Source organism: Pseudonocardia yunnanensis, from assembly GCF_039534065.1.
Classification (GTDB): Bacteria; Actinomycetota; Actinomycetes; order Mycobacteriales; family Pseudonocardiaceae; genus Pseudonocardia; species Pseudonocardia yunnanensis.
On sequence record NZ_BAAAUS010000001.1, the window covers coordinates 551,422 to 665,728 of the forward strand.

At 70.2% G+C, this 114,307-nt stretch carries 105 protein-coding genes and 2 pseudogenes (1 of these 107 cut by a window edge); 55 read left to right on the plus strand and 52 right to left on the minus strand.

Going from position 1 to position 114,307, the window contains the following annotated elements; all coding sequences use genetic code 11:
• Window positions 1–31 precede the first annotated feature (31 nt).
• A complete protein-coding gene (locus ABD743_RS02440; RefSeq protein ID WP_344718316.1) occupies window positions 32–706 on the minus strand; it encodes an FMN-dependent NADH-azoreductase in 675 nt (224 codons plus the stop codon).
• 110 nt (window positions 707–816) lie between these two features.
• Here ABD743_RS02440 and ABD743_RS02445 point away from each other — a divergent pair, with 110 nt between their 5' ends.
• Genes ABD743_RS02445 through ABD743_RS02455 form a run of 3 tightly spaced genes read left to right on the plus strand, consistent with a single transcriptional unit; the run spans window position 817 to window position 2,655 of the window.
• Window positions 817–1,338 (plus strand): MarR family winged helix-turn-helix transcriptional regulator, encoded by a 522-nt coding sequence (locus ABD743_RS02445; protein ID WP_344718318.1) that lies wholly within the window; start codon window positions 817–819, stop codon window positions 1,336–1,338.
• Window positions 1,339–1,381: 43 nt separating this feature from the next.
• Window positions 1,382–1,714 (plus strand): DUF3140 domain-containing protein, encoded by a 333-nt coding sequence (locus tag ABD743_RS02450; protein ID WP_344718320.1) that lies wholly within the window; start codon window positions 1,382–1,384, stop codon window positions 1,712–1,714.
• 38 nt (window positions 1,715–1,752) lie between these two features.
• Complete coding sequence (locus tag ABD743_RS02455) at window positions 1,753–2,655, plus strand: ketopantoate reductase family protein (RefSeq protein ID WP_344718322.1); 903 nt, start codon at window positions 1,753–1,755, stop codon at window positions 2,653–2,655.
• Here the strand turns inward: ABD743_RS02455 and ABD743_RS02460 are convergent.
• Both ABD743_RS02460 and ABD743_RS02465 read right to left on the minus strand, forming a co-directional pair.
• A complete protein-coding gene (locus ABD743_RS02460) occupies window positions 2,642–3,517 on the minus strand; it encodes an NAD(P)-dependent oxidoreductase (protein WP_344718324.1) in 876 nt (291 codons plus the stop codon). The two genes, ABD743_RS02455 and ABD743_RS02460, sit on opposite strands and share 14 nt — an antisense overlap.
• Entirely contained in the window at window positions 3,514–4,422 is a 909-nt protein-coding gene (locus ABD743_RS02465) for an NAD(P)-dependent oxidoreductase (RefSeq protein ID WP_344718326.1), read from the minus strand. Before ABD743_RS02465 ends, ABD743_RS02460 begins: the two co-directional genes overlap by 4 nt.
• Window positions 4,423–4,552: 130 nt before the next feature.
• On the opposite strand from ABD743_RS02465, the gene ABD743_RS02470 reads away from it, so the two are divergent.
• Window positions 4,553–7,825: an AfsR/SARP family transcriptional regulator gene (locus ABD743_RS02470; protein WP_344718328.1), complete on the plus strand. Its 3,273-nt coding sequence runs from the start codon at window positions 4,553–4,555 to the stop codon at window positions 7,823–7,825.
• A gap of 190 nt (window positions 7,826–8,015) precedes the next feature.
• Complete coding sequence (locus ABD743_RS02475; protein WP_344718330.1) at window positions 8,016–9,446, plus strand: hypothetical protein; 1,431 nt, start codon at window positions 8,016–8,018, stop codon at window positions 9,444–9,446.
• On the opposite strand, the gene ABD743_RS02480 is transcribed toward ABD743_RS02475, so the two are convergent.
• Genes ABD743_RS02480 through ABD743_RS02495 form a run of 4 tightly spaced genes read right to left on the minus strand, consistent with a single transcriptional unit; the run spans window position 9,433 to window position 14,503 of the window.
• On the minus strand, window positions 9,433–9,888 hold the full coding sequence (locus tag ABD743_RS02480; protein ID WP_344718332.1) for a nitroreductase family deazaflavin-dependent oxidoreductase: 456 nt from the start codon (window positions 9,886–9,888) through the stop codon (window positions 9,433–9,435). The genes ABD743_RS02475 and ABD743_RS02480 overlap by 14 nt on opposite strands.
• Before the next feature lie 36 nt (window positions 9,889–9,924).
• Window positions 9,925–11,472, minus strand: coding sequence for a GMC family oxidoreductase (locus ABD743_RS02485; protein WP_344718334.1), 1,548 nt, complete (start codon window positions 11,470–11,472; stop codon window positions 9,925–9,927).
• Window positions 11,469–13,040, minus strand: a complete 1,572-nt coding sequence (locus ABD743_RS02490; RefSeq protein ID WP_379659062.1) for an APC family permease — start codon at window positions 13,038–13,040, stop codon at window positions 11,469–11,471. Before ABD743_RS02490 ends, ABD743_RS02485 begins: the two co-directional genes overlap by 4 nt.
• Window positions 13,037–14,503: an aldehyde dehydrogenase family protein gene (locus tag ABD743_RS02495; RefSeq protein ID WP_344718337.1), complete on the minus strand. Its 1,467-nt coding sequence runs from the start codon at window positions 14,501–14,503 to the stop codon at window positions 13,037–13,039. The genes ABD743_RS02490 and ABD743_RS02495 overlap by 4 nt, the downstream gene beginning before the upstream one ends.
• A 68-nt stretch (window positions 14,504–14,571) precedes the next feature.
• Here ABD743_RS02495 and ABD743_RS02500 point away from each other — a divergent pair, with 68 nt between their 5' ends.
• Window positions 14,572–15,351, plus strand: coding sequence for an IclR family transcriptional regulator (locus ABD743_RS02500; RefSeq protein ID WP_344718339.1), 780 nt, complete (start codon window positions 14,572–14,574; stop codon window positions 15,349–15,351).
• Window positions 15,352–15,425: 74 nt separating this feature from the next.
• Here ABD743_RS02500 and ABD743_RS44380 read toward each other — a convergent pair.
• Together ABD743_RS44380 and ABD743_RS02505 are read right to left on the minus strand one after the other, a co-directional pair.
• Window positions 15,426–15,707: pseudogene (locus ABD743_RS44380) on the minus strand (DUF559 domain-containing protein); the annotation flags it as partial.
• A gap of 247 nt (window positions 15,708–15,954) precedes the next feature.
• Window positions 15,955–16,293 carry a hypothetical protein gene (locus ABD743_RS02505; protein WP_344718341.1) on the minus strand — a complete coding sequence of 113 codons (339 nt, stop codon included), beginning with the start codon at window positions 16,291–16,293 and terminating at the stop codon, window positions 15,955–15,957.
• A 178-nt stretch (window positions 16,294–16,471) separates the two neighbouring features.
• On the opposite strand from ABD743_RS02505, the gene ABD743_RS02510 reads away from it, so the two are divergent.
• Complete coding sequence (locus tag ABD743_RS02510) at window positions 16,472–17,530, plus strand: esterase-like activity of phytase family protein (RefSeq protein ID WP_344718343.1); 1,059 nt, start codon at window positions 16,472–16,474, stop codon at window positions 17,528–17,530.
• A gap of 61 nt (window positions 17,531–17,591) precedes the next feature.
• Here the strand turns inward: ABD743_RS02510 and ABD743_RS02515 are convergent, their stop codons facing one another.
• The 6 genes from ABD743_RS02515 to ABD743_RS02540 form a co-directional block, all read right to left on the minus strand.
• Entirely contained in the window at window positions 17,592–18,371 is a 780-nt protein-coding gene (locus ABD743_RS02515; RefSeq protein WP_344718345.1) for a class I SAM-dependent methyltransferase, read from the minus strand.
• Window positions 18,372–18,414: 43 nt separating this feature from the next.
• On the minus strand, window positions 18,415–19,554 hold the full coding sequence (locus ABD743_RS02520) for an aromatic ring-hydroxylating oxygenase subunit alpha (RefSeq protein ID WP_344718347.1): 1,140 nt from the start codon (window positions 19,552–19,554) through the stop codon (window positions 18,415–18,417).
• Window positions 19,551–20,681 (minus strand): N-methyl-L-tryptophan oxidase, encoded by a 1,131-nt coding sequence (gene solA / locus ABD743_RS02525; protein ID WP_344718349.1) that lies wholly within the window; start codon window positions 20,679–20,681, stop codon window positions 19,551–19,553. Before solA ends, ABD743_RS02520 begins: the two co-directional genes overlap by 4 nt.
• Entirely contained in the window at window positions 20,678–23,101 is a 2,424-nt protein-coding gene (locus tag ABD743_RS02530) for a GcvT family protein (protein WP_344718351.1), read from the minus strand. The genes solA and ABD743_RS02530 overlap by 4 nt, the downstream gene beginning before the upstream one ends.
• Window positions 23,098–23,427: a bifunctional 3-phenylpropionate/cinnamic acid dioxygenase ferredoxin subunit gene (locus ABD743_RS02535; RefSeq protein ID WP_344718353.1), complete on the minus strand. Its 330-nt coding sequence runs from the start codon at window positions 23,425–23,427 to the stop codon at window positions 23,098–23,100. The genes ABD743_RS02530 and ABD743_RS02535 overlap by 4 nt, the downstream gene beginning before the upstream one ends.
• A gap of 132 nt (window positions 23,428–23,559) precedes the next feature.
• Entirely contained in the window at window positions 23,560–24,768 is a 1,209-nt protein-coding gene (locus ABD743_RS02540; RefSeq protein WP_344718355.1) for an MFS transporter, read from the minus strand.
• 97 nt (window positions 24,769–24,865) lie between these two features.
• On the opposite strand from ABD743_RS02540, the gene ABD743_RS02545 reads away from it, so the two are divergent.
• Both ABD743_RS02545 and ABD743_RS02550 read left to right on the plus strand, forming a co-directional pair.
• Window positions 24,866–25,918: a LacI family DNA-binding transcriptional regulator gene (locus tag ABD743_RS02545; protein ID WP_344718358.1), complete on the plus strand. Its 1,053-nt coding sequence runs from the start codon at window positions 24,866–24,868 to the stop codon at window positions 25,916–25,918.
• 116 nt (window positions 25,919–26,034) lie between these two features.
• Entirely contained in the window at window positions 26,035–26,667 is a 633-nt protein-coding gene (locus ABD743_RS02550) for a TetR/AcrR family transcriptional regulator (protein ID WP_344718360.1), read from the plus strand.
• Window positions 26,668–26,672: 5 nt separating this feature from the next.
• On the opposite strand, the gene fahA is transcribed toward ABD743_RS02550, so the two are convergent.
• Genes fahA through ABD743_RS02570 form a run of 4 tightly spaced genes read right to left on the minus strand, consistent with a single transcriptional unit; the run spans window position 26,673 to window position 31,600 of the window.
• Complete coding sequence (gene fahA, locus ABD743_RS02555; protein WP_417715956.1) at window positions 26,673–27,923, minus strand: fumarylacetoacetase; 1,251 nt, start codon at window positions 27,921–27,923, stop codon at window positions 26,673–26,675.
• Window positions 27,863–29,062, minus strand: coding sequence for a homogentisate 1,2-dioxygenase (locus ABD743_RS02560; protein WP_344718364.1), 1,200 nt, complete (start codon window positions 29,060–29,062; stop codon window positions 27,863–27,865). The genes fahA and ABD743_RS02560 overlap by 61 nt, the downstream gene beginning before the upstream one ends.
• Window positions 29,037–30,641, minus strand: a complete 1,605-nt coding sequence (locus tag ABD743_RS02565; protein ID WP_344718366.1) for an FAD-dependent monooxygenase — start codon at window positions 30,639–30,641, stop codon at window positions 29,037–29,039. Before ABD743_RS02565 ends, ABD743_RS02560 begins: the two co-directional genes overlap by 26 nt.
• Window positions 30,638–31,600 carry an MBL fold metallo-hydrolase gene (locus tag ABD743_RS02570; RefSeq protein WP_344718368.1) on the minus strand — a complete coding sequence of 321 codons (963 nt, stop codon included), beginning with the start codon at window positions 31,598–31,600 and terminating at the stop codon, window positions 30,638–30,640. The genes ABD743_RS02565 and ABD743_RS02570 overlap by 4 nt, the downstream gene beginning before the upstream one ends.
• A 116-nt stretch (window positions 31,601–31,716) precedes the next feature.
• On the opposite strand from ABD743_RS02570, the gene ABD743_RS02575 reads away from it, so the two are divergent.
• Window positions 31,717–32,064 (plus strand): UBP-type zinc finger domain-containing protein, encoded by a 348-nt coding sequence (locus ABD743_RS02575; protein WP_344718370.1) that lies wholly within the window; start codon window positions 31,717–31,719, stop codon window positions 32,062–32,064.
• 77 nt (window positions 32,065–32,141) lie between these two features.
• Here ABD743_RS02575 and ABD743_RS02580 read toward each other — a convergent pair whose 3' ends face one another.
• Window positions 32,142–33,314, minus strand: a complete 1,173-nt coding sequence (locus ABD743_RS02580; protein WP_344718372.1) for a glycosyltransferase — start codon at window positions 33,312–33,314, stop codon at window positions 32,142–32,144.
• 176 nt (window positions 33,315–33,490) lie between these two features.
• Between ABD743_RS02580 and ABD743_RS02585 the strand changes: the two genes are divergently transcribed.
• The 3 genes from ABD743_RS02585 to ABD743_RS02595 all read left to right on the plus strand — a co-directional run bounded on the left by ABD743_RS02585 (window position 33,491) and on the right by ABD743_RS02595 (window position 36,269).
• Complete coding sequence (locus ABD743_RS02585; protein ID WP_344718375.1) at window positions 33,491–34,492, plus strand: Gfo/Idh/MocA family protein; 1,002 nt, start codon at window positions 33,491–33,493, stop codon at window positions 34,490–34,492.
• 49 nt (window positions 34,493–34,541) lie between these two features.
• Window positions 34,542–35,789, plus strand: a complete 1,248-nt coding sequence (gene ilvA, locus ABD743_RS02590; RefSeq protein ID WP_344718781.1) for a threonine ammonia-lyase IlvA — start codon at window positions 34,542–34,544, stop codon at window positions 35,787–35,789.
• A 198-nt stretch (window positions 35,790–35,987) separates the two neighbouring features.
• The gene (locus ABD743_RS02595; protein ID WP_241039903.1) at window positions 35,988–36,269 is read left to right on the plus strand and encodes a metal-sensitive transcriptional regulator; all 282 of its coding nucleotides are present in this window, start codon (window positions 35,988–35,990) and stop codon (window positions 36,267–36,269) included.
• Between the two features lie 54 nt (window positions 36,270–36,323).
• Here the strand turns inward: ABD743_RS02595 and ABD743_RS02600 are convergent, their stop codons facing one another.
• Entirely contained in the window at window positions 36,324–36,905 is a 582-nt protein-coding gene (locus ABD743_RS02600) for a TetR/AcrR family transcriptional regulator (RefSeq protein WP_344718377.1), read from the minus strand.
• Between the two features lie 55 nt (window positions 36,906–36,960).
• On the opposite strand from ABD743_RS02600, the gene ABD743_RS02605 reads away from it, so the two are divergent.
• A complete protein-coding gene (locus ABD743_RS02605; RefSeq protein ID WP_344718379.1) occupies window positions 36,961–38,103 on the plus strand; it encodes an acyl-CoA dehydrogenase family protein in 1,143 nt (380 codons plus the stop codon).
• 44 nt (window positions 38,104–38,147) lie between these two features.
• Here ABD743_RS02605 and ABD743_RS02610 read toward each other — a convergent pair.
• Window positions 38,148–38,375, minus strand: a pseudogene (locus ABD743_RS02610) (tyrosine-type recombinase/integrase); the annotation flags it as partial.
• Between the two features lie 505 nt (window positions 38,376–38,880).
• Here ABD743_RS02610 and ABD743_RS02615 point away from each other — a divergent pair.
• A complete protein-coding gene (locus ABD743_RS02615) occupies window positions 38,881–40,023 on the plus strand; it encodes a hypothetical protein (protein WP_344718381.1) in 1,143 nt (380 codons plus the stop codon).
• A 30-nt stretch (window positions 40,024–40,053) separates the two neighbouring features.
• On the opposite strand, the gene ABD743_RS02620 is transcribed toward ABD743_RS02615, so the two are convergent.
• Window positions 40,054–40,905 carry a pentapeptide repeat-containing protein gene (locus ABD743_RS02620; protein WP_344718383.1) on the minus strand — a complete coding sequence of 284 codons (852 nt, stop codon included), beginning with the start codon at window positions 40,903–40,905 and terminating at the stop codon, window positions 40,054–40,056.
• An 838-nt stretch (window positions 40,906–41,743) separates the two neighbouring features.
• Here ABD743_RS02620 and ABD743_RS02625 point away from each other — a divergent pair.
• On the plus strand, window positions 41,744–42,136 hold the full coding sequence (locus ABD743_RS02625; protein ID WP_344718385.1) for an alcohol dehydrogenase catalytic domain-containing protein: 393 nt from the start codon (window positions 41,744–41,746) through the stop codon (window positions 42,134–42,136).
• 5 nt (window positions 42,137–42,141) lie between these two features.
• Window positions 42,142–42,576, plus strand: a complete 435-nt coding sequence (locus ABD743_RS02630) for an MDR/zinc-dependent alcohol dehydrogenase-like family protein (protein WP_344718387.1) — start codon at window positions 42,142–42,144, stop codon at window positions 42,574–42,576.
• 12 nt (window positions 42,577–42,588) lie between these two features.
• On the opposite strand, the gene ABD743_RS02635 is transcribed toward ABD743_RS02630, so the two are convergent.
• From ABD743_RS02635 to ABD743_RS02670, 8 genes are all read right to left on the minus strand, one after another.
• On the minus strand, window positions 42,589–43,140 hold the full coding sequence (locus ABD743_RS02635) for a nitroreductase family protein (protein WP_344718389.1): 552 nt from the start codon (window positions 43,138–43,140) through the stop codon (window positions 42,589–42,591).
• Complete coding sequence (locus tag ABD743_RS02640) at window positions 43,137–43,487, minus strand: DUF6092 family protein (protein ID WP_344718391.1); 351 nt, start codon at window positions 43,485–43,487, stop codon at window positions 43,137–43,139. Before ABD743_RS02640 ends, ABD743_RS02635 begins: the two co-directional genes overlap by 4 nt.
• A gap of 189 nt (window positions 43,488–43,676) precedes the next feature.
• Window positions 43,677–44,444, minus strand: a complete 768-nt coding sequence (gene budC / locus ABD743_RS02645) for a meso-2,3-butanediol dehydrogenase (protein ID WP_344718393.1) — start codon at window positions 44,442–44,444, stop codon at window positions 43,677–43,679.
• A 70-nt stretch (window positions 44,445–44,514) separates the two neighbouring features.
• Window positions 44,515–45,228 (minus strand): hypothetical protein, encoded by a 714-nt coding sequence (locus ABD743_RS02650; protein WP_344718395.1) that lies wholly within the window; start codon window positions 45,226–45,228, stop codon window positions 44,515–44,517.
• Between the two features lie 39 nt (window positions 45,229–45,267).
• Window positions 45,268–45,657, minus strand: a complete 390-nt coding sequence (locus ABD743_RS02655) for a nuclear transport factor 2 family protein (protein ID WP_344718397.1) — start codon at window positions 45,655–45,657, stop codon at window positions 45,268–45,270.
• Window positions 45,654–46,115, minus strand: coding sequence for an AtaL-like protein (locus tag ABD743_RS02660; protein WP_344718399.1), 462 nt, complete (start codon window positions 46,113–46,115; stop codon window positions 45,654–45,656). The genes ABD743_RS02655 and ABD743_RS02660 overlap by 4 nt, the downstream gene beginning before the upstream one ends.
• A gap of 37 nt (window positions 46,116–46,152) precedes the next feature.
• Complete coding sequence (locus tag ABD743_RS02665) at window positions 46,153–47,100, minus strand: VOC family protein (RefSeq protein WP_344718401.1); 948 nt, start codon at window positions 47,098–47,100, stop codon at window positions 46,153–46,155.
• Window positions 47,101–47,221: 121 nt separating this feature from the next.
• A complete protein-coding gene (locus ABD743_RS02670) occupies window positions 47,222–48,361 on the minus strand; it encodes an alcohol dehydrogenase catalytic domain-containing protein (protein WP_344718403.1) in 1,140 nt (379 codons plus the stop codon).
• A gap of 255 nt (window positions 48,362–48,616) precedes the next feature.
• Between ABD743_RS02670 and ABD743_RS02675 the strand changes: the two genes are divergently transcribed.
• Window positions 48,617–49,351, plus strand: coding sequence for a GntR family transcriptional regulator (locus ABD743_RS02675; protein WP_344718405.1), 735 nt, complete (start codon window positions 48,617–48,619; stop codon window positions 49,349–49,351).
• Between the two features lie 58 nt (window positions 49,352–49,409).
• Window positions 49,410–49,820 (plus strand): dihydrofolate reductase family protein, encoded by a 411-nt coding sequence (locus ABD743_RS02680; RefSeq protein ID WP_344718407.1) that lies wholly within the window; start codon window positions 49,410–49,412, stop codon window positions 49,818–49,820.
• Between the two features lie 100 nt (window positions 49,821–49,920).
• Here the strand turns inward: ABD743_RS02680 and ABD743_RS02685 are convergent, their stop codons facing one another.
• A complete protein-coding gene (locus ABD743_RS02685; protein ID WP_344718408.1) occupies window positions 49,921–50,796 on the minus strand; it encodes a helix-turn-helix transcriptional regulator in 876 nt (291 codons plus the stop codon).
• A 196-nt stretch (window positions 50,797–50,992) separates the two neighbouring features.
• Between ABD743_RS02685 and ABD743_RS02690 the strand changes: the two genes are divergently transcribed.
• Both ABD743_RS02690 and ABD743_RS02695 read left to right on the plus strand, forming a co-directional pair.
• On the plus strand, window positions 50,993–51,937 hold the full coding sequence (locus ABD743_RS02690; RefSeq protein WP_344718410.1) for an SDR family oxidoreductase: 945 nt from the start codon (window positions 50,993–50,995) through the stop codon (window positions 51,935–51,937).
• Window positions 51,938–52,047: 110 nt separating this feature from the next.
• Complete coding sequence (locus ABD743_RS02695) at window positions 52,048–53,451, plus strand: MFS transporter (protein WP_344718413.1); 1,404 nt, start codon at window positions 52,048–52,050, stop codon at window positions 53,449–53,451.
• 75 nt (window positions 53,452–53,526) lie between these two features.
• Here ABD743_RS02695 and ABD743_RS02700 read toward each other — a convergent pair whose 3' ends face one another.
• Entirely contained in the window at window positions 53,527–54,135 is a 609-nt protein-coding gene (locus ABD743_RS02700) for a DJ-1/PfpI family protein (RefSeq protein ID WP_344718415.1), read from the minus strand.
• A gap of 293 nt (window positions 54,136–54,428) precedes the next feature.
• On the opposite strand from ABD743_RS02700, the gene ABD743_RS02705 reads away from it, so the two are divergent.
• The 8 genes from ABD743_RS02705 to ABD743_RS02740 all read left to right on the plus strand — a co-directional run bounded on the left by ABD743_RS02705 (window position 54,429) and on the right by ABD743_RS02740 (window position 59,280).
• On the plus strand, window positions 54,429–55,217 hold the full coding sequence (locus ABD743_RS02705) for an AzlC family ABC transporter permease (protein ID WP_344718417.1): 789 nt from the start codon (window positions 54,429–54,431) through the stop codon (window positions 55,215–55,217).
• A complete protein-coding gene (locus ABD743_RS02710; protein ID WP_344718419.1) occupies window positions 55,210–55,524 on the plus strand; it encodes an AzlD domain-containing protein in 315 nt (104 codons plus the stop codon). Before ABD743_RS02705 ends, ABD743_RS02710 begins: the two co-directional genes overlap by 8 nt.
• Before the next feature lie 14 nt (window positions 55,525–55,538).
• Complete coding sequence (locus ABD743_RS02715; RefSeq protein WP_344718421.1) at window positions 55,539–56,018, plus strand: GNAT family N-acetyltransferase; 480 nt, start codon at window positions 55,539–55,541, stop codon at window positions 56,016–56,018.
• A 193-nt stretch (window positions 56,019–56,211) separates the two neighbouring features.
• Window positions 56,212–56,895 (plus strand): gamma carbonic anhydrase family protein, encoded by a 684-nt coding sequence (locus ABD743_RS02720; RefSeq protein ID WP_344718423.1) that lies wholly within the window; start codon window positions 56,212–56,214, stop codon window positions 56,893–56,895.
• A gap of 41 nt (window positions 56,896–56,936) precedes the next feature.
• On the plus strand, window positions 56,937–57,695 hold the full coding sequence (locus ABD743_RS02725; RefSeq protein ID WP_344718425.1) for a nucleotidyltransferase domain-containing protein: 759 nt from the start codon (window positions 56,937–56,939) through the stop codon (window positions 57,693–57,695).
• A 68-nt stretch (window positions 57,696–57,763) separates the two neighbouring features.
• Entirely contained in the window at window positions 57,764–58,126 is a 363-nt protein-coding gene (locus tag ABD743_RS02730; RefSeq protein WP_344718427.1) for an ArsR/SmtB family transcription factor, read from the plus strand.
• Window positions 58,123–58,605 (plus strand): SRPBCC family protein, encoded by a 483-nt coding sequence (locus ABD743_RS02735; protein WP_344718429.1) that lies wholly within the window; start codon window positions 58,123–58,125, stop codon window positions 58,603–58,605. Before ABD743_RS02730 ends, ABD743_RS02735 begins: the two co-directional genes overlap by 4 nt.
• Before the next feature lie 183 nt (window positions 58,606–58,788).
• A complete protein-coding gene (locus ABD743_RS02740) occupies window positions 58,789–59,280 on the plus strand; it encodes a DUF2127 domain-containing protein (RefSeq protein WP_344718431.1) in 492 nt (163 codons plus the stop codon).
• Here ABD743_RS02740 and ABD743_RS02745 read toward each other — a convergent pair.
• Window positions 59,264–59,965: a hypothetical protein gene (locus ABD743_RS02745; protein WP_344718433.1), complete on the minus strand. Its 702-nt coding sequence runs from the start codon at window positions 59,963–59,965 to the stop codon at window positions 59,264–59,266. The two genes, ABD743_RS02740 and ABD743_RS02745, sit on opposite strands and share 17 nt — an antisense overlap.
• Window positions 59,966–60,006: 41 nt before the next feature.
• Window positions 60,007–61,614, minus strand: coding sequence for a histidine ammonia-lyase (hutH, locus tag ABD743_RS02750; RefSeq protein ID WP_344718435.1), 1,608 nt, complete (start codon window positions 61,612–61,614; stop codon window positions 60,007–60,009).
• 157 nt (window positions 61,615–61,771) lie between these two features.
• Here hutH and ABD743_RS02755 point away from each other — a divergent pair, with 157 nt between their 5' ends.
• The 4 genes from ABD743_RS02755 to ABD743_RS02770 all read left to right on the plus strand — a co-directional run bounded on the left by ABD743_RS02755 (window position 61,772) and on the right by ABD743_RS02770 (window position 68,619).
• Window positions 61,772–64,399 carry a PEP/pyruvate-binding domain-containing protein gene (locus ABD743_RS02755; RefSeq protein WP_344718437.1) on the plus strand — a complete coding sequence of 876 codons (2,628 nt, stop codon included), beginning with the start codon at window positions 61,772–61,774 and terminating at the stop codon, window positions 64,397–64,399.
• 44 nt (window positions 64,400–64,443) lie between these two features.
• Window positions 64,444–65,274 (plus strand): hypothetical protein, encoded by an 831-nt coding sequence (locus ABD743_RS02760; RefSeq protein ID WP_344718439.1) that lies wholly within the window; start codon window positions 64,444–64,446, stop codon window positions 65,272–65,274.
• Window positions 65,275–65,320: 46 nt separating this feature from the next.
• Window positions 65,321–66,334, plus strand: a complete 1,014-nt coding sequence (gene ku / locus ABD743_RS02765; protein WP_344718783.1) for a non-homologous end joining protein Ku — start codon at window positions 65,321–65,323, stop codon at window positions 66,332–66,334.
• 104 nt (window positions 66,335–66,438) lie between these two features.
• A complete protein-coding gene (locus ABD743_RS02770) occupies window positions 66,439–68,619 on the plus strand; it encodes a glycoside hydrolase family 15 protein (protein WP_344718441.1) in 2,181 nt (726 codons plus the stop codon).
• A 21-nt stretch (window positions 68,620–68,640) separates the two neighbouring features.
• Here ABD743_RS02770 and paaE read toward each other — a convergent pair whose 3' ends face one another.
• From paaE to paaA, 5 genes are read right to left on the minus strand one after another with little or no spacing between them, the layout of a single operon-like run.
• Window positions 68,641–69,720, minus strand: coding sequence for a 1,2-phenylacetyl-CoA epoxidase subunit PaaE (gene paaE / locus ABD743_RS02775; protein WP_344718785.1), 1,080 nt, complete (start codon window positions 69,718–69,720; stop codon window positions 68,641–68,643).
• A gap of 48 nt (window positions 69,721–69,768) precedes the next feature.
• Entirely contained in the window at window positions 69,769–70,296 is a 528-nt protein-coding gene (paaD, locus tag ABD743_RS02780; protein ID WP_344718444.1) for a 1,2-phenylacetyl-CoA epoxidase subunit PaaD, read from the minus strand.
• Window positions 70,290–71,210, minus strand: coding sequence for a 1,2-phenylacetyl-CoA epoxidase subunit PaaC (paaC, locus tag ABD743_RS02785; RefSeq protein ID WP_344718446.1), 921 nt, complete (start codon window positions 71,208–71,210; stop codon window positions 70,290–70,292). The genes paaD and paaC overlap by 7 nt, the downstream gene beginning before the upstream one ends.
• Complete coding sequence (gene paaB / locus ABD743_RS02790) at window positions 71,207–71,626, minus strand: 1,2-phenylacetyl-CoA epoxidase subunit PaaB (RefSeq protein ID WP_344718448.1); 420 nt, start codon at window positions 71,624–71,626, stop codon at window positions 71,207–71,209. Before paaB ends, paaC begins: the two co-directional genes overlap by 4 nt.
• Window positions 71,623–72,570 carry a 1,2-phenylacetyl-CoA epoxidase subunit PaaA gene (gene paaA, locus ABD743_RS02795; protein ID WP_344718450.1) on the minus strand — a complete coding sequence of 316 codons (948 nt, stop codon included), beginning with the start codon at window positions 72,568–72,570 and terminating at the stop codon, window positions 71,623–71,625. Before paaA ends, paaB begins: the two co-directional genes overlap by 4 nt.
• Before the next feature lie 424 nt (window positions 72,571–72,994).
• On the opposite strand from paaA, the gene ABD743_RS02800 reads away from it, so the two are divergent.
• The 3 genes from ABD743_RS02800 to ABD743_RS02810 all read left to right on the plus strand — a co-directional run bounded on the left by ABD743_RS02800 (window position 72,995) and on the right by ABD743_RS02810 (window position 77,422).
• Complete coding sequence (locus ABD743_RS02800; RefSeq protein WP_344718452.1) at window positions 72,995–75,199, plus strand: bifunctional YncE family protein/alkaline phosphatase family protein; 2,205 nt, start codon at window positions 72,995–72,997, stop codon at window positions 75,197–75,199.
• A gap of 232 nt (window positions 75,200–75,431) precedes the next feature.
• The gene (locus ABD743_RS02805) at window positions 75,432–76,109 is read left to right on the plus strand and encodes an ABC transporter ATP-binding protein (protein WP_379659071.1); all 678 of its coding nucleotides are present in this window, start codon (window positions 75,432–75,434) and stop codon (window positions 76,107–76,109) included.
• Window positions 76,109–77,422: an FtsX-like permease family protein gene (locus ABD743_RS02810; protein ID WP_344718456.1), complete on the plus strand. Its 1,314-nt coding sequence runs from the start codon at window positions 76,109–76,111 to the stop codon at window positions 77,420–77,422. Before ABD743_RS02805 ends, ABD743_RS02810 begins: the two co-directional genes overlap by 1 nt.
• A gap of 70 nt (window positions 77,423–77,492) precedes the next feature.
• On the opposite strand, the gene ABD743_RS02815 is transcribed toward ABD743_RS02810, so the two are convergent.
• The 3 genes from ABD743_RS02815 to ABD743_RS02825 all read right to left on the minus strand — a co-directional run bounded on the left by ABD743_RS02815 (window position 77,493) and on the right by ABD743_RS02825 (window position 79,410).
• Window positions 77,493–78,251 (minus strand): SRPBCC family protein, encoded by a 759-nt coding sequence (locus ABD743_RS02815; protein WP_344718458.1) that lies wholly within the window; start codon window positions 78,249–78,251, stop codon window positions 77,493–77,495.
• Between the two features lie 84 nt (window positions 78,252–78,335).
• A complete protein-coding gene (locus ABD743_RS02820; RefSeq protein WP_344718460.1) occupies window positions 78,336–78,794 on the minus strand; it encodes a DUF6069 family protein in 459 nt (152 codons plus the stop codon).
• Window position 78,795: 1 nt separating this feature from the next.
• Window positions 78,796–79,410, minus strand: a complete 615-nt coding sequence (locus tag ABD743_RS02825; RefSeq protein WP_344718462.1) for an ArsR/SmtB family transcription factor — start codon at window positions 79,408–79,410, stop codon at window positions 78,796–78,798.
• Window positions 79,411–79,692: 282 nt separating this feature from the next.
• Between ABD743_RS02825 and ABD743_RS02830 the strand changes: the two genes are divergently transcribed.
• Window positions 79,693–82,227, plus strand: coding sequence for a bifunctional YncE family protein/alkaline phosphatase family protein (locus ABD743_RS02830; RefSeq protein ID WP_344718465.1), 2,535 nt, complete (start codon window positions 79,693–79,695; stop codon window positions 82,225–82,227).
• Between the two features lie 55 nt (window positions 82,228–82,282).
• Here the strand turns inward: ABD743_RS02830 and ABD743_RS02835 are convergent, their stop codons facing one another.
• Window positions 82,283–82,888: a TetR/AcrR family transcriptional regulator gene (locus ABD743_RS02835; protein WP_241039879.1), complete on the minus strand. Its 606-nt coding sequence runs from the start codon at window positions 82,886–82,888 to the stop codon at window positions 82,283–82,285.
• Window positions 82,888–83,700, minus strand: coding sequence for an enoyl-CoA hydratase/isomerase family protein (locus tag ABD743_RS02840; protein WP_344718467.1), 813 nt, complete (start codon window positions 83,698–83,700; stop codon window positions 82,888–82,890). The genes ABD743_RS02835 and ABD743_RS02840 overlap by 1 nt, the downstream gene beginning before the upstream one ends.
• A gap of 123 nt (window positions 83,701–83,823) precedes the next feature.
• Between ABD743_RS02840 and paaZ the strand changes: the two genes are divergently transcribed.
• Together paaZ and paaK are read left to right on the plus strand one after the other, a co-directional pair.
• Window positions 83,824–85,857, plus strand: coding sequence for a phenylacetic acid degradation bifunctional protein PaaZ (gene paaZ, locus ABD743_RS02845; protein ID WP_344718469.1), 2,034 nt, complete (start codon window positions 83,824–83,826; stop codon window positions 85,855–85,857).
• A gap of 68 nt (window positions 85,858–85,925) precedes the next feature.
• Window positions 85,926–87,194: a phenylacetate--CoA ligase PaaK gene (gene paaK, locus ABD743_RS02850; RefSeq protein ID WP_425566875.1), complete on the plus strand. Its 1,269-nt coding sequence runs from the start codon at window positions 85,926–85,928 to the stop codon at window positions 87,192–87,194.
• Window positions 87,195–87,198: 4 nt separating this feature from the next.
• Here the strand turns inward: paaK and ABD743_RS02855 are convergent, their stop codons facing one another.
• Both ABD743_RS02855 and ABD743_RS02860 read right to left on the minus strand, forming a co-directional pair.
• The gene (locus ABD743_RS02855; RefSeq protein ID WP_344718473.1) at window positions 87,199–87,558 is read right to left on the minus strand and encodes a tetratricopeptide repeat protein; all 360 of its coding nucleotides are present in this window, start codon (window positions 87,556–87,558) and stop codon (window positions 87,199–87,201) included.
• A 52-nt stretch (window positions 87,559–87,610) separates the two neighbouring features.
• Complete coding sequence (locus ABD743_RS02860; protein WP_344718475.1) at window positions 87,611–88,075, minus strand: MarR family winged helix-turn-helix transcriptional regulator; 465 nt, start codon at window positions 88,073–88,075, stop codon at window positions 87,611–87,613.
• Between the two features lie 1,077 nt (window positions 88,076–89,152).
• Between ABD743_RS02860 and ABD743_RS02865 the strand changes: the two genes are divergently transcribed.
• Complete coding sequence (locus ABD743_RS02865; protein WP_344718477.1) at window positions 89,153–90,124, plus strand: pirin family protein; 972 nt, start codon at window positions 89,153–89,155, stop codon at window positions 90,122–90,124.
• Between the two features lie 87 nt (window positions 90,125–90,211).
• On the opposite strand, the gene ABD743_RS02870 is transcribed toward ABD743_RS02865, so the two are convergent.
• Window positions 90,212–90,772, minus strand: a complete 561-nt coding sequence (locus ABD743_RS02870; RefSeq protein WP_344718479.1) for an NADPH-dependent FMN reductase — start codon at window positions 90,770–90,772, stop codon at window positions 90,212–90,214.
• 162 nt (window positions 90,773–90,934) lie between these two features.
• Between ABD743_RS02870 and ABD743_RS02875 the strand changes: the two genes are divergently transcribed.
• Complete coding sequence (locus tag ABD743_RS02875) at window positions 90,935–91,240, plus strand: hypothetical protein (RefSeq protein ID WP_344718480.1); 306 nt, start codon at window positions 90,935–90,937, stop codon at window positions 91,238–91,240.
• Between the two features lie 21 nt (window positions 91,241–91,261).
• Here ABD743_RS02875 and ABD743_RS02880 read toward each other — a convergent pair whose 3' ends face one another.
• Complete coding sequence (locus ABD743_RS02880; protein WP_344718481.1) at window positions 91,262–91,771, minus strand: mycothiol transferase; 510 nt, start codon at window positions 91,769–91,771, stop codon at window positions 91,262–91,264.
• A gap of 171 nt (window positions 91,772–91,942) precedes the next feature.
• Entirely contained in the window at window positions 91,943–93,178 is a 1,236-nt protein-coding gene (locus ABD743_RS02885; RefSeq protein ID WP_344718482.1) for a phosphodiester glycosidase family protein, read from the minus strand.
• A gap of 254 nt (window positions 93,179–93,432) precedes the next feature.
• On the opposite strand from ABD743_RS02885, the gene ABD743_RS02890 reads away from it, so the two are divergent.
• The 9 genes from ABD743_RS02890 (at window position 93,433) to ABD743_RS02930 (ending at window position 105,866) form a co-directional block, all read left to right on the plus strand.
• Entirely contained in the window at window positions 93,433–93,771 is a 339-nt protein-coding gene (locus ABD743_RS02890; RefSeq protein WP_344718483.1) for a hypothetical protein, read from the plus strand.
• Between the two features lie 64 nt (window positions 93,772–93,835).
• A complete protein-coding gene (gene glgX, locus ABD743_RS02895) occupies window positions 93,836–95,953 on the plus strand; it encodes a glycogen debranching protein GlgX (protein ID WP_344718485.1) in 2,118 nt (705 codons plus the stop codon).
• A gap of 82 nt (window positions 95,954–96,035) precedes the next feature.
• Window positions 96,036–98,084 (plus strand): ATP-dependent Clp protease ATP-binding subunit, encoded by a 2,049-nt coding sequence (locus tag ABD743_RS02900; protein WP_344718487.1) that lies wholly within the window; start codon window positions 96,036–96,038, stop codon window positions 98,082–98,084.
• 157 nt (window positions 98,085–98,241) lie between these two features.
• A complete protein-coding gene (locus ABD743_RS02905; protein WP_344718489.1) occupies window positions 98,242–99,675 on the plus strand; it encodes an FAD-dependent oxidoreductase in 1,434 nt (477 codons plus the stop codon).
• A gap of 73 nt (window positions 99,676–99,748) precedes the next feature.
• Window positions 99,749–99,907, plus strand: coding sequence for a hypothetical protein (locus ABD743_RS02910; protein WP_344718491.1), 159 nt, complete (start codon window positions 99,749–99,751; stop codon window positions 99,905–99,907).
• 222 nt (window positions 99,908–100,129) lie between these two features.
• On the plus strand, window positions 100,130–100,873 hold the full coding sequence (locus ABD743_RS02915) for an acetate uptake transporter (RefSeq protein WP_344718493.1): 744 nt from the start codon (window positions 100,130–100,132) through the stop codon (window positions 100,871–100,873).
• Window positions 100,874–101,017: 144 nt separating this feature from the next.
• Window positions 101,018–101,191, plus strand: coding sequence for a hypothetical protein (locus ABD743_RS02920; RefSeq protein ID WP_344718495.1), 174 nt, complete (start codon window positions 101,018–101,020; stop codon window positions 101,189–101,191).
• An 85-nt stretch (window positions 101,192–101,276) separates the two neighbouring features.
• Window positions 101,277–104,420, plus strand: a complete 3,144-nt coding sequence (locus ABD743_RS02925; protein WP_344718496.1) for an ATP-binding protein — start codon at window positions 101,277–101,279, stop codon at window positions 104,418–104,420.
• 51 nt (window positions 104,421–104,471) lie between these two features.
• A complete protein-coding gene (locus ABD743_RS02930; RefSeq protein ID WP_344718498.1) occupies window positions 104,472–105,866 on the plus strand; it encodes an FAD-binding oxidoreductase in 1,395 nt (464 codons plus the stop codon).
• A 210-nt stretch (window positions 105,867–106,076) separates the two neighbouring features.
• On the opposite strand, the gene ABD743_RS02935 is transcribed toward ABD743_RS02930, so the two are convergent.
• Both ABD743_RS02935 and ABD743_RS02940 read right to left on the minus strand, forming a co-directional pair.
• On the minus strand, window positions 106,077–107,021 hold the full coding sequence (locus tag ABD743_RS02935; protein ID WP_344718501.1) for a helix-turn-helix domain-containing protein: 945 nt from the start codon (window positions 107,019–107,021) through the stop codon (window positions 106,077–106,079).
• 356 nt (window positions 107,022–107,377) lie between these two features.
• Entirely contained in the window at window positions 107,378–108,043 is a 666-nt protein-coding gene (locus ABD743_RS02940) for a GntR family transcriptional regulator (RefSeq protein ID WP_344718503.1), read from the minus strand.
• Window positions 108,044–108,198: 155 nt separating this feature from the next.
• Here ABD743_RS02940 and ABD743_RS02945 point away from each other — a divergent pair, with 155 nt between their 5' ends.
• From ABD743_RS02945 to ABD743_RS02965, 5 genes are all read left to right on the plus strand, one after another.
• Window positions 108,199–109,734, plus strand: a complete 1,536-nt coding sequence (locus ABD743_RS02945) for an aldehyde dehydrogenase (RefSeq protein ID WP_344718505.1) — start codon at window positions 108,199–108,201, stop codon at window positions 109,732–109,734.
• On the plus strand, window positions 109,734–110,462 hold the full coding sequence (locus tag ABD743_RS02950) for an enoyl-CoA hydratase/isomerase family protein (RefSeq protein ID WP_344718507.1): 729 nt from the start codon (window positions 109,734–109,736) through the stop codon (window positions 110,460–110,462). The genes ABD743_RS02945 and ABD743_RS02950 overlap by 1 nt, the downstream gene beginning before the upstream one ends.
• Before the next feature lie 31 nt (window positions 110,463–110,493).
• A complete protein-coding gene (locus tag ABD743_RS02955) occupies window positions 110,494–111,870 on the plus strand; it encodes an MFS transporter (protein WP_344718509.1) in 1,377 nt (458 codons plus the stop codon).
• Window positions 111,867–113,363 carry a CoA-acylating methylmalonate-semialdehyde dehydrogenase gene (locus tag ABD743_RS02960; RefSeq protein WP_344718511.1) on the plus strand — a complete coding sequence of 499 codons (1,497 nt, stop codon included), beginning with the start codon at window positions 111,867–111,869 and terminating at the stop codon, window positions 113,361–113,363. Before ABD743_RS02955 ends, ABD743_RS02960 begins: the two co-directional genes overlap by 4 nt.
• Window positions 113,364–113,643: 280 nt before the next feature.
• Window positions 113,644–114,307, plus strand: the 5' portion of a protein-coding gene (locus ABD743_RS02965) for an alpha/beta fold hydrolase (RefSeq protein WP_344718514.1). Its footprint extends 170 nt past the window's final position; 664 of the gene's 834 nt are visible here — the first part of the coding sequence; the start codon lies at window positions 113,644–113,646; the stop codon falls past the right edge of the window.

The following is a 114,307-nucleotide window of genomic DNA, read 5'->3' on the forward strand; positions in this document are numbered from 1 at the left end:
CAGCGCCGACCGGACCGCACCGCCCGTGGCCTCAGGCCACGCCCTCCAGCTGCTTCTCCGCCCGCTTGGCGGCCACCTGGTCGGCGTGCGCCCGTCCCGTGAGCAGGGCGAGCTCCAACGCCTCCGACCGGGACGCGGCGGCGGCGTCACGCAGCTCGGCCATCGCCGGGTTCACGTCGGCGAGGGTCAGCTCGGCCGAGACGACCGTGAGGTCGGCGCCGAAGAACTCACCGAAGATCCGCACCAGGTACGGGGTGGCGTGGTCCCAGCCCTCACGCGGGGTGCCCGGGCCGTAGCCGCCGCCGCGCGCCACCACCAGGGTCACCGGCTTCCCGTCCAACGGAGCCGCCATGAAGCGCTGGTCGGTGAGCAGCAGGTCGATGTAGTTCTTGAGGTGCTGCGGCACGCCGTAGTTGTAGAGCGGTGCCGAGATCACCGCGGCGTCGGCCGAGAGCAGTTCGTCGGCGAGAAGCGAGGCCAGGGTTCGGGCGGCGCGCTGCTCGGGGGTGCGGTCCTCCTCGGGCAGGAACCCGGCGGTGGCCGCCTGCAGCCACACCTCAGGAGACAGCAGCGGTGCCGTGAGATCGCGGCGGACCACCGTGTCCTGCGGGTGGCGGTCAACCCACGCGCGCTGCACGGTGTCGGCCACCTCACGGCTCACCGATCCCTCGTGACGAATGCTCGCGTCGAGGCGGAAAAACGTCATCGGAACTCCTTCTGTCGTGCAGCATCTCTGCGACTCAGATCGTCTGCTATCAAGACGATCGTGTCAACCGAACTTCTCTGATGTCGTATTCCCCCAGGTAGGATGAGACCGTGAGCACACCGCCGACCGTCGACTCGGATCTCGGCTGGGCGCTGGGCGCCGTGATGAGGTCGTACCTGAAGGCGGCGCACGAAGCGGTCGACGACGTACCGGGTGGGCCGCGCGGCTACCAGGTGCTCTCCGCGGCGGGGCGTGGTGAGCCGGGCAGCCAGCTCGCGCTGGCCCAGCACCTCGGTTTGGACCGCACCGTGATGACCTACCTGCTCGACGACCTGGAGAGCGCGGGTCTGGTCGAGCGCAAACCCGACCCTGCCGACCGTCGCGCCCGCCGCATCGTGCTCACCGAGGCGGGAACAGAACGCCTGTGCGAGCTCGAACGCCGGCTCGCGGCCGTGGAGGACGAGGTTCTCGAACCGCTCGATCCCACGGAGCGCGGCGTGCTTCGCCACCTGCTGGAGCGGGTGGCCACCCGCACCGGCTTGGAGGCCGCCGACGCATGCTCGGTTGCGCAGGAAGTGAAGGACAAGCTGGAGGATGGCGCCACGGCCAGGCCCCGCCGCCGGCGGAGTTGATCAGGCACGCGTTGCTCGCGGCCGATCCGGGTAGGCCGAATGCATGGCAGATGTCGACGACGAACTGTGGAACGAGTTCCACCGCGTTGTGAACATGACCTCACGTGAGCTGGGCGACTGGCTGCGCACCCGCGACGCGGGCGAGGACGCCGAGCAGTTTCCCGACCGGACCGGCCCGCCAACCGGGCACGAGGTCCTGGCGATCCTCGGCAAACGTCGCCACGACATCACCGATCAGGACGCGCACGTCATGCGCCGGGTCGTCGAGCGGGTGCACGAGCAGCGCCGCGACGACCTCGAGCCCACGGCCGGGCAGGCCGCCTGGCGACATAAGCTCATGTCCATCGGGCACGACCCGCTCAAGCCCGCAGACTGACGCAACACGGCCGCGACGGCGGTGAAGAGGAGGACTCCGTGGCAGATCACCCGCAGCGCATCGCGATCCTCGGAGCAGGCGCCGTGGGCGGGATGCTCGGGGTGCTCCTGGCCGACGCGGGGCACGCGGTCACGGTGCTCGCCACCGACCGCACCAGCACCGCGATCAACTCCGCCGGGCTCACGCTGCGCAGTGGCCGCTACGGCGACCGTCACGCGTCGGTGCCGGCGCGGCCCTGGCTGACCGAGCCGGTCGACCTCCTCTTCGTCACGGTCAAAGCCCCCGACCTGCTCGCTGCGCTGGCCCGGGTCCCCCCGTCGCTGGTGTCCGGGGCCACCGTGGTGCCGCTGCTCAACGGGATCGACCACGTGCCGCTGCTGCGAGCCGTGTTCGGCGACGCCGGCGTCACCCCCATGACCGTGGCGGTGGAGGCCACGCGGGTGGCCCCCGGTGTGATCGAGCATCTGTCGTCGTTCAACGACTACGCGGTGGCCGCCGACCGCCCCGACACCGGGCCGGATGCAGCCGCGGTACTGCAGAAGGCGGGCCTCGACGTCGACGCGTCGGCGCCCGACGAGGCCACCCTGCTGTGGCGCAAGCTCTCCTTCCTGTGCCCGCTCGCGCTGATCACCACGAGCACGCGGGAGGCGATCGGGCCGGCCCGGGAGGCTCGCGCCGACGTACTCGATGCGCTGGTCACCGAGACAGCGGCCGCGGCGGCGCGAGACGGGGCCCACATCGACCCGGACACGGTCCGGAAGCGGCTCTCCTCGCTGCCCGCGACCATGCTGTCCTCGATGCTCAAGGACGCGATGGCCGGAGCGGTGCTGGAGCTCGACGCCATCGCCGGGCCGGTGCTGCGGGCCGCGCCCGACGGCGCGCCCGTCACCCGGAGTGTCGTCGCCGAGATCACCGCTGCCGGCGCAGCTACCCCTTCCTGACCACCTCGATCAGGCTCGTCCAGGAGTCGCGGCCGTGGCCCGCGGCGAGGGCCCGGTCGTAGAGCGACTTGACCGCTGCCGGAATGCCGGCGTCGATACCGGCGTCCACGCTCGCCCCCAGGACGTGGTCCGCCGACGCACGCATCATCGTCACGTCGGCACCGTCGCCCGGGTACCGGCCGGCCTCGACGTCACGAGCCGCCTCGCCGAGGAAGTACGCGAGACCATTCACGTTGTCCACCGCGTAGGGAAGGAACTCCGCGGCGGACACGCCTGCCGAGCCGACCAGTGCCGTGGCGTGCAGGTACGCCGCCAGTGACGTCAGGAAGAGCGACAGCTGGGCCTGGTAGTAGAGCTGCGCCAGCGCTGGGTCCGCGCCACGGTAGTCGGCCCGGCCGATCACACGCAGCGTGGGCTCGTGGGCGTCGAATGTGGACTGCCGGCCGCTGTAGAAGACGTAGGCCGCATCGGTGCCGACCATCTCCGCCGGCACCATGATCCCGCCGACGAGCAGTTCGGCTCCGCGCTCGGCCAGCCACGCGGCGGCCTCCCGCGTCCGCTCCGGGGTGTCGGAGCTCAGGTTCACGATCACGCGGCCCGCGAGCTCGCCCTCCGCCGGCGTCAGCACGTCGTACATGGCGGCGTAGTCGGTCAGGCTCAGCAGCACCAGCCGGTTGGCGGCCACTGCATCCGCCACCGTGGCCGCCCGCATCGCACCCTCGGCCACGAGGTCGTCGGCCCTCGCCGCCGTGCGGTTCCACACCGTCGTCGGGTGCCCGGCGGCCAGGAACCGCCGCACCATCGCCTGGCCCATCGGGCCCAGGCCGATCATCGTCAGGGGCGTGGCGCTGTTCTCACTCATCGGTTCCCTCCCGTGACGCCGGTGGCCGCTCGCGGCTCGACCAGCGCTTCGATCACACTTGCGATGTCGTCCTGGCCGTGGCCGTCGGCGACTCTCCGCTCCATGAGCGCGGCCAGTGGGGCGAGCAGCTCAGCGCTGACGCCCTGCGCCTTCGCGACGTCGACGAGGTGGACGTAGCCGGACGCCTGCATGGCGAGCGTGGCAACCACGCCCGTGGCGTAGTCGCCCGTGTCGATCTGCTCTGCCGAGCCGGTCACGAACTCGCTCATGCTGCCCAGCCACTCGCGGAGCGTCGGTGCGAACTCCTTTGCCGAGCCGCCCGCCGAGCAGACGAGCGCGAAGGCCTGCAGCGCGCCCCCGAACATCCCGTACATGCCGCTGAGCAGGGCGAGGTCGTGCAGCGAGGCGAGCCCGGGGTCCTCGCCGACGAAACGGCTGCCGCCGAGGACGTCCAACGCCGCGCGGTGGGCGTCGAACGTGCGCAACGGTCCGCTGTAGAGCACGAACGCCGAGGGTGTTCCGATCATCGGCGGGACCGCCATGATCCCGCCGTCCAGGTGCTCGGCACCCCGCTCGCGGGCCCAGGCGTCCAGCTCGCGGGCCTGTTCGGGGGTGCCGGTCGTGAGGTTGACCAGGACCCGTCCGGCAAGCGCGTCGCCCACCGGGTCGAGCACCTCGTGCACGGAGCGGTGGTCGCCCAGGCAGACCACCACCAGCGGGCTCGCCGCTACGGCCGCGGCGGCCGTATCGGCGCGCACCGCGCCCGCAGCGACGAGCGCCGCGGCCTTCTCCGGGGCGCGGTTCCACACCGTGGTCGGGTGGCCGGCGGCAATGAACGCCCTGGCCAGCGCGCTGCCCATGGCGCCGAGGCCGAGCACCGTCACCGCCTTGTCGGTGTTCTTCATCGAGTCCTTCCGGAAATCCGTGGAGCTGCATCTGTCATGGGCCAGCCTGTGGGTGTCCGCGCACGGTTCGCTGGGGGTCCGCGCACGGCTGGTGCCCGATTCCGTCGGTCGGAGCGGTTACGGTCGTCTCGTGCGTTTCGGGGTGCTCGGTCCACTGGCCGTGTGGACGTCGCAGGGCGCTCCCGTGCGAGTCCCCGAGCTGAAGGTCCGTGCCCTGCTGGCCGATCTGCTCATCCACGACGGGCGGCCCGTGTCCGTCGATCGGCTCCTCGACGATCTGTGGGGCGGGCAGCTACCCGGCAATCCGCGCAACACGCTGCAGACGAAGGTGTCGCAGCTGCGCAGCGCGTTGGAGAGCGCCGAGCCGGGGGGCCGCGAGCTCGTCGTCCACGAGCCGGCGGGATACCGGCTGCGCACCGAGGTGTGTGCCATCGACGTCCGGGAGTTCCGTGCGTTGACCGCCCGGGCCCGCGCCATCGACCACCCCGGCGCACGGGCGGCGATGCTGTCCGACGCGCTGGTGCTGTGGCGGGGTCCCGCCCTGGCCGACGTCGCAGGCGAGCCGTTCGCCGCCGCGGCCATCCGTGGCCTGGAGGAGGAACGGCTGGTCGCGTCCGAGGAGCGGGCCGAGGCGCTGCTCGCGGCCCCCGGTCCCCCCGACGGCGCGCTGGTCGGCGAACTGGAGGAGCTCGTCGCCCGGCATCCGCTGCGGGAGCGGCTGCGCTCGGCGCAGATCCGCGCACTCCACCAGGCCGGGCTCCCGAGTGAGGCGCTGGCGAGCTACTCCGACCTCCGCACACGGCTGGTCGAGGAACTCGGGCTCGAACCCGGCCCCGAGCTCGCAGCCCTGCAGCAGGCGATCCTCACGCAAGATCTCGGATCGCACCGCGCTCCCACAGCGACGCGCCCCCACACCAACCTCCCTGCCCCGATCACCGAGCTGGTCGGCCGGGCGGCGGCGGTGGAGGAGGTGCGCACGCTGCTCCGCAGCGCCCGGCTGGTCACGCTCACCGGGCCGGGCGGAGTCGGGAAGACGAGCCTCGCGGTGGAGACGGCCCGGCAGCTCGTGTCCGATCTACCTGACGGCACGTGGCTGGTCGAGCTCGCCGGCATCGACCGGCAGGTGCACCCCGAGCAGCCGGGGCCGGCCGAGGAACGGCTGGTGGAGGTGGTGGCGGCCGCGCTCGGCGTCCGCGACGACCAGGGCCCCGTTTCGGCCGGTGCGCCCAGCCGCCTCGCCGACCGGCTCGGCGAGGCGTTGCGCGAGCGGGAGGTCCTGCTCGTGCTGGACAACTGCGAGCAGGTGGTCGAGCAGGTCGCGGCGCTGGCCCAGCGGCTGCTCCGCCTCGCGCCCGGCCTGCGGATCCTCACCACCAGCCGGGAGCCGCTCGGACTCACCGGCGAGGTGCTGCGGCCCGTCCCGCCGCTTGCCCTGCCCGAGCGCGGCGCCGAGCAGCGCCTCCATACGGTGCGGGAGGCGTCCGCTGTGCAGCTGTTCGTCGCCCGCGCGACCGCGGCAGCGCCGGGGTTCACCCTCGACGCGGCCACCGCGCCCGCCGTTGCCGCGATCTGCCGTCGCCTCGACGGCATCCCGCTGGCTCTGGAGCTGGCAGCCACCCGGGTGCGGGCGCTCGGGGTGCACGAGTTGCTCGCCCGCCTCGACGACCGGTTCGGGCTGTTGTCCACCGGAGCCCGCGGTGCGCCGGCCCGGCAGCAGACGTTGCGCGCGATGATCGACTGGAGCTGGGAGCTGCTCACCGCACCGGAGCAGATCGTGCTGCGCCGCCTGGCCGTCCACGCCGAGGGGTGCGACTTGCGCGCCGCCGAGGCGGTGTGCGCGGGCCCCGGGGTGGCGCCCGGAGACGTCGTCCACCTGCTCAGCCGGCTGGTCGACCGGTCGCTGGTCGTCGCCCACATCGACGCTGCGGGCGAACCGCGGTTCCGGCTGCTCGAGTCGGTCGCGGCCTACTGCCTCGAGCGGGTGGCCGAGGCGGGCGAGGCCGAGGAGCTGCGTGGGCAGCACGCCCGCCACTACCTCGGCTTCGCCGAGCACGCCGAGCCGCTCCTGCGCGGTCCCGAGCAGGGGCTGTGGCTCGAACGGCTCGACGCGGAGGCCGCCAACATGCGAGCCGCGTTCGAGCACACGTGCCGGCAGCCCGAGGGCGCCGAGTCCGCGTTGCGCTTGGCCGGCGCGCTCTGCTGGTACTGGTTCCTCCGCGGCCGGGTCGGTGAGGCCCGCCGGTCGCTGGGACGCGCGCTGTCCGTGCCAGGGGCGGCACCCGCCACCGTGCGGGCCGTCGCGGCAGCCTGGGACGCGAGCCTCGGCGTACTCGACGGTGATCGGATCGAGGCCCCACCAGAGCTCGACACGCAGCTGGCGCTCGAACTCGCCGCCATCGAGCCCCCGGCGCTGCGTGCGCGGATGCAGTGGTTCCTCGGATACGCCCTCACCACCGTGGGCCACTCCCGTGGCGAGCATTTCACCGCGGTCGCTCTGCGCACCTTCCGCGCTCTCGACGATCGCTGGGGCGTCGCCGCCGCGCTCGTCGACCACATGAGCCAGCTGATGGCCAAAGGCGACCTCGCGGGCGCGGGCCGCGCCGCCGCGCGTGCCGCCGCGCTGTTCCGCGACGTCGGCGACCGCTGGGGTCAGGTGCAGGCGTCCTACGCCGTCGGCACGCTCGCCTCGATCGCCGGCGACTACGAGCGGGCCACCCACCAGCACCGCGAGGGGTTGCGGATGGCCGAGGAACTCGGCCTGTGGGCCGAGGTGTCCTACCAGCTGTCGTGGCTCGGCCGGGTCGCCCTCCTCGATGGGCGGTTCGCGGAGGCGACGCAGCTCCACGAGCAGGCGCTGCGCACGGCCGTGGAGCACGCCTTCGTCCCGGGTCGCATGTACGCCGCCACCGGGCTCGCGCTCGGCGCGCGCCGCGTGGGCGATCTCGACGCCGCCGAGGAGCACCTCCATGACCTGCTCGCCTGGCACGCCGGAGCGGTCGTCGATCCGGGCAACGCCCTGATCCTCGCCGAGCTCGGCTTCGTCGCGGAGCTGCGCGGCGATGCGGCGGCAGCCACCAAGCTGCATCTCGACGGCTTCGCCATGGCGCGCCGGGTCGGTGATCCGCGGGCCGTCGCGCTGGCCATGGAAGGCCTGGCCGGAGCCCTCGCATTGGTGGGCGAGCACGTGCGGGCCGCCCAGCTGCTCGGTGCCGCCGCAGCGGCACGGGGGTCGGTCGGGGCGCCACTGCCCGACGCCGAGCGCGGCGACGTCGACCGGATCACGGCCACGGCCCGCGGGGCCCTCGGTGAGCAGCGTTTCGGCAACGAGTTCGACCGCGGTGCCGGGATGGAGCCCGACGAGCTCGTACAGCCACTCGCCGCACCCGCGCGAGTCGCCCGTTAACCACCCCCGAGCTGCCTGATGGTCGGCGAAGACCTGCCCGATGTCCCCCATACGAGAGTCCTCACGGACCTGGCGTTGGGAGTGCACTGAACTACTGTGCGTGAGCGTGGGGGTACGGGTAGAACGTTGCTGGTCGGGAGCTTCGTCCCGCCGCCGTGTCCAGCGGGCGTCACGTGCCACTGGAGTCCTCGTGGCCTGCCTGCTGGCCCTCGCCTGCACCCCTGTCGTTCCGTTGGCTCCGCTGACCGCTCGCGTCTCGGTTCCCGCGGGGGCGACCACGGTGCTCGACGGCGACGGTCCGGCCGCGCTGGCCGTCGCCACCAGCGCCGCACTCTTCGCCAGCGCGCCCGTCGCGGTGCTCACCGCGGCCGCGGATCCTGCCGGGCCGGCTGCGGCCGGCCCCATGGCGGAGCGGATCGGTGCGCCCCTGTTGCTGACCCCCACCGACGAGGACTCCCCCGACGTACGCGCCGAGCTGACCAGGCTCGGCACCACCACCGTGCTCGCCGTGGGCGAGGAGGCCGTGCGCTGGGCGACCGCGGCGGAGGTTGCGGCCAGGATCGTCACCGACGAGGCCGCGCTGTCCCCTGTTGTCGCACCGGCTCACCGGCAGTCCGTGCTGGTGCTGGCGACCGACCCCACTGCCCAGCTCGCGGCGGTCACCACGGCCCGTGCCTCCGGGGCCGATCTGGCCGTGCTGCCGGGAGGCGACCCACGGCTCGCGTCCGAACATCTCCGGCGTCCTGAGCATGTCGTCGCACTCGGCTCCGGGTTCGGCTCACCCGAGGTGCTCGAGCAACGGCTGGCCGTGGCCGCGACCGGCGTGATGCTTCCCGGGGGCGGCCAGGTGGCGTTCCCGGGACGGCGCATGGTGGCCCTCTACGGTCATCCGGGCGCACCGGCTCTCGGTGTGCTCGGCGAGCAGGACATCGCGGGATCGATACGGCGCGCCCGGGAACTCGCGGCCGAGTACCAGCCGCTCGTCGGAGAACCGGTCGTCCCCGCCTTCGAGATCATCGCCACGGTCGCCGACTCCGTGCCGGGCTCGGACGGCAACTATTCGGCCGAGTCCTCCGTCGACGAACTACGTCCGTGGGTGGACGCGGCGCGCGAGGCGGGCGTCTACGTGATGCTGGACCTGCAACCGGGCCGCACCGACTTCCTCACGCAGGCCAAGCGCTACGAGGAACTGCTCGCCCAGCCCCACGTCGGATTGGCTCTGGACCCCGAGTGGCGACTCGGCCCCCAACAGCTCCACCGTGTGCAGATCGGCTCGGTCGGCATCGACGAGGTGAACTCTGTGGTGACGTGGCTCGCCGACCTCACCCGGGACCGGGTGCTCCCGCAGAAGCTGCTGATGGTGCACCAGTTCCGGCTCATGATGATCAACGGACGGGACCGGCTCGACACATCGCGCGACGAGCTGTCGCTCGTGCTGCACGCCGACGGCTTCGGCACGCCGGATCTCAAGTTCGCGACCTGGCGCACGCTGCACCAGGCCGCGCCGTCCGGTGTCCGCTGGGGCTGGAAGAACTTCTACGACGAGGACAGCCCGATGTTCACCGCTGCCCAGACCATGGCGATCGGGCCGCAGTCCCCGGTGTTCATCAGCTTCCAGTAGGTCGGTCGCCCGCGCCCGGCCCGGACGGGGTGAGGATCACGACGGGGATCGTGCGGCTCGTCTTCTCCTGGTACTCCCCGAACCGGGGTAGCGCGGCAACCTGGCGCGCGAAGAGCTCGCTGCGTTCCGGTTCCTCCGCCACGGTGGCGATGGCGGCCAGGATCTCGTCGCCGACCTCCACCTGTACGGCCGGCTGGGCGACGACGTTGTGGAACCAGTCCGGGTGCCGGGGGGCGCCCTGGTCGCTCCCGAACACGACGAACCGGTCGCCGTCGGGGAGGTAGGTCAGCGGGTTGATCCGAGGTTGGCCGGTGCGCGCCCCGACGGTGTGCAACAGCAGGATGGGCGAAGCCACGAAAGGGCCGCCGACCTGCCCATGGTTGGCCCGGAATGTGGCGATGACCGGCGGATTCACTTCGGCCCAGTTCGGCTTTTCTGCCATGCCGTCCACACGATCACCGCCACACTCCGACGTCAATCACCGCAGCAGCAGGTCACTCGCCTTCTCCCCGATCATCATGCAGGTGATGTTGGGGTTGATCGCCGGCAGGAACGGAAGGATCGACGCGTCCGCGATCCGCAGCCCGTCCACCCCGCGCACCCGCAGTTGAGGGTCGACCACGGCCATCGGGTCGGACGCCGGCCCCATCTTGGCGGTGCACGCCGGGTGGTAGACGGTGTTGTGGGTCTTCGTGACGTAGTCCACCAACTCGTCGTCGGTCACCACGTCCGGGCCGGGCGCGAGCTCCCGGGCCACCCACTCCTTGAGCGGCTGCTGCTCCCCGATCCGCCGCGCGAGCTTCAGACCGGCGAGCATCACGGCCATGTCATGGCCCTCGGGGTCGCTGAAATAGCGCGGATCGACCTTGGGCCGATCGCGGAAGTCACGGGTGCGCAACCGCACCGTGCCCCGCGACCGGCCACGGGTCACGTTCGGAGTGAGACAGAAACCGTTGTCCGTGGTCGGGTAACCCCAGCGCACGGTGTTGAGGTCGAACGGCACGGAGCCGTAGTGCATCATCAGGTCCGGCCGGTCCAGTCCGGGCTCCGTGCGCGTGAACAGCCCGATCTCCCACCACTGCGTCGAGCGGGTGACCATCGGCCGGGACGCCTCCCACATCACGAGGCCCTCGACGTGATCGTCCAGGTTGGACCCCACGCCCGGCGCGTCCACGAGCACGTCGATGCCGAACTCGCGCAGATGCTCGGCCGGACCGATCCCGGAGAGCATCAGCAGCTTCGGGGTGTCGATCGACCCGGCCGACAGCACCACCTCGCGGCGCGCGGTGACCGTGCGCCGGCCCGGGCCGATGTCCTGCTGGTACTCCACACCGGTCGCGCGCCCTGCCTCAAACAGCACGCGCGACGCCCAGGCGCCCGTGCGGATCTCGAGGTTGCGCCGCGACTCCATGATCGGGTGCAGGTAGGCCCGTGACGACGAGGCGCGCGTGCCGTCGGGCTCCTGGTTGATCTGGAAGAAGCCCGCACCCTCACAGACCGTGGTGCCCTCGTTGAACCGGACGGTCGGGAGCCCGACGGCGGCGGCGGCCTCCAGCACCGCCACGCCGCACGGGTCGTCCGGCTCGACCTGCATGATCGTCACCGGGCCCGACCGGCCGTGCCCGGACCACGGCCCGTCGTTGGTCTCCAGCCGCTCGATCAGCGGCCAGCACTCGTCGGCGCTCCAGCCGTCGCAGCCCATGGACGCCCACTCGTCGAGGTCCTCGCGTGGCGTCCAGAACGCGATGCACGAGTTGTGCGACGAGCAGCCGCCGAGCACCTTCGCGCGCGCGTGCCGCAGGAAGTTGTTGCCGTGCTCCTGCGGCTCGACCAGGTAGTCCCAGTCGTAGCCGGAGTCCAGCAGCGCCATCCAGTCGGTGAGCTTCAGGATCGCCGGGTCGTCCACGTCGGACGGTCCGGCTTCGAGGAGGCACACCGTGACGTCCGGGTCCTCCGACAGCCGGGCGGCAAGGGCACAGCCGGACGACCCGCCCCCGACGACCACATAGTCGAATACACCACTCACGCCTGGCTCCCCTCCGGGAACGACTGGGAGTCCTTCGGCACCGTCGGGTCGACGTCGAGTTGCTTCGCGAGGTGCTCGGGCAGGGTGCCCACCTGGTGCCGTCCGCGCAGCAGGAACCAGCCCAGCCCCACCACGACGACCGCGCCGATGAAGATGAACGCGCTCCAGGCCAGTACGCCCTCGCCGTAGACCTCCGTGCGGGGCCAGGCGAGGTTCACGGCCATCACCGCTCCCCACACCACGGCGATGATATTGACCGGCAGGCCCCAGCGCCCGAGCGAGAAGTAGCCGTCCTTGCCCGCGCCGGGACCCGGCCACTCGCCACGCAAGCGCTTACTGAGCATCGGCGCCGTCACCAGCAGGTACGCGATGTAGATCATGATGATCGCGACGCTGGTGACCGCCGTGAAGATCTCCCGCGAGCCGATGTTGACCACGAGGATCAGCACCGCGGCCACACCGATCAGCACCGCCGGCACGAGCGGGGTCCGCCGCTTGGGGTCGAGGTGGGCGAGCCGCGCGGCGCCGGGGAGTGCGTTGTCACGCGCCATGGCGAACATCAGCCGGATCGCCGCGGTGTGCACGGCGAGCGCGCAGACCGTGATCGCGATGATCACCGCCACCAGCAGGACGCTGCCGACCGGTCCACCGAGCACGGACAGCACGATGTACTGCAGGCCGTTCTCCCCGATCGCCGGGTCTGCGAGGTCGGGCGCGGCGAGGATGGCGAACAACAGGATCAGCCCGCCGATGATGAACGACGCGATCACGGCACGCAGGATCGCCGAGGGCGCGGTACGGCGGGGGTCGACGGTCTCCTCACCCAACGAGCTGGCGGTGTCGAAGCCGTACATGACGTAGGCGCTGGCGAGCGTGGCGATGAGGAACGCCCCGAAGTAGCCGAGATTCGTACCCTCGCCGAGGCCCTGGGTGTCGAAGAGCACCGTGGGCGGGTTGACGATGTTGATACCGAGCAGGACCACCAGGATCACCGCGGCGATCAGCTCGATGAACACACCGACACTGTTGATCCGGGACATCAGCTTGACGCCGATGGCGTTCACCGTGGTGGTGAACGCGACGAGGACCACGCCCCAGATCACGGCGGAGACCGCGAATGTGGTGCCGGTGCCGTCGCCGACGAGCTGGAATCCGCTCCAGATCTGCGGGAGCGTGGTCTGGTAGCCGAGAGCGACCGCCGAGATCGTGACGACCGAGGCCATGAACATCATCCAGCCGGCGAGCCAGGATGTCGCGGGGCCTGCGAGGCGCTTCGACCAGTTGTAGACCGAACCCGCAACGGGATAGCGCGCGGCCAGCTCCGCGAAACAGAGCGCCACCATGACCTGGCCGAAGAACACGAGCGGCCACGACCACCAATAAGCGGGGCCGCCGAACGCGAAACCGAAGTAGAACAGCTGGAACGTGCCCGTCAGGATCGAGATGTAGCTGATGCCCGCCGCGAAGCTGGCGAACTTTCCGATGCTGCGGTCGAGCGACTGGCTGTAGCCGAAATCGGCCAGCCCGTCGTCCTGGGGAGCGCTCACCGGGGGACCTCCTGTATTCATCCCGAGAACCACCGCATCGGCTTTGGTGCGGTGTTGTGCCAGATGTGCTTGTGTTCCTGGTACTCGGCCAGCCCCGTCGGACCGAGTTCGCGACCGTTGCCGGACCGCTTGAAACCGCCCCACTCCGCCCCCGGGATGTACGGGTGGTAATCGTTGATCCACACCGTGCCGTGCCGCAGTGCCCCCGCCACCCGCTCGGCCCGGCCCATATCGGCAGTCCACACCGCACCGGCGAGGCCGAAATCGGTGTCGTTGCCCAGCGCGATGGCCTCCTCCTCGGAGGAGAAGCGCTCCACGGTGAGGATCGGACCGAACGTCTCCTCGCGGATCACGCGCATCTCGCGGTGCACGTCGGCGAACACGGTGGGCCGGTAGAAGAAACCCTTCTGCAGCTCCGGCTCCTCCGGCCGATGCCCACCCGCGACCAGCCGCGCCCCCTCGGCCTGCGCCGACGCGACATAGTCCTCGATCTTGGCGCGGTGTGCCGCCGACACCAGCGGACCGACCTCGCTCCCCTCGTCGAGGCCGTTGCCCAACCTGATCCGCTCGGCCCGCCGCCCGATCTCGGCGACGAGGTCGTCGTGCATCTCGTCCTGCACGATGAGCCGGGCGCCGGCCGAGCAGACCTGGCCCGAGTGCAGGAACACCGCAGTGATCGCGTAGTCGACGGCCGTCTCGAAGTCGGTGTCGGAGAAGACGATGTTGGGGTTCTTCCCACCGAGTTCGACGGCCACGCGCTTCACCGTGGAAGCGGACGCGCGGATGATCGCCTGGCCGGTGGCGAGACCGCCGGTGAAGCTGACCATGTCGACGGCCGGGTGCTCCGTGAGCGGGGCACCGACGCTGGGGCCGTCCCCCAGCACGATGTTGACCACGCCCTGCGGCACGCCTGCTTCTTCGAGCAGCCGCACGAGCATCACGCTCGTCAGCGGCGTCACCTCGCTGGGCTTGATCACCATCGTGTTGCCCGCGACGATCGCGGGAGCGACCTTCCACGACAGCTGCAGCAGCGGGTAGTTCCACGGCGTGATGAGTGCGCACACGCCGATCGGCTCGTGGACCACCCGGCTGACGACGTGGGCCTGTCCGGAGTCGACGATCCGCCCCACGTCCTTGTCGGCGAGGTCGGCGTAGTAGCGGAACACCGCTGTCACGTCGTCGACGTCGATCCGGCTCTCCGCCAGCGTCTTACCGGTGTCGAGCGTCTCGGTGCGGGCGATCTTCTCCTTGTCCCGCAGGAGCAGGTCGGCGACCCGGCGCAGCAACGCCGCGCGCTCCGTCGCCGGGGTGCGTCGCCATGGCCCGGTGTCGAACGCCGCCCGCGCCGCGAGCACCGCCCGGTCGACGTCGTCCGGCCCGGCCTGGCCGACCGTCTCGATCACGCTTGCGTCGAACGGGTTGATCACCTCGGCGGTCCCACCGGAGCCGGCGATCCATGATCCGTTGACGAATTGGCTGAGCACGCGTAGATCGTCCTCAGAAGTGCCCTCACGTCAAGCGTCGTGCCCGTTTTGGTGCATATAGTTTCGCTATGAGCAACACAGGGGGTCGAGACGGCGGGATCCAGTCCGTGGACCGCGCGATAAGCGTCCTGGAAATACTGGCGCGGCTGGGCGAGGCAGGCGTCAGCGAGGTGGCGGCGGAGATCGACGTCCACAAGTCCACGGCGTTCCGGCTACTCGGCGCCCTCGAGGGTCATGGCCTGGTGGAGCAGGCCACCGACCGGGGCAAGTACCGGCTCGGGTTCGGGCTGATCCCGCTGGCCGGAGCCGTCTCCGACCGCCTCGAGGTCACCCGCCAGGGCCGCCCGGTGTACGAGCAGCTGGCCATCGACCTCGGCGAGACGATCAACATCGCCGTGCTCCAGTCACACTGGGTCGTCAACATCGACCAGGCAATGGGCCCGTCCACCGTGGCCACCCACAACTGGATCGGCCGCCTCACGCCGCTGCACTGCACCTCGAGCGGGAAGGTGCTTCTCGCCCACCTCGACCCGGAGCGCAGGGCCGAACTGCTGGCCGAGGCCGGGATGGAGGCGGTCACCCCGAACACGATCACCTCCCTCGGCGTGCTCGACGCCGAGCTCGCGCAGGTGCGCGAAACCGGACTCGCGGTGGCAATCGAGGAGTACGAGATCGGTCTCAACGCCGCGGCGGCGCCGGTCTGCGACCGCGCGGGCCAGGTGATCGCGGCGCTGACCGTGAGCGGCCCCGCGTACCGCATAGACACCGACCGCCTGAAGGAGCTGGCCGAGCCCCTCCGAACAGCGGCGTCGGAGATGAGCAGGAGGATGGGCTGGTTCAAACCGTGAGATGAACACCAGCGCTGTCTCTCGGTGCGAGACCAACGCTCATGTCGATCTCCCGCCCGGCCGAGCGCCCGCCGGATCTTCGTGGCGATCTCGTCGGGGTCGCCGTACACCTCGTACTTGCTGAAGCGGTACATCCGCCAACCCCGATCCACCAGCGCCGTGTACCGGCTCACGTCGCGCAGAACCCCGTCGCGGCCGCCATGGTCCGCGCCCTCGTACTCGATGCCGATCCGGTGCTCCGGGTACGCCATGTCGAGCCACACCGCCGTGCGGCGGCGATCGTCGAGCACCGGGTACTGCACCTCGGGTGCGGGCAGTCCGCGCAGCACCAGCACGAGACGCAGTCGCGACTCCATGGGCGAGCCGGCGCGCGCGTCCGACAGCCCGACGGCGCGCGGCAGACCGTTGCGGCCACGGGCCCGCGGATAGCGGGCGGCGAGCCGCAGAACCTGCTCGGGCGGGAACCGGCCGCGGTTCGCCAGTGTGTCGATGGCGACCACGGCCTCGACGGGGTCCTGCCACCGTGCCAGGTCGTACGCGGTCCGGAGCGGCGTTGTGACGAGCACCCCCGCGCACCGCTGCACCTCGTCAGGGGCCAGCTGGTCACGATGCAGCAGCAAGCCGGGGTGCGAGCGCGCGCCACTTCCGGGCACCGTCAGCTCCACCGGTGCACCTTGCGGGCTGCACGAGGCACCGAGCAGTTCGGCCGCCGAGTATCCGGACACCACTACGGCCCCCGGCGAGCAGGAAGGCGGCGCGGGCGCGCAGCAGCGGGTCCAGCGGGTGCGCGGAGGCGGCCGCGTAGACGTCGGGGAAGACGCGGACATACCTGCGGCCGCGGAGCTCAGCCTTGGTCACGACCCCGGCCCGCACGGCGACCGACCCGCGAAAGACGGTGGGCCACCACGGCGTGTGGGAACCGGGCGACGGGACGCTCGACACGCCGAGGAGCATCGCGGAGAACGCGCGGCGCTCGCGGGCGTATCAGAAAAACGGCCGTGAGCTGGACATCAGTGCTGTTTCCCGCCGAGAGCCCAGCGCTGACGTCGATCTCGCCCTCGCACGCGTTGTGGATCACAGCCGGACGTCACGTGGGGTGATCGTCCCCTAGCGTGTCGTCGTGCGCTTGCGATCAGCACTCGTCCTCGCCGCCGTGCCCGCTGTGGTCGCCCTCGTCACCGCCGCCGGACCGGCCACGCCGGCGCGGGCCGACGGCGAAGCCGCAGGCGGCAGCCACGCGTGCTCGCCCTCGGTGACCATCAACTCGTTCTCCGACGCGCTCGACAAGACCACGTTCGACAACACGTTCGTCGGCAACTTCTCCGCGCTCGCGGTCGACACGGACGGCAGCATCCTCGCGCTCGGCGACCGGTCGTCGCTGTTCAACCTCGACGGGCGTACCAAGAAGCCCACCAAGGTCGTGCCCCTCGCGGACGAGAACGGCAAGCCGCTCGACTCCGAGGCCATCGTCGTGGATGCCGACGGCACCCGGCTCATCACGTCCGAGGTCGAGCCGTCCATCCGCCGCTACGACCGCGAAGGGCATCTCATCGGCGGCAGCCTCCCCGTCCCGGACGCCCTCCGCGTGGCGCCCGCCGGACGCGCCACCACGAACCTGACGTTCGAGGGCTTGACCATGCAGCCCGGTGACCGCACCCTGATCGCCTCGATGGAGGGTCCGCTCAGCGGTGACCAGCCCGACCTCCACCGCTTCCAGACCTGGACCCGCCCGAACCCGAAGGCGGACTTCACGCTCGGCGCCCAGTACGGCTACCGGGGCGACCCCGGCCTCGGCATCTCCGACATCGCCGCGACCGGCGACGGCCGGCTGCTCGTGCTCGAGCGGGGCTTCACCGAGGGCGTCGGCAACACGGTCCGCCTCTACCTCGCCGACCCGCGCGGCGCCACGGACGTCAGCAAGGTGGAGAACCTCACCCCGCAGACGGACACCCACCTGATCGACAAGACGCTCCTGGCCGACATCGGGAAGTGCCCGACCCTCGGCGCCACCGCCAAGCAGCCGCAACCCAACCCGCTGCTGGACAACATCGAGGGGATCGCCGTCACCCGGCACGAGGGCGGCGGACGCCTGCGGTTGCTGCTGGTCAGCGACGACAACGAGGGCAGCACGCAGATCACCCGGCTCTACTCGATGACCGCCGAGCTCCCGAAGCGCTAGCCGTCTCGGGTAGCGGGGGCAGCGGCGTCAGCTCCTGACGACGATCAGGCGGTCGACGGCTTCACAGTGGCCGGACGCGCAGCACGCCGGTCAGCATCGGGAGGGTGAACTCGCCGCGGGCGGTCTCCGGTCGGCTCGCGAGGTAAGCGCGGATCCGGCCGAGCGTGGCCTCTCGTTCCTGTTCCGGCATGACCAGCACCCCCGCCCTCGTCGCGAGGGCCGCGACGAGGGAGTCGGCGGTGCGGCGCTGCCCGTGCGGGAACTCGGCCTGCTCCGCCGAGCCGAACCGGGCGATCACGCCAGTGCCCGGAAGGTGCGCGTCCGCCGTCTCGGCGCGCCAGCTGCTGAGCGTGTCCCGCGGGCCGATGGCCGCGCTCCCGCTCACCCGCTCGAGTCCGGAAACCCAGTCGACCCGGTTGTCGACGACGTTCCACAGACCGGCCAGGATGCCGCCAGGGACGAGGACCCTGGCTATCTCAGGTCCCGCGACGGCCATGTCGAACCAGTGCAGGGCGTGGCCGGCCAGCACGGCATCGACGGACGCGTCCGGCAGCGGTATCGCCTCGGCGCTGCCCGGCAGGGCACGGACAGCCGGCAGCCCGTGGCGCAGCTCGGTCAGCATCGCCGGGTCGGGCTCGACCGCGATGACCTCGGCGCCCAGCGCGACCAGCGCGGCGGTGAGCTTGCCGGTCCCGGCGCCGAGGTCGAGCACCCGCAGGCCCGGCGCGGGATCGAGCGCCCAACGCACCGCGGCGTGCGCGTAGTCCGGGCGGTGCTCGGCGTATGCGACAGCCGCCGCGCCGAACGACGAGCTGTGAAGTAGCCGTTCCTCGTGTCGCACGCGGTTACCCCCTCTGTGCCGCGAGACCTCGAACCATCCGGGCTCACGCCAGCTGGTCGGCGACCCAGGTGTGGAACTGTCCGATGTGGTGCTCGCTGGGAACGAGCACACCCCCGTCCCGGTAGGCGCGGCTGCTCATCCCGGGCTGGGTGCGCTCGCACGCGTCGAAGTCCTGGGTGTTGACGCGGTGGAACAGCTCTACGGACGGACCGAGGTCACGCCCGCTCGCCACCACCTCCGGTGCGAAGAGCCAGTCGCACTCCACCACCGTGCGGTCGGCGGCGAGCGGGGTCATCCGGAGCACGATCACGTGGTCGGGCACCAGGTTGACGAAGACCTGAGGCTTGATCGTGATCGCGTAGTAGCGGCGGTCCTGGTCGGGGGTGACGCCGGGGAGCCGCTCCGCGCCCGCGCTCCCGTCGACCGTGAACCCGGAGATCTCCGACCCGAACTCGGCGCCGTGGCCCACGTAGTACTGCGCCGCGTACCCGTCGGCGAACTCCGGCAGCACCTCCGTGAGCTCCGGATGGATCGTCGCGCAGTGGTAGCACTCCATGAAGTTCTCGACGATCAGCTTCCAGTTGGCCGCGACGTCATAGGTGATCCGCCTGCCCAGCGCCAGGTGCTCGACGCCGTAGCTGTCGATCGCCGTGAGGTCGCCGAGCCGCGTGACGACCTCGCCCAGCACGTCGGTCTCGAAGGAGGGCGGATCGGGGTCGAGACAGATCCACACGTAGCCCAGCCACTCCCGCAGGTGCACTGCCAGCAGCCCGTACTCGTCGCGGTCGACGTCGGGCATGGACGTCAGGTTCGGCGCCGCGATGAGCTTGCCGGCGAGGTCGTAGGTCCACGCGTGATACGGGCACTGCAGGTTGCGGCGCAGCTGCCCGGACTCCTCCGTGCACAGCCGGGCACCGCGGTGGCGGCAGACGTTGAGGAACGCTCGCACCGCACCGTCGCGGCCCCGGACGAGCACGACGCTCTCCCGGCCCACCGTCACGGCGCGGAACGCGCCGGGCGTGGCGAGGTCGGCCGCGTACGCGACGCACGTCCAGCGGCGTTCGAAGATCCGCTCCTGCTCGGCGGCGAAGACCGACGGGTCGGTGTAGGCCGAGCCGGGAAGCGTACGGATGAGCGACGGCTGCGTGGCGGGCGGCGGACCGTGAGTCGTGGAGACGGTCATGGGAACCTCCGCGGGTCGAAGAGGGCGATCGGGTGGGCCGTGGCCCCGGTGGTGGCGAGGTCGGCGAGGATCTCCCCGACGACCGGCACGAACTTGAACCCGTGCCCCGAGAACCCGCAGGCCACGGTGACGTTGGCGTGCTCGGGGTGGGTGGCGATCACGAAGTGCTCGTCGGGCGTGGTGGTGTACATGCAGGGCACGGTCCGCAGTACCGGACCGACGAGCCCGGGCAGGGTGTCGCCGACGCGGGCACGCATCTCCTGTACCTCGGCGTCGGTGACCACGCGGTCGAGTGCGTCCGGGTCCGCGTCACGGCCGCGGCGGAAGAACGCGACCTTCACCCCGCCGTCCGGGCCGTCCATCGCGGGGAAGCCGTAGATCTGCGCGCCCCCCGCTTGTTCTGCCACGTAGACGGGATTGGCCGAGAACGGCTCGACACCTCCGGGCGGGGCGAACCAGTACTGCACCTGGCGTTCGACGCGCAGCGGCAGGCCGAGGTCGGCGAGCACCGTGGGCGCCCACGCTCCTGGTGAGATCACGAGCCGTTCCGCGCGGTGCTCGCCCTCGGCGGTGCGGACGCACACGCCGTCGCCCGTCGCGTCCCAGGACAGCACCTGCTGGCCGAACCGCAGGTCGGCCCCGTCGCGGGCGGCGAGCTCGAGGTGTGCGGCCACGGCCGCCTCGGGACGGACGAAGCCCGCGCGCTCCTCGAACACGGCGAGCTCGTCGGCGGCCGGGGCGAACGTCGGGAAGCGGGCCCGCACGGCGTCGGGCTCCAGCACCTCGTGCGGCAGGTCCCACTCCTGCGCCGCCCGGAGGCTTCCGGCGAACGTCGTGCTGTCCGGCGGCCCCAGGTAGAGGCCGCCGGTGAGGGTGAGCAGGTCGGCGTCGGCCTCCTTCTCCGCCTCGGCCCACAGCTCGTAGGCCCGCAGCAGCAGCGGGACGTACGCGGGGTCCTCGAAGTAGGACTGCCGGATGATCCGCGAGCCTCCGTGGCTCGAGCCGCGGTCGTGGGCGGGGGTGAACCGCTCCAGCCCGAGCACGCGCTTGCCCCGGGCGGCGAGGTGCCGGGCCGCGGCCGAGCCCATCCCGCCGAGCCCCACCACGATCACCTCGTAGCTACTCACGAGCGAATCCGTTTCATCTCGGGGTCGAAGAGGGGCTCGGCGGCCACCACCGCCGGTAGTCGCTCGCCGAAGTACTCCACGTGCACCGGGGTGCCGGGCTCGGCGGCTGCCGCCGGCAGCCACGCGTAGGCGATGCTCGCGTCGATCGTGTAGCCGTAGGCCGCGCTGGTGACGTACCCAGCGGGAGTGCCGTCATGCCATACCGGCTCCTTGCCCATGACGACGTGCGCAGGGTCGTCGAGCAGGAGGGGGACGAGCCGCCGGGCGGGCGTCTCTCGCCCCGCGATCGCGGAGCTCCCGACGTAGTCGCCGGGGCGCACCGCGAAACCCAGCCCGGCCTCGTACGGGTCGTGTTCGGTGGTCATGTCGGTGCCTGCGCTGCGGTAGCCCTTCTCCAGCCGCAGCGAGTTGAACGCGCTGCGGCCCGCCGCGATCACGCCGTGGCGTTGCCCGGCCTCCCAGAGCACATCCCACAGCCGCAGCCCGAGCTCGGCGCTCGTGTAGAGCTCCCAGCCCAGCTCGCCGACGTACGACAGTCGCATCGCGGTGACGGGCACGGCGTCCACGTGGATGCTGCGGGCCCGGAAGTAGCCGAACCCGGCGTGCGAGACGTCATCGGAGGTGACCGACGCCAGCACATCGCGGGCTCGCGGTCCCCACAGCCCGATGCAGCAGGTGGCGCCCGTGATGTCGCGGATGACGACGTCGTCGCCCGCCTCGCGGGTGAGCCGGTCGAGATCCAGGTTGCCGTTGGCGCCGACCTGGAACCGCTGCTCCCCCAGCCGCGCGACGGTGAGGTCGCTGCGCACGCCGCCGGACGATTCCAGCAGCAGCGTGTACGTCACTGCGCCGGGTTTCTTGTCGAGGTTGTTGGTGGTGAGCCGCTGCAGCAGATCCAGCGCACCGGGGCCGCTGACCTCCAGCCGCTTGAGCGGGGTCATGTCGTACATCGCCACGCGGTCGCGCGTGACCAGCGCTTCGGCCCCCGCGATCGGCGACCAGAACCGCGACGCCCACTCCCCGCGCTCCGGGATGCGGGAGACCTCCGGCAGGCCTGCGTTGGCCTCGAACCAGTGCGGACGCTCCCAGCCCGCGGCCTCCAGGAACACGGCCCCGAGCTCCACCTGCCTGGCGTGGAACGGGCTCACCCGCAACGGACGCGGCTGCGCAGGCGGCTCCAGCGGATGCAGGATGTCGTAGACCTCCACGAAGTTCTGCGCACTGCGGGTGCTGACGTAGGACGGCGCGAGCTGTGCCTCCTCGAACCGGTTGAGGTCGCATTCGTGCAGGTCGACGCCCGGCTCCCCGTCCACCAGCCAGCGCGCGAGCGCCTGCCCGACGCCGCAGGAGTGGGTCACCCAGACCGCCTCGGCCACCCAGAAGCCGGCCAGTCCCGGGTGCTCCCCTATGAGCGGCGTCCCATCGGGCGTGAAGGAGAAGATGCCGTTGAAGCCGGTGTCGATCTCGGCGTCACGCAGCGCGGGCAACAGCTCGCGTGCGTCGGCCCAGGACGGCGCGAAGTCCTCGGGCGTGAAGCCCAGGACGCTCGGCATGCCTTCCGCAGGCAGCGCGTCGAGGTCCACCGGCATCGGGCGGTGGGCGTAGGAGCCGATGCCGACCCGGTCGACGTGCTCTCGGAAGTACAGATCACGATCCTGGTGACGCAGGATCGGCGCGCTCGCCTCGGCGGCTTCCGTGTTCCGCCCGGCCAGCGCGGCCACCGGCGTGGTCGTCACGTACTGGTGGGCCATCGGCAGCAGCGGGATCGTCAGGTCCACCAGCGCACCGGTCTTCGGACCCCAGAACCCGGTGGCGGAGACAACGAGATCGGCGGGGACGTCGCCACGGTCGGTGCGCACGCCGGTGACGCGACCGGACCCCGACAGCACATCGAGCACGCGGTGGTTGCCGAGCACCCGGGCTCCGCGGTCGGTGGCGCGAGCGAGCTGAGCAGCGACGGCCCGCGGTGCCTTCGCCAGACCGTCCGTGGGGGTGTGGAACCCGCCGAGCACCCGGGCGGCGTCGACGAGCGGGTGCATGGCCGCGCACTCGTCCGGGCCGACGAGGCGCGACTCGATGCCCCAGCTCGTGGCGAAACCGTGCCGGCGGCGCAGCTCGGCGAGCCGCTCGGGCGTGGTGGCGACCTCGAGGCCCCCTACGGGGTTGAAGCACCACGACCCGTCCGGCCCTGCCAGCGCGGAGAGCTTCTCGACGGTGTAGCGGGCGAAGCCGGCCATCGTTTTCGACGGGTTGGTCTGGAACACCAGGCCCGGAGCGTGGGAGGAGGACCCGCCGGGCAGCGGGAGTGCGCCCTGGTCGAGCACGGTGACGTCGGTCCAGCCGCGCGCGGTGAGCTCATCGGCTACCGCGGCGCCGACGACGCCTGCCCCGATGACGACCACCCGGGGGGAGCCGCTCACGACGCGGCTTCTAGCTCATCGGCCCCGGCGAGGACGACGTAGACGGCGTTGTTCTCGATGACGACCCGGTGGGTGCGGACCGGTTCGCGAGCGAGGAGACCGTCCGGTTCTCCGGTGCGCAGGTCGAATATCGCCGCATGTAACGGGCACTCGACTTCGCAACCCTCGAGCCAACCGTCGGCGAGCGAGGCATCCTGGTGGGTGCAGGTGTCGTCGATCGCGTAGAGCTCGCCGTCGCTGGTGTGGAACACCGAGACCGGCGGGTCGAGCGGGAGGCGGCGGGCACTTCCGCGAGGAAGATCGGTGAGCGGGCAGACGTGGATCATGGGGAGTCTCCCGAAGCGCTGTGCGAAACGTGGTGCACGACGCGCAACAGAGTTCGCTGCCAAACCGGCAACGTCAAGGGCCAAAGGCCTGTGAAAAATGACCGTAACCTGGCGATTCGGTCAGGTTCTCGGTCAGCGGGCGCCGGTGGACTCTGTTAACGGCAGCGGGCGGCTGGCGCCCGAGGCCAGCAACCCCAGAACCAGAGCGCCCAGCACCACGAACAGGGCGCGCAGGATGCCCGCGTGCTCGGCCAGCAGGCCGATCAACGGCGGCCCCGCCAGGAACGCCGTGTAGCCGATCGAGCTCACCACCGAGACCCGCGCGGCCGCACGGGCGGGATCGTCCGCGGCCGCGCTCATCCCGACGGGGAAGCCGAGCGAGGCGCCGAGCCCCCAGAGCAGAGCCCCGCAGAGGGCGACGGGCGTGGAGCCGCCCAGCGCCACGAGGAGAAGGCCGGCGAGGGCGATCACAGCGGTCGCGCGAAGCACGGCGACCCGCCCGAATCGTTCGAGCGCGGAGCCGCCGACCAGCCGCCCGATCGTCATCGCGCTGACGAAGAACCCGAAGGCGACGGCCCCGACCGCTTCGCCGGAGCCGTAGCCGTCGACGATCGCGATGGCGATCCAGTCGTTGGCCGAGCCCTCCGTGAAGGCGAACCCGAGCACCAGCAGCCCGACGAGGAGCGTGCGCGGCTCACGCCACGCGGCAAGGACACCAGCACCCGCGGCCTTCTCCTCCGCGGTGGCCACCTGGACGGGCAGGAACCGCCGGGTGGCGACGGTGACCACCGCCGGCAGCAGCGCGGCGACCACCAAGATCTGCACCGCGACGGGCACACCCATCGCGGCCGACGCGGCTCCCAGACCGGCGCCGGTGACGGTGCCGAGGCTGAACGCGGCGTGCAGCCGGGGCATGAGCGAGCGACCGAGCCTGCGCTCGACGTCGGCACCCTCGACATTCATCGCGACGTCCCAGACCCCCGTGCCCAGCCCGGCGAACACGAGCCCGATCGCCGCTGGAGCGACCGACCCGGTGAACAGTCCGATGACCAGCAACGCCAGTCCGACGCACTCCGACAAGGCTCCCGCGAGCACCGCGCGGCCAGGACCGAGCCGGTGGACGATCGGCCCCGAGAGCGGCAGCCCGGCGACGGCGCCGGTGGACAGGCACAGCAGGAGCAGGCCCAACTGCCCCGCCGACAGCCCCAGCACGTCGCGGATCGCGGGAGTGCGGGAGATGAACGACGCGAACGCGAGCCCGTTCGCGGCGAACGCGACGACGACGGCGGTACGGGCACGAAGGACCTCGGCGGCGGCGGGCGGGGCCCCGGTCGTCGTCACATGCACTCCTTGTCGAATCGATTCGATCGACGACACCGTACGCGGTCGACCCGGCCGGGTTCAACCTGTAATCACGTAGCCCCGCTACCGTTCGAGGGTGTCCACCCGCCCGACGCTCGCATCCGTCGCGGCGCGCGCCGGCGTCTCGCCCTCCACCGCGTCGCTGGCGTTCTCCGGCAGCCCGCGCGTCACGCCCGGCACCCGGGAGCGGGTGCTGACCGCAGCGGCCGAACTCGGCTACGCCGGGCCCGACCCGCTGGCCGCCTCGCTGCGCCGCGGCCGCAGCGGGGTCATCGGCGCGTTCGTCGGCGAGCGACTGCTCTACGCCTTCCGCGACCCCGTGGCCGTCCAACTGCTGGACGGGATCACCGGCGTGCTCGGCTCGCACGGCGTCGGGCTGCTACTGCTCGCCGGCGACGCAGGGCGCCCCTCCACCGAGCAGATCGGCCGCATCCCGCTCGACGCCGCGATCTTCGCCACCTGCGGGCTCGAGGACGATCCCGCGCTCGACCGGCTGCGAGCCCGCGGCGTACCCCTCGTCGTCGTCGAGGGCCCGGCGCTGGAGGGGGTCGTGCTCATCGACATCGACGACCGGCGCGGCACCCGTGACCTCGCCCGGCACCTGCACGAGCTCGGCCACCGCCGGGTCGAGATTCTCTCGATGCCCCTGCGCCTCGACGGCCGTTGTGGCCCCGTCGACGCCGCCCGCCGGGCCCGGGCCCACTACCGCGACGTACGGCACCGGCTGGAAGGCGTGGAGGACGTGTTCGGTCCTGTGCCCGCGTTCGAGACGGCCAGCAACGCCGTCGACGAGGGCGCCGCGGCAGCGCGCGTGCTGCTGGACGTTCCGGCACACCGGCGCCCCACCGCCGTGATCGCACAGAGCGACGTGCTCGCCGCCGGCGTGCTGCAGGCGGCCAAGGAGCTGGGACTGCGGGTGCCGGAGGACGTCAGCGTCGCGGGGTTCGACGGTGCCGACCTGCCCTGGCTGGGCGCCACCCGCCTCACCACGGTGGTACAGCCGACCGACGAGAAGGGCCGCGCCGCCGCCGAGGCCGCGATGGAGCTCGTCGAGGGGCGACGGCCGCCTGACCTGACGCTGCCGGTGTCGCTGCGAATAGGCACGACAAGCGGCCCACCCCCCGCCTGACCCACCACCCGCGAGTCGCCCGGTTCCCGCCGGCGCCGCGCGCCCGACCGTCCGACGTATACCGAATACGGTGCTCGCGCACACGTCATCCGGCGCGAGACATATCCTCCCGGATCATGCGTGCCTCCGCCGATGCGTCCTCCCCCGCTCCGCGCGGGCGTCGCGACGAGCGCACGGCGGCCAGCCGCGCCCAGATCCTCGACGCGGCGGTCGCCTGCCTCGTCGAATCCGGATATGCCGGTGCGACGACCCTGCAGATCCAGGCCCGGGCCGGAGTGTCCCGCGGCCGGCTGCTTCACCACTTCCCGTCACGCGAGCAGTTGCTCGTCGCGGCGTCCCAGCACCTGTCCACCCAGCGGCTCCGCCGGAACGGCGAACGCATCAAGAGCCTCGCGGGCGGACTGACGGGCGCCGAGCGCCTGGACCGTGCCATCGAACTGATGTGGGAGGCCTTCTCCGAACCGCATTTCTGGGCGGCCGTGGAACTGTGGACGGCGGCGCGCACCAACAAGGAACTGCGCGCCGCGCTGCTGGTCCACGAACGGGAGATCGGCGCGGCCATCAAGGCCGGACTCGACCGGTTCTACGGACCGGAGCTCGTCGCGCACCCGCGCTATCCGGAGGTCCGCGACCTGCTGTTCACCAGCATGCGTGGGGTCGGGCTCGCCTACGCGCTGGAACACCGCGACCCGAGCACCGACCCCCATCTCCCCCTCTGGAAACAGACAGCCCGAACCCTCCTGACCTGACAGCTTCAGCGGGAGGGGAGGATGCGGCCGCGGACCTCGCCCAGGCCGATGCGGGTGCCGGCCGTGCCGGGGGCGGTGCCGGTGATCGCGACCTCGTCGCCGTCCTCGAGGAACGTGCGGGTGCTCTCGTCGGCCAGCGTGATCGGCTCGGACCCGCCCCAGCTCAGTTCCAGCAGCGAGCCCCGCTGGTCCTTCTCCGGGCCGGACACCGTGCCGCTCGCGAAGACGTCCCCGGGACGCAGCGACGCCCCGTTGACGGTCAGGTGCGCGAGCTGTTGGGCAGCCGTCCAGTACATGGTGGCGAACGGCGGGCGGGACACCACGTGGCCGTTGAGCGCCACCTCCAGCTCCAGGTCCAGCCCCCGCTCGTCGACGTCGCACAGGTAGGGCAGCAACGGCGGGTCACGCGGCGGCGGGGCGACGCGGGCGGCCTCCAGCGCGTCCAGCGGCACCACCCACGGCGAGACGGAGGTGGCGAACGACTTGCCGAGGAACGGTCCGAGCGGCGTGGACTCCCACGACTGGATGTCTCGCGCGGACCAGTCGTTGAGCAGAAACATCCCGAACACGTGCTCGGCGAACTCACCCACCGCGACCGACTCGCCGACCCGCGTGCTCGTGCCGACGACGAACCCGACCTCGGCCTCGATGTCCAGCCGCGTCGAGGGCCCGAACTCCGGTCCGCCCTCGCCCCGGCGCTGTCCCTTGGGCCTGACGATGTCGGTGCCGGACACCACGATCGTCCCGGTGCGCCCGTGGTAGCCGATGGGGAGGTGCTTCCAGTTCGGCGAGAGCGGCTCGGAGCCGGGCCGGAAGATCCGTCCGACGTTCCTGGCGTGGTGCTCGCTGGAGTAGAAGTCGACGTAGTCCCCGACCTCGACGGGCAGGTGCAGCCGCACATCGTCGGCCGCCAGAAGATGAGGCCGCAGCGCGTCAGCGGGCCCGTGAACCCACTCCACGAGACGCTCGCGCAGCTCAGTCCACGTGCGACGTCCAGCGGCCAGCAAGGGGTTGAGCGTGGGGGTGGCGAGCAGCGACACCAGCTCGGTAGCCCCGCCCGACTCCGCCAAGGGGACGACGTCGAGCACGTGGTCGCCGATCGCGACGCCGACGCGCCTGCGGGGGTCTCTGGGCACGGAGAACACGCAGTAGGGGAGGTTCGCCGCGCCGAACAGTGTGCTCCCGGGAAGCTCGATCACGCGCCGGGTCCCCGTCCCGACCACGTCCAGGGATAGCCCGGGTCCTCGGAGGCCCATCCGCCCTCGCCGAGCTCGAACGGCCGGAACGTGTCGACCATGACCGCGAGCTCGTCGACCTCCTGCACGCCGATGCTGCGCTCGTACGCACCGGGCTGCGGGCCGTGGCTGTGGCCGCCGGGGTGCAGCGAGATCGAACCCTGCCCGATGCCCGAACCCCTGCGCGCCTCGTAGCTCCCGCCGCAGTAGAACATGACCTCGTCGGAGTCCACATTGGAGTGGTAGTAGGGCACGGGTATCGACAACGGGTGGTAGTCCACCTTTCGCGGCACGAAGTTGCAGATCACGAACCCGTCGCCCTCGAACACCTGGTGCACCGGCGGCGGCTGATGCACCCGGCCCGTGATCGGCTCGAAGTCGGAGACGTTGAACGTGTACGGGTACAGGCAGCCGTCCCAGCCGACCACGTCGAAGGGGTGGGCCGGGTAGACGTACCGAGTGCCCGTGATCCCCCGGCTGCCCCGGTGCTTCACCAGCACCTCCACGTCCGTGCCCTCGACGATCAGCGGCTCGCCCGGGCCGTGCAGGTCACGCTCGCAGTACGGCGCGGTCTCCAGCAGCTGCCCGAAGCGCGTCAGGTAGCGCTTGGGCGGGGCGATGTGCGAGTTCGCCTCGATGACGTAGAGCCGCAGCGGTCCGGAGCCGACGGGCACCCAGCGGTGGGTGGTGGACCGGGGAAGGATCACGTAGTCGCCCTGCCGCACGTCCAGGACTCCGAACACCGTCTCGACGGTGGCCGACCCGGACTCGACGTACACGCACTCGTCGCCGAGCGCGTTGCGGTACAGCGGCGACGACTCCCCCGCGACGACGTAGGAGATCCGCACGTCGGCGTTGCCCAACACGAGACGCCGCCCGATCACGGCGTCCACGGCCTTCCAGTCCTCACCAGGGAACAGGTCGTGCAGCTTCAGGTGCCGTGGAACCAGCGGGTGGTTCGGCGTGGTGTCGACGCCCAGGAGCTCCCAGGGGCTCGCGTCGACGATCGCCGAGGGAATGCTGCGGTGGTAGAGCAATGCGGAGTCCGACGAGAAGCCTTCCTCCCCCATCAGCTCCTCGTAGTAGAGCCCGCCATCAGGCGTCCGGAACTGCGTGTGCCGCTTGGGCGGCACCTCACCGGACCGTCGGTAGTACGCCATGCTCGCTCTCCTCCCGGTCCATGACAATCGCCAGCGCGCGGTGCAGTGCACCCACGATGGTGGCCGACGACGGTCGCTCCAGCACGGCGGCGACGTGTGCGTCGGGCCGCACCACCCAGACCTCCCCGGGCCGCGCATCCAGTGCCCCGGTCAGCAGACCCGTCGGATCCCCTGCCGCGAGCTCCAGCACACGCACCGGCGCCTGCACACTCTGCGCGGCCTCACGCGCCGCCGCCACGTCGGCGCCGGGCATCGTGAGCAGCAGGAACCCGTCGCGGGCGAGCGTCCGGAAGCGGTGCGAGCCGTCCCACACGCCGTCGGGGACCAGGATCCCGGGCCCGGGGGCCGGTGCGGTCCCGCGCGCCGGCCGCCCCGCGAACGGACGGGCGGAACTGGGCGTGGTCAGCGGTGAGTCGGCGTACCAGAACGCCTCCGCGAGCCGTCCGGAGTCGACGAGCGCGTGAGCGGCCGGATCCGCAGCGGAGCGGGAGAGCACGTCGCGGCGGTGCGCGGCCTGCTCGGGGGTGCGCGGCACGAGGAAGTCCATCGTCGCAGTGGTGACCGCGAGGTTCTCCCGCGCGGCGGCGTGGCGCTCGTGGTGGTAGCTCTCGAGCAGTTGCTCCGGCGCCCAGCCCCGCAGGACGAACGCGATCTTCCAGGCGGCGTTCTCGGCGTCGGGCACCCCGGAGTTGAGTCCCCGGGCACCGAACGGGGCCACGAGATGCGCGGCGTCCCCGGCGAGCAGCACTCGCCCGACGCGCATCCGGTCGACGCAGCGGGAGTGGAAGCGGTACACCGACTGCCACACCACCTCGTACGGACGGTCCCCGATCACTGCGCGGATCCGCCGGTCCAGGGCTCCGGAGCTCACCTCGGCGTCGAGGTCGAACTCCGCGGGCACCTGCCAGTCGATGCGGAACGTCGAGTCCGGGCAGGGATGCACGAGCACCTGACGACCGGGGTTCCAATGCGGGTCGAAGTGGAAGTGCCGCTCGCTCGCCCGCTCGGGCAGGTCGGTGCGGATGTCGCAGATGAGGAAACGGTCGTCGAAGGAATGCCCGTCGAACGTGACGCCGAGCAGCGCACGCAGCTCGTCGCAGCGCGCCCCGGCCGCCAGCACGGCGAACGACGCGTCCACGCGTGTGCCGTCGTCGCAGGTCAGCTCCACCCCGTCGGAATCCTGCCTGAGCGCGACGACCCGCTGCCCCCACCGCACCTCGACCAGCGGCTGCGCGGCGACGCACTCGTCGAGGATCTCCTCGGTGCGCGACTGCGAGATGTTCACGAACGGCGGGAACGGCGAGCGGCCCGCGTCGACGAAGGTGTGGCTGAACAGCTCGGCGCCACGGTGGTAGGTCCGCGCGGTGGTCCACGTGACACCCTCGGCCGCGATCCGCGCCCCGGCGCCGACGGCGTCCCAGATGTCGAGGACGTCGCGCTGCTGGCAGATCGACTTCGAGCCGACGTGGTCGCGGGCGGCTCGCTGGTCCAGCACCACCGTTCGCACGCCCCAGCGGGCGAGCAGCAGCGCGGCGGTCTGGCCGACCGGCCCGTTCCCGACGACCGCGACCGGCTTCATGACTGGAGCTGGTCCCAGACCTCTCGGTCCCGCTCGGCCGTCCAGATGATCGGGCGCTCCACGCCGGACAGCTCGTCCCACACGCGGGCGACGTCGAAGGGAAGGCAGTGCTCGAAGATCGGCCAGTGCCCGTACTGGTCGACGAGCGCGTTGTGGCTGCGCTCGAACGCATCCTTGAGAGTGCCGCCGCGCCGCTGCACGCCGGTGACCTCGCGGATCAGCACCTGCAGGAAATACCGCGTCTGGTCGATGGCCGATCCGACGGCCGACGTCCCGCGGCTCACGCCTCCGCGCCCGCCGACCAGCATCTCCGCTCCGAGCGCCGCGACCCGGTCGAGGGTGGTGGTCGCCCACTCGCGGTGGAACGCGTCGCCGGTGTAGAGGGCCGCCTGGGCCTCCACGAGGTCGCCGGCGAACAGGATCCGGTGCCGCGGCAGCCAGGCCACGATGTCGCCCTCGGTGTGCCCGAGACCGCAGTACTGCAGCACCAGGTCGCCCCGCTCCCCGCCGAGGTCGATGGTCATCCGGTCGGCGAACGTCAGGGTGGGCCAGGTGAGCCCAGGAACGGAGTCGGCGCCGTCGGCGAGGCGCGGCATCCGCGCGAACTCGCTCTCCCAGTCCTCCTTGCCCCGCTCCGCCACCAGCGCCCTGGTCTTCTCATGGGACACGATGATCTCGGCGTCGAAGGCGGACGCACCGAGCACGCGCACGGCGTGATAATGGCTCAGCACGAGGTAGCGCACCGGCTTGTCGGTGTGCTCGCGTAGCCGGGCCAGCCATTTCCGCGCCGCGACGGGGGTGGCGAGCGCCTCGAAACAGACGAGGAAGTCCTCCCCCTCGATGGCGCCGATATTGGGGTCGCCCTCGGCGGTCAGCGCGTAGACGCCGTCGGCGAGCACCTCGAGGGTCTGCTCCTTCGCCGACAGGTCCGTGGACGATGCGAATGGCTTCGTTGCCATTGACGCCTCCCTTTCGATCAAAGCTTTGATCAATTGGGACGGTACCCGGGTCGGGTCCTCACCGGAACCCTCCACCCGGCCATGATGGGCATGTCAGCCATTAGAAGGAGATGCGCATGTCCGCACCGAACGGAATCGATACCGCCGTCGCACCGAGTGGCACGGGCTGCGCCGAGTGCAACGAGGTCGGGGGCTGGTGGGTACACCTGCGGCGATGCGCCCAGTGCGGCCACGTCGGGTGCTGCGACACCTCGCCCGCCCAGCACGCCACCGCGCACTTCCGCGCCACCGGGCACCCGTACGTCCGCAGCTTCGAGCCCGGCGAGTCCTGGTACTGGGACTACCGCAGCAACGAGATGCTCGACGGCCCCGAGCTCGCCGACCCCGAGCACCGTCCGGTCGAGCAGACCGTGCCCGGTCCGGCCGATCGCGTACCCGCGGACTGGCGCAACCACATCCACTAGGCCACAGGCAGACCCGGGGAGCCGCCCCCATCGCATTGCCCAGGGGCGGCGCCCGGTTCCGGTTGCGCACGGGGCTGTCAGGCGACCATGGCGGCCAGATCCGCCACCATCCGGTCGATGCCGGGGAGCCCGAGAATCTTCCGCTGAAAGCCACGGACGTTCAGCCGGAACGAGGGATCCTCCAGAACCTTCCGGCAGGCCGAAGCCACCGTCGTCGCATCGGAGTCCCTGTCGACGGATACACCGAGGCCCAGGTCCGCCAACCGCTGTGCGTTGAGCGGCTGCTCCGCGAACAGCGGCATCGCCACCATCGGAACCCCAGCGGCCAACGACTCGCGGACGCCGTTGGCGCCGACGTGGCTCAGGAAGAGATCACAGGCGGGCAGGAGCAACGACTGCTGCACGAACGACGTCAGGTGCACGTTGTGGGGCCGCGACCCGGACCACTCGGACGGATCCACTCCCGGTCCCAGAACGACCACTGCCGTGCAGGTCAGGGTGGCGAGGGCATCGACGATGCGGGGCAGCGGCGACGCCTCGGGCGTCAGCGTCGCGGAGCTCACGGAACCCGGGCCGGCCAGCACGAGCGGGCGGTCCGATGGGAGACTCACGATCGCCGGATCGAGCACCTCATCCGTTCGCGGGGCGGGCGCGCGATAGCAGCGGGGGGTGCCGTGCGACGTGTCCGGGTACCACGACTCGGGCATCCAGCTGAACCAGGACTCGCGGGTCAGGGCGGACACGTCGTCGAGCGGAGGCAATCCGACGCCGGCCCGCGCCTCGTTCAGCGCGGGGAGCAGACCAGGATCGGCAATCGGCCCCAGCGGCCCGATGTCCAGGGTTGCGCAGGGCAGTCCGAGCGCCTCGGCGAGCAGGTGCCCCCCGAACTCCGCGCACTCCCGCACCACGAGATCCGGCCCGAATGCCGGTGCCACCTCCAGCATGTCGCGCACTGCACGCACCGCGGTGGCGCCGGCGAAGATCCGACCGGCCGCCTCGCCAGGTCCCAGCGTGGCGGCCTCGGGCGTCGGTGTGCCATCGGGCTGCAACGAGATGCGACGCATCTCCTCCATCGTGCGCATCCGCGGTAGCACCAGGTGCGGCAACCCGGCCCGGTCGAGGTGCGGGGCCATCGCGGCACCGGTGGCGACCGCCACCTCGTGGCCCGCCGTCCGAAGGGCCTGGGCCACCGGAACCATCATCGGGACCAGATGGGAGTAGACCGGAAGACTCGTCAGCAGAACCCGCATTCTTTCCCCCGCCCGGAATTGCAGCAGCAACCATAACGCTGCGCGTCGCCGAGAAAACAGTCCTCGATGTTTCGAGATAACGGCAATTATCGGCCAGATGAAACTCAATCAGGACGAATATGGTCATCCGCGGGCCTCTGGCGAGGTGAACCCGACGTCGAGGCAGGATCAAGGACGTGGAACCTCTCCGGATCGGCGTCCTCGGCGCCGCACGCATCGCAGCCGCCGCGATCGTCGAACCCGCCCGTCTCACCGGCGCCCGACTCGTGGCGGTCGCCGCGCGCGACCAGACCAGGGCGAAGGCCTTCGCGACCGAGCACGACGTCGAGCGGGTGCTCGACTCGTATGCCGACGTGGTCGCCGACCCCGAGGTCGAGGTGATCTACAACCCGCTGGCCAACGGACTGCACGGGCCGTGGAACCTCGCGGCGATCGCGGCGGGCAAGCACGTGCTCACCGAGAAGCCCTCGGCCAGTGACGCGGCGGAGGCCCGCGAGGTCCGCGACGCCGCCGCCCGCGCGGGAGTGGTCGTCATGGAGGGCTTCCACTACCTGTACCACCCGGTGGCACGCCGACTGCTCGACGTACTCGCGTCCGGCGAGATCGGTGAGCTGCGCCGCGTCGAGATCGACATGATGATCCCGCCGCCCCCTGTGGGCAACCTGCGGTGGTCGTTCCCGCTCGCAGGCGGCGCGACGATGGACGTCGGCTGCTACGGACTGCACATGCACCGGGCGCTGGCGCCGTTGGCGGGCGGCGAGCCCCGGGTGGTGGCCGCCCGGGCCGGCGAGCGCGCCGGAAACACCGGCGTGGACGAGTGGCTCGATGCGGATCTGGACTTCCCCGGCGGAGCCACGGGCACCGTCCGCTGCTCGATGACGGCCCCGGAGAACCGCATGACCGCCCGGATCATCGGCAGCCGCGGCGAGGTGAGCGCCGCCAACTTCGTGTTGCCCCACCGCGACGACCGCGTGACGGTGACGGCCGACGGCGCCGAACGCGTCGAGGAACTGGGTCGCCGACCGTCCTACGCCTACCAGCTGGAGGCCTTCGCGGGTCACCTGCGCGGGGGCGATCCGGTGCCCACCGATGCCGACGACGCCGTGGCCACGGCGGAGCTCATCGACGCCTGCTACAGCGCGGCAGGGCTCCCGCCACGGCCCCGTACTCGCCTCTGAGAGCGGCGAGCCGACCCTCGTGGCACGTGTGACGCGCCACAGGGGGAGGATTGACCAGGTGTTCTCCGCCGCCGACGTCGACGCCGCGGCCACCAGGCTCACCGGCGTCGCCCGCCAGACCCCGCTGCTGCACAACGAACGCCTGACCACCGCCATTGGCGCCCAGGTGTGGCTGAAGCGCGAAGACCTCCAGGTCGGACGCTCGTACAAGCTGCGCGGTGCGTACAACCTCCTGGCCCAGCTCGATGCCGACGAGCGCGCTGCCGGCGCGGTCTGCGCCAGCGCGGGCAACCACGGCCAGGGCGTGGCGTACGCCTGCCGGCAGCTCGGGATTCACGGCCGGGTGCACGTTCCGAGCACCACACCGCGGCAGAAGCGCGAACGGATCGCTGCGCTCGGCGGCGACGCGGTCGAGCTCGTCGTCGGCGGCGACACCTACGACGAGGCGGCCGCCGCCGCCTCCGACTACGCCGTCCGCACCGGCGCCACCGTCGTACCCGCCTTCGACGACCCACGCACCATCGCCGGTCAGGGCACGGTGGGCATCGAGATCGTGGCCCAGCTGGGCCGCGCACCCGACGTCGTCGTGGTGCCGGTCGGCGGCGGCGGGCTGCTCGCCGGAGTGGGCGGCTGGTTCGCGGCGCACCACTCGGACGTCCGGATCGTGGGTGTGGAGCCGGCAGGCGCCGCGAGCATGGCCGCCGCGCTGGCTGCCGGCGCCCCCACCGTGCTGCCCGAGCTGGACTCGTTCGTCGACGGCGCCGCGGTGCGCCGGGTCGGCGACGTGAGCTTCCCGCTGGTGCGCGACTGCGGAGCCGAGCTCAGGAGCGTCCCCGAGGGCCGCGTCTGCACCGAGATGCTCGACCTCTACCAGGTCGACGGCATCATCGCCGAACCGGCAGGCGCGCTGGCCACGGCCGCGCTCGACGGGCTCGACATCCACCACGACGACACGGTGGTCTGTCTGCTGTCGGGTGGAAACAACGACGTGAGCCGCTACGCCGAGGTGGTGGAACGCTCGCTGGTGCACCGCGGGCTCAAGCACTACTTCCTCGTCGAGTTCCCGCAGGAGCCGGGCGCGCTGCGCCGCTTCCTCGACGAGGTACTCGGTCCCGACGACGACATCGTGCTGTTCGAGTACGTCAAGCGCGACAACCGCGAGACCGGCGCAGCGCTGTGCGGAATCGAGCTGTCCGACCGCGACGGGTACGAGCCGCTGTGGAAGCGGATGGAGGCGAGCCCGCTGAAGATTCAGCTGGTGGCGCCGGGCACCACGGCGTACAGATTCCTCGTCTGACCCCTGATCCGCGACTCCCCCACCCGAGGGACTGTCTCATCTTGCGACCCCGGACAACCGTGACGCGGTGGGGTCAATTGCGGTACGAACTGTATCGGGCAGGCTCGACGGCCGCGGAACCGAGGGGGGCTCCGCGGCCTCGGGCTCGCCACCGCGACTCCTGGTCCCAGTACCCCCTGGGGGTGTAGCCTCGGCGGCATGGCCAGCTACAGCAGCGACAAGGACGCCTACCTCAAGCGGCTACGCCGCATCGAGGGGCAGATCCGCGGCCTGCAGAGGATGGTCGAGGAGGACAAGTACTGCATCGACGTCCTCACCCAGGTCGCCGCCGCCACAAAGGCGCTTCAGGCATTCTCGCTCGAACTGCTCGACGAGCATCTCGCCACCTGCGTCGTCCAGGCCGCGGCCACGGGCGGCGAGGAGGCCGACCAGAAGGTGCGCGAGGCGTCCGACGCGATCGCCCGGCTCGTCCGCTCCTGAGCTCCCTGACGAGCGGCACTGTCGCTCGGTAGGACTGGGCGGACGTGCCGCTCGTCAGGGGACGCCGAGGCCGTGCAGCAGGAGTTCGGCGAGGCGCGCGTAAGCCTCCGCGTCGTCCAGTCCGGTCGCCGCGGCCACCTGCCGCTGCTGGATGCGCACCATCACCGACGTCACGACGTCCGCCACGAACCCGGTGTGCACGTCACGGAAGACCCCCGCCTCCACCCCCTCGTCGACCAGTTGCTGCACACGCCGGGCCGCGGCCCGGGTGTTGCGCGCGTACACCTCCGCGGCGGGCGGGAAAGCAGCGACGTCCTCGACGAACCGGGGCGATGCCGGCGCCAGTTCGGTGGCGACGGCGCCGAGGTAGGTACCCACTCGCCGGCGCGGGTCGGCCTGCGCGGCCAGGGCTGCCTCGACGCGCTCCGTGGCGCCCCGGAAGAAGTGCACGACCGCGGCACGGACCAGCTGCTCCTTGCTGCCCGCGAGCGCGTACAGGGTGCGCTTCGAGCAGTGCAGTCGCGCGGCGAGGTCGTCGAGGGTGAAGTGCGCAAAGCCCTCGGCCAGCAACAGCTCTTCGAGTGCGTCGAAAAGTTGCTCACGGCGGGCCGCACCACGCCTGACGGGGGTCGACATGGCGGCTATCCTAAACGGTACTGACGTATCTATCTCAGTACCGTTAGGAGTCCCGATGGCCGTCGATCGGCTGCTTCCCACCCAGGAGGCCGAGGACCTGCTCGCACTGACCTGCGAGCTCGCCGACAAGGAGCTCGCCACCCGCGTCGAGCAGCACGAGCGCGCCGAGACCTATCCGGACGGCCTCTTCGCGACGCTGGGCCAGGCCGGACTCCTCGGACTGCCCTACCCCGAGGAGATGGGCGGCGGCGGCCAGCCCTACGAGGTCTACCTCCAGGTCCTCGAGGAGCTCGGCGCGCGGTGGGCAGCGGTCGCCATCGCAGTGAGCGTGCACGGGCTCTCGTGCTTCCCGCTCGCCACCTTCGGTTCGCTGGAACAGCAGGAACGCTGGTTGCCGCGGATGCTCGCCGGTGAGCTGATCGGCGGCTACAGCCTGTCGGAGCCGCAAGCGGGTTCCGATGCCGCCGCCCTCACCTGCCGTGCCGAGAAGGTGGAGAACGGCTACCGGATCACCGGCACCAAGGCGTGGATCACCCACGGCGGCAAGGCCGACTTCTACGCGCTCTTCGCTCGCACGTCGGAGGGCTCACGCGGCGTGTCGTGCTTCCTCGCGCCGGGAGCGGCCGAGGGTCTCTCCTTCGGCAAGCCCGAGGAGAAGATGGGCCTGCACGCCATCCCCACCACGACAGCGCACTGGGACGGCGCTGTGCTCGAGCCGGACCGACTCGTGGGGAAGGAGGGCCAGGGCCTGCAGATCGCCTTCGCCGCCCTCGACTCGGGACGCCTCGGCATCGCCGCCGTTGCCACGGGCCTCGCCCGCGCAGCTCTCGAAACCGCCGTGGCCTACGCCCACGAGCGCACCACGTTCGGAAAGAAGATCATCGACCACCAGGGCCTCGGCTTCCTGCTCGCCGACATGGCAGCCGCCGTCGACTCCGCCCGCGCCACCTACCTCGACGCCGCCCGCCGTCGCGACGCCGGCCGCGACTACAGCCGGCAGGCGAGCGTCGCCAAGCTCGTCGCCACCGACGCGGCCATGAAGGTCACCACCGACGCGGTGCAGGTGCTCGGCGGCTACGGCTACACCCGCGACTTCCCCGTGGAGCGCTACATGCGCGAGGCGAAGATCATGCAGATCTTCGAGGGGACCAACCAGATCCAACGCCTGGTGATCGCCCGATCCCTGGCCAAGGGCTAGATCATCGATCCTGCCACTCTGGCCCTCCCCCACTGGTTCCATGATCAGGCCGCCGTCAGGCCGTCTGGGCTCTCGCCGGTCGTCGGGCCGAAGACACCGTCGATGGCCGCCCGGGCGTGCTGGTAGCTGGACGGCACGAGGTGGGTGTAGGTGCGCAGGGTGAAGCCGGGATCGGCGTGCCCGAGGTAGTCGGCAAGTTCCTTGATTGACACGCCCGGCGAGAGCAGGACGGAGGCGTAGAAGTGTCGGAGGGCGTGCATACCGTCGGCCCGTTTGCGGTAGTCAAGCCGTCCCCTGCCGGGGACGGGCCGGACTGCGCCGGACGGCATGCGCGTCCGTCCCTCCACCTGGCGACTCCAGGCGGCCGCGCGCCTGAGGGCCGCCGGCCATGCGCCGGCAAGAGGAAGCTGGTCGACGCGAGCGAGGGTCATCCCCGCTGGCCGCAGATCGTCTTAGCGAGCCCGAACGGCGTCAACCCCGCTGCGCGCCCCGATCCCGCCAGTGGTCCAGGTGAGCAGGACACGCGCGAGCAGGGCGATGGTCGGGGAGCGGGATCGGGGGTTCCGGGCTTACACCGCCCAGCCCCGCCAAGTGCAGGCCAGGATCGCGGGGGATGGAGGCGTCTGCTTGCCCCCACCCAGTACGGTGCACGCGCTCACACCGGCAGTGCCCGGACCAATAGAGTGCCATTGAAGCTGGAGTAAAGTGTCCGCAGTACTAGCCGTTCTACCTCAAGCGGCGACAGCAGCTGTCCTGCTCATACTATTTTATTCGCTGGTGAGCACCAAATGGCCTTCGAATTACTATTCGTCATCAGATCCGCTTTCAGGGAAACTCTCACAGAAGTGGTATCGGTACGTCCTCTTTCGCTTTGGCCCCGTTCTCGTCGCCGGCATGTTGGTGGCTGCGGTCTCCGCCAATCAGCCGGACGTGTACATGTTGGCGGCTTTATTGCTCGGAATCTTGCACGCCGCATCGACATCTATCCGTAGCCTCGCAAGTGCCGCGTTCCGCTCGCAGCTAACCCTGCGTCAGGCGTTAGTCGACACTGTTATCTTCCTAATGTCGATAGCCGTTGCGGTTGCAGGCGGAATTCTGAGCACCGGGTTCCGGCAGTACATTCCAGGGTTTGATAAGTATGTAGAAGTGCTTTTGACTGGCGTCGTAGCCGCCCTGGCTTACTCTTATATCAACAAGTGGACGACCAGCTCTCAAGGCGCAATGCCGCCAGCCGGAGATCTGTTAAAATCGATCCCGAGAGAGCATATCGCAATTACGGTCAGGCTGGCCGCCCAACAGAGGGTCGACCGTGAATTGGCGCTTGCTATTTTAATCTCAGAAAACATGCAGCGGCCCGGTTGGATGCGCCAACTCGAATGGGCATCCGGGAAGGCGAGCAAGACGCACGGACCCTTTCAGAATGTGACCACTAGAAGTGCGACCACGGAAGAGTCGATCGAAAAGGCCATGCGCGACCTCAGGGGGACCGTTTTGCCGAGGCAAAACGGCGGATATCCCCTGCAGGGAAGACTTCAGTACTCTATCGAGAAGCATAACAAGAGCCGTGTTTTTGTAGAGTTCTGTGAATCAGTGTTCTCGCTATTGACTTCTGAAGTCTACCCAATGAGCGCGACAACGGGCGCAGATGGTTCGCCAACGCTTCGAGTTATATCACGCAAGCGGGTCGCCGATAAGTGGGTTGTTCTGGGCGACATGTCCGATGATGTAATCATGTTGCTCGCACTTGCGCACGGCGATTCAGCTCAGCCGCTTGGCGTAGTTTTGCTGCCTGGCAAGTATGGTCGACGAGTGTGGCGGGTGGAAGCAACTGTTGACGATATTCAGATAGACGTCAGGGTGGCGGCAGCCTCTAATCCTGATCTGGTGAACCCTGCATCATCTCTTGACATCTCCCTGTAGTGCGCCATATGCTTAATACTCCACCAGTCCTCACGATTGACTCTCTCGCAGTTCTCTTAACTTAGCAACTAGCTCGTCATCAAGAATTGTACTATCGTCGATAATCGCAGATGCCAACTGTCGGGCATCGATTTCTGCGCCCCTGAGGTTGGCTCCTCTTAGATCAACATTGCGTAGCGTCGCCCGCCGAAGGTCCACTCTCTCAAGCCAGGCTCCCACGAGCGAAGATCCGTCTAGGCGACAGTGCTTGAGATCTCCGCCCACGAAAGATGCGCCTTGAAGTTGGCAGTAAAAGAATTTCGTTCCCGGGAACTTCGATCCCGCGAGGCCGGCTCCTCTGAGATCAGTTTCCGATAAGTCCATCATAAATCGCTTTGGCAGCGGGTAGTTATGCCCGAGAATCCATAGCGCAGTCTTAACATCGCTCGGTACTTCGTTACCCGGATCGCCCCATTGCGGGTTAGGGCTCAACTTGCTTTCTCTGAGTTCATCTGGATCTGATACGGCCCGCTCGGTGATGAACGCGATGATTGCCTCAGTCCCCGCCCGAGCTTCAGGCCGCCGTTCGTCGATAATATGTTCGATTGTGAGCAACCCGCCGATTCGCTCTGACTGCTTCTCAGATCCAAGCATAGTCACTGCTCTCGCAAATCGGTCTACCTCTTGCGAGCGTTTCGACGCCCGGTATGTCTGGGCGGTGACAAGCAGTCCTATCGCCGCGACGATCCCGGCGGCCGACGCTATCACTGCTTGCCTCGTGCTCGCCAGTGCGTCCGCAAGCTCCTTCCCCCGGAGCTCTGAACCGAGCGGTCCAAGCACGGCTTGGGATAACGGTCCAAGCGCAAAGTAGATGAGCAAAAAAGCGAGGGCTATCCCGAGCACGGAGATGGCAAGACGGATGATTAAGCGAGGAATTCGACGAATCTGCCTAAGCGTCGTCCGGCCTGCTGTTCGAATATGTCCTGCTGCTGGCAGTGCTGGCCCTCGGTCCTGCTCCACTGTCGCGGATCGATCACGCGACCGGACTTGGCTCATGGTGGGAACCTACGGCACCCATTGGGTCGCCCTGCAGCATCCTGTCGCACAGTGTCGGCCAGGCGGGCTGAGCCCACGACAGCTACGTGCGTCAGCAACGCTTCTGCCTCCGGCCAAGGCGTTCCCAACGTGCTGGAGGTGGATCAGCGTCATGACGGTCCTGTGATCCATGTTGACGCACCTAGCAGTGGGCTAGCTCCATGATCAGGCCGCGTCCAGGCCGTGGGAGGCCGCCCAGGGCTCCCAAGCGATGACCGACCTCGACCTACTGATGCACAGGTCAGAGTGCATCCGGTCGTCTTCGACCTAGGCGTGGGGGAACCGGCCTCAAGATCATGCAGATCTTCGAGGGGACCAACCAGATCCAGCGCCTGGTGATCGCCCGATCCCTGGCCAAGCGCTGAGCCCAACTACACCTCCGGACGATCTCCAGCCAGAAATGCTTTTCCGGGCGGCCGATCACGGACTATTCGCGCGATATCGGACGAAGCTCCGAGAGCCTGTTTTGCGGCGGACCGCTAGTTTGCCGACGCGGCTGGCCACTACCTGGTCGCCACCTCTGCGTGGTCCAATAATCGGAACGCCTCTTTCAACGAGCCCCGCAAAAAGATGCACCGGCTTCGACTGGATCATGCGATGCCGACTGAAGATTTCCCTATCGACCACATAGCACGCGGAGGGAAACATGAAGACCGAAGCGGCGATCCTGTGGGAGGCCGGCAGGCCGTGGAGCGTCGAAGAGGTGGAGCTCGACGACCCTCAGCGGGGCGAGGTCCGGGCCAGGCTGGCGTCCAGCGGCCTCTGCCATTCCGACGACCACGCGGTCAAGCAGGACATTCTGGTCGGACTGCCGATCGTCGGTGGGCACGAGGGTGCGGGCGTGGTCGACGAGGTGGGACCGGGGGTCTCGCGCCTCGAGCCCGGTGACCATGTTGCGCTGGTCTTCATGCCTGCCTGCGGGCACTGTCGCTGGTGCTCCGGCGGGCACTCGGTGTTGTGCGACTACGGCGCGCTGACCATGGCCGGCATACCCATCGCCGACGGCAAGCCCGCACGCACGCCCGCGGCCAGGGCCTGAAGCGGATGGCTCTGCTGGGCACGTTCAGCCCGTACGCGGTGGTTCACGAGGCCATGCCCCTCGTCACCGAGATCACCCGGGGAGTCATGGCCGACAGAACCATCACGGCGGCCGGCCTGATGACCGGTGACATGTTGATGCCGCTCATGCTGCTGACCCGAAAGGGCGGCCGCGCCTGCCTGACTTCCACAGCCAATCCTCGGGTGACAAACGTCGAGGTGGTGCTGGTCGACGTGATCTTCGGCCAGAAGGAGATCGTGGGCAACGTCTTCGGCGTCTGCAATCCGCACGCCGACCTGCCCCGATTACTGTCGCTGTACAAGCGGGGAGAGCTGAAGCTCGAGGAGCTGGTCACCACGACCTATGCGCTCGACCAGATCAACAAGGGCTACGACGATCTGCTGAACGGCAGGATCATGCGAGGAATGATCACGTTCTAGCGACGGGCCTGGTCACGCTCCGGCCTCGTGCGGAACCCAGGTGGTCAGGTCACGCCAGGTCAGGCGGGGTCGCGGGTGCATCGGCGGCGGCGCCCCGGGCGCGGGATGGCCGAGGCAGACGATGACCTCGGGCACCCAGCCCTCCGGTAGCTGCAACACTTCGCCCACCGCGGCTCGGCTGAAGGAGCTCACCGGGCCTGCGCCGAGGCCGATCGCGTGGGCGGCGAGCAGGAGCGTCGCCATGGCGGTCCCGACGTCGACGTGCAGGCCCGCTGCGTCCGGCGGGAAGCCGTACTCCGCGGCCAGCCGACGGTCGGTGCAGATCGTGATCGCGGCCGCGGGGCGCTGGATCATGCCCGGCGACACCATGCGCAGCACGCGCAGGGTCGCGGGGTCGTCGGTGGCCACGAAGCGCTGCAGGTGCCGGTTGCCCGCGGTCGGCGCCCAGCGGCCGGCGTCCAGGACCGTCTCGATCGCCGTGCGGGCAACCGGTTCGTCGCTCATCGCCCGCACCACCCGGCGGCTGCGGATGACGGCCAGCACGGCTTCCTCCTGCCCGGTCACGGGGCGGCTCCCGGCTGCCCGGTGAAGTGGCCGGTGAGGTGCGCCCCGAGGGCGCGGCACAGCTCGTCGAGCCGGGTGGCGTACTCGTCCCGTCCGTCGCGCGGCACGGCCAGCTCGGGTGCCGCGACCAGCGGCCCCGTGACGAACTGCGCGGTCGACGCCGACGCGCGCGGAGCGATCGCCGCCCCTAGGCGCCGGGCGGCCGTCAGCAGGCGAAGCGGGCCGTACTCGGCCGCCTCGTCGATCTGTGTGCGCGCTGCTGTGACGAGGTAGGCCAGCAGCTCGAGGGCCTCGTCCTCGTCCAGTACGAGCGGCGCACGGCCGGCCACGTTGGGAACGTCCGACATCACGACCTCCTCGTGCGGGCTGCCTGCGGCGCGGCCCGCCATCTTCCCAGTGCCGCGGTCGATCCGGCCGGACCAAACGACAGGGTGCCGAAGCCCGAGGGGGAACGCGACTCGACGCGACGGCGCTGCAGGGTGACGTCGGGTTCGGCGCAGAGCAGTGGGGTCGGTGTCGGCGCGCCGTGGGACGCGTCAGAACATGCGAGGCTGGCCGCTGGAGGCACGTAGTCCCCCGTCGACCGGGATCTGGGCACCGGTGACGAACGAGGCATCGTCACTGGCCAGGAAGGCGATCACCGCGGCGACCTCGGACGGCTGCGCGGGTCGGCCCAACGCAATCCGCTGCTTGAACGCCTCCAACACCTGCTCGTTCTCCAGGTTGGGTGCCGCCATTTCGGTGACGGTGAGACTGGGGTGCACCGCATTTACACGCACGCCGTCGGCGGCGTGATCGAGCGCCATCGCGTTGGTCAGATTCACCAATGCGCCTTTGGCCGTGTTGTAGGCGACCAGGCGCCAATCGCCGCCGAGCCCGGACACCGAACCGACGTTGACGATGCACCCACCGACGGCACGCAGATGAGGAAGCGCCGCACGAGAGGTGAAGAAAACCCCGTCGACGTCGACCGCCATGACCTCGCGCCATTCCGCCGGATCCAGCTGCTCGACCGTGCCGATCGCCGCCGTCGCCGCGTTGTTGACCAGCACGTCCACCCGGCCGTGCCGCGCCGCGGTTCCGTCGATGACCGCCGTGATACCGGCCTGGTTGGAAATGTCTGCGACAGCCGTCTCGACCGTCCCCTCGGCGTCCGCGGCGGTTTTCTGCAGCTTCTCCGCGGTACGCCCGACGGCGACCACCGTCGCTCCCTCGGCGGCGAACCGGTGTGCCGTCGCCGCCCCGATCCCGGACCCGGCGCCCGTGACGACCACAACCTTGCCTACAAAGCGCCCGTGCGTCATTGACTGTCTCCTCAATTAATATACAGCGCATTTAATGATCATTCTCCGTGCACACCGGCTCGCACGCCGCTTATCGGTGATCCAGAGCTGTAAGAAGTCGGAAAATGCCTGGTGCGATGTTCTCCTCGGCACCGTGCCGGGACAGTTCTTTTCCGGCCAGTGCCTGAAGCGCTGTTCGGGCTCCACCCTCGGTCGTCGACTCTATGAGGACGAACCAGCGGACGGTAGGACTCCGGCGCGACGACATCGCGCACTGTTCGGCGGTCGCGTCCTTCGCCGAGGTAACTCCTAGGTCGGACTCGAACAGGTGTGCCCCGACGATGTCGGCCTCCTGGACCAGCTTCGGAAGCAGGTTGTCGGATAACCACGTCCGCAGCGCGATCTCTTCATCGTGACGCGCTCCGAACTCGACCGTGGTGACGATCCCACCAATGCCGCGCCCGGCGCTCGCTGTCACTGTGCATGCGGTCCGGATGACGTTGAGACAGGCTGCCCCCATTCTCTTGGTCCAGTCGGTCGGATCGTTGAGCCGGTCGATGTACAGCGGCGAGCTGAGCGTTGCTATCGACTCCGTCTCGTAAAGAGTGAAGTACTTGCAGCCCTCTGTGGCAGCCGGAAGGCGCACAAAACGTCGTCCGCGCAGGAATCCCTCGATGCCGACTCGCTCCGGGAGATGCTGGTTGGTGTACCAATTGTTGTACTCATCCTCGAGCTCGTCAGGGATGTCGTTCCAAACAGCCAGAGCACCAGCGCCGCGGATCGCCGCCAATGAGCGCGTACTCACCGTGTCCTGCTCCTCATGCGCGAAATGTTTCATCATCGATCAGCCGACGTGCACCGGCGTCGGATCGATGAAGATGTGCAGATCGTCGATGAGGCCGTTGCGGCGCTCAATGATCGTCAGAGCCGGCACGGCGACGTCGCAGCCGTCGAGGCATCCATACGTGACCGTCGCTTCGACCAGCAGGGTCGACCCGGCGGCCCAGACGTTGAGGAACTCGTGGCCGATCCGGCGGTAGCTGGTGAACAGCCAGGTCAGTCCCGCCCTGATCGCGTCGTGTCCGTACATCGGAGCGGCGGAGCCGTACCGCATGGTTCCCTCGGGGGCGAACCCGGCGAGCACAGCCTCGGTGTCCAAGGAGTCGACCTTGGTGTAGAGGTCGGTCAACCAGGCCGGGGCGTCAACCGGCCGCGGCGCCATCGCGCCGGTCATCGGGCCGGCCCCGCGATCCGGGCGCGGACGGCCGCCAGCGTCGTCTCGACGGCGGCTTGGTAGGCCGTGACCATCTGGAGAGACAATTCCTGCTCCGTGACCGGCAGTTCGTCACCCGGCCGGATCGCCAGGGCGAACTGGAACCGAAGCGTGAGCTCGCCGTTCTCTTCGAGGATCTCGTTGGTGATGGTGCCCAGGACCGGACCGTCGAGCCGGGTGAAGACGACCCGGTTGGGCTCGTCGAGCCAGACCCGCTCGACGTAGCGGGCGCCGGCAAGCTCGATCTCGCGATCGAAGAGCGTCTCGCTCATCCGTGCGATCTCACGGCAGGCACTGATCGCCTCGACGTACGGCACGGCGTCCAACGCCTTCTGCTCGAGTCCCTGCCAGATCTGCGCGCGGTCGAGACGTGACGCTCCCGGCGGGTTGGCGCGCAGCTTCATCTCACTGCAGATCAATTACTCCTCCATCTCGCAGTGCACGTGAATCGTCGGGTCAGTGGTCGAGGATCTCGGGGAGGACCGGACCCCAGGCATTGGCGGTGGCGATGTCGACCTCCCAGGTCTTGGGAACCTGTGGGACGTCCTCGTGCCAGGGGCGCGGCTCGAAGTAGCCGTTCGCCTCGTCGATCATCTGGTCGAGCTGGGTGAAAAGCTCAATGGTGTTGCCGTCCGGATCCCGGTGATAAGTGAAGATGTTGTGTCCCGGGCCGTGTCGCCCGGGACCCCAGTGCAGCCGGTAGTTGTTGCGTGCCAGGTGGTCGAGCGTGGTCTGCAGGTGGTTGAGGTCGCGCATTTCGTAGGCGACGTGGTGCATCCCGGAGAACTTCGAACTCTCGAGGAAGTTCGCCGCGTGGTGGTCGGCGTTGCACCGCAGGAAAACGAAGAAGTCCCCGATGGTGTCTGACCACCGGAAGCCCAGCAGGTCCTGGTAGAAGCCCTGAATCTGCGCGAGGCTGGGGCTGAACGCGGCAACGTGACCGAGCTTGGTGGGTTGGTGGGCGGGACCGGCGCCCTTGCCGCTCGGTTCCTGTGACCCGTAGAGGTGCAGGGGGACGTCCGTGCCCGGCTCGGCCAGCACCAGAACGTCTGGCGTGCTCGGCGCGATGTCGCGGCGCCGGGACCCCTCGTACCCGGCGTCGATGATGCGCCTCGCTGCGTCATCGAGGGAACCGACGACCTGGTACCCGACGGCCGTGCGGGCTGCGGCGTCCCCTCTCCGGATCACCACGCTGTGGTGGTCGAAGCCGGTGGTGAGGTACGCCTCCTCGGGGGAGCGCTCCACCACGTGGAAGCCGAGGCAGGACGCGTAGTACTCCACCAGACGGTCCGGGTCCGGCGTGGTGAACTCGACGTAGCCGAGCTTCGAGACCCTCGCTGCCGCGTCCTGCCAGCCACCGCGGGTCGCCGACGCTGAGGTCGCTTCGTTCGATTCTGTGGACATGAAGCACCTTCCGGTGAGCCGGCAGATCAGCCGGCGAGGTATCCGCTGTCGACCGGCAGCACGGCGCCGTCGGCGCAGGCGGTGACGAAAACGACGAGTGACCAGGCCATGGCAGTTCCTTCTAGGCTGTCGCGGCCGCAGTCCAGTCGTCGTCGGCCGTCGTGAGCACGACCCGGCCGGTGTTCGCGTATCCCTCGAGGTAATGGTGGGCATCGACGGCCTGCGAAATGGGATAGGCGCGATCCATCACCGGTCTGAATCCGTCTGCTACCGCATCCCAGAGCCGGCGGGCGCTGCGGAGGTTTCCGCTCCTGACGCCGATGATCCGTTGCGAGCGTGAGTACAGCGTCAGAAGGTCCAACTCGACCCGCCCGCCGAGGAATGCTCCGGAGGTGACCACTCGCCCGCGCACCCCGAGGATCTCGGCGGTCCGGAGCCAGATCGCCGGATCACCGAGGTTGTCGACCACGAGATCGACACCCTTCCCGCCCGTCTCTTCCCGCACCTGTTCGGCGAAATCCGGGTTCGTCGGATCGATGACCGCGTCGGCCCGCAGCGCCAGCAGCCGCCCTCGTTTCGCGGCCGATCGTGAGGCGGCGATGACCCGTGCGCCGCAGTGCACCGCGAGGGCGGCGGTCAACGACCCCAGGGCGGACGAGGCACCGTAGACCAGCACCCACTCGCCGGGCACGAGCCCGGACTCGTCGAACTGGTTCTGCGCGACCGGCCCTGAGAGCGCGAGAGCGGCGGCCTCCTCGGGGCCGATGCCGTCCGGAACGGCGAAAACGTTCTGCTGCGGAACCACCGTGTAGTCGGCGTAGGCGCCCCACGTGTGGACGCCCATCACCCGTGCCGTACCGCACGCCTCCGTCGAGCCGGCAAGGCACGTCTCGCAGGCACCGCAACTGAGGTTGGGGAACACCGCGACGTGGTCGCCGACACGGACCGACTCCACTCCGGCGCCAACGGCGGCAACCGTTCCGGCGTGCTCGGCTCCGAGGACGTGCGGCAGCTCGATCTTTGCGTAGGGATGGGTCCCGGAACGCGCCCTGACGTCGAGAAGCCGTCCGACGCTCACGGCCGCCACACGGATGGCCACCTCACCAGGACCCAGCTCAGGAGTATCCACTTCGTGGATCGAGAGCACTTCGGGTCCACCAAAACGTTCGAACGTCACCGCCCTCATCCGTGACGGCAGGCCGTCCACGTGCTGTCCGCCGGAGGGCCAGGGACGTTGCGCACCGGCGAGCGTTTTGGACATCTGGATCCTCCTTGGCCATCGCGGCGTGGTGCGATTCGTCCGTGCAGTACGACTAACCGGGGTGTATCAGCATCTTCACGCTTGATCGCATGTCGCCAGCCCCCTTCCAACGCCAAACTGTACTCACTTCAAACACTGCTGGGGAAGGCGGGACTGCATTGAGGGGCGGGCATGTGGTGGCTTTCTGTCAGCTCGCGAGAGAAGTCTCGATTCGGAGATTCACCCACACCGCGACAATCTGGATACACTGCGGCCATGAGCGAGGATCTTGCCGATCTGTCGACGCCGGCGACCGATAGGCCCGGCCGCCACCTCGCGCTCGACGTCCACGCCGCCGTCCGGGCGATGATCCTCAACGGTGAGCTCCCTCCCGGAACCCCGATCCTGCAAGCCGCGCTCGCCCGGTCACTCAACGTGAGCCGCACTCCGATGCGGGAGGCCTTCCGCCTGTTGCAGGAGGAAGGCCTGATCGAGAACAAGCCGGACCAGCGGGCCGTCGTCCGCCGGATCGATCCCGGCGAGATCGACGCTGTCTACACCTCGCGGGTGATGCTGGAGTCAGTCGCGGTGAGCATCTCCGTGCGCACCTCGACCCCGGAGCTCGTGGAGCGACTCGAGAAGGCGCAGCTGCAGATGCGACGCCATGTCGCCGACGAGGACATCAACCGCTGGCGGCACGCCCACCGCGAGTTCCATGACCTCACGACCGAGGACGCTCCCATGCTGCACGACTCGATCTGCGGCCTCAGAGAGCGCGCCGAACGCTTCCTGCGGCTCGCCCAGCTCGGCCACCCCATGGCGTGGGCCCGGTGGGATGAAGATCATGAGAAGCTCATCGAGGCGTTCCGTAACCGGGACCACGACCTGGCGGTGCGGACCATCGCACAGCATCTTGCGCGCACTGCGTTCACCGCCATGGCGGACATCGCCCCACGGCTCGACGCGGCAGCGACCCGCGCCGCGCTCAACCTCCTGCTGTCGGAGGGATGACACGCGGATTTTCCGCCGACACCGATGAGTTCGTGGCTCGCGCCGGTTCGCCACCGGTGTGAGCGATACGGACGCCGGCCTTGGCAAGGTCGTTGTGAACAGGGCGATGTCGCTGGACGGCTTCATCGCCGGCCCCGACTACGACGGGGGGCCGGTGTTCGTCCTGACACACCGGCCGCCGGACGAGCCGGAGCAAGGCGTCACGTTCCTCACCTGCGACCTCGCGGAGGCCGTCGCCACGGCGCGCGCCGCCGCGGGCGGGAAGGACCTGGAGATCCTCGGAGCCGACGTGGCCAGTCAGTGCCTGCAGCGAGGGCTCGTCGACGAGGTTCTGGTGTATGTCGTGCCAGTACTGCTCGGCGACGGCGTGCGCTTCTCGACCTCGGGCCTCGGCAGAATCGACCTGGAACCGTTCAGCAACACGCAGTCAGGTCCCGTGACGATGCTCCGTTTCCGCGTGCGGAAGTAGGAGCGGTCCAGCACCTGAGTCGAGCGTGTGGTGTTTTGTCGAAACTCGGATCCGACGATCTGTGCGCTCTTGCCTGAGTTACGGCTGACGGGTCGCGACCTCATGCTTGCCGGGGAGACGTCCGGTGCTGCAGATCCGAGGGGTCTGTCTGGGTCCCGATGACGGAGAGCAGCTGTAGTTTGTCGTAGCTTTCGCTGCCCGGTACTGCGGTGTAGACGAGCAGAGCGTGTGACTGCTGCGGGTCGAGCAGCGTCTGGCAGTTGAGTTCCAGTGCGCCGAGTTCGGGGTGGACGAAACGTTTGATCTCGCCGAAGCGGATGCCGATCTCGTGGTTGTCCCACACGGTTCGAAATTCCTCGCTTTGAGTGAGGGTGAGCTCGGCGAGGTGTGCTGCTCGGGATTCGGGTCCGCGTAGCGTGACGATCTCGCGCAGGCTGGAGGCGAACACCCGTGAGTGAAGCGGGTGGTCCTCGGGCGTGTACAGCTGCCGGGTGGCGGGATTGGTGAACCAGCGGTAGCCGATGCTGCGGGCTGGGCCGGTGTATCCGGTCGTGTCGCCGGTGAGGGCGACGCCCAGCGGGGTCTGTCGCAGCGTCTCGCCCAGTTCGGTGATGATCTCCGCTGGGGTGTCGCCGAGGCGATCGAGCACGCGCAGCAGGCCGGGGCTGATGTGTTCGCTGTGTGCGCCCCGGGCGGGCGGGTGGTGCCCGGCGAGCCGGAACAGGTGGTCGCGCTCGTCGAGCGAGAGGTGCAGGCCCTGCGCGATCGAGGCGATCATCTGCTCGGAAGGCTGGGGCCCGCGCTCTCGCTCGAGTCGGGCGTAGTAGTCGGTGGACATGTGGCAGAGGGCGGCGACTTCCTCGCGTCGCAGCCCGTTGGTTCTGCGGCGTTGTCCACGCGGGAGGCCGGTGTCCTCGGGTTGTAGCGACTCTCGGCGGTGCCGCAGGAATGCCGCCAGTCCGGCCCGGTCGATCACGTCTTGTCTCCTTCTTTTCTGAACTGGGTTGTTCCTACCGGCGGTGGGCGCGCTCAGCCACGGATCGTCGGTCCCCCCTTTGGCGGTGGGTTCGGTGGGAGCCGTGCTCGGCGGATCAGTGGATCGTCGAGCCCTGTTCATCAGCGGCCGGCTCGGCGACGGTCGAACCTACCGACCCGACCTTTGGAGCGAACAGATGCCACGCACACGTCCCGACATCGCCGTTCCCGACCTGTCCGGGAAACGCGCCGTCGTCACTGGCGCGAGCGACGGTGTCGGTCTCGGCCTCGCCACGAGGCTCGCCGCCGCTGGGGCCGAGGTGTTGTTGCCCGTGCGGAATCCCGGCAAGGGCGAGGCGGCCCTCGCCAGGATCCACGCGCGGGTCCCCGGCGCGAAGGTGTCGCTGCGTGCGCTCGATCTGTCCTCGCTCGATTCCGTGGCAGCGCTGGGCGGGACCCTGCTGCAGGAGGATCGGCCGATCCACATCCTGATCAACAATGCCGGTGTCATGACCCCGCCGGACCGCCAGATCACCGCCGACGGGTTCGAGTTGCAGTTCGGCACCAACCATCTGGGCCACTTCGCTCTCGTCGCGCACCTGTTGCCCCTGCTACGAGCCGGCCGTGCACGGGTGACCTCGCAGGTCAGCATCTCGGCGAACCGGGGTGGCATCAACTGGGACGACCTGAACTGGGAGCGTTCCTACGACGGCGGGCGCGCCTACAGCCAGTCGAAGATCGCGTTCGGGCTCTTCGGTCTCGAACTCGGCCGCCGCAGCCGGGCCGACGGCTGGGGCATCACCAGCAACCTCTCCCACCCAGGGGTCGCTCCGACGAGCCTGCTCGCCGCTCGCCCCGACCTCGGCCGCGGCCAGGACACCACCGGCGGGCGCCTCATCCGCGCACTGTCCGAGCGGGGCGTCCTCGTCGGGACGGTCGAGACCGCGCTGCTTCCCGCCCTCTACGCCGCGACATCCCCGGAAGCTCATGACGGCCGGTTCTACGGGCCGAGCGGATTCGCACACCTCAGCGGCGCCCCCGCCGAACAGAACCTCTACAGCCGACTTCGCAGCACCCAGGACGCCGAGCGCATCTGGCGCGTCTCCGAAGAACTGACCAAGGTCACGTTGCCCAGCGCCTGAACCGGACAACGCGCGGCGCCTCCCGCCGGTATTCGGCGCCACGACTGCCGGTGCGGCTTTCACCGCTGCCGCTCCCCAGACGCAACCAACCACCGACCCAGGACGAGACGATGAGCACGGAAACCTCACTCACCACCACGCCGGCCCGACCACAGGTGCCACGCGGCGTCGCGACGGCAGGTCTCGCGACCTCCATGTTCCTGATCATCCTCGACGCCGCGATGGTGAATCTCGCCGGACGCGCGATCCGCGAAGGCCTCGAGCTCACGGCCACCGAGCTCACGGTCGTCGCGAGCAGCTACCTCGTGGCGTTCGCCGGTCTGCTGCTGCTCGGCGGCCGGCTCGCCGACGTGCTCGGGGGACGGCGGGTGTTCCTGGCCGGGATGGCCGTCTACCTCGCGGCATCGGCTTTCTGCGCGCTCGCCGTCAGCGGCCCGATGTTGATCGCCGGGCGGATCGGACAGGGGGCCGGCGCCGCGATCGTGGTGCCGTCCGCACTCGCGCTCGCGCTCGCCCTCCACCGGTCCCCCGCCGAACGCGCACGTGTCGTGGGCATCTGGGGCGCTGTCGCGGGTGGCGGCAGTCTGCTCGGCGTCTCCCTCGGAGGCACGCTCACCCAGGTGTGGGACTGGCAGTCGGTGTTCTGGGCCCCGGTGCCGTTCGGCATCGTCAGCGCGCTCATCGTGTTGCGGTCGGTGCCGGCGCTCCGAGGCCGGTCCGGCCGGTTCGACGCGCTCGGCGCCATCACCATCACCTCCGGGATCTGCGCCGTCGCGTTCGGCATGGTCTACGCCGCTGAATCACGGTGGAGCGAGCCCGGCGCCTTCATCGCCATCGCGGCCGGTCTGGCCTTCCTCGTGGCGTTCGTGATCGCCGAGCACCGCTCCACACACCCCCTGGTCCCGCTGGTCGTCTTCCGCAGGGGTCCGGTCGTCAGGGCGAGCGTCATCGTGGTGCTGCTGGGCGCCACGCTCTCGAGCATGTTCTTCTTCCTGCCCCTGTACGAGCAGGAGGTGCTGGGCATGGACGCGTTGACGAGCGGACTGGCGCAGATCCCGCTCGCGCTCATGATCATCGTGGGTAGCGCCACCGCACCGCTCGTCGCGCGAGCCATCGGGCTCTCCCGTGCACTGTCAGCCGGCCTCGCCCTGCTGCTCGCCGGTTTCCTCTGGCTGACGCTGAACCCGGCGACCGACGGCTTCGTGCACCTCATGGGCGCCTTCGTACTGATCGGTGGCGGCTTCAGCCTCGGCCTCGTCAACGCCATCGCAATGGCGGTGCGCGACAGCGGGGAAGGCGAATCGGGACTGCTCAGCGGCCTGGTCAATGCCGCGCAGCAGGTGGGTGGTGCGGTCGGGCTCGCGACCCTGGCCGACATCGCGATCGGAGCCGCGGGCACGCAGGGTGAGATCGAGTTCTCGACCGCGTTCGTCAGCGAGGCCGCGCTCATCCTCGTCGCCCTCGCGCTGTCGCTCATCCCGGCGGACCGGACGAAGCGCGGCTCGGCCACGTAGGGCGTGTCGTGTGAGGGTCGTGACCTGCGATAGATCCGAAATCTTGATGGAATCGGTCGCCGTGATGCGGGCGTCTCAGCTCAACAGGTTCGCGGGGGCGTGGATGGCAGCGAATACGCGGTCGACGGTCGCCTGCTTCTCGCCGACGGGCGCGACGTAGTCGACTGCGGCGCGTGCGACGTCCTCTCCGACCGTGCGACTGATCGCCCACGCACCCAGGTAGAGCGATGCGAGGCAGCCACCGGCGGTGGCGATGGTGCCCTCTGTGTGGAACGGCTCGTCGAGCACCGTGACGCCGCAGTCCTCGACGAAGGGGCGGCTTGTGGTGTCGGTGGACACCGGCATCGAGCCGAGCAGGCCCAGTCGTGCCAGCACCAGCGCGCCGGAGCACTGGGAGCCGATGAACTGGCGGCTCGGGTCGAGCTGTAGCGCCGCGAGCAGGGCGTTGTCGGCGACGACGTCACGCGTGCGGATACCGCTCCCGATCAGCACGACATCGGCCTCGGCAACGAAGCTGAGGGGACGCTGCCCGACCACCTCGACGCCGTTCATCGACGTGACGACCGACGTCGGCGTGGTGATGTACGCGGTGAGCCCGGCCGGCCGAGCCCGGTTGATCACCGCCGATGCGATGAAACTGTCGAGCTCGTTGAACCCGTCGAAGGTGACCACGGCGACCTGCATTGAAGCTCCCTCTGACCAGCGGAACAGCGTGTCCTGATCACACCGTGACGATGCCGTGACTTGGGGTCAACGGCCAACTGGCGACAAGTGGCTGGGTGGCGCCGGCCGACCGGGTCTCGTCCCCAACTCTCCGATCTTGGCGTGCTCTCCATCCGAGCCGGCGTTCTGACCGGCGTTCGGCGTTCGGCGCTTCCGCGAGCGGTCGCGACCGAGACGAACGCGGCGGGAACGGGCCGCTCCTAGCGTCGTGGGCACTGCGCCGGATCGACCGGCGCCACGTCGGAGGGAACAGCATGGATACCGGGACGAGTCCGGTGCCGGAGGCCGTCGAGGCGGGTCAGCCCGACCGAATGGTGATCGCCGTTGACGACCCCGACCGCCACGACAAACGCGCACGGCCGTCCCCAGGGCGCCGCGGGGTGACCGACTCGGTCGCGGTGATCGTCGCCTACATCCCCTTCGGCCTGACGTTGGGCGCCTCGATGGCGGCGACCGGTGTCTCGCCGCTGGTCGCCTGGTCGTCGTCCCCGCTGTTGTTCGGGGGTGCCGGGCAGCTGCTGGCGGTCCAGATGCTCGGCGCGGGTGCGAACGCGGCTGTCGTCGTCCTCGCCGCGCTGGTGGTGAATGCACGGTTCCTGCTCTACAGCGCTTCGCTGGCCGAGCACGCCGCGACGTGGCCGCGCCGCTGGAAGTGGGCGGGGGCCTATCTCCTCGCGGATCCGGTGTATGCCCTGGCCACAGCCCGGTTCGCCGGTCCGGGCGGGGGCGGGCCGCCGCGGGAGCGGATGGCCTATTACTTCATCGTCGGAGCCACGCTCTGGGCTGCGTGGCAGGTCCTCACCGGCCTCGGAGTGCTGCTTGCAGGCGTGCTGCCGGTGGGCCTGCGGCTCGATCTCGCCGCGCCGCTGACGTTCCTGCTCCTACTGCTGCCGATGCTCACGAGTCGGCCCGCCTGGGGTGCTGCGGCAGTGGGCGGGGCGGTCGCAGTCGCCGCGGCCGACCTGCCGCTGGGCCTGGGACTTCTGGTCGGCGCCGGCGCGGGGATCGCCACCGGCGCGTTCTTGGGAGGACGTCATGCGTGACCTGTTGATTCTGGTGGTCATCGGACTGGGGACCTACGTCCTGCGCGCCGCGTTCCTCGTGCGGGCCCGCCCCGCCCCGCCCGCCGCCCTGACCAGACTGCTGCCACACGTCGGGCCCGCGGTGCTGGCCGCGATCACCGTGCCGGCCCTGCTGGCCCCGCGCGGTGCGATATCGGTTGGCGACACCCTGCCGGCGCTGCTGGCCGCCGCCACCGCATGGCTGCTGTGGCGACGGACGCGAAGTCTGCCCGTGGCCCTGCTCAGCGCGCTCGGCCTGTCCCTGCTCACGGCGTGGGCGCTCCCGTGACCGGCCCAGTTCGGGTGCGTGAACTGAGACCCGGCGAGTTCGACGTCCTCGACGCCGTCTTCGCCGGCCTGTCGCCCACCAGCCGCTACCAACGCTTCCACGCAGGCATCCCGCAGCTGACCCCGCAGGCGCGCGAGCGCCTCGCGGCCGTGGACGGGCGGACCCACCTCGCCGTCGCCGCGTTCGCCGGCACGACGCCGGTCGGCATCGCCCGGCTGTTCCGCGTCGGCGACTGTTGCGCGGAGCTGGCCGTGGAGGTGGTTGATGCCTGGCAGCGGCGTGGGATCGGCACTCGTCTGCTCCAGGCTGTGGCCGCGCTCGGCGCTCGGGCCGGAATCCGCACCGTCGAGGCCGACGTCCTCGCTGAGAATGTCGCCGCGCAGGTGGTGATCGCCTCGGTGTTCCCGATCACGGAGGTCGCCGAGGACGGACCGGTAGTCCGGTTCACCGCCTCCGTGGCCGATGCCACCCGGGTCGAGCCGCAGGCGGCCTGACGGCGGAGGTCACGGCGCGTGCCACGACCAGCCCGCCGACCGCGCCGCCGAGAAGGGCCCGAACACCCTGCCATGCTGGAGCGACCGCGCGTAGCGTTGGTCGCGCCGGACCCGGGATCGCGCGACTGCGCGCGTGACGCGTCGAGCCGCGAGGAGCCCCGGAGGGTTACTCGACGGAACGGAGGCGTCGGGGATGAGGACCGTTCGCGAGCATTACCAGCACCCGGTGGGACGCGGCGCCGTCTTCGTCAAACATCGGAACGCCGGCCCACGCGTCGACGAGTCCGCCTACATTGCGCCGACCGCGGTGCTCTGTGGCGACGTCACCGTGGGCGCCCACAGCCGTGTGCTCTTCGGGGCCGTGCTCACAGCTGAGGGCGGCCCGGTGGAGATCGGTGCGAACTGCATTGTCATGGAGAACGCCGTGGTGCGCGGCGTTCCGCACAACCCGGTCCGCCTCGGCGACCACGTGCTGGTCGGTCCGCACGCCCACCTCACCGGGTGTGTGATCGAGGGCGACGCGCGGATCGCCACCGGCGCGATGCTGTTCAACGGAGCGCGGATCGGGGCGGGCGCCGAGGTCGAGTTCAGCGCGGTCGTGCACGTGAACACTGTCGTGCCCCCTGGGATGGCAGTGCCGATGGGCTGGTTCGCGGGGGGCGATCCCGTGGAGCTGGTGCCGCCCGACGACTGGGCCCGCATCCGGGCAGTGCTGGGTCGGCTGGACTATCCGGGCACGGTCTTCGGCGTCAGCCGGGCCCTGGGCGAGTCGCCGATGCCGGACATCGCCCGCCGCTACGCGCGGTCGCTGGCGCTGCATCGCTACGACGAAACCTACGTTCCGGCGCGGAGCCGGCCGCCGACAGACGAGCCCTGACTCTCCGGGTGGCTCCGACCATCCCCTTACGATCATCGCCCATGTTCGAGGTGGATCGGCGCGAGCGGGTACGGACGCAGCTTCTGGATCGGGCCCGTGACGACGAGCGGATCGTCGGTGCCGCGATCACCGGCTCAGCGGCGAGCGGCAGGGAAGACCGCTGGTCCGACATCGACCTGTTCCTCGGGGTTGCGGTCGGCATCGAGGTGGAGGAGGTGCTCGCCGACTGGAGTTCGTTCGTCTATCGCGAACTCGGCGCTCTCCACCACTTCGACCTCCGCCCCGGCACGCAGGTCTATCGCGCGTTCCTCCTCGACGGGCCGCTCGAGATCGATCTGGGATTCACCCCGAGCGCTGATTTCCGTCCGGTCGGCGACGGTGGCTTCCAGGTCGTTTTCGGCACTCCGGGTGGGCGGCGAGCACTGCCGTCCGTTGATCCAGAGCATCTCATCGGCCTGACCTGGCATCACGTCCTCCACGCCCGGATCGCCATCGAACGCGGCGCCCCCTGGCAGGCCGAGCACTGGATCAGTGCCGTCCGCGACCACACCATCACCCTTGCCTGCCACCGCTTGGGACTTCCGACCTCGTACGCCAAGGGTGCGGACGCATTGCCGCCGGAGGTCACCGCTCCGATCGGCGAGGCGTTCGTCCGGAGCCTCGACACAGGCGAGCTCGCCCGGGCCCTTCGAGCAGCCACGGAAGCCTTCCTCACGGAGCTACAGGTAGCTGACCCCAGCGTCCTCACGACGTTGCAGGAACCGCTGCGCGACATCGGAATGTCCGTCCCACCGGCGTGACCTGACCACCGAGCCTCGACGTCACTTAGGGGTTGACCTAAGTGACGTGCGTGCGCATACTTAGGTACATGCCTAAGCGACGAGACGGTGGGGAGGGCGTGGCCGACACAGATCTCAACGGCGTCTTCCACGCGTTGTCGGACCCCACACGTCGCCAGGTCATCGAGCGCCTCAGCCGGGGGCCCGCGACGACCAGCGATCTGGCTCGTCCCTTCGACATGGCACTGCCGTCGTTCACCCAGCACTTGAGCGTCCTCGAGCGCTCCGGCCTGGTGACGTCGGACAAGCAGGGACGCGTGCGGACCTATCGGCTCGCGCCCCAGCCGCTCGAGGACATCGGCACCTGGCTCGCTGCGCAGCGCGCCCTATGGACCCAGCGCCTCGACCAGCTCGATTCGTTTCTCTACGACCTCAAGGAGCAGCAGACATGACCACCTACACCCCGAACCCGGAGCTCGACCTCGTGCTGGAGCGCACCGTTGACGTCGCGCCGGAGCTGGTCTGGAAGGCCTGGACCACTCCCGAGCTGCTCAAGCAGTGGTTCGCGCCCAGGCCCTGGACAACCACCGCCTGCGAGATCGACCTACAGCCGGGCGGAAGGTTCGACACCACCATGCGCTCCCCGGAGGGCGACGTTTACCCCAGCAGCGGCTGCATCCTCGTCGTCGAGGAGGGTTCCAGGCTGGTCTTCACCTCGGGCCTGGGCCCCGGGTTCCGTCCGGTGATCGTCGAGGGCGGCTTCCCGTTCACCGCGGTCATCAGCATCGAGCCCGATGGCACCGGCACGAAGTACACCGCCACGGCGATCCATGCCGACGCCGCGGCGAAGAAGTCCCACGAGGACATGGGGTTCATCGACGGCTGGGGAATGGCGCTGGACCAGCTGGTCGAGGTCGCGAAGTCGCTCTGACCGACGGCGGCGAGCCGCCGGGGCAACGACCGGGCCGCATATCGGTAGTGACCAGCGTGTACCCGAGCGCCTGCACGAGCGCGACCTACGCTGGAACCGGCGCTGTCCGCGTCGACCACGATCGAGCGAGGCGAACCATGCGGATCTTCGAGCAGGTGATCACGGGTACGCCGGTGCGACGCCATGGCTGACGCCCCGTCGGCGCGGCGCACCGAGCGGCTGTTCCGCCTCGCAATGTTCGTCAAGGGCCTGGACGGCGCGATCGAGCTGATCGGCGCGATCGCGCTGCTCCTCGTGCCCGCCGCCCTGGTGAACCAGCTGGTGGCCGACGTGATCAGCCGCGACCTGGTGGGCTCGCCCGACGGCTTCCTCGCCCGCCACCTCGTTGCGGGCACGGCGGAGTTCGCCTCCGGCAACCGCACGTTCGTGATCCTCTATCTCGGGCTGCACGGCGTGGTGAAGCTCGCTCTGGTGGTGGCGCTGCTGCGACGCTGGATGCCGGCCTACCCGGTGGCGGCGGTCGTGCTCAGCGTGTTCGTGGCCTACGAGCTCTACCGGGCCGTGCGCACGGGCTCCGTGGTGCTGCCGGTGCTGGCCGCCGTGGACATACTGATCATCATCATGGTGGTCCGCGAGTACCTGCTGCTACGCCGCGAGGTCAGGACAGGGCATTGATCGCCCGGGCGACGACGAGCACCACCACGAGCAGAGCGACGGCCGCCTGCACCGTCATCGTCATCTTCGCCCACCGCGAGAGCGGCATCACGTCGGTGGGGCTGAAGGCCGTGGCGTTGGTGAAGGACAGGTACAGGTAGTCGACGAACGCAGGCTCCCAGTCGCGCGGCGCGAAGTCGGGGTTCTGCATCTGTACGAACAGGAAGTCGGGGAGATCGCGTACGGCGTTCGCCCGCGCCGCCGGACCACCCCGGTCGAGCTCCCAGTAGACGAGCGCGAACGCCAGTACGTTGATCAGCCAGATCCCGCCGCCCCCGATGAGCAGCTGCGCCGGCGTCTCGGGGCGGCCGGCCACCAGTTCCCCGACCAGCAGCACCACCGACCACGCATTCGCGAGCACGACGAGCCCGGTCAGGATGAGGCCGCCGATTCGCAGCGCGGCCGACTCGCCGTCGATGCGGAAGGGATTGCCCGCGACCAGTCCGACGAGCAGCACGACCTCGAGCACCGGGAGGACGTAGCGGGCCTGCGGCACCACCGGGTTGGGCAGCATCAGTTGCAGCACGATCGCCACCACCACCGCTGCCGCTGCAGGCCACCGGTGCTCCCCGCGCGTCCGTCGCTTCCACGCCGGTTGCATCACATGCGGAGGGTTCCCGCCCTCGCCGTGCACCTCGTCCGCCACCGCAGAGAGTCTGCCCTGCCTGCGGCGCTTTCGGCCGCGCGTCAGCGCAACGGGCCGGTCACCGCTTCCGCGGCGCCGAGGGCGCTCCCCGTACTCACGAGATCCGCGGCCGCGTCCATCTCCGGGGCCAGCCAGCGGTCCGGTCCGGGACCCGATACCTCGGCCCGCAGCCGGTCACGCACGGCGGCGGTGGCCGGAGCAGGATCCAACGGAGCCCGCAGGTCCAGGGCACGGGCGGCGGTGAGCAGTTCGACCCCGAGCACCCGCGTCAGCCCGTCGAGCGCGCGGCGCAGCTTCCGCGCGGCCGCCCACCCCATCGAGACGTGGTCCTCCTGCATCGCACTGGTCGGGATCGAGTCGACCGAGGCCGGTACGGCGAGCCGCTTCAGCTCCGCCACGATCGACGCCTGGGCGTACTGGGCGATCATGTGCCCGGAGTCGACGCCCGGGTCGTCCGCGAGGAACGCGGGTAGGCCCTGGTTGCGGGCAACGTCCAGGAACCGGTCGGTGCGCCGCTCACTCATCGACGCCACATCCGCCACCGCGATCGCCAGGAAGTCCAGTACGTAGCCCAGCGGGGCACCGTGGAAGTTGCCGTTGCTCTCCACCCGCCGATCCTCCGTGACCACCGGGTTGTCGATGGCCGCCGAGAGCTCCCGGCCGGCCACCGACTCGGCGTGAGCAAGGGTGTCGCGGGCCGCGCCGTGCACCTGGGGGGCGCAGCGCAAGGAGTACGCGTCCTGCACCCGCGTGCAGTCCGGGGTCCGATGACTCGCCATCACCGCCGACCCGGCGAGCACCACCCGCATGTTCGCCGCCGACGCCGCCTGCCCCGGATGCGGACGCAACGCCTGCAGGTCCGGTGCGAACACCGCATCCGTACCCAGCAGCGCCTCCACACTCATCCCCGCCACCACATCCGCCGTGCGCAACAACCGCCGCAGGTCCGCGCATGCCAGCACCAGCATCCCCAGCATCCCGTCGGTGCCGTTGATCAGCGCCAGCCCTTCCTTCTCCTCCAGCACCACCGGCGTGATCCCCGCCGCCGCCAACGCCCGCTCGGCCGGCTGCAAATCCCCCGCCGCGTCACGGACCTCGCCCTCCCCCATCGCCGCCAACGCGCAATGCGCCAGCGGCGCGAGGTCGCCCGAACACCCCAACGACCCGAACTCCCGCACCACCGGCGTGATCCCCGCCGACAGCATCGCCGCGTACACGCGCGCGGTCTCAGGCCGTACCCCGGTCCGGCCCGTCGCGAGCGTCGAGAGGCGCAGCAACATCAACGCGCGCACAACCTCCCGCTCGACCTCGGGGCCCGAGCCGGCCGCGTGCGACCGCACGAGACTGCGCTGCAACTGCCCCCGGAGCTGCACCGGAATGTGCCGGGTGGCCAAGGCGCCGAACCCCGTGGACACCCCGTAGTGCGGCCGCACATCGCTTGCGAGCGCCTCGACGACCTCGCGGCTCGCAGCGATCGTGCGCTCGGCATCCGCCGAGAGAACGACACCGGCCCCCTCCCGGGCCACGGCGAGGATCTCGGCCGGGCTGACCGGGCCGGTTCCGACGACGACGGGGGCGGGATCGGTGGATGACGGGTCGTGGTTGACGCGTTCGGATCGGTTGCGCTCGTGACGCACTCGTTCGGGCATCGCGCAATCTGACACCCACCTCACAGCCTGCGCCAGCGGCCACTCGTGCATCAGATCCGATCACGCTCCGCTCATAGCGAATCGATCAATGATCACGATCAGTAGCGCAGTATTCAACAACTGTTGAGTTAGGGGGATTTCGGCGTTATCGTCCGGCATGGCCGTGAACGAACTCGTCGTCGACTTGCACCAACTCGGGTCGCGAACGCTCTCCACGGCGGGAGGCAAGGCCGCGAACCTGGGCGAGCTGATCGGCACGGGGTTCCCGGTGCCGCCGGGGTTCGTCGTCACCACCGAGGCGTATTCGCAGGTGGCGGCGGCTGCTGGCCTCGAGAGCGAGCTCGACGGAGACGCGCGGCTGGGCGAGCGCGCCCGCACCGCACTGCTGGCGATGCCCGTACCGGCACCTGTCGCCGATGCCGTGTGCCGCGCCTACCTGGCCCTCGGCGAGAAGGTCCCGGTCGCGGTCCGGTCATCGGCCACCGCGGAGGACCTGCCGTCCGCGAGCTTCGCCGGGCAGCAGGACACCTTCCTCAACGTCGTCGGGGTCGACGCCGTGCTCGATGCCGTTCACCGCTGCTGGGCCTCGCTGTGGACCGACCGGGCGGTGAGCTACCGCGCCGACGCGGGGATCGATCACCGTGTGGTGCGGCTCGCCGTCGTCGTACAGCGGATGGTCGACGCGCAGGTCGCCGGTGTGCTCTTCACGGCCGACCCCGTGACGGGCACGCGAACCCGCACCGTGATCGACGCGAGCCCCGGTCTCGGCGAGGCTGTGGTGTCGGGTGCCGTGAACCCCGACCACATCGTCGTCGAGGACGACGGGCGGATCGTCGAGCACCGGCTCGGCGACAAGGCCGTCGAGGTGCGACCGCTCGCAGGCGGCGGCACCGAGCAGGTCATCAGGGCCGACGGAGCGGCCCGGTCGAGCCTGACGGATGCGCAGATCGCATCTCTCGTCACGCTCGGGCGGCGCGTCGAGGCCTACTACCGCGCCCCGCAGGACATCGAGTGGGCCATCGACAGTGACGGCGCCCTGTGGCTCACCCAGTCGCGGCCGATCACCACGCTGCACCCGCTCCCCCAGCCGACCGGCCACGGCTTGCGCGTGTACTTCTGTGCCAGCCTCGCTCAGGGGCTGACGCGGCCGATCACCCCGATGGGTCTGTCGGCGTTCCGGGTGATCACGTCCGTACCCGCGGCGGCGTTCGGCGTGCCGATCGCCGACCCGGTCGCCGGGCCCCCTGCGTTCGTGACGGCCGGCGGGCGGGCGTTCGCCGACATCACGCCGGGCGTCCGCAGCGCGATGGGCCGGGCGATTCTCCCCCGGGTGCTCGACATCATGGAGGCGCGTTCGGCCGTGGTGCTCCGGGCGCTGTTCGACGAGCCCGCGCTCGCCGTGCGCACGACGTCGCGGTGGCCGTTCGTCCGGCGGGTGGCGAGGGTGCTGGTGCACCACCGGGTGCCGGCGCTCCTCGCCCTGTCCCTGCTGCGTCCGGCCGCGGCACGGCAGCGCGTCGACCGGATCGGCCACCGGCTCCGCACGCTCACTGCACTGCCGGCGGACGCCGCCCCGGACCAGCGGCTGGACAACGTGCAGCGGGTGCTGGCCAAGTTCTTCCCGATCATGCCGAGGGTCGCGCCGTTGTTCGCCGTCGGCTTGGCGATGCTCGCGGTGGCGCGGAAGCTCGCCGGCGACGACCTCGACGATGCGGCCTCGCACGAGGTGCTGCGGTCGCTACCCCACAACACCACCACGGAGATGGACCTCGAGCTCTGGGCCCTGGCCACGCGGCTGCGCGGCGACGCCGGCTCCGCCGAGGCCCTGCGCGGCACACCGGCTGCGGAGTTGGCGATCCGCTACCACGACGGCGCGCTACCACCCGTGCTGCAGCAGGGCCTCAAGGCGTTCCTGGCCCGGCACGGGCACCGCGCCGTCGCCGAGATCGATCTCGGCATGCCCCGCTGGTCCGACGACCCGTCCCACGTTCTGGGTGTGCTGGCCAACTACCTGCGTCTCGACGACCCGGAGCTCGCCCCGGACGCCGTGTTCGCCCGGGGCGCGCTGGCCGCCGATGCCGCGGTTGCCGCGACGGTCGAGCGGGTCCGCCGCCGCTCCCGTATCCGAGCGCTCGCGGTAAAGGTCGCGCTGCGGCGGGTGCGCGAGCTGGCCGGGATGCGCGAGACGCACAAGGACTTCGTGATCCGGCTTCTGGCGCTTGCGCGGGTGGAGCTACAGGTCGTGGGCGAACTGCTCGCCGCACGCGGGCTGCTCGGCAACTCGGCCGACGTGTTCTTCCTCGACCTCGTCGAGGCGCGCTCCGCGCTCGCGGGGGCCGACCACCGCTCCACCGTCGCAGAGCGCCGGGAGGAGTACGACCGGGAGCTGCGCCGTCGGCACGTACCGCGAGTCCTCCTGTCCGACGGAACCGAGCCCGAGACGCTCTCCCGGCCCGTCGACGTCGAGGGCGCCCTGACCGGCACCCCTGCCTCCGCCGGCACCGTGACCGCCCCTGCGCGAGTGGTGCTCGACCCGGTAGGCGCCCACCTGGAGCCCGGCGAGATCCTCGTCGTGCCATCGACCGACCCGGGCTGGACACCGCTCTTCCTCACGGCTGGTGGCCTCGTGATGGAGATGGGCGGGCCGAACTCGCACGGGGCCGTCGTCGCACGCGAGTACGGCATCCCCGCCGTCGTGGGGGTCGCCGATGCGACCACCCGGATCAGGACCGGCCAGCAGGTGACGGTGGACGGCGCCGCAGGCCTGGTCCGAGTGCCGAGCTGACGGTTCCGCGGATTCGCCCGCGGGCAAGCGGGGCATTCCCGGGCATGGCTGCGGACCTCGACCCGGTGGCCGACGAGCTCTACGCGCTGCCCCGCGACGAGTTCACGGCTGCGCGAAACGCGGCCGCGAAGCGTGCCCGGCAGAACGGCGACAAGACGCTCGCCGAGCAGATCCAGGCACTCCGCCGCCCGTCGACCGCGGCGTGGTTGGCCAACCTGCTGTCCCGCGAGCATCCCGACGAGGTCAGGGCTCTGGTGGTGGACCTCGGGGACGGGCTTCGCGCGGCGCAGGACCAGCTGGAGGGCGAGGCGCTGCGCAGGCTGTCGCAGCAACGCCACGAGGTGGTGCACGGGCTCGTCGAGCAGGCGAGGGCGCTGGCACGGTCGACGGGAAACCCGCCGAGTGACGCAGTCACCCGCGAACTGGAGAACACGTTCACCGCAGCGGTGAACAGCAGCACAGCCGCGGAAGCCGTCGCGGGTGGCAGGCTCACCTCCGCGCTCGATCCCGCTGAGGCCGGTGGCCTCCTGGGAACGACGACCACGCCCCCGCCGGCGAAGCAGCACGGTGACGACGGCCCGAAACGGGAAGAGCGGCTGCGCCGCGACCTGGAGCAGGCGCGGTCCACGGCCGCCGACGCCGACGCCGCCCGCGACAAGGCGGAGCGCGAGCTCACCGACGCCGAAAGCGCCGCGGACGACGCGGCCGCGACGCTGCGCGAGCTGCGCAGCCACATCGAGGCCGTGGAGCAGGCCGAGCACGACACACGCACGCGGGCCCGCTCGGCCGAGCGGGAGGTCGATGCGGCCGACCGCGCGGCACGCGAGGCACAGCGGCGGGTGCTTGACCTGGAACGCAGGCTCGACCAGCACTGAGGCGCTGCTGATCGGGTACACGGCCGGGGACGACGAGAGGCCAGGGATGGCACGAGCGATCTGGACGGGGTCCATCAACTTCGGGCTGGTGTCGATACCGGTCGGTCTGTTCAGCGCAACGGAGGACCACACGATCCACTTCCACCAGTTCGAGCGCGGCACCGCCGACCGCGTCCGCAATCAACGGATCAACGAGCGGACCGGCAAGGAGGTGGAGTACTCCGACATCGTCAAGGGCAAGGAGGTCGGCGGCGGCGACCACGTGATCGTCGAGCCCGATGAGCTGGCCGAGATAGCTCCGGGCCGCTCCCGCACGCTCGACATCGTCACGTTCGTCGACCTGGACGAGATCGACCCCATCTTCTTCCAGAAGACCTACTGGCTCGCCCCGACCGACGAGCAGTACGGCCGCCCCTACGCCCTGCTGCGCGACGCCATGGCCCGCACCAACCGGGCGGGGATCGCCACGTTCGTCATGCGCGGCAAGGAGTACCTCACGGCCGTCCGGGCCGACGAGGGCGTGCTGGCCCTGGAGACCCTGTTCTTCGCCGACGAGATCCGCGACCCGGCCGACCTGGACGACCTGCCCGGCAAGTCGCAGGCGAAGGGCAAGGAGCTGGAGATGGCCACATCGCTGATCGAGTCGATGAGCGGGCCGTGGCGCCCCGAGGACTTCCGCGACACCTACACCGAGCGCGTGGAGAAGCTGATCGAGGACAAGCGCCGCGGGCACGAGATCGTCACCGAGTCGGAGCCACCCGAGCCGACGGCGATGTCCGACCTGATCGCCGCGCTGGAAGCCAGCGTGGCCGAGGCGCGCGGTGGCCGGAAGGACGAGCGCAGCGGCGGCCGCCGGAAGAAGGCGGCAGCGACGACCCGCAAGAAGGCAGGCAAGGCCGAGCCGGACGGCGACCTCTCCCAGCTCAGCAAGGCCGATCTCACGGCGATGGCGCGCGACCTCGACGTCCAGGGCCGCTCGTCGATGAACCGCGCCGAGCTGGAGCGGGCCGTGGCGAAGGCGGCGGGAACGACCCCGGCGAAGGGGCGGAAGGCCTCGTGAGCGATCCGCGCCGCAAGTACTGCCGTCGGCAATCTGCGCTGATCGTCGTTTCGACCGAGGTCCGCGCCGGGTACGGGATGTGATCACCCGAGCGAAGGACGACGATGACCGCTGCCCGGATCCCCACGCTCCTCTCCGGCGCCATCGCGGTGGCCGCCCTGCTGATCGTCCCGCCTGCGGCAGCCGCGGAGCCGGTGGCTCCGGGCGCCCCCGGCGAGAAGTCGGTCTGGACGCCCGCCGACAAGCACGGGTTCGGCACGTCACGCACCCCGGAGAGCGAGGTGTGGTTCACGCTGCGGCCGGGCGAGCTGAGCGAGGTGTTCTACCCCGACCTCGGTACGCCCGCGCTGCGCAACCTCGAGTTCGTCGTCACCGACGGCGCCGGCCTCGTGGAGCGCACCTCCGACGTACAGGGCTCCACGAGCGCCCCGGACGCGCGCGTACCGGCGTACGAGCAGGTGGACGAGTCCCCGAGCGGCCGGTGGCGGATGGTCCGCACGTACGTCACCGACCCGGGGCGCGATGTGGTCCTGGTCGACGTCCGGTTCACCTCGCTCGACGAGCGCCCGTACTCCGTGTACGCCGTCGCCGACCCGGCACTGTCCAACGAGGGCGACGACGACCGGGCCACCGCCGGCGGGGCGGACCTGGTCGCCTCGGACGGCGCGGCGGCGCTCTCGCTCGCGGCCGACACCGGGTTCGACGACCGGACCGTCGGTCACCTCGGCACCAGTGACGCCCGCACCGACCTGCTCGCCGACGGTGACCTCGACGCGCGCTACAGCGCCGCGGGTCCCGGCAACGTCGTGCTCGCGGGCAGGCTCACCGGCGTCACCGGGATCGGCGACGCCCAGCAGGCCGTGGTCGCGCTGGGGTTCGGCCCCGACGCGGCCACCGCGAGCGCCGAGGCGACCGGCAGCCTCGCCGACGGGTTCGACACCGTAGCCGCCGCCTACGCCGACGGTTGGCATCGCTACATCGACGAGCTTCACGACGTGCCGAACAGCGCCGCCGGGATCACCGACGCCTACTGGGCCTCGGTCGTCGTGAACGCCGCGTCCGAGGACAAGCGCAACCCCGGCGCGTTCGTGGCGTCACCGAGCATGCCGTGGGTGTGGGGCCAGGAGGTGGACGGCCTGTCGTCACCGTCAGGGGCCTATCACCTGGTCTGGTCGCGGGATCTCTACCAGCACGCCACCGCGCTGCTGGCTGCCGGCGACCGCGCCGCGGCCGAGCGTGCGCTGGACTTCCTGCTGCAGCGCCAGCAGCGCCCGGACGGGTCCTTCCCACAGAACTCCGACGTCCGAGGCACGACGGTGTGGGAGAGCCTGCAGCTCGACGAGGTGGCGCTGCCGCTCGTACTCGCATGGCAGCTCGATCGCACCGACCCGCAGACCTACGAGCGGGTGCGGCGGTCGGCCGAGTTCCTGATCGGCTACGTCGGCGAGCGACCGGCACCGTGGTCGCCGCAGGAGCGCTGGGAGAACCAGAGCGGGTACTCGGCGGGCACGATCGCGGCGCAGGTGGCAGGCCTGGTGTGCGCCGCCGACCTCGCGCGCCGGGCCGGGGACACGGCATCCGCCGACCGCTGGCTCGCGACGGCTCGCGACTGGGCCGGCCGCATCGAGGCCTGGACGGTCACCACCAGCGGGCCGCTGTCCCCGCAGCCCTACTACCTGCGGCTGACGAAGGACGGCGACCCGAACGCCGCCACCGTCTACAACGTCGGGGACGGCGGCGCCGACCTCGATCAGCGTGCGGTGGTCGACCCGAGCTTCCTCGAGCTCGTCCGGCTGGGGATCCGGCCTGCCGACGACCCGGTCGTGCGCAACACCGTGGAGGTCGTCGACCGCGAGCTCGGGGTGGACACGCCGAGCGGGCAGTTCTGGCACCGGTTCACCGATGACGGCTACGGCGAGGACGCCGTGGGCGGCCAGTGGCGGATCACCGACCCGGGAAGCCGGCAGACGACCGGACGGGCCTGGCCGATCTTCGCGGGCGAGCGCGGTGAGTACGAGCTGTTGGCAGGCACGGGCGATCCGGCGGCGCGGCTGCAGGCCATGGCCGAGTCGGCGAACGACGGGCTGATGATCGCCGAGCAGGTGTGGGACGAGAACGCGCCGAGTGGCCAGGCCGGCTTCCCGACGGGTCAGGGCACCTATTCGGCCACTCCGTTGACGTGGTCGCACGCCCAGCTCGTGCGGCTGGCGTGGTCCATCGACGCCGGCCGGCCCGTGGAGCGGCCCGCGGTGGTCGCCTGCGAGTTCCTCGGCGAGGAGTGCTAGCGGGCCGTACTGGGGACGGGGTCAGCTGTCGTAGTCGACGGTCACCGTGGGGGTGGCCGGACGGGACTGGCAGGTGAGGACGAAACCCGCCGCCACCTCGTCGTCCTCCAGGGCGAAGTTGCGCCGCATGGTCACCTCGCCCTCGGTGACCCGGGCCCGGCAGGTGCCGCAGACCCCGCCCTTGCACGCGAACGGCAGGTCACCGCGCACACTCTGCGCCGCGTCCAGGATGGACTCGCGCCGCGGAAGGGTCAGGGTGGTCGAGCGTCCGTCGAGGACGACGGTGACGTCGCTGGTCGCCCCGGTCTCCACCGGCTCGTCCCGCACCGGCTCCGGCGGCGGCTCGTCGACGTAGAACAGCTCGCGGTGCACCCGCTGCTTCGCCACCCCCAGCTCGACGAGCACCTGCTGCGCGTCGCTCGTCATCCCGAGCGGGCCGCAGAGCCACCACTGGTCGACGTCCTCGGTGTCGATGAGCGCGCTCAGGAGCAGGCGCAGCCGCGCGGCGTCGAGACGTCCGGAGAAGATCTCGGCCGCCATCGGCTCGCGGGAGAGCACGTGCACGAGTTGCAACCGGGGGCCGTAGGCGTTCTTGAGGTCGGCGAGCTCCTCGGTGAACATCACCGTGTCGGTGCGGCGGTTGCCGTAGAGCAGCGAGACGCGGGTGTCGGCGTGGGCGCGCAGTACGGACGCCGCGATCGACAACACCGGGGTGATGCCCGAGCCTGCGGCGATCAGGCCGTGGTGGGTGCCCGGCTCCAGGTCGGGTGTGAACGAGCCGGCGGGCGGGGCGACCTCGACCTCGTCGCCGGGTTGCACCCGGTCGACCAGCCACTCGGAGAAGAGCCCGCTGGCCACCCGCCGCACCCCGACCCGCGGCGGACCACCGGCCGGGGCACAGATCGAGTAGGACCGGCGTTCCTCCCGCCGCCCCCCGGGTTGGTCGACGAAGGTGCGCAGCGTCAGGTACTGGCCCGGGCGGAACGCGTAGGTGTCGCGCAGATCGTCGGGCACCTCGAACGTCACGGCCACGGCGTCGGAGCACAGCCGCTCGACGGCGGCCACGCGCAGGCGCCGGAAGCCCCCCGCGGCGGGCGCCACGACGTCGTCGGCGTGATCCGGGATCGCGATCTCGGTGGCCGACACGGCTCAGAGCTCCTTCATGTGCTCGAACGGCTCCCGACAGACGGGGCACCGGCGAAGGGATGTGCACGCCGTGGGGCCGAACCGGGAGATCTCCTCGGTGGCCGGCGCCCCGCAGCGCGGGCAGCGGACCAGCTGCGCCGGTGCGGTGAGCATGAGCGGCACCGGCCCGGACCTGCGCGGACCGACCCGGCCCGGCGGTGCGATGCCGTGCTCGGCGAGCTTGCGCCGCCCCTCGTCGGAGATCCAGTCCGTGCTCCACGGCGGGGCGAGCGCGGTGCGCACCTCGACACGGGCGAACCCCGCCCCGACGAGAGCGGTGCGCAGGTCGTCGCTCATGATCTCCAGCGCTGGGCACCCGGAGTACGTCGGCGTGATCGTCACCGTGACCGCGTCGCCCTCGACGTCCATGCGCCGGATCACGCCGAGGTCGTCCAGCGTGAGCATCGGCATCTCCGGGTCCGTCACGGTGGCGGCGGCCGCCCGTGCGCGGACATCGGCGCTCTCACTCCCGCGCACTGTCTCCGTCACCATGTCGCCCCCGGGTGCTGACGCGCGAGGCTCTGCATCTGCGCGATCACGTGCCCGAGCTGTTCGGTGTGCAGTCCCTGGCGACCGCCACGGCCGCCGATGGTGCCGATCGCGGGGCGCTGGGGGCGCGTCAGCGTGGCGGCCGCGAGCACCTCGTCGAGCACGGCGTCGAACTCGGATCGCAACTGCTCCGGGTCGGCCGCGACGCCGGCCTCGGCCAGCCGCCGTTCGACATCGGACGTGCGGAAGAGCTCCTCCACGTGCGGCCACACGACGTCCAGGGCGTCCTGCATCCGCCGGTGCGACTCCGCGGTGCCGTCGCCGAGGCGCACCGTCCAGCGGGCGGCGTGGTCACGGTGGTAGGCCACTTCTTTGACGCCCTTGCCCGCCACGGCCGCGAGCACGGGGTCGCGCGAGTCGAGCAGCCGCTGCAGCAACGCGAGCCGCCAGGTGGAGAACAGCAGGAGCCGCGCGATCGCCCGTGCGAAGTCCAGCTCGTCGCCCAGCTCCGCCAGAGCGACGTTGCGGAACTCCGCCTCGGTTCGCAGGTAGGCGAGGGCGTCCTCGTCGCGCCGGCCGCCTTCGACGAGTCCGGCCCTGGCGAGCAGGACGCGGGCCTGACCGAGCAGGTCGAGCGCGATGTTGGCGAGCGCCACATCCTCCTCCAGCTCCGGCGCGTTGCTGACCCACTCGGAGAGACGGTGGCTGCAGATCAGGGCGTCGTCACCGAGCATGAGGCAGTACTGCGCGAGGTCACCGGCGTCGACGTCGTCGGGCACGGGCGAGTCGATCTCGCCTTGCACGTCCTCGACGCCCGACCCGAACGCCCAGCGCGGGTCGTCGTGGCCCACGGTCTCGGCGAGCGATTGGTAGGCGTTGGTCGCGTCCGCTTCCTCGGTGTGCGAGTGCGTGGTCACAGGTGCGGCACCTCCTCGGGGATCGCGTAGAAGGTGGGGTGCCGGTAGATCTTGTCTCCCGCCGGGGCGAAGAACGGGTCCTTCTCATCAGGGCTGGACGCGGCGATGTCCTCGGCTCGCACCACCCAGATGCTCACGCCCTCGTTGCGACGGGTGTAGAGGTCGCGGGCGTTGCGCAGGGCCATCTCGCTGTCGGGCGCGTGCAGGGAGCCGACGTGCACGTGGTTGAGCCCGCGCTTGCCGCGCACGAACACCTCGTATAGCGGCCAGCTGCGCCGCTTCCGCTCGCCCGACCCGGTCTCGACGCCGCTCGTCGGAACGGCACCGTGGCCACCCTCTGCCGTGAAATCGCGCGGCGTCCCTGATTCGCTCGCACGCTCACGCTGCGCTGATGATTCGCTCGCACGCTCGCTCATGCCACAGCCTCCGTCCGCGCGGCCCGTGCCGCCTGCTTCTCGGCGTAGGCCCCGGCGGCCTCGCGCACCCAGGCGCCGTTCTCGTGGGCCCGGCGCCGATGCGCCAGCCGCTGCGCGTTGCACGGCCCGGAGCCGGACAGAACGGCCTTGAACTCGTCCCAGTCCGGCTGGGTGTAGTCGTGCGCCTGACGCTCCTCGTTCCACCGGAGATCGGGGTCGGGCAGCGTGATGCCGAGGGCGGCGGCCTGCGGCACCGTCATGTCGACGAACCGCTGGCGCAGCTCGTCGTTGGTGTGGCGTTTGATCCCCCACTCCATCGACTGCTGTGTGTTCGGCGAGTCGCCGTCGGGGGGCCCGAACATCATCAGGGAGGGCCACCACCAGCGGTTGGTCGATTCCTGCACCATCTCGCGCTGGGTGTCGGTGCCGTGCACCATCGCGAGCAGCAGCTCGTAGCCCTGCCGCTGGTGGAACGACTCCTCCTTGCAGATCCGGATCATCGCCCGCGCGTAGGGGCCGTAGGAGCAGCGGCACAGCGGCACCTGGTTGCAGATCGCGGCGCCGTCGACGAGCCAGCCGATCACGCCGATGTCGGCGAAGCTCAGCGCGGGGTAGTTGAAGATCGAGGAGTATCTCTGCTTCGACTCGATCAGCTTCTCGGTGAGCTCCTCGCGGTCGACGCCGAGAGTTTCCGCCGCCGCGTAGAGGTACATGCCGTGCCCGGCCTCGTCCTGCACCTTCGCGAGAAGGATCGCCTTACGGCGGAGGGAGGGGGCACGCAGGATCCAGTTGCCCTCCGGCTGCATGCCGATGATCTCCGAGTGCGCATGCTGTGCGATTTGCCGGATCAGCGTGCGGCGGTACGCCTCCGGCATCCAGTCACGTGGCTCGATCCGCTGGTCGGCGGCGATCGTCTCCTCGAACCGGGCCTCGAGCGCGTCCATCCGACTTCCCTCCAACCGAATGTTCGTTCGGTTAATGGTGCACCAGCTGCTCGCGGCACGCAAGGTGCCAGCTGTTTACGTCCTCGATGCCCGAGACCGATCGCCTGGTTCCTTGCTGTCAACCTTTTGTTCACCTGAATAAGCAAGCACATCCACCACCCCCTCTTAGCGTCCGACGTGGACGCGGCCGGCCCATCCGGCCGAGAAGGAGAGGCATATGAACCAGGGGGGTAGACGATGGATCGTGACCGGAGTGGCCCTTGTCGCCATGTTGGGCTTCGCTAGCACCGCCGCTGCGCAGCCACAACAGACTCCTCCACCACAGGCAGGGCCCGGCCAAGGTGGACAGGTCAACGACGCAAACTCATTTTCGCCGATCGGTCAGGGGATCGGCCCGGCGGGCAAGCAGACGAACCTGGCCGGCATGCCGATCGACTCGGCGATGGCTCCTGACGGCAGCCGACTGGTCGTCAGCAATGCCGGGGCGGGCGTGCAGTCGCTCCAGGTGATCGACACGAGCACGGGGGACGTCACACAGACACTGCAATACCCGGCACCTGCGTCCCTCTACGCGGGACTCACGTTCAGCCCGGACGGCCTCACGCTCTACGCGAGCGGTGGCGGCAACAACCTGATCCGCGCGTACAGCGTTCGCGCGACCGGCCTGACCGAGAGGAGATCGATTCCCCTTCCGACCACCGGGCCGACGGGCCAGCCGATCAACCCGTTCCCCGCAGGCATGGCCGTCACCCCGGACGGCTCCCGGCTCGTGGTCGCCGACCAGCAGGCCGACGCCGTCAGCGTGGTCGATCTCGCCACCGGCGCAGTGCACACGGCCCCGATCGGCCACCGCCCCTACGACGTGGTGGTCTCGCACGACGGTCACACCGCCTACATCACCGACCAGGGCGGGAACGAACTGTCGGTGGTGGATCTGAGCCGGCCGGAACCCGTGCAGCGCGGGTCGATCCCCGTCGGCACCCACCCGAACAGGCTCGTCGCGCGGGCCGACGGCTCCACGCTCTACGTGGCCAACGGCGACTCCGACGAGCTCAGCGTGGTGGACACCACCACGGAGAAGACGACCCGCTCGATCAGCGTCTCCCCCTACCCGAACGCCCCGATCGGCAGTAACCCGGACGCCATCGCGCTCTCCGAGGACGGTCGCACGCTCTACGTCGCCAACTCGGGCAACAACGCCGTCGCCTTCATCGACGTCAGGTCGGGTCACTTCAACGGCATGGTCCCCACCTCGTGGCACCCCACCTCGCTCGCGTGGACCGGAACCCAGCTGTTCATCACGAACGCCAAGGGCCTCGGTGCCGGACCCAACGACCTGGCCGGCCACCCGAACCCGAACCGCCCCGACATGGAGGTGCTCAGCCAGGACGTCACCTCGATGATGGTGGGCACGCTCACGCGTGTCCCCGTGCCGACCGGGCATCTGCAGGACTTCACCCAGCAGGTGCGGGACAACGACGGGTTCCCCGACCCGAATCCCCGGCCCGAGAGCACGAGCACTCCGTCCGAGGGCACGAACAAGGGCGCGAAGGTCCGGGATTCGGGTGTCGTCCCGATGCAGCCGGGCGCGGCGAGCCCGATCAAGCACGTGATCTATGTGGTGCGTGAGGGCCAGAGCTACGACGAGGAGCTCGGCAGCCTGGGCAGGGGCAACGGCGACGCGGCGCTCAACGTGTTCGGCAACGAGTCCACGCCGAACTCACGCAGGCTGGCCCGGACGTTCGGCGACTTCGACAACTTCTACTCGCCCGGCGAGGTCGGCGCGCAGGGGTGGAACTGGGCCGTTGCAGGGAACTCCAACGACTACTCCGAGCAGATCTGGCCGGCCGCGAGCTCCGGGCGCAACGGACCACTTCCCGAGGAGGGAACGGACCCCGCCACGGCGCCGAACCGCGACCCCGCGCACGCCTACATCTGGGACCAGATGGCCGACCATCACGTGCCGTTCCGCAACTACGGCGTGTTCACCAACGTCCAGCCGGACGGATCGTCGAAGGCCGCCGATCCGGTGCTCGACGCGAACACCGACCACAACTACCGCGGGTTCGACCTCGCCTGCCCCGACTCCCCCGGGAGCTTCGCCCCGGCGGCGGGCGTGAACTGCGGCAACGCGCGCTTCGCGGAGTGGAAGAAGGAGTTCGACGGCTACGTCGCCGCCAACAACCTGCCGGCAGCGGAGCTGATCAGGCTGCCCAACGACCGCAACGCCGGGCCGAAGCCGGGCTCGCCGACGCCGGCGGCCTACGTCGCCGACAACGACTGGGCGCTGGGCCAGATCGTCGATGCCGTGTCGCACTCCGACTACTGGTCCTCCACCGCGATCCTCGTGACCGAGGTGGACTCCAACAGCGGCGGCGACCACGTCGACGGCCATCGCACGGTAGCCCAGGTGATCAGCCCGTACAGCCACACGGGCAAGGTCGACTCCACCTTCTACAGCACCGTCTCGATGCTGCGGACGATGGAGCTCATCCTCGGGCTGCCGCCGCTCACCCAGTACGACGCCGCGACGACGCCGATGGTCAACGCCTTCACCTCGAAGCCGGACCTCACCCCGTACACCGCGGTGAAGCCGTCGCAGAGCATGCAGGAGATGAACCACCCCTAGGAGCGGAACGGCGGACGGCTCACCCGCCCGCAAGGGTGGATGCGCCGTCCGCTCCGGTCGATCCGCCGGCCGACGGCGATCGCTTCCTCGAAACCGGGGCCCGGCCCAGGGTGGGCACAGGGTCATCCCGGATGGGATCGCACCCCGGGCCCGCGAGGGTGAGCAGGTGAACGCCGATCATGCGACAGCGGTGCGGTTCGACCGGGTGAGCAGGACGTACGGCAGGGGTCCCATGGAGGTGGCGGCACTGCGCGAGGTGAGCCCGGAGTTCCGCCGCGGCAGCTTCACCGCCGTGATGGGTCCCTCCGGGTCGGGCAAGAGCACGCTGCTGCACTGCGGTGCCGGACTCGACCGGCCCACCTCGGGTTCGGTGTGGGTCGGAGGTGCCGACCTCGCCGGGATGTCGCAGGCACAGCTCGCCGTGCTGCGGCGGGACCGGGTCGGTGTGGTGTTCCAGTCGTTCAACCTGGTGCCGTCGCTCACCGCAGAGCAGAACGTGCTCCTGCCTGCACGGCTGGGGCGTCGCCGCACCGAGCGGACCCGCGTGCGGGAGATCTTCGAGCAGGTCGGGCTGACCGGTCGTGAGCGGCGTCGCCCGGCGGAGCTGTCGGGTGGCCAGCAGCAGCGGGTGGCCATCGCCCGCGCCCTGCTCAGCCGCCCGGAGGTGATCTTCGCGGACGAGCCGACCGGGGCGCTGGACCGGCGTACGGGCAAGGAGGTGCTGGCGCTGCTCCGCGAGGCCGTCGACCAGCACGGGCAGACCGTGGTGATGGTGACCCATGATCCGGAAGCCGCGACCTGGGCGGATCGCGTGCTGTTCCTGACCGACGGACGGGTGGTCGACGAGCTGGATCGGCCGTCCGCGCGGCAGGTGACCGAACGGCTCGGCGGGGCGGTCGGGCAGCCGTGATGCCGACGGGAATCGTCTGGAACAACGTGCGCTCCAACCGCACCTCGTTCATCGCGGCCTTCACCGCGATCACGCTTGCCGTCATGCTCGTCGTCGGGGCAGGGCTGCTCCTGACCAGCGCGCACGGCGACGGTCGGCTGCGCAACCTGATGTCGCTGTTCGCGGTGACCGCGGGCCTGTCCGGCTTCGTGTCGATCTTCGTGGTGGCCGGGACGCTGAGCCTGCACGTCCTGCAGCAACGCCGCACCTGGGGGCTGCTGCGCACGGTGGGGATGACCCCGGGCCAGGTGCGACGGCTGGTCGTGGCCGAGGCACTGACCGTCGCGGTGGCGGCTTGTATCGCCGGGAGTGCGCTCGCCGTACCACAGGCCGGCCTCACGGCAGCCTTCCTCACGCGGGTGGGGCTCGCGCCCGCGGGGTTCGAGATCGTGCTCGACAGGACACCGTTCATCGTGGGCACGGCGGTCGGCATCGTCGTCACGTTGCTGGCGGCACTGACCGCTTCGAGGACGGCTGCCCGGGTGGCGCCGCTGGAGGTGCTGCGCGACACCGCCGCGCAGGCCCACGTGATGACCTGGCAGCGCGCGGCGGTCGGAACCGCGGCGTTGGCTGGTGGTGGCGTGCTCCTGCGTGTCACCTCCACCGCTTCGCTGACGGACGCGGTGCCCCTGGGCGTCGTCGTCACGATGGCTCTGTGCGTCGCGGGCTCGGCGTTCGGCCCCGTGCTGATGCGCGTGGTGGGCGGGCTGCTCGCGGCGCCGATCGCCGCGCTCGACCCCGGCCCAGGCGCGCTGGCCCGTGCTTCGATCACCGTGCAACCCCAGCGGGCGGCCTCGGTGGCATCCCCCGTCATGCTGACGGTGGCGCTCGCCTGCACGTTCGTGTTCGCGGTCGCGATCGCCGACACCTCCGACGGCAGGGAGCGCGACGGCGTGATGCTCTGGGCCATCGTCCTGCTCGTCGGCACGGCGGTGAGCTACACGATGATCTCGGTGCTGAACTCCACGGCCATGTCGATGAGCACCAGGGCAGCGGAGCTGCGGCTACTGCGCTCGACCGGGATCACGCCCCGCCAACTGACCAGGGCTCTGTGCTGGGAGTCCTTGATCGCCACATGCTCCGGCGCCCTGGCCGGCACGCTGATCGCGGTCGTCTCGCTCGGCGCCGTGAGTCTGGCCGGCACTGGTTCCCCGTGCTTCGGCTACTCGCTCCCGCTGTACCTCGCCCTGGTCTGGCTGTGCGCGGCGGCAGGGCTCGCAGGCGCGCTCCTGTCCACCCGCCGGGCCCGGCACGGCTCGTTGGTCGTCGGCTAGGTGAGAGCGAACGGCCCACCCGCCCGCAGGGCTGGGTGGGCCGTTCGCTCGTCGGCGCGAGGCCGCCTGGTCAGGCGATCGGCAGGCGGGTGAGCCACTCCTGCCAGGCCTGATCGGTCCGGGCGGGATCCGAGTCGGAGGCGAAGATGTGGTGCCCGACGACCAGTGCGTTGCCGCGGTCCGTGCCGGAGTGCAGGAACCGGTAGAGAGCGTCTGGCGTGCGCACACCGAAGTACGTCGGCGGGCCGACGAGGTCCACCACGCCCTCGATCGGCGGCAGCCCGGGTAGCTCGAGCCGGGCCCGCTCGCCCTCGGCGACGGGGCCGGTGAGGCCGAACGCACCGGCCACGGCCGCCCAGACCTGGTCCGGGTCGCCTGCTCCCGGCCGGAACGCCGAGACGGGACTGCCGGTACGGCCGGGGAAGTGCGTGACGTACGCCGCCAGCGTTGCCAGGTACATGTCCCAGCCGAGGCCCATGGCCTCGTACTCGGTCTCCCAGTCGTCCCCGAGGACGCCGCTCTGCACCATCCGCAGCACGGTGGCGCCCTGGTCGCGCCCCTCGATGAGGTACTCCAGGGCCATGAAGGTGCCGTCCGGCCCGGGTTCGCTCCGGTGCGCGAACCGCTTCCCCGGCTCCCATGCCGTCACCGTCGACTCCTCGACGTAGCCGGCCATGGCGAACCGGGTGCGCCCACCTTCGCCCGGCTCGACCTCGCTGCGGCCCATGAACCAGGAGTCGATACCCGGTCCGGTGGCGATGGCGTCCCAGATCTGCTCCGGGCTTGCCGACATCTCGATTTCCTTGGTGAGCTCAAACTTGTGTCCCATGGTGAACCTCTCTCGGGGTGGTGATCCGGACGGGGTGATCGAGCGGGTCGAGCTGTGTTCTTGAGCCGAGGTGTCGAGCGGGGGTCAGCGGGCGCGGCGGTGCCGGAGCATCGGCAGCAGCGCGACCGCGACCGCGATGTGGATGAGGCAGAGCATGACCCGGGTGTCCACTGTGGCCTGCTCGAGGAAGACCGGGATGAAAGAGGCCGCCAGCACCGTTCCGGCGAGCACGCTCCAGATGATCTTCGCGTGGCGGGTGACGCGCTCGAGCAGCGCGAGGGTGCCCCAGCCGAGAAGCGCGAAGACGAGAGCGAAGACGACGATCTCCGGCAGGATCAGCGGGTGCGACGCGGTCGCCCCGGGGTCGGTGAGCACGAAATCCGTGCCGACCGCCCGAGCGCCGAGGTAGAGCACGCCGCTCGCCGCCACCGCAACACCCACCGCCTTGGCGCGCTGCCGGCGCCGGATGCGCGGGGCCGTGCTGGTTCCGGTCTCCGTGATCGGAGACGCCTGGTCGAGGGCGGGGCCGGTCGTGATGCTCATGTCAGGACTCCTCGGATTCGGTGGTGCCGGTATGGGCGTTGATGACGCTGGGGTGCAGGGCGAGCACCACCCGGTGGTCACGACCGCCGGGAGCCTGCTCGTCGTGGTACTTGCCGACCAGGCCGTTGACGGTGGCCGCCAACTCCTCGGCAAAGGCGGCCCGGTCACTCGCCGAGGCGAAGCGGACGTTGACGTCGACGGCGAACGTCGCCACCCGCTTCCTGGCCCGGTCCGCGCCGGTGATCAGCTCACCGACGTCCTGGACGAGCCGGGCGGCGACCGCCAGTAGCCACCGCGCCGACAACCGGTCCGGCGTACCGGCCGGATCCGGGCTGACGGCGGCGAGAGCGACCGGCGAGATCACGTACGACGCCGCGGTGGCCCGCATGACCCGCTCGGTGACGTTGCCCTTGCGGCGCTCCTCGACCAGCTCGATCAGGCCGTGCTGTTCGAGTGCCCGGAGGTGGTAGTTGACCTTCTGCCGGGCCAGGCCGACCCGGGCCGCGAGCATCGTCGCCGAGGCCGGCTCGGCGAGCGCGGCGAGGAGCCGGGACCGCATCGGGTCCAGCGACGCCTCGGCCGCAGCCGGGTCCTCGATCACTGCGATGTCGAACATGCGGAAACCTTCTCACCGACAACTCTCACTGTCAAGACAAGAAAATTTTTCGGTGAGGGATGCGGGCAGACCCGGATCACGTGCACTGTTTGAGCTGTGGAAACGGCTCATGGGAAGGGCGTGCACAAGGTCACCGGTGGGTGCCACGTCCCCCATGCCCGAGCCCGATCGTGCGGTGTCGCCCCATCCACGTCTCGTTCACCGCAACGGGCGGAGCAGGCCATCGCCCGCTCCTAGCGTCCGGCTCGGAGTACGGCCGACCTCCGGCCGAGAAGGAGGCACATGGTTATGCGGTGCGGACATCGATCGATCACTGCGGCGGCCGTCCTTGCGGTCACGCTGACCATCGGCGGCACGGCTGCTGCAGCCACTCCGCCGCAGCCCGGCCCCGATCCGAACGGGCCGACGCTCACGCCCATCGGTTTCACCGTCACACCGGCGGGACAGCAGACGGACCTCGGCGACCTACCACTGGGCGAGGCCCTGTCCCCGGACGGCAGCCATCTCGTCGTCAGCAACGACGGCCAGGGTGTCCAGTCGCTGCAACTGATCGACACGAGCACCGGTGATGTCAGCCAGACCGTGGACTACCCCGACCCCGCGGCCCTGTACACGGGCCTCGCGTTCAGCCCCGACGGCCACACGCTCTACGCGAGCGGCGGTGGCAACAACGTCGTGCGCAGCTACGGCGTCGGCGACCACGGCCTCGCCGCCAACGGGTCGTTCGCGCTGCCCACCAGCACCCCGAAGGGCGCGAAGGTCAACCCCTTCCCCGCCGGCATCGCCGTCACGCCCGACGGGGGCCGGCTCGTCGTCGCCGATCAGCAGGCCGACGCCGTCAGCGTGATCGATGTGGGCACGAGCGCCGTGCACACGATCGCGGCCGGGCACCGGCCCTACGGCGTGGCACTCTCCAAGGACGGCCGCACCGCCTACGTCACCAGCCAGGGCGGCAACGACGTGGCCGTGGTGGACGTGTCGGGCGCGACGCCGGTGGCGCAGCGGAGCATCCGGGTCGGGACCCATCCCAACAAGATCATCGCCTCGGCCGACGGCTCCACCCTCTACGTGGCGAACGGCGACTCCGACGAGGTCAGTGTCATCGACACCGCCTCGGACAAGGTGACCCGCACGATCAACCTGGCGCCCTACCCCGACGCGCCCGTCGGCAGCAACCCCGACGCGCTCGCGCTCTCGCAGGACGGCCACACGCTCTACGTCGCCAACGCGGGCAACAACGACGTGGCCGCGGTCGACACCGGTACCGGCGCGGTCAACGGGCTGATCCCGACCGGCTGGTACCCCACGTCGATCGTGATGCACGGGAACCAGATGCTCGTCACCAACGCGAAAGGACTGGGAGCGGGACCGAACAACGGGCCTGGGCACCCGAACCCCTACTCCACCTTTCTTCCGGCGGACCAGTACAGCGGCTCGATGATGGTGGGCACGCTCTCCGCCATCCCCACGCCGGACCCGGCGCAGCTGCAGACCTGGACGCAACAGGTGCGGACCAACGACGGGTTCGCCGACGGAGCCGCGGTGCGCGGTGGTGACCAGGGGATGAGCATCATCCCGCGGCACCCGGGCGAGCAGACCCCGATCAAGCACGTGATCTTCATCGTTCGGGAGAACCGGACCTACGACCAGGAGTTCGGCAACCTGGGCAAGGGCAACGGCGACCCCTCGCTCGACCTCTTCGGCGACGAGTCCGCCCCCAACTCCCGCAACCTGGAGAAGACGTTCGGCGACTTCGACAACTTCTACGCCGACGCCGAGGTCAGCGCCCAGGGCTGGAACTGGACGGTGGCGGCGAACTCCAACCCCTACTCCGAGCAGGTCTGGCCGGGCAACTACTCCGATCGGAACGCGCCCTACCCGTCGGAGAGCTCCGACCCGGCCATCGCACCGAACCGTGACCCGGCGAAGGCCTACATCTGGGACCGGCTGGCCGAGAACCACGTGTCGTTCCGCAACTACGGCTACTACGTCGACACGCTGAAGGACGGGAGGTCGAAGGCGACCGACTCCGTGCTCGCCGCGCACACCGACCCGAACTACCGGGGGTGGGACCTCAGCTGCCCCGACTCTCCCGGGACCTTCAAGCCGGTGCCCTCGGCGCATTGCCTCAGCCCCCGCTACGCCGAGTGGAAGAAGGAGTACGACAGGTACGTCTCGAACAACGACCTGCCGACCGTCGAGCTGCTCCGCCTGGGTAACGACCACAATGCCGGGACGAAGACCGGCTCCCCGACGCCGAGGGCCTACGTCGCCGACAACGACTGGGCGGTGGGCCAGGTCGTCGACACGGTCTCGCATTCCAAGTACTGGGGATCCACCGCGATCTTCGTGACCGAGGACGACGCGCAGGACGGACCCGACCACGTCGACGCCCACCGCACGGTGGCCGAGGTGATCAGCCCCTACAGCCAGACCGGCAAGGTCGACTCCACCTTCTACAGCACCGCGTCGATGCTGCGGACGATGGAGTTGATCCTCGGGCTGCAGCCGCTCACCCAGTTCGACGCGTACGCCACGCCGATGCTGGCCGCCTTCACCTCCACCCCGAACCTCACCCCGTACACGGCGGTGAAACCGAGGCAGAACATGAAGGAGAAGAACCCGGCGAACGCACCCGATGCGGCGATCTCCAACGCCCAGCCGCTCTCGAAGGAGGACCAGATCGACGAGCAGACGTTCAACGAGGCGATCTGGCACAGCGTGAAGGGCGCCGGGTCCGTGATGCCCGCGCCGCAGCACCACGTGTTCCCCGCACCGCCACCGGGAGCGAAGGACGACGATGACGACGACAACTGAGTGACCTGATCACCGTCGTTCGTTCCGGGCCCGCGCGACGTTCGGGTGCGGGGTCTCAGCCGGCTGCCGGCAGGATCCCCTCGAACACCGCGCGGGCCACGTCGTCCGGAAGGTTCGCCGTGCCCGGACGCCCGGGCCGATACCACTCCACCACCGAGTTGACCAGGCCGGAGAGCAGCCGCGCAGCCAGGGCGGGTTCGACACCGGGCCGGATCTCCCCGGCGGCCACCGCCTCTTTCACCAGTGCCGCGATCTGTGCGTCGAACGCGCGGCGGCGCGCCAGCGCCCACCGCTCGCTCTCGGTGTTGCCGCGCACCCGCAGCAGCAGCGTGACGTAGGGCAGATCGCGCTGCAGCACCGCCACCTGCCCACGGACGATGTGGCGCAGCCGGGCCAGTGGTGTGCCGGTGGTGGCGGCGGGCTCGTCGAGGACCCCGAAGAGGCCGCTCAGCGCACGCTCCAACGCGGCCCGCAGCAGGGCCTCCTTGCCCGTGAAGTGGTGGTAGAAGGACGACTTCGTGATCCCCGCGGCGCGGGAGAGATCTTCCATGCTCGTGGCGTCGTAGCCGCGGGTGTTGAACTCCGCCACCGCCACCTCGAGCAACGAGGCGGCTCCGCCGCTGGGCCTGCGGACCCGGCGTCCCGCCGCCTCGGTGGTCATCACCGCCCCCGGAACGTCGGGCGGCGCTTGGCCAGGAAAGCCTCCACGGCGTCGGCGTGGTCGGAGGTGGCGGCCAACCGGGCCTGCGCGGCACCCTCCGCGGCCAGCACGTCCGGCAGAGCGGACACGGCTCCGAACCGGACCCCACGCCTGACCTCGGCGTACGCCTTCGTCGGGCCGGAGGCGAGGCGGCGGGCCAACTCCAGCGCCGCGGGCACCACCTCCTCGGGTGGCACGACCGCCCGCACCAGGCCCCAGGCCTGCGCATCCTCCGCGGTGAACGGTTCCCCGAGCAGCAGCAGCTCCGTGGCCCGGGAGACACCAAGGGCGTGGGCGAGGCTCGCCGAGAGCCCGGAGTCGGCGGTGAGCCCGATCCCGGTGAACGCGGTGGAGAACTTCAGCCCCGCGGCAGCGATCCGCAGGTCGCACGCGAGGGCGAACCCGAGTCCGGCGCCGACGCACGGGCCGTTGATCGCGGCGACGACGGGGAAGTCCATAGCGGCGAGCTCGGCGATGACGGGGTTGTAGTGCTCGGTGACGGTGTCGAAGGCCGTGGACGGGTCGGCGCGCAGCGCCTCGGCGTGTTCCCCCAGGTCCTGCCCGACACAGAACGCCTTGCCCGCGCCGGTGAGCACGAGCGCACGGACGTCCTCGGCCTTGCCGAGATCCTCCACGGCGGCCAGCAGCTCGGTCTTCAGCTCCGTGGTGAGCGCGTTGTACCGCGCCGGCCGGTTGAGGGTGAGCACGGCGACGGCCGGGTCGGCGTCGTCACGCGTGATCAGCACGGCTGGGTCATCGGTCACGGCCGCCATCGTAAAGCCGAACGAACGACCGGTCGAGACACGCACGGGCGAGGATCGACTCTGTTCGGCACGCACTCCGAGTGCTAGCGTTCGAACGAACGGTCGGTCGAACATCCCGGGAGGGCTCCCCTGATGTCACCTGTTCTGCGCAGCTACGTCCGAGGTGACTGGCATTCCCCCGCCGACGAGGGCCGACCGCTCTTCGACGCCGTCACCGGCGAGGAGGTCGCCCGGATCTCCTCGGCGGGGATCGACATGGCCGCGGTGCTCCACCACGGCAGGCGGGTGGGCGGCCCGGCACTGCGGGAGCTGACCTTCCACCAGCGCGCGGGACTGCTGAAGGCCTTGGCCGGGCACCTGCGCGAGCATCGCGACGAGCTCTACGCGGTGTCCGCCCGCACCGGCGGCACTCCGTTCGACGCGAAGTTCGACATCGACGGCGGCATCGGCGTGCTGCAGGCCTACGCGAGCAAGGGCCGCCGCGAACTGCCGAACGACACGATCTACGTCGAGGGCGACGTCGAGCCGCTCTCCCGCGGCGGCACGTTCGCCGGCCAGCACATCGCAACCTCGCTCCGCGGCGTCGCGGTGCAGGTCAACGCCTTCAACTTCCCGGTGTGGGGGCCGCTGGAGAAGTTCGCCCCCGCGTTCCTCGCCGGCGTCCCGTCGGTGGTCAAGCCGGCGAGCCCCACCGCCTTCCTGACGGCCGCGCTCGTCGAGCTGATCGTCGACTCCGGACTGCTGCCCGAGGGCACGCTGCAGTTCGTCGCCGGTTCGGTCGGCGACATGTTCGACCACCTCACCGAACAGGACCTCGTCGCTTTCACCGGCTCGGCGTCCACCGCCGCGAAGCTGCGCACCCATCCGGGCATCGTCGGACGCAGCGTGCGCTTCTCGGCGGAGGCCGACTCCCTGAACCTCTCGGTCCTCGGACCGGACGCGGGGCCGGGCACGCCGGAGTTCGACCTCTACGTGAAGCAGTTGCTGCAGGAGATGACGGTCAAGGCGGGCCAGAAGTGCACGGCGATCCGCCGCGCGTTCGTGCCGGCCGAGCATGTGGACGCCGTGGTCCAGGCGGTGTCGGCCCGGCTGGCGTCCACTGTGGTCGGCAATCCGGCCGCCGAGGGTGTGCGGATGGGCGCCCTCGCGAGCCTCGAACAGCGCGAGGAGGTGCGCCGCAGCGTCAAGGCCCTCGCCGACTCCGGCCGCATCGTCTTCGGCGACCCGGAGAAGGTCGACGTGGTCGACGCCGACGCCGAGCGCGGCGCCTTCATCTCCCCGATCCTGCTCACCGGCGACCCGGACCGCGCCGAACCCCACGAGGTGGAGGCATTCGGGCCGGTCTCGAGCGTGCTTCCCTACTCCTCCACCGAGCAGCTGATCGACTACGCCGCACGCGGCCAGGGCAGCCTCGTGGGCTCGGTGGTCACGGGCGACGCGGCGTTCGCACGTGACGTCGTGCTCGGCGTCGCCCCGTGGCACGGCCGGCTGCTCGTGCTCACCCAGGCCGACGCGAAGGAGTCGACGGGCCACGGCTCGCCGATGCCGCAGCTCGTCCACGGTGGCCCGGGCCGGGCAGGCGGCGGGGAGGAGATGGGCGGCATCCGCGGGGTGCTGCACCACATGCAGCGCACCGCCGTGCAGGCCGACCCCGACACGCTCACGGCGATCACCGGCCGCTGGGTGGCGGGCTCGCGACGCACGGAGACCGACGTCCACCCGTTCCGCAAGCACCTCGAGGAGCTGCGGGTCGGCGACACGATCGTCGGCGGCCCGCGCACCGTCACGCAGGAGGACGTGGAGCACTTCGCCGAGTTCACCGGCGACACCTTCTATGCCCACATGGACGCCGAGGCGGCCGCGGCGAACCCGCTGTTCGGCGAGCGCGTGGCACACGGGTACCTCGTCGTCTCGCTGGCCGCCGGCCTGTTCGTCGACCCCGACCCGGGCCCCGTCCTCGCCAACTTCGGCGTCGACCGGCTGCGCTTCCTGACGCCGGTCAAGTTCGGCGATGCCCTGACGGTCACACTGACCTGCAAGCAGGTGACCCCGCGCGACACCGCCGGCTACGGCGAGGTGCGCTGGGACGCGGACGTGACGCGCCAGGACGGCGAGTCGGTGGCCCGCTACGACGTCCTCACGCTCGTGGCCAAGAAGGAGGTGTGATGACAGCGCCGGTCACGCGCAGGCTCGGAGACGCCCCGCCTCCCGAGCTGCTCGATCCTGCGGAGCGCATGTCGGTCGACGAGCTACGTGCGCTGCAGCTGGAGCGTCTGCAATGGACGCTGCGCCATGCCTACGAGAACGTCCCGCACTACCGCGCGAGCTTCGACGCGGCCGGCGTGCACCCCCAGGACTGCCGCGAGCTCTCCGACCTCGCGAAGTTCCCCACCACGTCCAAGGCCGACCTGCGCGACAACTACCCGTTCGGGATGTTCGCGGTGCCGCAGGAGCAGGTGCGGCGGGTGCACGCCTCGTCGGGCACCACCGGGCGGCCCACCGTCGTCGGCTACACCGAACGCGACATCGACACCTGGGCCACCGTGATGGCCCGCTCGATCCGGGCAGCAGGCGGGCGGCCGGGGCACAAGGTGCACAACGCCTACGGGTACGGCCTGTTCACCGGCGGTCTCGGCGCGCACTACGGGATCGAGAAGCTCGGAGCCACGGCCATCCCGGTCTCGGGCGGGATGACCCCGCGGCAGGTCCAGCTCATCCAGGACTTCCGGCCCGAGATCATCATGCTCACGCCGAGCTACATGCTCACGATCGTCGACGAGTTCGAGAAGCAGGGGATCGACCCGCGCTCCTCCTCGTTGCAGGTCGGGATCTTCGGGGCCGAGCCGTGGACCGAGCAGATGCGCCTCGAGATCGAGGAGCGGATGGACATGCACGCCGTGGACATCTACGGGCTCTCGGAGGTGATGGGGCCTGGCGTCTCGCAGGAATGCGTGGAGACGAAGGACGGCCTGCACATCTGGGAGGACCACTTCTACCCGGAGGTCGTCGACCCGTTCGGCGACGACCCGGGCTCACCACTGCCGGACGGCGAGGAGGGCGAGCTGCTCTTCACCTCGCTCACCAAGCAGGCGTTGCCGATCATCCGCTACCGCACGCGTGACCTCACCCGGCTGCTGCCCGGCACCGCACGGCCGGGAATGCGACGGATGCAGAAGATCACCGGCCGCAGCGACGACATGATCATCCTGCGCGGGGTGAACCTCTTTCCGACCCAGGTCGAGGAGATCGTGCTGCGCACCGCGGGGCTCTCCCCGCACTTCCAGCTCGTGCTGAGCACGGAGGGCCGGATGGATGCGCTGACCGTGCGCGTCGAGGCGCGCCAGGAGACACCGGCCGAGCGCAGGCTCGACGCGGCGCGCGAGCTCATCACCGCGGTCAAGGAGACCGTCGGCGTCACCGTGGGCTGCGACGTCGTCGACCCTGAGACGCTGGAGCGCTCCGTCGGCAAGCTCCAGCGTCTTCGGGACCTCCGGGACCGCTAGCGCGTCAGGCCGCGGTGTCGCGCGCGTGGGCGTCGCGGTGCTCGCTGTACTCCGGACGGTCGTCCAGGGCCGCAGCGATCCGGAACTGCACGCCGGCCTCCTCGTGCCTGCTGCGCCGCTGCAGCGTGCGCCCGAGGATGAAGCGCACGTAGGCGTCGGTCGGAGCCAGCGAAGCCGCCCGCTCCAACACCTCCTGCGCCTTGCCGAGCTGGGCCGAGTGGTAGTACGCACGCCCCAGCAGCAACTGCCCTGCCGCGTGCTCACGCAGCCCGTCGGCCATCGGTTCGAGAAGCTTCAACGCCTCGAGCGGGTCGCCCATGTCGAGGTGAAGCCCGGCCAACCGGTACCTGTCGATCTCTTGCAACGGAATCACCTCCGGTTTTCCCAACCGGATACCCCTGAGTGGTATTCCGCAGCTATCCCACGTCGCACGGCAGCCGGTCGAGCACGCGCTCGAACGCCCCCGCGATGACGTCCAGCTCGTCGTCGGCGATCGCGTCGAAGAAGAGGCTCCGGACGGCCTCGACGTGCGAGGGTGCGGCCGCCACGATGGCCTTCCTGCCGGCCTCGGTGAGGCGCACCATCGATCCGCGGGCGTCCTCGGGGCACTCCTCACGCACGACGAGCCCGCGCTTCTCCATACGAGCGACCTGATGAGAGATGCGACTGCGCTCCCAGCCGACCATCCGCCCGAGGTCGCGCGCCCTCAGCAGTCCGTCCGGCGACTCGGACAGCGGCACCAGCAGAGTGAACTCGGCACTGGAGAGCCCACCGTCACGCACCAGCCGACGCTCCAGCTCGGCCTCGAGATGCAGCTTCAGGCCGACGTAGCTACGCCAGACGCGCGCCTCTCGCTCATCGAGCCACCGCGGTTCACTCACAGCCTCAGCCTACCTGTTTGTTGATACATCATCATAGCGCCACGAGCTAGGCACCATTTCGCAAAGTCGGACATCTCAGCTTTTCACACGGGCTCGGCAGCGCGCCGTGACACCGCGCGCCGAGTCGGGATCCCGACGAAGGAACCACCATCCTGACGGACGGGCGCCGCTTCCGAGCGGGTGCCAGCCGACGGCTCGGCACGACGTTGAACGAACGGCCCATCCGGACACCAGGATCGAGCGAACGGTCCAGCCGCCCCCGCCCGCGACCCCATGATCACCAGTTCGGACCCCACAGCCGCGGAGGACACGGCCACCCGCCCCCAAACGTTGATCATGAGCCCTGCCACGGAACCCCCATGCGCGGCCGAGGGGCGGGGAGCCCGGGAGCCGGCAGCCGGGAGCCGGGAGCCGGGAGCCGGGAGCCGATCAGGCTGAACGAACGGCACATCCGCGCGATAGGCCTGGACGAACGCGCCGCCGGTACGTCCCGGCAGGGCACGCGCCCAGCAACCCCAGGTGAACGAACGGCACGTTCATGCGATAGGTCCGAATGGGCGGCCCCCTGGCACGCCCGGGCTCTTACCCAAACACTCAACAGGAACCCGCCGCGCGGCCGACTCGGGAGTTGAACGAGGGGCACGTTCGCAACAGGTCCGGACGAACGGGCCAGTCGTCAGGCCTACTGCCCGCCCGCGACCCCATGATTACCAGTTCGGACCCCACAGCCGCATCAAACACGGCCACCCGTCCCCAAACGTTGATCATGAGCCCGCGCCACGGAACGCCCATGCGCAGCCGGGGAGCGGGGGAGCCCGGGAGCAGGCAGCCGGGAGCCGGGAGCCGGGAGCCGGCCCAGGCTGAACGAGCGGCACATCCGTGCGATAGGCCTGGACGAACGCGCCGCCGGTACCTCCCGGCAGGGCACGCGCCGTGACCGGACGGCCCGTTCACCCGATAGGCCCGGACCAGCGCCCCGTCCGTTCAAACCTCAGCTCAACCGGCAGCCGGACGAATATGTTGACACATCATCAAGCGTGCGTACGGTGCACGTACATACCTGAGGAGGCTGTTCCGTTGCCCGCGATCACCGTCGATGACCTGCTCGTCCTCCCCCGCATCCCGCGCCCGCTCCCCGGCACGTCCATCGCCCGGCCGGTGGCTCGGGTGATCACCGCGCACCGCCAGTTCGAGGGCGCAGGGATCGCGATCCACCGACCGTTCCCCGGGCCGATGTCGATGGTCGATGCGGACCCGTTCCTGCTGCTCGACCACGCCGGCCCCACGGTGAACGCACCCGAGGAGACGTCAGGTGCACCGTGGCATCCGCACCGGGGCTTCGAGACCGTCACGTACGTCCTGGACGGGGAGATCTCCCACCACGACACCAACGGCGGAGGCGGGGTGATCGGCGAGGGCGACACTCAATGGATGACGGCAGGGAGCGGCATCCTGCACGACGAGCTCCCCACCGAGCGGATGTACCGGGCGGGCGGGCCGATGCACATCGTGCAGCTGTGGGTCAACTTGCCGGCGTCACTCAAGATGACCAGTGCGCGGTATCAGTCGGTCACGCGCGACACCCTGCGCCTGCTCACCTCCGACGACGGCGGTGCGCTGGTCCGGTTGATCGCGGGCGACATCGCCGGCTTCAGCGGGCCCGGCTCGACCCACACCCCCATCACCTACGCGCACGCGACGCTCGCCCCGGGCGCGGAGCTCGCCATGCCCTGGAGCCCCCTGTTCAGCGCGTTCGTCTACGTGCTGACCGGCCGCGGAACCGCCGGGGCGGAGGGCAGGCCCGTGGAGGCGGATCAGCTCGTCGTGTTCGGGCCCGGCGACCACCTCGTGCTACGGGCGACGGACCGCCCGAGCGAGCAGTTCGACGTGCTGCTGCTCGGCGGCCTGCCGATCCGCGAACCGGTGGTGCACCACGGCCCGTTCGTGATGAACACGCGCCAGGAGGTCGTCCAGGCGCTCGAGGACTTCCAGGCCGGCAGGCTCGGCGTCATCCCGGCCGATCAGCTCGCACCGCGCAAGTTCTCCTGACACGGAAACGTCCCGCACCCGGTGTACGGGTGCGGGACGTTGCTCCCTCCTCGCCCCCCGGTCGAAGGGGAGCCGGAAACGCTGCGGTCAGGCGCTCCGCAGCGGCGCGAGCGCGGTGCTCCAGGCCACGACCTGGTCGAGCATCGTGCCGACCGTGTCGACCTGGTGCGCGGCCGGGGTGAACTCGCTGAAGTTCGTGAAGTCGGTGAACAGCGACAGCGCGACCTGGCTGCGCACGTCGGCCACCTGCAGCTCGCCCATCACCAGGCGCAGGTGCTCCACCGCGCGGGCTCCGCCGACCGAGCCGTAGCTCACGAAGCCCGCCGCCTTGTTGTTCCACTCGGCGAAGAGGTAGTCGATGGCGTTCTTCAGTGCACCCGACGTGGAGTGGTTGTACTCGGGGGTGACGAACACGAAACCGTCGAACGAGCCGATCTTCTCCGCCCACTTCTTCGTGTGCGGCTGGCTGTACTGGCCCATCGCCGGGGGCACCGCCTCGTCGAGGTGCGGCAGGTTGTAGTCCAGCAGGTCCACGAGCTCGTAGTCGGCGTCGCTGCGCTGCTTGGCGATGTCGAGAACCCACTTGGCGACTGCCTCGCCATTACGGCCGGGGCGCGTGCTGCCGAGGATGATCGCGATCTTGGTCATGACTGGTCAGTACTCCTGATGCGAGCTCCAGCCCCGTAAAGGGCTCTTGATGACGCATCAACAAGCTAGTCAGGAAGTTCGTGTCACGTCAACTAATCTAGGGCTCGCCCGTCCGTGATGGGCACCACGGCACTCTCGTCACGATGGGCAACCGTCGCCGAGATGTCCCCATCCCATCCGGCACGGTCCGGCACGATGGAGTGGGACCAGTTGGGTCGGTCGGGCAGAGCGGGGTACGCAGGCAGCATGTGGATCGCCGCCATCGTTGTCCCACTCGTGTTGCTGGCCGCGCCCCTCTGGCTCGCGCACCTGGAGGATCGCCTGGTTGACGGCGTCCGACCGGCCGGCGGGCCGGACGCCCTGGACGACGACGTCGCGGCGGCGCCGGAGCCGGCCGGTTCCGAGAGGCGCGGCCTGGAGATCGTGCCGGCCCCGTTCGCCCGCCTCGCGCCGGGCCGGGCCGCCTGAAGCCGACCCGACCTCAGCGGATCACCGCCGCTCCAGCACCCCTCGCAGGAAGGCGGCTTGCCCGACGTGCTGAAGGTCGTCGTTCACCACGCTGACCAGCCGCACGCCGAGCGTCACCGGAGGGTCCCACCGCTCGTCGACCACGCGCCCGAGCTCCTCCTCCTTCAGGCCCTCGAGGAACCGGAGGGTCTGTGCGTGCACCGCCTCGTGGTAGTCGATCAGCAGGTCCGGGGAGTCGACGCGCACGGCGTCGACGTCGGCCGAGCTGTGCCCGTAGCCGATCGCGGACGGGGGGAACGGGAAGCCGAAGCGCTCGGCCCAGCCCTGCGCGGTGTAGACCTGTTCGAACCCGGCCACGTCGGCGATGTGGTCGTCCTGCACGCGCGTCAGATGCCAGACCAGCCAAGCGATCGAGTTGGCTGTGCCATCGACGCGGTAGGCCAACTGCTCAGGGGCCAGACCATCGACAGCACTCCGGACCTCCTCACGGATCCGGCCATAGGCGTCGGTCAGCAGCTCGGCACTCGTCACGGTTCACTCCTCGCAACGTCGTCGTGGGACCCCCACGTTGCCCGCACGACCGATCCGGCGCACGGCCGGGGTCGGGCCGAGGATGAACGAGCGGCCCGCTCGTCCAGATCTACCGCGCGAATGGGCCATTCGTTCAACTCCCGATCTCACCCCCTCCGGGCGGAGGACCGATCAGCCGGCGTAGATGCCGATGCCGTTCGGCACGAGGCGCGGCGACGAGCCGGACGGATCGTTGACGATCGTCACCTCGGACGCGCCGGGCGCCCGGAAGACCTGCGTCGACGAGCCGCCGCCGTCGAGGTTGATCGCGTCGTCGACGCCCATCGCCCGCAGAACCGTGGCCAGCTCCGCGAGCGTCGCGCCCACGCTGTCGGTCTGCCGGCCGTCGAGCGTGAGGAGGAACATGTAGTGCCCGTCCGGGCTCGTGCCCACGGCACTTCGGGGCGCTCGCTCGCGGTCGTCGAGCCCGGGAACCGGAAGTCTGTCGATCAGGATCGGGCTGCCCCCGATGGCGAACTGCGGCTGCACACCGCTGGTCGGCACCAGCGAGTAGTCGATCTGCACGCGGTCGCCGATCTCCAGCGAGCGCACCATGGCTGCGCCCTTGTCCCGACCGGTGAGCACGACGTCGCCTTGCGGAATCTGCCCGCCGACCGGCGGACCGGCGAGCACCACGACCCCCTCGTGGACCAGCACCTCGGCCTGGTCAGCCGCACAGGGCGCGTCACGGTCGACGTCGGTGCCGCACAGCGTCGTGGCCCGGTCGGCCACGCCCCAGTCCGGGGTGAACACGCCGATCCCGCCGACCGGCACGGCGTACTGGTTCAGCGCCGTGATCGGGAACGTCCCTCGCGTGCTGGTCGCCGTGCCCGTCAGCCGTAGGCGGTCGATCCGGCCCACGCGGTCGACCCCCACCGCGAAGACGTGCTCGATCTCGGCTCTGGGAACGGCCGGTCCCATCCGCCTGCCGTGGGGCACCGCGGCCTTCAGCGGGCGACCACCGGCGACGGCCGGTCCGGCAGGGGCGTTCGTGCGGCCGATGTCGAAGAAGTCGCCGTTGATGCCTGCGACCGCACCGGTGTGGTTGGCCATCGCCGCGACCGAGGCGCGCGCGGCGATCGTGCCGGGGGTGAGCAGGTCCGTGCGGATTCCGGGCGAGATCAGATCGACCACCACGACGTCACCCATCACCTGGCCGGCCGAGGCGGTCGTGGTGAAACCCTGGTGGACCACGCCGACCGCGACCGGCTGTTCGGGCCCGACCTCGCCGACGACACGATCGGGCGAACCCTCGGGTGTCGGTGTGGGGGGTGCCGGCTCTGCCGCGGCAGACGGAGCGAACGCCAGCAGTGCCGTCACGAGCAACGCAAGCAGCGCATGTCCGCGGCCGGCTCCCCGTGCCCGCATCCGGACCTCCAGTGGCGTGATCAGCGATCGCGGATGGGGATCGGATCACGCCCTGTGCACCGCGGACACCACACGGCGGCAGGCTTCACCCGGAGGTGATCGCGGGACCGCACCAACCGGTGACGCCGCTGGACACGGTCTGCACGCGCCGCGGTTCGCCTACCGGCGTCTTCGACCGCGATTCGTCCGGTCGTGGTGGGCGTGTCGCGGGCGTCCGCTTGCCCGTGCGGACTCACCGGGCCACCCTGGTCAGCGTGACCGAGCAGGCGATCGAACTCGATCTCGACGAGACCGGCGTGGCAACGGACCTTCCGCGACCTTCACACGTACGCGATGAGGTCCAGCAAGTGCCCTATCGGCCCGTGCAGTTCCGCGACGACGACCTTCCGACCGCGCTGGAACGGTCGGCGGCCTGGCTGCGCCAGGCACAGGAGTGGCTGGGCGAGCCGCTCGACGTCATCGCCGTTCACCTCGACTACGACGACAGCGACGCCGGGCCCTACTACGACGTCAAGCTGCTGTGCAACGAGGAGGACCTGGCAGGCGCTCCCATCGCCGTCCGCGCACAACAGGCACAAGCCACCTTGCGCTGATCTGAGCCGACGATCACCGGATTGACGGCAGCGTGGCAGGCATCTCCCGAGGCAGGATGATCGGGTGGAAGTCTGGCCAGGGGACGCGTATCCCCTGGGTGCCACCTACGACGGTCTGGGCACCAACTTCGGCTTCTTCTCCGAGCTGGCCACCCGCGTCGAGCTGTGCCTCTTCGACGACGAGGACATCGAGCAGCGGGTGGAGCTCTCGGAGGTCGACGGCTTCATCTGGCACTGCTACCTGCCGGGCGTGGGGCCCGGGCAGCGGTACGGCTTCCGCGTGCACGGCCCCCACGACCCGGCGCGAGGGCTGCGCTGCAACCCGGCGAAGCTCCTGCTGGATCCCTATGGCAAGTCGTTCGACGGGCCCGTGGACTGGGACGAGTCGCTCTTCGATTACCGGTGGGGCCAGATCGGGCACCGCAACGACGACGACTCCGCACCCCACCAGACCAGAGCCGTCGTCATCAGCCCGTTCTTCGACTGGGGCAACGACCGGCCGCCGCGCACCCGCTACAGCGAATCGGTGATCTACGAGGCCCACGTGCGTGGCCTCACGGTGCTCCACCCCGAAGTGCCGCCTGCCCTGCGTGGCACCTACGCCGGGCTGGCACACCCGGCTGTCGTCGAGCACCTCAAGAAGCTCGGCGTCACCGCGGTGGAGCTGATGCCCGTGCACCAGTTCCTCGACGACCACGTCCTCGTGGACCGCGGACTGGCCAACTACTGGGGCTACAACACCGTCGGCTACTTCGCCCCGCACCACCGCTACGCCGCCCGGGGCGGGCGAGGGCAGCAGGTCACCGAGTTCAAGGCGATGGTGCGCACGCTGCACGATGCGGGCATCGAGGTGATCCTCGACGTCGTCTACAACCACACGGCGGAGGGCAACCACCTCGGCCCCACGCTGTCGTTCCGGGGCATCGACAACCCCGCCTACTACCGGCTGGCCGACGATCCTCGCTACTACACCGACTACACCGGCACCGGAAACACGCTCAACGTGCGCCATCCGCACACCCTGCAGCTGATCATGGACTCGCTCCGGTACTGGGTGCTGGAGATGCACGTCGACGGGTTCCGGTTCGACCTGGCCTCCGCGCTGGCCCGCGGGCTCTACGAGGTCGACCGGCTCGCCACCTTCTTCGAGCTGGTGCAACAGGACCCGGTGGTGTCCCAGGTCAAGCTCATCGCCGAGCCGTGGGACGTCGGTCCCGGCGGCTACCAGGTGGGCAACTTCCCTCCGCTGTGGACGGAGTGGAACGGCCGCTACCGCGACGCTGTGCGCGACTTCTGGCGGGGCGTGCCGGGCACGGTCGGCGACTTCGCGTCCCGGCTCACGGGATCGTCGGACCTGTACGAGTCCAGCGGGCGCCGTCCGTACTCCTCGATCAACTTCGTCACGGCCCACGACGGGTTCACGCTGCACGACCTCGTCTCGTACAACCACAAGCACAACGCCGCCAACGGCGAGGACAACCGCGACGGCTCCGACGACAACCGCTCGTGGAACTGCGGCGCCGAAGGCCCCACGGACGACCCGTCGATCCAGGAGCTGCGCGAACGGCAAAAGCGCAATCTCCTGACCACGCTGTTCCTATCGCAGGGCGTTCCGATGTTCCTGCACGGCGACGAGCTGGGCCGCACCCAGGGCGGCAACAACAACGCCTACTGCCAGGACAATGCGATCTCCTGGGTGGACTGGAAGCGGGCCGAGGGGTTCCACTCGCTAAACGACTTCACCGCCCGGCTCGTCAGGCTCCGCCGCGACCATCCGGTCTTCCGGCGCCGCCGGTTCTTCCAGGGCCGCCCCGTGCGGGGCACCAGCCTCGAGGACCTCGCCTGGCTCACCCCGGCAGGCGTGCCGATGAGCGACGCGCACTGGACCGACGGCAGCACCCGCGCCCTGGCCATCTTCTACAACGGCGACGGGATCCCCGAGCCGGATCGCCGCGGCCGCAAGCTGCGCGACGACTCGTTCCTGCTGCTGGTCAACCCGAGCCCGGACGTCGTGGCGTTCACGCTGCCCGGCCCCGCCTACGGCGCCGCGTGGGAGATCGTCCTCGACACCGCCGACCCGCAGCGCGGCGCCCCTGGCCCTCTTCTGCCGCCGGCAGCGCGGGCCCGCACCACGCTCGGCGTTGTGGGGCGGTCGTTGCAACTGCTGATGCGCATCGCGTAAAAGCGCCGGCACTCGCAGCCACCAACCTGGGCGGACCGGCCGCCAAGGGAGGACCATCGAGGTCGGATGCACCCTCGTGGAGGTGGACGTGCCGCAGGACCGCCCTGGATCCGGACCCTTCGACGAGCTGTTCGAGCGTCTGATCGGGAACCTGGAGACCACGCTGGGCGGCGCCATGCCCCGTCCGGACGCCACACCGAGGACGCCGGGCACCCACGCACGCACCCCGCGGCTGGACCGGTTCGGGCGCGACCTGACAGCGGCGGCGCTGCAAGGCAGGCTCGACCCCGTCATCGGGCGCGACGCGGAGATCGAGCAGGTCCTCGAGGTGCTCGCCCGCCGCACCAAGAACAACCCGGTGCTGGTCGGCGACCCCGGCGTCGGCAAGACGGCGATCGTCGAGGGCATCGCCCAGCGCGTGGCCGACGGCGAGGTGCCCGACCAGCTCAAGGACGTGCGCGTGGTCTCGCTGGACCTCGCGGGCATGGTCGCGGGCACCCGGTACCGCGGCGACTTCGAGCAACGGCTCACCGGCGTCATCGACGAGGTCGTGGCCGCGGAACGCTCGATCGTGCTGTTCGTCGACGAGCTGCACGCCGTGGTCGGCGCCGGTTCGGCCGAAGGCGGGGCGATGGACGCCGCCACCCTGCTCAAGCCGGCTCTCGCGCGCGGCGAGTTGCAGCTCATCGGCGCGACGACCCTGCACGAGTACCGCAAGCACATCGAGAAGGACGCCGCCCTGGAGCGGCGCTTCGAACCGGTCCGCATCGCCGAACCCACGGTCGCGGCGACGATCACGATCCTGCTCGGGCTGCGCAAGCGCTACGAGCAGCACCACGACGTCCACATCGGCGACGCCGCGCTGGTGGCAGCCGCCGAACTGTCGGACCGCTACCTCACCGACCGGTTCCTGCCGGACAAGGCGATCGACCTCGTGGACCGCGCGAGCGCACGGGCCCGGATCCACGCCGGTCGCGAACACACCGACCCTGCGGCCGACGAGCGCCTGGAGCAACTGCGCCGTGCTCGTGACGTCGCCGTCGACGCGGAGGACTTCGAGCGCGCACACATGCTCACCCGTGAGATCGACATGGCGGAGGCGGCCACGGCAGCCGCCCCGGCCGGGACCGTCGAGATCACGGCCGACGACGTGGCCGCCGTGCTCGCGCAGATCACCGGCATCCCGCTCGCTCGCATCACCGCCACCGAACGCACCCGGCTGCTCGACCTGGAGGCGCTGCTGCACCGCCGTGTCGTCGGGCAGGACGACGCCGTCGAGGCCGTGGCCGACGCGGTGCGCGCCGGCCGGGCCGGGCTGGCGCACCCCGATCGGCCGATCGGGTCGTTCCTATTCCTCGGCCCCACCGGCGTCGGCAAGACAGAGCTGGCCAGGGCACTGGCCGAGGCCCTGTTCGGCTCGACCGACGCGCTGCTGCGCTTCGACATGAGCGAGTACGCCGACCGCAGCAGCGCGATGCGGCTGGTCGGTGCGCCGCCGGGACACATCGGGTACGAGGACGCCGGTCAGCTCACCGAAGCAGTGCGACGCACCCGGTACGCGGTGCTGCTGCTCGACGAGATCGAGAAGGCCCACGCCGATGTCACCGCCACGCTGCTGCAGGTGCTCGACGCGGGGCGTCTCACCGACGCCCACGGGCGCACCGTCGACTTCACGAGCACGGTCGTGATCATGACCAGCAACCTCGGGGCGCACCAGCTTCTCGCCGCGGCGCAGGCCGGGCGCCCCGCCGAGGATGTCCGCGACCCCGTGCTCGCCGCGATGCGGGCCCACTTCCGTCCGGAGTTCCTCAACCGGATCGACGACATCGTGCTGTTCCACGCCCTCGACCGCGCCGAGCTCCGGCGGATCACCCACTTGATGCTCGGCGAGACCGGGGAGCGCCTACGCGCCCAGGGCATCACGCTGGACGTCACCGAGAGCGCGATCGACTGGCTCGCCGAACGCGGTCACCAGCCGGAGCTCGGGGCCCGCCCGCTGCGCCGCACCATCGCCCGTGAGCTCGACCGCAAGCTCTCCCGGATGATCATCGCCGGCGACGTCGGCTCCGGGCAGCGGGTCGTGGTGGACGTGGTGGACGGCGCCCTGGTGCTCCAACCCCGCACAGCCTGAGCTGAGCGCACAAATCGTGGCGCCACAAGCCGCCACATCTTGGGCGGACCGCACAAAAGCGCTGGAACCCTCCGTCCGCGTGTCACGACTCACGTACCGCCCGCCGTCCTAGTCGGGACACGGTGGAAGTCGGGAACGAATGTGGGGGGGAAACGAGATGGCACGAATCACCGTCATCGGCGCAGGCCTGAACGGCCTCGCCACGGCGCTGCTGCTCGCACGCGACGGCCACAGCATCACGGTGCTGGAGCGAGACGCCGGGCAGCCGGAAGGTGACGCGGACGGGCAGTGGCAGAACTGGGAGCGGCCCGGCGTCAGCCAGTTCCGGCTGCCCCACATCATGCAGGCGCTGTGGCGTCGGCTGATGGAACAGGAGCTGCCCGAGGTCATCGACGAGCTGGAGCGGCTGGGCGGCATCCGCTTTAGCCCGCTCGACACACTGCCGCCCGCGGTGACCGGCGGATCGCGCCCCGGCGACGAGGACCTGCGGCTGATGCTGGCCCGCAGGCCGGTCGTCGAAGGGGCGTTGGCGACCGTGGCGGCGCGTACGCCCGGCGTCACGGTCCGGCGTGGAGCGAAGGCCGAGGCGCTGGTGGCCGCCGCGGACGCGAGCGGCGTCCCGCATGTCAACGGCGTCGTCATCGAGGGCGGTGAGACGGTGCCCGCCGACCTGGTGGTCGACGCGATGGGGCGCAACACCACGATCGACCGGATGCTCGCCGGGATCGGCGCCCAGCGTCCCCAGGAGCAGAGCGAGGACCTCGGGTTCGTCTACTACTGCCGGCACTTCCGCAACGAGACCCCGCGGCCGGTGCCGAGCGCCATCATCTTCTACGAGGGAATGTCCCTGCTCTGGGTGCCTGCCGACGAGAACACGTTCGGCCTGGCGTTCGTCGCGGCGTCCAACGACCGCGAGCTGCGCGGGCTGCGGGACGTGCAGGCGTGGGACCGCGTCGCGGCCCTGATCCCCGACCTCGTGCCGCTACTGGCCATGTCGACACCGATCACCGACGTCCAGGTGATGTCCGGTGGTCCGGACCGGCATCGGTCCTTCGTCGTCGACGGCGAGCCGGTGGCCACCGGTGTGGTCGCGGTCGGTGACTCCGTTGTGCGCACCAACCCCTCGCTCGGCCGGGGCTCGTCGATCGGCATGGCACAGGCCTGTGTGCTGCGCGATGTGCTCCGTGAGGTCGGACCGGACCGGCCGGCCGAGCTGGCACGCCGCTTCGCCGAGGTGATCGACGCCGTCGTCGGGAAGATGTACCGGCTGACGCTCGAGCAGGACCAGAACCGGATGGCCGAGATCCAGGCGGACATCGCAGGCACGCCCCACCCGCAGGCGAGCGAGGCCTGGACGCTGCAGCGGGGGGTCCGGCAGATGATGATGCAAGAGCCCGACGCGCTGCGCATCTTCATGCGGTCCGCGCTGCAGGTCGAGGCCATCGACGTGGCGGCGATTCCGCCCGCGCTGCGCGCCAGGATCGAGGCGCAGGAGGCCGACGGTCCCGGCTACCCGCCCGCGGGTCCCACCCGGGCCCAGCTGCTCGCGGCCGTCGCCGGAGCCGACCAGCCGGCCGAATCCGTCGCGTAAGGCCGTTTCGACCGAGGCTGGACGGGCACACAAGCGGGAGCGTGGGCCCGGAACCGATGAGAGGAGGCGTCCGATGGCGTCAGTGAAGAAGCAGCTCAAGAAGCTCACGAAGCGCCAGGACGCGCTCGAACGTGCGATGCGCGACCTCAAGCCCAAACGGCTGCGCAGGCTCCTCCGCCGGCCGGGCAAGACGACGAGCCGCAGTCCGTCGCTGTCCGGACGCGCCTCCTGACACGTCTGCGCACGTCCCCGATCGCCGCAGCGGATCGGTCGCTCACCGGGGCCGTGTGAGGTTGTAGACAGCCGGAGCGGGCTTTCCACCAGCAGCTCCGGCGTTATTCCAGGTGCGAGCTTCTCCGAGCAGACGGAGAAGCTCGCCGAGTCGCCTCGGGAATCGCATCCCGGACGGCCGCCGGGTGGGCCGGAACCCGGCGTGAAACCTGGGAGGCAAGAAATGAACACCGGTACGAATGGGCGTTCGGCAATCGCCGGCGCACCCGACTACAACTTCTGGCGCGAGCACACCACGATCGCGCTGTCACCGGTTGCCGCACCGTCCATCCTCGGACTGTTCGGCTTCGCCGCGGCCACGTTCATGGTCGCCGCCAACCTGGCCGGCTGGTACGGAGATTCGCAGACACCACTGATCCTGTTCCCCTTCGCGCTGGCGGCAGGCGGCATCGCACAGTTGCTCGCCGGCATGTGGGCCTACCGGGCCCGCGACGCGGTGGCCACAGCGATGCACGGCATCTGGGGTTCGTTCTGGATCGGCTACGGCCTGTACAACCTGCTCATCGCCCTGGGTGTGCTGCCCGCCGCCGCCACCAGCGGCACGGCGTCGGTCGCCTTCGGCTTCTGGTTCGTGGTACTCGCCGCGATCACGTGGGTGGGCGCAATCGCCGCCACCCGCGAGAACAACGCGCTGACCGCAGTGCTGGGCACCCTGGCCGCCGGATCCACCCTCCTCGCCATCGCCCTGATGGGCGGTGTGCCGGTGGTCCAGACGATCGCGGCCTACGTACTGCTCGTCTCCGCCGTTCTCGCCTGGTACCTCGGCAGCGCGATGATGCTCGAGGCCACGTTCAAGCACCCCGTTCTGCCGGTCGGCAAGCGCCACACGGTGCGCCTTCCCGACGATGTGCCGAGCAACCTGATCCAGTACGAGTTCGGCGAGCCGGGGGTCAAGGCCGGGCAGTGATCACAAACGGATCAACGGCCATCGGGAACTGACCACAGAACTACTGAACTCCGCCACCGTGCACGCCCGGCCGCGTGCGCGGTGGCGGTCCTCTATTCACATTCTCGACTCCGGACCCACCGCGCACGGGTAGCGTCATCCGGCATGGCTGATCAGAGTCTGAGTGAGCAGGCCCGTGAGGCCGTGCTCAAGGCGATCATCAAGACCGCTCCGTCCGTCGGAAACAGCCCAGCCGGAGTTCGTGACCTCGCCGAGGCGTACGCACTCCTGGAACGGAACCTGGTCCCGAACGCAGGCGTCCGGCACAACCGGACGTGAGGATTCCGGCGGAGTCCCGGCGCGGGTGAGCATAGGCCCGGACGGCGGCTCGCCGGTTACTCTGACGGTTCGGGAGGCGCGCGAGATGCTGCACATCTCTCTCCTCGGCGAGCAGTCGATCTCCGATGACACGACCGGCATCGTCCGGACGCGGTCGTCGCGCTCCCTCGCGCTGGTGGCGTTCCTGGTCATCCACGCCGGGTCTCCCCAGTCCCGGCAGCGCATCGCCGGGCTCTTCTGGCCCGAGTCCACCGACGCGCAGGCACTGACCAACCTGCGTCGCGAGCTCCACCACCTGAGGCAGCTCCTGGGCGACCCACCTCCGCTCGTCGTCACGTCCAGGGACCTGTGCTGGGAGGACACCCCTACCTGTCGCGTCGACGTGCGCACCTTCGACACCGAACGCCGCGCCGCACTGGCCGCCGCGGCGGCCGACGACACCGACGCTCTGGTCACGCACGCGGGCGCGGCCATCACCTGCTATCGCGGTGAACTGCTGCCCGGCGTGTACGACGACTGGCTCCTCGACGCCCGCTCCGAGATCGAGAGCCAGTGTGTGGAGCTGTGCGATCTGAGCCGCGATACGCGGACCCGCACCTGTGACCTCGTGGGGGCGGCCGAGGCTGCACGCCGGCGTATCCAGCTCCGGCCGTTGGAGGAGGCCGGATACCGGGCCCTGATGACGCTGCAGGCCGACCTGGGTGACCGGGCCGGCGCCGTGAGCACCTACCACCACTGCGCTTCGGTCCTGGAGCGAGAGCTCGGCCTCGCCCCGGACCGCACGACGCTCGCGGCTCTCCAGCGCGTGATGGCCCGCGCCGACCCGGTGACGCCACCGCCGTCGACGATCGACGTCCCCCCGGCCCGTACGGGACCCGCCGCAGCGAAGCTCGTCGGACGTTCCCGGGAGATGCAGGTCCTCCGCACGCTGTGGGCAGGCGCAGCCGCGGGGCGCCCGGTCATCGCGCTCGTCCGCGGCGATCCCGGCGTCGGGAAGACCCGCCTCGTCGCGGAGGTCGCCGAGCTGGCCCGGCGCCAGGGCGCGGTGGTGGCGAGCACCCAGTGCTTCGGAGCCTCCGGACGGCTGGCGCTGGCGCCGGTGGCCGACTGGCTGCGCAACCCGGCGATCCGGTCGTCCATGACGGCGCTCGAACCGGTGTGGCGCGTCGAGGTCGACAGACTGGTGCCCTCGGCCGAGGGTCACGGTGAGCCGGGGGCCAGCCTGCGGGCCATGGTGGACGCCTGGCAGCGCCACCGCTTCTACGAAGGCCTGGCACGGGCCCTGCTCGGCGTCGGCCGTCCGATGCTGCTGGTCCTCGACAACGTGCAGTGGTGCGACAAGGAGACCCTCGAGTTCCTCACGTTCGCCCTCGGGCGTGCCTCCGACCGACCCGTCATGGTGGCGGCCACCCGGCGGGACGAGACCCTCGACGACGAACCCGGATCGGCAGACTGGGCTGTCCGGATGCGGGCCACCGGAATGCTCACCGAGCTCCCGATCAGCCCGCTGGAGGTCACCGACACCGCCCGTCTCGCCGAGGAGATCTCGGGGCAACCCCTCCTCGACGACGACGCGAGCCTGCTGCAGGCGGCCACGGGCGGCTTCCCGCTGTACGTCGTCGAGGCGGCACGGGCGACGGTCGATCTCGGCAGCACCGACCCGGCGGGGGCGCCACTCCCGGTCAGCGACCTCACCGCGGTGCTGCGCAACCGCCTCGACCAGGTGACGCCCACGGCTCGTGAGGTTGCGGGCCTGGCGGCCGCGGTGGGCCGGAACTTCACCCTCGACCTGCTCAGCGAGGCGAGCGACCTCGACGCGGGCGACGTGGTCCACGCCGTCGACGAACTGTGGCGGCGCCGGATCATCCGCGAGTTCGCCGACGGCTACGACTTCTCCCACGACCTGCTTCGTGACACCGCCTACGCGCAGATCAGCCCGCCGAATCGGTGGTTGCTGCACCGGCGTCTCGCCCAGGGACTCGAACTGCTCCACCCCGACGACACCGACGGCGTCTCGGCGCAGCTCGCGGAGCAGTACGCCCGCGGTGGACGAGCGGAGCGGGCCGTGACCTACTACCGGCGCGCGGCCGACGTCGCGGCGGGCAGGTTCGCCCATGACGAAGCGATCCGCCTGCATCAGGAGGCGCTGTCGATCCTGCGCACCCTCCCGGCGAGCAGGGACCGGGACGGACAGGAGCTGGGCGTCCTCGAAGCCCTGGCGGCGCCGCTCAACGCCCGGTACGGCTACTCCTCCCCCAGGCTGCAGGACACGCTCGAACGCACCGTCACCCTCGCCGAGAGGCTCGGTCGCAAGAACTCGGTTGTGGACGGGCTCATCGGGCTCTGGGCGTCCCGGTTCGTCCAGGGACGGATCGCCGATGCTCACCGCACCGCGGAGCGCCTGCTCACCGCGGTCGAACCCGGCTCCGAGCTGAGCGGCTCGGCCCACTTCGCCTTCGGGGGTTCCGCGGTGAGCCTCGGCATGCCGGAGGAGGCGCTGCGCCACTTCGGGATCGCCGCCGAACTGCACACAGGTGCCTCGCTGAGCGTCGGGACGCGTCCCGTCGTGCACGGCAAGGCCTGGTCGGCGCACGCCCACTGGCTCGTCGACCACGACGCCGAGGCCGTCGCGAGCTGCCGTGACGCGATCGCGCTGGCCCGGTCGATCGGGCACCCGTACAACCTGGCCGTCGCCCTGGCCTACGGCTCCATCACCCACCAGATGCGGCACGACCTGCCCGAACTGGCCGACACCGTCGCCGAGCTGCGCGAGCTCTGCGACCGGTACGACTTCGCGTACTACCGCGAGTGGGGGTTGATCCTCGACGGCTGGGCCCGCACGGACGGGTCGGGCGCGGACCTCGCCCGGCGCGGAATCGAGAACCTCAGGTCGGAGGGCGCATTCGCCCGCATGCCGTACTGGCTCTCGCTGCTCGCCGAGTCCGCGGCCCGTGACGACGGGGCCGGTGCAGCCCGGGCGACCCTCGACGCGGCGCTCGTCGCCGGACAGGCCAGGGACGACCTGTGGTGGATGCCGCAGGTGATGCGGATGCGGGCGGCCTACGACGACCCTGACGCCGCCGTCGCCCGGTTGCTGTTGGCGGCGCAGATGGCGCGTGCCCACGGCAGCGTCGCGCTGCTCCGGCGCTGCGATCACGACCTCGCCGAACGCGGTGTCCGTCCTCCCGCGAACGCCACCACGAACGCTGCGCGAACGCCGGATTCCTAGCGTCGGCAACCGGGTCGCTCGGACGTCGAGCGCCGCAGCCTAGGAGACGTCATGACCACTACCACCGTGACTCCGTACGACGAGTTGGCCGCCGCCCTGCGCGGCGACCTGATCACGCCGCAAGACCCGGGCTATGACGAGGCGCGCTCCGTCTACAACGCCATGATCGACAAGAGGCCAGCGGCCGTCGCCCGCTGCCGGGACGTCGCCGACGTCATCGCCTGTGTCCGTTTCGGCCGTGACCACGGCCTCGAGATCGCCGTCCGGGGTGGCGGACACAACGCCGCCGGGCTCGGTGTGTGGGACGACGCGCTGGTCATCGACCTCTCACTGCTGCGCAGCACCACCGTCGACCCCGTGAACCGCACGGTGCGCGCCGATGCCGGATGCACGTGGGGCGACGTCGACCACGCCACCGCCGCGTTCGGCATGGCCACCCCGTCGGGCTTCATCGCGTCCACCGGCGTGGCCGGCCTGACGCTCGGCGGTGGGATCGGCTACCTCACCCGACGCTTCGGGCTCACGTCCGACAACCTCCTCTCCGCCGATGTCGTACTCGCCGACGGCACGTTCCTGACGGCGAACGAGAGCTCCCACAGCGACCTGTACTGGGCCCTGCGTGGTGGCGGCGGGAACTTCGGCGTGGTCACGTCCTTCACGTTCCGCTGCCACGACATCGGGGAGAACGGCACGATCATCGGCGGTCCGGTGCTCTACGACTTCGCCGACACCGACGCCGTGATGCGCTGGTACCGGGAGCTGATCCCGTCACTGCCCGAGGAGCTCAACGGCTGGATCGGACTGATCACCATCCCACCCGCCCCGCCGTTCCCCGAAGAGCTCTGGGGCCGCAAGTCCTGCGCGATCGTCTGGTGCTACACCGGCCCGCACGACCGGGCCGACGAGGTGCTGGAGCCGATCACCACGTTCGGCTCGCCGCTCGTGGTCGGCCTGCACGACATGCCGTTCCCCGTGCTGCAGAGCGCTTTCGACGCCCTGTACCCGGCCGGCCTGCAGTGGTACTGGCGGGCGGACGTCTTCACCTCGATCTCCGACGCCGCCATCGACGTGCACCGCAAGTACGGCGCGCAACTGCCGTCGGGTCACTCCACCATGCACCTGTATCCGATCGACGGCGCCGCGTCCCGGGTGCCGGAGGGCGCCACGGCCTTCCCCTACCGCGACGGGGGCTGGGCGGGGGTCATCGTGGGCGTCGACCCGGACCCGGCGAACGCGGAGGCGATCTCGCGCTGGGCCCGCGACTACTGGGAGGAGCTGCACCCGACCTCGGCCGGTGGCGCCTACGTCAACTTCCTCATGGACGAGGGACAGGACCGGGTCAAGGCGTCCTACCGCGGCAACTACGAGCGGCTGGCCCAGGTCAAGAAGCGCTACGACCCGGACAACACGTTCCACGTCAACCAGAACGTCCGCCCGGCCGAGTAGCCGGTTCCGGCGGACAGCTGGGGTCGCGGAGGCGGCGGTCGCGGGGCGCGCGACCACCCACCCCGTGCGAACCGTGGCGTAGCGGCACCTGACGGAGCGGGGCGATTACGACAGGAACGGGAGACTCAGGCGTTCCTCGCTCTTCCTGAACGGCCGCCGGGCCGATCGGCGACGCCGGAACCAGCGGCTCGCCGACGCGGCGCAGCACGGTCACGGGAGCGATCCAGAGTGGTGGAGGTGCTCACGCCGCCAACCGGCCGGTGTCGTCCCGTACTGCCGCCGGAACGCCCGCTCGAACGTGCTGAGGTCGAGGAACCCGACCGCAGCGGCAATGTCCGACATCCCGAACCGGGCGTGCCTCGGGTCGGACAGCAGCACCCGTGCCGCGAGCAGCCGCTGCTCGCGCATGTACGCACCGGGCGTGGTCCCGATCCGTTCGAACAAGGTGTACGTCCGGCGGACAGACACATAATGCCGCCGCGCCAACTCCTCCACCCGCAGCTCAGGGTCGGACAGGTGTTCGCGGACGTAAACCAGCATCATGTCCAGCAACACCCCAACGGGGCCGTCCCCGCCCGGCACGGAGGGTGTGATGGCCCGCAACACCATCGCCAGCAAATCGATCGCGGCCCGCCCGGCGTCCAGCTGCTGCGACGCCGTGAGGTCCTCGGCAATCTCGAACAACCGACCGAGGTAGCCGGACAGCACCTGCATGGCCGGGGCGGCGGGGTCCACGCTGCGCGCACACGCCTCGGTGATCTCGGCGGTACGGAGCGGGAGCAACTCGCGAGAGAAACGCAAGGTCATGCGCCTGCTCTCGATCGACGAGACCCGCTCGAAGGGACTTCGCGTTTCGGTCAGCACTCCGCTACCGGGCACCAGCTCGGCGAAGCGGTCGTGCTGGCAGTGGCTGGTCTGACCGGCCGTCTGTACGCCGAAGAACAGGTTGTCGGTCGACGCCATCGCTGCCATCCGGTCCGTCCGGACCATCGACATCGATGCTCCCCAGTGCGACTGACTGAGCGTGATGGCCTCGCCCAGCTCCTGGGCCGCCACACGCCCGCGGAAGTCGGGACCTGTCCGGGTGATCATCGGTAGGAAGCGCTCGCGGGCGACGTCTTCCAACGCCTCACCGGAGAATTCGTGGACCTGCACGCGCCCAAAGCTAGTTCCGGCCGTCCGCCCAGAGCTGGTGCTCGTAATAGCTTTGTCAGGACGTGCTTGTCTTTCTGCGGTTACTTTCCTCGTGGGTTCGTAGAGCCCGACGGCCGTCCAGCCACTACAGGTACACGCTTGCGTGAACTCCCCGAGCGACTTCACAAACTCGGCCGTGCCCAGCAAGTTGGTGCCTACCGTGCTGGCGATTGCGACGTTCTGCGCGGCAGCCACCCACCGGGGTGGCAACTCCAACGCCCGCCACCTGCCTCGGCGCGGCAAGCCGTCCGCGCCGGATCTGGCGGTCGTGGCGGCTCGTACGCCGTGTGCGGCGGATCGAGCGGGAAGAACTCGGCTCAGCTGCCCTGGGAGAGCGGTGCGAGCAGCTCGTTCTCCAGTAGGTGACGCAGGATGAGCTCGTGTGACGTGACGAGGTGAATACGCGTGAACTCCGCGGCCGCAGCCGCGTCGCCCGCCCGAACCGCGTCGAGAATCTCCCGGTGCTCGGTGTGCAGGTGCTCGAGGTTCTCGATCACCCCGATGTGCAGGTACAGGTACCGGTCGGTCAGGCGCCGGAGGTGCTGGGTCAGTTCGATCATCCGCGGGCGGTCGGCGCAGGTGAAGATGTGCGCGTGGAACCGCGCATTGGCCTCCAGCCACTCGGCCGGTGAGGCCTCCGACTCCATCGCCTCGACCAGCGCAGCCATCTGCGTCATCTGGGCGCGGCCGACGTTCGGCACGGCCAGCCGGGTGAGCAACGGCTCGACGGCCTCGCGCAGCTCGTAGAGCTCCTGCAGCTCGGCGATCGACAGCTCGCGCACGACGGAGGTGGCAGGCCCCAGGTCCACCAGGCCCTCGTTGGCCAGCACCTGCAACGCATCCCGCGCGGGCATCCGGCTCACGTCGTACTCCGCTGCGATGCGCGCCTGGGACAGCACCGTGCCCGGCTTGAGATCGCCGCTGAGCACCCGCCGTCGCAGATCGCGCGTGACCCGTCCCGCAGCCGACTCGGCCGCCGCCATGTGCCCTCCTGCCCTTCGCCCCGGCAAGTATGCACTTCGGTCATGAACTCACAAGGTGCCCCAACCTCGTAGCCCTTGCCACTCCGCCTGTCGCTGCCTAACGTCAAGCGGTATACCGATTATGGCAAGTCGTATACCGAGCAAGGAGACCAACGATGTCCATCACCGCTCCGTCGGCCCGGGACGCCGACCCGATCGAGGGCCTGCCGACCGGGCTCCGCATCGGAGGGCGTGTCGTGGAGGGCCGCGCCCCGCGGATCCCCGTCACGAACCCCGCCACCGGCGAGGTCTTCACGGACGTCGCGGGAGCAAGCGAGGAGGACGTCGACGAGGCCGTCCGGGTCGCCGACGAGACATTCCGCTCCGGGGTGTGGCGCGACCTGCCGATCCACGACCGCGCCCGGGCGATCAACCGGTTCGCCGACGGCATCGAGGCCCGGATGACCGACCTCTACCGGCTCGAGACCCTGAACAACGGCAGGCCGATCACGGAGACCAGGGCCCAGATCACCCGGCTCGCCGAGTGGTACCGCTACAACGCGGCCCTGCTGCTGGCCGACCGCGGGTCGGTCGTCCCGCTGCGGGGCGACTACCACGCCTACACCAGCCGTTTCCCCATCGGCGTGGTCGGAATCCTGTCCTCGTTCAACCACCCGATGATGATCGCGTCGAAGAGCCTCGCTCCCGCGCTGGCCACCGGCAACACCGTGGTGCTCAAGCCGTCCGAGCAGACCCCGCTCACCGCGCTGCTCCTCGGGCAGATCGCGCAGGATGCCGGCATCCCCGACGGCGTACTCAACGTCGTGCCCGGTCTGGGCCCGACCGCGGGAGCCGCCCTGACCGAGCACCCACTGGTCAAGAAGGCCGTCTTCACCGGAGGCACGGAGCCGGGCCGGGCGATCGCGGTGGCGACGGCCAAGCGGTTCGCCAAGGCGACGCTGGAGCTCGGCGGCAAGTCCCCCGTCCTGATCTTCGACGACACCCCCATCGACGTAGCCGCCAGGGGTGCCGCCTTCGGTGGCTTCATCGGCGCAGGTCAGACGTGCATCGCCGGGAGCAGGCTGCTGATCCAGCGCAGCATCTACGACGACGTCATCGAGGCGCTGTCGAAGGTCGCCAGGTCGATCCGCATCGGCGACCCTGCGCTGGAGACCACCCAGCTCGGCCCGGTCATCTCGAAGCGGGCCCAGGAACGCATCCTCGGGTACGTCGAGCTCGGCCGCAGTGAAGGCGCGCGGGTCGCCACCGGCGGGCACGCCGCTGAGGTTCCCGGCCTCCCCGGCGGGTTCTTCATCGAGCCCACCGTCCTCGCCGACGTCACCAACGACATGCGGATCGCCCGCGAGGAGATCTTCGGGCCGCTCGTCGTGGCCGTTCCCTTCGACGACGAGCAGGAGGCCATCACCTTGGCCAACGACTCGCCGTACGGGCTGGGCTCGTCGGTCTGGACGCGGGACGTCGCCCGTGCGCACCGGGTGGCCGGACAGCTCGAGATGGGCATGGTCTGGATCAACGACCACCACCGGCTCGACCCGTCGTCGCCGTGGGGTGGCCTGCGTGAGAGCGGCGTCGGCCGTGAAGGCGGCTGGGAGTCGTTCAACGACTTCACCCACGTCCGCGCGATCACCGTCCGCACGGCGCCGGACGACGTCGACTGGTACGGCGGCGTCGCGACGGAACGGCTCAACTGATGGGCGGCCTGACCGTCTCCACGCCGGCCGAGGGCGTCGTCGAGGTCGAGCTGGACAACGAGCCCGACAACCTTCTCAGCATCGCGATGGTCGAGCAGTTCACCGAGCTGCTGCTGCACCCGCCGGCCGGCGCACACGTCCTCCGGCTGTGGGCCAACGGTCCGGCGTTCTGCCTCGGCCGTGAGCGGGCCGGCACCACTCCGGAGGATCTGCACGACGAGACGGAGGTGCTGGTCGGTCTCCAGCGCGCGCTGCGTCGGACGAAGCTGGTGACCGTCGCGGAGGTGCAGGGCGACGCAGCCGGGTTCGGCGTCGGCGTCCTGGCGGCGTGCGACGTGGCGGTCGCTGTCTCGACCGCGAAGTTCTGGTTCCCCGAGATCGGCATTGGCCTGGCACCGGCAGTCGTGCTGGCCTGGCTGCCCAGGGTGGTAGGTGAGCGGCAGGCGTTCTGGCTCACCGCCACCGGCGAGAAGATCACCGCAGCACGCGCGGTGGAGCTCGGCCTGCTCAACGCCGTGGTCTCCGGACCGGACGAGCTGACCAAGGACATCGACGAGCGCATCACCGCGTTGCGCAAGCACGACCCCCGCATCCACACCGAGATCCGGGAGATGTTGCAGGCCGGCCGCTCTCTCGACGAGGACCAAGCCCTCGAGCTGAGCATCGACCGCCTCGTCGTCGGGGGCTTGCGCCGCCTGCGCCGACTCGGCGACGCCACGAATTCCTGATCCCCGCAACGGCCTGGCAAAGGAGCCGACGATGGCAGTCGCACGCCCCGGCGCGCACTCCTGGCGTCATGAGATCAGCCGTTACCAATGGGCCGTCCTGGTCGCCACCACAATGGGGTGGGCGCTGGACGGCTTCGATTCCAGCCTGTTCACCCAGGTCGCCGGCCCGGCGACCACCGACCTGCTCGGTCACCCGTCCTCGTTCTACAGCGGCCTCGCCGTCACGGTCTTCCTGTTCGGCTGGGCGGTGGGCGCAATCGCGTTCGGCGCGCTGGCGGACTACGTCGGACGGGTCCGGGTCCTGATCATCGGGGTGCTGACGTACTCCGTGTTCACCGCGCTGGCCACGCTGTCCGGCGAGTTCTGGCACTTCGCGGTTCTGCGCTTCATCGCCGGGATCGGCTCCGGTGTGGAGCTTCCGATCGGCGCGGCGCTGGTGGCCGAGGCGTGGAACAACCGCCACCGCGCCAAGGCCAGCGGCATCATGATGTCCGGCCTGGCGATCGGCTCGTTCCTCTCGGCGATCGTCTACAACTTCGTCGGCGGCTTCGGGTGGCGGCTCACTCTCGCCTTCGGCCTCATTCCGGCCCTGCTCGTGCTGTTCATCCGCCAGCACGTGCACGAGCCCGAGTCGACGGCGACGGTCAAGGCCGCACGTGCGGTGCGCAAGCAGGAGCGGGCGGCGGGAGCCCGCAAGATCGCGGCCGATCGCTTCGTCCTCACGCAGCTGTTCACGCCTCCGATGCTCCGCCGGACCGTGCCCTGCACGGTCATCTGCATCGGCGCGCTGTTCGCGTTCTGGGGGGTCACGACCTGGACCCCGCAGATCGTCCGGGAGATCGTCGGGGAGCACGGCGTCAGTGGGAACGCCGCGGTCGGCTACGTGTCGTGGGCCACGGCCATGCTCAACCTCGGTGGCCTGATCGGGTACGCCAGCTGGGGGTTCATCGCCGACAAGATCGGTCGCAAGCCCACCTTCGTGATGAGCCTGGTGATCGGCATCATCGCGGTCTGCGTGCTCTACCCGTTCGGCACGAGCTTCGCGGCCTACATGTGGCTGCTGCCCTTCGTCGGGTTCGGCGTCTTCGGCGTTCTCTCGGGCAACGCCGTGTTCTTCCCCGAACTGTTCGGCGCCTCGGTACGGGCCTCGGCTCTCGCGGTGACCAACAGCATCGGTCGGCTCTTCACCGCCGCAGGCCCACTTCTCGCCGGCGCCATTGCGACGCAGTGGTTCGGCGGCAGCCTGGCCCTGGCCACGACCGCGGTCTCTGCACTGATCGTGATCGCGTTCATCGGCTTGGCATTCACCCCGGAGACCCACGGGGAGTTCCTCTTCGACGACAACCCCGCGACTTCGGTCGACGGGCTCGTCGCCGGGGGCATCATCAGCGAAGGAATACGACCATGAGAACCATCGACCACTGGATCGGCGGCAAGCCGACCGCAGGCACAGCCCACCGGGTCGGCCCGGTGTACGACCCGGCCACCGGCCGGCAACAGGCCGAGGTGGCCCTGGCCGACGCCAGTGACGTCGACCTCGCCGTCCAGGCCGCGTCCGAGGCGTTCGTCTCGTGGTCGCAGACCTCGCTGAGCAAGCGGACGGGCATCCTGTTCGCCTTCCGCGAGCTGGTGCGGGCCCACACCGACGAGCTCGCCGAGCTGATCACGTCCGAGCACGGCAAGGTGCTCGCCGACGCCCGGGGCGAGGTCCAACGGGGTCTCGAGGTCGTCGAGTTCGCGTGCGGGATCCCGCAGTTGCTCAAGGGCGAGTTCTCCGATCAGGTCTCCACCGGCATCGACAGCTTCTCGTTCCGGCAGCCGCTCGGGGTGGTCGCCGGGATCACCCCGTTCAACTTCCCGGTGATGGTCCCGATGTGGATGAACCCCATCGCCATCGCCTGCGGCAACACCTTCGTCCTCAAGCCGAGCGAGCGGGTGCCGTCGGCGTCCGTACTGCTCGCCGAGCTGTGGGCGGAGGCGGGCCTGCCCGACGGCGTCTTCAACGTCGTGAACGGCGACAAGGTGGCGGTCGACGCGCTGCTCGACCACCCGGACGTCGCTGCGGTGTCCTTCGTCGGTTCCACCCCCATCGCCCGCTACGTGCACGAACGCGCGACGCAGGCAGGCAAGCGCGTCCAGGCGCTGGGCGGGGCGAAGAACCACGCCGTGGTGCTCCCCGACGCCGACATCGACTTCGCTGCCGACCACCTGACCGCTGCCGCCTTCGGCTCCGCGGGCCAGCGCTGCATGGCGATCTCCGCCGCGGTCGCCGTGGGCGACGCCGCCGACAGGCTCGTCGAGACGCTGCGCGCGAAGGCGGCAGCCGTCCAGGTCGGTCCCGGCGCCGACTCCACCAGCGAGATGGGGCCGGTGATCACCCAGCAGTCCAAGGACCGGATCATCGGGTACGTCACCTCGGCAGAGGGCCAGGGCGCCACCCTCGTGGCCGACGGCCGCACGATCCAGGCCGACGCCCTGCAGGACGGGTACTTCGTCGGGCCGACCGTGATCGACCACGTGACGGCCGAGATGGACGTCTACCGCAACGAGGTCTTCGGCCCCGTGCTGGTGGTCCTGCGCGCCGAGACGCTCGACGACGCGATCGCGCTGATCAACGCCAATCCGTACGGCAACGGCACGTCCGTTTTCACGGGCAGCGGGGAGGCTGCGCGCCGGTTCCAGCGCGAGGTCCACGTCGGCATGATCGGAATCAACGTTCCGATCCCGGTGCCCATGGCGTACTACTCGTTCGGCGGTTGGAAGGACTCGCTGTTCGGCGACACGCACGTGCACGGTCCCGAGGGCGTCCGCTTCTACACCCGGGCCAAGGTCGTCACCTCCCGCTGGCCGCACTCCGAGACGGGCGGGGGTGCCAGCTACAGCTTCCCCACCTCGAACTGACGGAGCTGTGCGTGCCCAGAAGGACGTCCGCTTCCCTACGTGCCGGCCACGGGCCGTGGACTCAAAAATCCACGCCCCGTGGCCGGTGCATCCTTCGCGTTATGGAGCCGTAATGCGGCCGGGCGCGCGCTTCCGACAGCTTTAGGGCTCCACAATTCCATTCGTCTTTTTTGGTGTGAGGTACGTCTCCCTACATCGGCTGGATTTGCTGCTCTTTTCCCGTCGTCACGTCCGAGGATCGAGGGCAACCAGCCAGCCACCAGCCTCGGAAGGAGATCGCGTGAACGCGACCTTCATGACGAATGACGGCGTGCGCCTCAGTTACACCGACCACGGGACCGGAGCACCCGTGGTGTTCGTGCACTCCTGGCAGGGCAATTCCCTCTTGTGGGGCCCGGTCGCCGAGCAACTTGCCGGGTACCGGCGGGTGCTCTACGACCAGCGCGGCCACGGCGCGTCCGACGACCCGGTGGCTGGCTGGCACCTGCACCGGCTGGCGTTCGACCTGCACGAGCTCCTCGACCACCTGGCCCTCGACGACGTGACGCTCATCGGCCACTCGATGGGCTGCTCGGTGATCTGGGCGTATCTCGAGCTCTTCGGCCCCGCCAGAGTGCACAAGCTGGCGTTGGTCGACCACACCCCGCTGATGATCCACGAGACCGGCGCGGACGAGGACTCCTCGGCCGGCAGGATTTCGGCGCTGTCCGAGGAGCAGATCTCGGGGATCGTGCAGGGCATCGCCAACCCGGCGACGCGCGAGCACATGCTTGCCGAGTTCCTTTCGGGACTGTTCCACCCCGATTTCCCCGAGGACCGCAAGCGCGAGGTCATCGCCGGAGCCCTCCGCGTCGACGGTGCCTTCTCCTCGGCACTGTTCAACGACTTCGCGCACCAGGACTGGCGTCGCCAGGTCCTGCAGATCGAGCAACCCACCCTCGTCA

Bases quoted from the DNA above. Each gene is read 5' to 3' on its own strand.
- ABD743_RS02960 (WP_344718511.1), top strand. From the start codon at position 111,867: ATGAGAACCATCGACCACTGGATCGGCGGCAAGCCGACCGCAGGCACA.
- ABD743_RS02770 (WP_344718441.1), top strand. From the start codon at position 66,439: ATGACCGCTGCCCGGATCCCCACGCTCCTCTCCGGCGCCATCGCGGTG.
- ABD743_RS02825 (WP_344718462.1), bottom strand. From the start codon at position 79,410: ATGTTCGACATCGCAGTGATCGAGGACCCGGCTGCGGCCGAGGCGTCG.
- ABD743_RS02905 (WP_344718489.1), top strand. From the start codon at position 98,242: ATGGCACGAATCACCGTCATCGGCGCAGGCCTGAACGGCCTCGCCACG.
- ABD743_RS02465 (WP_344718326.1), bottom strand. From the start codon at position 4,422: ATGAAGAACACCGACAAGGCGGTGACGGTGCTCGGCCTCGGCGCCATG.
- ABD743_RS02950 (WP_344718507.1), top strand. From the start codon at position 109,734: ATGGGCGGCCTGACCGTCTCCACGCCGGCCGAGGGCGTCGTCGAGGTC.
- ABD743_RS02730 (WP_344718427.1), top strand. From the start codon at position 57,764: ATGCCTAAGCGACGAGACGGTGGGGAGGGCGTGGCCGACACAGATCTC.
- ABD743_RS02520 (WP_344718347.1), bottom strand. From the start codon at position 19,554: ATGACCGTCTCCACGACTCACGGTCCGCCGCCCGCCACGCAGCCGTCG.
- ABD743_RS02840 (WP_344718467.1), bottom strand. From the start codon at position 83,700: ATGGCGGCCGTGACCGATGACCCAGCCGTGCTGATCACGCGTGACGAC.
- ABD743_RS02945 (WP_344718505.1), top strand. From the start codon at position 108,199: ATGTCCATCACCGCTCCGTCGGCCCGGGACGCCGACCCGATCGAGGGC.
- ABD743_RS02710 (WP_344718419.1), top strand. From the start codon at position 55,210: ATGCGTGACCTGTTGATTCTGGTGGTCATCGGACTGGGGACCTACGTC.
- ABD743_RS02625 (WP_344718385.1), top strand. From the start codon at position 41,744: ATGAAGACCGAAGCGGCGATCCTGTGGGAGGCCGGCAGGCCGTGGAGC.
- ABD743_RS02460 (WP_344718324.1), bottom strand. From the start codon at position 3,517: ATGAGTGAGAACAGCGCCACGCCCCTGACGATGATCGGCCTGGGCCCG.
- ABD743_RS02805 (WP_379659071.1), top strand. From the start codon at position 75,432: ATGGAGGTGGCGGCACTGCGCGAGGTGAGCCCGGAGTTCCGCCGCGGC.
- ABD743_RS02755 (WP_344718437.1), top strand. From the start codon at position 61,772: ATGGCCGTGAACGAACTCGTCGTCGACTTGCACCAACTCGGGTCGCGA.
- ABD743_RS02575 (WP_344718370.1), top strand. From the start codon at position 31,717: ATGTCCGCACCGAACGGAATCGATACCGCCGTCGCACCGAGTGGCACG.
- ABD743_RS02535 (WP_344718353.1), bottom strand. From the start codon at position 23,427: ATGATCCACGTCTGCCCGCTCACCGATCTTCCTCGCGGAAGTGCCCGC.
- ABD743_RS02690 (WP_344718410.1), top strand. From the start codon at position 50,993: ATGCCACGCACACGTCCCGACATCGCCGTTCCCGACCTGTCCGGGAAA.
- ABD743_RS02705 (WP_344718417.1), top strand. From the start codon at position 54,429: ATGGATACCGGGACGAGTCCGGTGCCGGAGGCCGTCGAGGCGGGTCAG.
- ABD743_RS02800 (WP_344718452.1), top strand. From the start codon at position 72,995: ATGCCGATCGACTCGGCGATGGCTCCTGACGGCAGCCGACTGGTCGTC.
- ABD743_RS02920 (WP_344718495.1), top strand. From the start codon at position 101,018: ATGGCTGATCAGAGTCTGAGTGAGCAGGCCCGTGAGGCCGTGCTCAAG.
- ABD743_RS02720 (WP_344718423.1), top strand. From the start codon at position 56,212: ATGAGGACCGTTCGCGAGCATTACCAGCACCCGGTGGGACGCGGCGCC.
- ABD743_RS02940 (WP_344718503.1), bottom strand. From the start codon at position 108,043: ATGGCGGCGGCCGAGTCGGCTGCGGGACGGGTCACGCGCGATCTGCGA.
- ABD743_RS02875 (WP_344718480.1), top strand. From the start codon at position 90,935: ATGTCCCCATCCCATCCGGCACGGTCCGGCACGATGGAGTGGGACCAG.
- ABD743_RS02595 (WP_241039903.1), top strand. From the start codon at position 35,988: ATGGCCAGCTACAGCAGCGACAAGGACGCCTACCTCAAGCGGCTACGC.
- ABD743_RS02695 (WP_344718413.1), top strand. From the start codon at position 52,048: ATGAGCACGGAAACCTCACTCACCACCACGCCGGCCCGACCACAGGTG.
- ABD743_RS02910 (WP_344718491.1), top strand. From the start codon at position 99,749: ATGGCGTCAGTGAAGAAGCAGCTCAAGAAGCTCACGAAGCGCCAGGAC.
- paaZ (WP_344718469.1), top strand. From the start codon at position 83,824: ATGTCACCTGTTCTGCGCAGCTACGTCCGAGGTGACTGGCATTCCCCC.
- ABD743_RS02560 (WP_344718364.1), bottom strand. From the start codon at position 29,062: ATGGCGTACTACCGACGGTCCGGTGAGGTGCCGCCCAAGCGGCACACG.
- ABD743_RS02955 (WP_344718509.1), top strand. From the start codon at position 110,494: ATGGCAGTCGCACGCCCCGGCGCGCACTCCTGGCGTCATGAGATCAGC.
- ABD743_RS02830 (WP_344718465.1), top strand. From the start codon at position 79,693: ATGGTTATGCGGTGCGGACATCGATCGATCACTGCGGCGGCCGTCCTT.
- paaK (WP_425566875.1), top strand. From the start codon at position 85,926: ATGTCGGTCGACGAGCTACGTGCGCTGCAGCTGGAGCGTCTGCAATGG.
- ABD743_RS02915 (WP_344718493.1), top strand. From the start codon at position 100,130: ATGAACACCGGTACGAATGGGCGTTCGGCAATCGCCGGCGCACCCGAC.
- fahA (WP_417715956.1), bottom strand. From the start codon at position 27,923: ATGGGCCTCCGAGGACCCGGGCTATCCCTGGACGTGGTCGGGACGGGG.
- budC (WP_344718393.1), bottom strand. From the start codon at position 44,444: ATGACGCACGGGCGCTTTGTAGGCAAGGTTGTGGTCGTCACGGGCGCC.
- ABD743_RS02725 (WP_344718425.1), top strand. From the start codon at position 56,937: ATGTTCGAGGTGGATCGGCGCGAGCGGGTACGGACGCAGCTTCTGGAT.
- ABD743_RS02925 (WP_344718496.1), top strand. From the start codon at position 101,277: ATGCTGCACATCTCTCTCCTCGGCGAGCAGTCGATCTCCGATGACACG.
- ABD743_RS02810 (WP_344718456.1), top strand. From the start codon at position 76,109: ATGCCGACGGGAATCGTCTGGAACAACGTGCGCTCCAACCGCACCTCG.
- ABD743_RS02870 (WP_344718479.1), bottom strand. From the start codon at position 90,772: ATGACCAAGATCGCGATCATCCTCGGCAGCACGCGCCCCGGCCGTAAT.
- hutH (WP_344718435.1), bottom strand. From the start codon at position 61,614: ATGCCCGAACGAGTGCGTCACGAGCGCAACCGATCCGAACGCGTCAAC.
- ABD743_RS02550 (WP_344718360.1), top strand. From the start codon at position 26,035: ATGCGTGCCTCCGCCGATGCGTCCTCCCCCGCTCCGCGCGGGCGTCGC.
- ABD743_RS02675 (WP_344718405.1), top strand. From the start codon at position 48,617: ATGAGCGAGGATCTTGCCGATCTGTCGACGCCGGCGACCGATAGGCCC.
- ABD743_RS02815 (WP_344718458.1), bottom strand. From the start codon at position 78,251: ATGGGACACAAGTTTGAGCTCACCAAGGAAATCGAGATGTCGGCAAGC.
- ABD743_RS02665 (WP_344718401.1), bottom strand. From the start codon at position 47,100: ATGTCCACAGAATCGAACGAAGCGACCTCAGCGTCGGCGACCCGCGGT.
- ABD743_RS02630 (WP_344718387.1), top strand. From the start codon at position 42,142: ATGGCTCTGCTGGGCACGTTCAGCCCGTACGCGGTGGTTCACGAGGCC.
- ABD743_RS02740 (WP_344718431.1), top strand. From the start codon at position 58,789: ATGGCTGACGCCCCGTCGGCGCGGCGCACCGAGCGGCTGTTCCGCCTC.
- ABD743_RS02655 (WP_344718397.1), bottom strand. From the start codon at position 45,657: ATGACCGGCGCGATGGCGCCGCGGCCGGTTGACGCCCCGGCCTGGTTG.
- ABD743_RS02670 (WP_344718403.1), bottom strand. From the start codon at position 48,361: ATGTCCAAAACGCTCGCCGGTGCGCAACGTCCCTGGCCCTCCGGCGGA.
- ABD743_RS02500 (WP_344718339.1), top strand. From the start codon at position 14,572: ATGAGCAACACAGGGGGTCGAGACGGCGGGATCCAGTCCGTGGACCGC.
- ku (WP_344718783.1), top strand. From the start codon at position 65,321: ATGGCACGAGCGATCTGGACGGGGTCCATCAACTTCGGGCTGGTGTCG.
- ABD743_RS02930 (WP_344718498.1), top strand. From the start codon at position 104,472: ATGACCACTACCACCGTGACTCCGTACGACGAGTTGGCCGCCGCCCTG.
- ABD743_RS02700 (WP_344718415.1), bottom strand. From the start codon at position 54,135: ATGCAGGTCGCCGTGGTCACCTTCGACGGGTTCAACGAGCTCGACAGT.
- ABD743_RS02565 (WP_344718366.1), bottom strand. From the start codon at position 30,641: ATGAAGCCGGTCGCGGTCGTCGGGAACGGGCCGGTCGGCCAGACCGCC.
- ABD743_RS02580 (WP_344718372.1), bottom strand. From the start codon at position 33,314: ATGCGGGTTCTGCTGACGAGTCTTCCGGTCTACTCCCATCTGGTCCCG.
- ABD743_RS02885 (WP_344718482.1), bottom strand. From the start codon at position 93,178: ATGCGGGCACGGGGAGCCGGCCGCGGACATGCGCTGCTTGCGTTGCTC.
- paaA (WP_344718450.1), bottom strand. From the start codon at position 72,570: ATGGACGCGCTCGAGGCCCGGTTCGAGGAGACGATCGCCGCCGACCAG.
- ABD743_RS02450 (WP_344718320.1), top strand. From the start codon at position 1,382: ATGGCAGATGTCGACGACGAACTGTGGAACGAGTTCCACCGCGTTGTG.
- ABD743_RS02640 (WP_344718391.1), bottom strand. From the start codon at position 43,487: ATGTCGGACGTTCCCAACGTGGCCGGCCGTGCGCCGCTCGTACTGGAC.
- paaD (WP_344718444.1), bottom strand. From the start codon at position 70,296: ATGGTGACGGAGACAGTGCGCGGGAGTGAGAGCGCCGATGTCCGCGCA.
- ABD743_RS02820 (WP_344718460.1), bottom strand. From the start codon at position 78,794: ATGAGCATCACGACCGGCCCCGCCCTCGACCAGGCGTCTCCGATCACG.
- ABD743_RS02835 (WP_241039879.1), bottom strand. From the start codon at position 82,888: ATGACCACCGAGGCGGCGGGACGCCGGGTCCGCAGGCCCAGCGGCGGA.
- ABD743_RS02760 (WP_344718439.1), top strand. From the start codon at position 64,444: ATGGCTGCGGACCTCGACCCGGTGGCCGACGAGCTCTACGCGCTGCCC.
- ABD743_RS02605 (WP_344718379.1), top strand. From the start codon at position 36,961: ATGGCCGTCGATCGGCTGCTTCCCACCCAGGAGGCCGAGGACCTGCTC.
- paaB (WP_344718448.1), bottom strand. From the start codon at position 71,626: ATGAGCGAGCGTGCGAGCGAATCATCAGCGCAGCGTGAGCGTGCGAGC.
- ABD743_RS02490 (WP_379659062.1), bottom strand. From the start codon at position 13,040: ATGAATACAGGAGGTCCCCCGGTGAGCGCTCCCCAGGACGACGGGCTG.
- ABD743_RS02600 (WP_344718377.1), bottom strand. From the start codon at position 36,905: ATGTCGACCCCCGTCAGGCGTGGTGCGGCCCGCCGTGAGCAACTTTTC.
- ABD743_RS02480 (WP_344718332.1), bottom strand. From the start codon at position 9,888: ATGGCAGAAAAGCCGAACTGGGCCGAAGTGAATCCGCCGGTCATCGCC.
- ABD743_RS02570 (WP_344718368.1), bottom strand. From the start codon at position 31,600: ATGGCAACGAAGCCATTCGCATCGTCCACGGACCTGTCGGCGAAGGAG.
- ABD743_RS02440 (WP_344718316.1), bottom strand. From the start codon at position 706: ATGACGTTTTTCCGCCTCGACGCGAGCATTCGTCACGAGGGATCGGTG.
- ABD743_RS02735 (WP_344718429.1), top strand. From the start codon at position 58,123: ATGACCACCTACACCCCGAACCCGGAGCTCGACCTCGTGCTGGAGCGC.